Below are 109,917 nucleotides of genomic sequence, written 5' to 3'. Positions count from 1 at the left end.
CCGACCGTGCTGTTCATGGCCCCGCAGCCGGAGGAACTGCCGCCGCCCCGGGCGGTCGAGCCGGTGACCCCCGCCGTCGAGCCGGAGCCCGCCGCCGCCGAGGAACCGGCCGAGCCGGGCCGCCGCCGTCGCCGGGGCCGCCGCGAGGCCGAGCCGGTCGAGGTCGTCGAGGTGGAGGAGGAGCCGACCGACGAGGCCGACGAGACCGCCGAGGCCGACGAGGACGAGGACGAGTTGGGTGCCGGCCGGCGCCGCCGGCGGCGGGGCCGCCGGGGCCGGGGCCGGGGCAAGGGCGGCGCGGACGAGGCCGAGGACGAGGAGTCCGAGGAGCCGGTCCAGGCCGAGGGCACCGAGGCCGAGGCCGAGACGGACGAGGGCGACGAGGAGGAGGACGGTGGCGACGGGCTGACCCGCCGCCGGCGCCGTCGCCGTCGTCGGGGCGCCGGCGAGGCCGAGGGGGCCGCCGACGACGGCGTGCCGACCGTGGTCAAGATCCGCGAACCGCGCAAGGCCGTCGACGAGGTCCAGGGCGTCTCCGGGTCGACCCGGCTGGAGGCAAAGCGCCAGCGCCGCCGGGACGGCCGTGAGCAGCGTCGCACCCGCCCGCCGATCCTGAGCGAGTCGGAGTTCCTGGCCCGCCGCGAGGCGGTCGACCGGGTGATGGCGGTCCGCCAGCGCGGAGACCGGACCCAGATCGCCGTCCTGGAGGACGGGGTGCTGGTCGAGCACTACGTGACCCGCAACTCCGCCGGCACCATGGCCGGCAACGTCTACCTCGGCAAGGTGCAGAACGTCCTGCCCAGCATGGAGGCGGCCTTCGTCGACATCGGCCGGGGCCGCAACGCCGTGCTGTACGCCGGCGAGGTGAACTGGGACACCACCGGCCTGGAGGGGCGGGCCCGCTCGATCGAGCAGGCGCTCCGGTCCGGCGACTCGGTGCTGGTGCAGGTCACCAAGGACCCGATCGGGCACAAGGGCGCCCGGCTGACCAGCCACATCGCGCTCTCCGGCCGGCACCTGGTCTACGTGCCCAACGGCAACGCCTCGGGGATCAGCCGCAAGCTGCCCGACACCGAGCGCAAGCGGCTGCGGGACGCGCTGAAGAAGCTGGTCCCGGACGGCGCCGGCGTAATCGTCCGGACGGCCGCCGAGGGGGCCAGCGAGGACGAGTTGGCCCGGGACGTCAAGCGGCTCCAGGCCCAGTGGGAGGACATCCAGGCCAAGTCCGCCTCCGGTGGCGCCCCGGTGCTGCTCTACGAGGAGCCCGACCTGGTCATCCGGGTGGTCCGTGACCTGTTCAACGAGGACTTCCGCGAGCTGGTCATCGAGGGCGACGAGGCGTTCGGCATGGTCGAGTCGTACCTGTCGCACGTCTCCCCGGACCTGGTGGAGCGGCTGCGCCGGCACGCCGGCACCACCGACGTCTTCGCCGAGTACCGGATCGACGAGCAGATCCTCAAGGGCCTGGACCGCAAGGTCTTCCTCCCCTCCGGCGGTCACCTGGTGATCGACCGGACCGAGGCGATGACCGTGGTCGACGTGAACACCGGCAAGTACACCGGTGCCGGGGGCAACCTGGAGGAGACGGTCACCCGGAACAACCTGGAGGCCGCCGAGGAGATCGTCCGCCAGCTCCGGCTGCGCGACATCGGTGGCATCGTGGTGATCGACTTCATCGACATGGTGCTGGAGTCGAACCGGGAGCTGGTGCTGCGGCGGCTCACCGAGTGCCTCGGCCGGGACCGGACCAAGCACCAGGTCACCGAGATCACCTCGCTGGGCCTGGTGCAGATGACCCGCAAGCGGATCGGCGCGGGGCTGCTGGAGGCGTTCAGCGAGAACTGCGAGTGCTGCAAGGGCCGGGGGCTGATCATCCACACCGAGCCGGTGCCGGAGAAGCCCCGGGCCGGTGGCGCGGGGGAGAAGGTCAAGGCGGTGGCCTCCGCGGTCGCCGCCCCGGCGGAGCCGGCCGCTGCCGGTTCGTCCCGGCGGCGGGGCCGCAAGAGCGCCCCGCCGGAGCGGACCGTGGCCGAGATCGCCGAGACCACGGAGACCAGCGGCGACGCCGAATACCACGACACGATGGGCTACGACCTGTCCCGGTACGAGACGGACACCGCCGCCGCGCCGGAGATCGCCGACGCGCAGTCCGGCGAGTCCGCCCGGCTGGCCGCCCCGGACGACCCGGACGCGCTCGGTGACGGGGAGGGCGAGGCGGACGGTACGGGCCGTCGCCGGGCCCGGCGCACGGGCGCCCGTCGGCGTACCCGTCCCTGACAGGTTGACGGGTCTGGCATGGTGACAGGGCCCCTTCTCTCGGTGACACCGGGGGAGGGGCCCTTGTCGTACCCGTCCGACCCCGCCCCACCGGCCTGACCGGTCACCCCGGCTAGGAGAACCACATGCGCCGCCTGCTCGCCACCGCCGTCGTCCCCCTGGTCCTGCTGGCCGGGGTGGGCTGTTCCACCGACCCGGACCCCGCCCCGCCGGGCGCGGACCCGGTGGCCCCGGTCGGCCCCGCCGTCGCCCTGCCCTCGGCCGGGGCCAGCGCGTCCCAGGTGTGCGCCGCCGCCCAGCAGGCCGGCACGCTGGCGGTGCAGACCTACGTCGACGAACTGGGCCGGATGGTGGCCGCGACCGGGGCCGACGACGCTCCGGGCGCCCAGGCCGCCCGGGACCGGGCCGGGGCGGCCCTCACCGGCTGGCGGAGCGCGCTGCGTGAGCTGTCGACCCGGGCGACCGACCCGCCGTTGAAGACGCTGCTCACCGACATGGCCGACGAGGTGGAGGCGAAGGGCGCCGACGTCGACGAGATCGACGAGGTCGACCTGGAACGCCTCCGGCAGCGCCTCGACCCGCTCTGCGCCCGCTGAGCCCGGCCCGGCCCCGCCCCGCTGGCCGGCGAAAAGGGGGTGGGCGGTTTGGGCGTCGGGGTGGGGATGGCGTACGCTATCTTGCGGCGCACTTTTGGTGCGCTGAGTTCTCGCTGCCCGGGCCGCCGTGCCCACGGCGACCGGTGTGCACACCACGGCGTGCCGGCCCACGACGTGCAGACCACGGCGTGCCACACCGACCGGCGCGTCGGAGCGGGAACGACCGCCAGCAGCCTCAACGACAGGGAGTGCGCCTCCGATGTACGCGATCGTCAAGACCGGCGGCAAGCAGTACAAGGTCGCCGAGGGCGACGTGATCGAGGTCGAGAAGCTCGTCGGTGCCCCCGGCGACGCGGTGCAGCTCACCGCGGTGCTCCTCGTCGACGGTGACGACCTGGTGACCGACGCGGCCAAGCTCGCCCAGGTCGCGGTGTCCGGGGAGATCGCCGCCCACACCAAGGGCCCGAAGATCCGGATCCACAAGTTCAAGAACAAGACCGGTTACCACAAGCGCCAGGGTCACCGCCAGCCGCTGACCCAGGTCAAGGTGACCGGCATCTCCAGCGGGAAGTAGGTCGTCCTCCAATGGCTCACAAAAAGGGTGCGTCCAGCTCGCGCAACGGCCGTGACTCCGCGGCCCAGCGGCTCGGCGTGAAGCGCTTCGGTGGTCAGGTGGTCAGCGCGGGTGAGATCCTCATCCGGCAGCGCGGCACCAAGTTCCACCCCGGTGACCTGGTCGGCCGTGGCGGAGACGACACGCTCTTCGCGCTGGCCGCCGGCTCGGTCCAGTTCGGTACCAAGCGCGGTCGCAAGACCGTCAGCATCGTACCGGCGGAGCAGTAGTCTCACGGCGAAGCGGGCCGCGGACCGGTGGGTCCCGGCCCGCTTCGCCTTTTCTCCGACCGGACGGGGTCGCTCCGACCGGTGGATCTCACGCGCGGGGACGGACCCCGCGGGAAGGACTGCGACGTGGCGACGTTCGTTGACCGGGTCGTCCTGCACCTGCAGGCCGGCGACGGCGGGCACGGTTGTGTCTCGATCCACCGGGAGAAGTTCAAGCCCTTCGGCGGCCCCGACGGCGGCAACGGCGGGCACGGCGGCAGCGTCTCGCTGGTGGTCGACCCACAGGTGCACACGCTGCTCGACTTCCACTTCCGCCCGCACGTCAAGGCGGAGAACGGCACCGGTGGCGCCGGCTCGAACCGGGACGGGGCCAACGGCCGTGACCTGGTGCTCAAGGTCCCGGACGGGACGGTCGTGCACGCCCCCGACGGGACCGTGCTGGCCGACCTGGTCGGCGCCGGCACCACCATCGAGGTGGCCCGGGGCGGCCGGGGCGGGCGCGGCAACGCCTCGCTGGCCAACGCCCGGCGCAAGGCGCCCGGCTTCGCCGAACTGGGCGAGCCCGGTGACCGCCTCGACGTGGTGCTGGAGCTGAAGAGCGTCGCCGACGTCGGACTGGTGGGCTTCCCGTCCGCCGGCAAGTCGTCGCTGATCTCGGTGCTCTCCGCCGCCAAGCCGAAGATCGCCGACTACCCGTTCACCACGCTGGTGCCCAACCTCGGCGTGGTCCGGCTGGACAACCACACCTTCACCGTCGCCGACGTGCCGGGGCTGATCCCCGGGGCGGCCACCGGCAAGGGCCTCGGGCTGGAGTTCCTGCGGCACGTCGAGCGCTGCGCCGTGCTGGTGCACGTGATCGACACCGCCACCCTGGAGCCCGGCCGGGACCCGGTCGCCGACATCGACGCGATCGAGGCGGAACTGGCCGAGTACGGCGGGCTGGCCGACCGGCCCCGGCTGGTCGCGCTGAACAAGGTCGACGTGCCGGACGGGCGGGACCTGGCCGAGATCGTCCGACCCGACCTGGAGGCCCGGGGGCTGCGGGTGTTCGAGGTCTCCGCGGCGACCCGCGAGGGGCTCAAGGAGCTCACGTACGCGATGGCGGAACTGGTCGCGCAGTCCCGGGTGGTCCCGGACGTGGAGCCGACCCGGATCGTGATCCGGCCGAGGGCGGTCGACGACGCCGGCTTCACCATCGAGGCACAGCCGGACGGCTCGTACACCGTCCGGGGGGACCGGCCGGAGCGCTGGGTGCGCCAGACCAACTTCGACAACGACGAGGCGATCGGGTACCTCGCCGACCGGCTGGCCCGGCTCGGCGTGGAGGAGCAACTCGCCAAGGCCGGTGCCCAACCCGGTGACCTGGTCCGCATCGGCGAGCGCGAGTTCGACTGGCAGCCGACGCTCTACGCGGGGGCGGAGTTCGTCCCCGGCAACCGGGGCACCGACCACCGCCTGGAGGACAAGTCGACCCGGGCGTCGGCCGCCGAGCGGCTGGCCGCCCGCAAGGCCCGCCGCCAGCGCCCCGCCGACGAGCAGGACGGGGCCGACCAGCCCGCCGACTCCGACGAGGCGACCGACGACGCAGAGTGATGGTACGGTTCGGCGGATCGCGCCGCCGAACGTACCGTTGGTCGCTGCCATCGGGACGGATGTCGGAAACCTGCGCGAAATCCGTGACACCTACCGTGACGGAATGCTGATCGAGGCCCGTCCCGCCACCGACCCGGAGATCCTCGCGCTGGTCACCGCGCAGCAGCGGGAACTGCGGGAGGCCGACGGGGGGCTGGACGGGCAGGCGACGGTGACCCGCGACGACATCGACTACCTGGTGTTCGTGGTCGCCGGTCGGGCGGTCGCCTGCGGCGGGATCCAGGAGCTGGACCGCACCACGGGTGAGCTGAAGCGGATGTACGTCCGACCGGCGTTCCGGGGCCGGGGGGTCGGCCGGCAACTCCTGGTGGCCCTGGAGGAACTCGCGTTCCAGCGGGGGTACCAGACGGTGTGCCTGGAGACCGGGACGTACCTGCCGGCGGCGATCGGGCTGTACACCTCCAGCGGGTACGAGTCGATCCCGGTGTACGGCGAGTACGTCGACAACCCGTACAGCGTGTGTTTCGCCAAGCGCCTGCCGGTGGCCGCCTGACGGCCGACGCCGGAACCGGCTGACGGCGGGGCCGGCCGGACGGCGGGACGGCCCCGGCGGGTCAGGGGCGGTCGAACGGGCGGTCCAGCCGCTGTGCGGTGGCGCCGGCACCGGGGGAGAGCAGCAGCCCCAGCAGGAGCATGCCGAAGCCGAGGCCGAGGTGCAGCCAGTTGTCGGCGGCGTTGACCGGCAGGACGTTCGCCGACGCGGGGGTCTCGCCGTGCGACAGCACCAGCCCGTAGAGCCAGAGCGCCAGGTACACCGCGCCGCCGACGGCCAGGAACACCCGGGCGCCGGCCACGCTGCGGGCGAGCACCAGCCCGACCAGGCCGAAGAGCAGGTGCACCGCGTTGTGCAGCACGGACACCTGGAACAGCCCCAGCAGCTTCGCCCCGGAGCCGTGCCCGGCGACGGTCATCTCGTCGTACCCGGTGGTGACGCCCGGGACGAAGCCGAGCAGCCCGACGAGCACGAAGACCCCGGCCACCACGAGGGCGGCGGTGCGTACCCGGGGCCGGTGACCGGTGGTCCGGTCGTCGCGCGTGCCACGCGCCATCGCTGTCACCTCCGTGCTGCGGGCTCCCGACCGACCGCCGTCGACGCCGGAACGCCTCCGGCCGGCTCCGGAGGGCGGCGGCGCCCGCTCCGATCCTCCATCCTGTCGTCCCGACGGCGGGGACCGCAGCGAAACCGTGAACAGGCCGCGCCGGCCGGGCGAGGTGCCCGGCCCGGCCCGTGATCAGGGCTCAGCCGACGCGCCGGACGTCGGTGAGCACGAAGCCGCTCGGCGGCAGGACCGGCATCCGGCGCAGGTTCAGCGCGAGGTCCTGCGGCGGGACCACGTACCGCATGGCGGCGGTCAGGGTGGTCACCGCCCGCTTCATCAGCTCGATGGTGAGCCACTCCCCGGCGCACCGGTGCCCGCCGAGGTGGTCGCCAGCGCCCTGCGGCACCAGGTCGTACCGGTCGCCGTGCCAGGCGGCGAAGCGGTCCGGCCGGAACCGGTCCGGCTCCGGCCAGAGGTCGGGATGGTGGTTGGTGCCGTACAGGTCGAGCAGCACCCGCCGGCCCCGGGGGAAGTGGTAGCCCTGCCAGTCGAAGGAGTCCCGCACTCGGGCGGCGACGACCGGGAAGAACGGGTAGAAGCGGCGGACCTCCTGGACGAAGCGCTCGGTGTCCTCCTCGCCGGCCCGGACCCGGTCCCGCCACTCGGGGTGCTCGTGCAGGGCGAGCGCGGCGAAGACGACGTACCGGTCCACCGCCACCGTGGGGCGGAGCACGTTGAGCAGTTCCACCGCGGCGATCCGGCGGCACAGCAGCCGCCCGTCGGCGTCGTGGTGCCCGGCGACCGCGGCCAGGGCACTGCCCGGCGGGGCGGGCAGGGTGCCGTCGCGGGCCCGGTCCACGACGTCGGCGAGCCAGCGCTCGGCCCGCTGCCGGGCCAGGCGGCCCCGCCAGTGCCGGGGGCCGAACGCGGCCGGGGCGGCGATCATCGCGTGCAGGTCGGCGCAGTGGCGCGCCACGGCCGAGGCGGCCAGCGGTACGCCGGCCCAGGCGCAGACCGCCCGGGTGAGGATCCGGCCGACCTCCTCGTGGAGCACCACCCGACCGGCCTGCTCCCAGGCCGGGACCCGGGCCCGCCACTCGTCGTCGAACAGGTGGCCCAGGTGCCGGAGGGCGGACGGCGTCATGATCGACATGAACATCGCCTTGCGGGCCCGGTGTGCCGGGCCGTCCAGCCCCTGCACCCCGCCGACGCCGACCAGGGTGTGCTGGCCCCGTTTCGGCATCGCGCCGTGCCGGACGAACCGGTCGGTGTCGGAGAACAGCATCGCCCCGGGCCGCCCGCGCAGGCAGATGGTCCGTTCCAGCAGCAGCCGGGTCTGGAAGATGTCGCTGCCGAGCCGGGCGCAGCGGTTGCCGATGAACCGGTACCCGTCCCGCAGGAACGCGACGCTGCTGTCCGGGCTGCCGTCCCCCGGGATCGTGCCCATCCGGCGCCCTCCTGACCCGGTGTCGGCCGCCCGTCGGTCGGACCGCTGGGCGACTTCTACCCGGGTGACGGCGGCTGAATCCGGGCCGCGCCGAATCCTGCGGGCCGACCCGGGCCCGGCCGGGCCGGGGAGGGTCAGCCGGGCCGGGGAGGGGCCAGCCGGCGACAGATCGGCTGGCCCCTCCCCGGACGGCGAAAACCTGGTCTGCTGTCCGGGTACCGCCCGGCGGACCGGTCGGGCGGGACGCCGCTGTCGGCGGCCGGCCGGGTGGACCCGGGCCACGCCGACGCGGGACCGGACGGACGACGGTGGGGAGGCGGCATGCGGGAGAACGGTTCGCCGTACTGGCGGCGGGTGACGGCCGGAGCGGACGGCGCCGGCCGGGCGGGGGCGTCGGTGGCGGAGACGACGCCACCCGTCCCGGCACCGGCCGGCGGGTGTCCCGGGACGCCGGCCGGCACCGGTCCGGCCCTCGGGGGCCGTCGGCCGCAACGGTTCACGGTGCATCTGGGGTTCGAGGCGACCGGCCCGGACGAGGCCCGGGAGATTGCCGTCGGGTACGCCGAGGCGCTCGGTCTGCTCCGCCCGGAGCTGGCCGTCGGCGCGTCGGCGTTCTCCCCGGCGCACGCCTGGCACCGGGCGGAGCGGTTGTTCTGCGGGGCGGCCGGCCCGGACGGCGAGCGCTGCGCCGACGTGGCGGGGCACCCGGGCTTCCACCACGCGCCCGGCCTGGCCGGGCTCGGCTGGGGCGACGGTGACTGACCGGCCGCCCGGCGGTCAGTCCAGGTCGAACTCGCCGTCCTGGGCGCCGGCCACGAAGGCGTCCCACTCGGCCTGGGTGAAGACCAGGACCGGGCCGTCCGGCTCGGCCGAGTTGCGCATGCCGATCAGGTCGTCGACGAAGGCCACCTCGACCGCGCCCTCGGAGGTATCCCCTTCGGCGCGCTGCCAGACCGCTCTGGACAGGTCGAAGTCGCCCTTGGGGTGCTGACTCATGGTTCGTCCTCCATCGCGAAGCGTTAAGGGGAACGTCTCCGGCTCCCCATCGGGCAGGATAAGCGGATGCCGAGCTTGACCCGTGTAGAGGCGACCGCGCGTGGCGAGTTGATTACCGTCACGTCCTATCAGGTGGACCTCGACCTCACCGGCGGCGCGGAGCGGTTCCGCTCCCGCGTCACCATCCGGTTCCGGGCGACCCCCGGGGCCGAGACCTTCGTCGAGGTCAAGCCCGCGACCCTGCTGGCGGTACGCCTCGACGACGACGACCTCGACCCGGCCGCGCTGGTCGACAACCGGTACCCGCTGACCGGCCTGCGCGCGGAGAACACGCTGGTCGTCGAGGCCGAGATGGCGTACTCGAACACCGGCGAGGGGATGCACCGCTTCGTCGACCCGGCCGACGGCGAGACCTACCTGTACGCGATGTCCTTCCTGGACGAGGTGCAACGGATCTTCGCCGCCTTCGACCAGCCCGACCTGAAGGCGCCGGTGACGCTGACGGTGACCGCGCCGCCGGGGTGGACGGTCGCGGCCAACGCCGACGTCGCCGCCACCCCGGCGCCCGGCCGGTGGGAGTTCGCCCCCACGGTGCCGCTGCCCACGTACCTGTTCACCCTGGTCGCCGGGCCCTGGCACGTCCGCCGGGACAGCCACGACGGCATCCCGCTCGCGGTCTACTGCCGGCGTTCGCTCGCCCCGTACCTGGACGCCGAGCTGGCCGAGATCCTCACCGTCACCCGGCAGTGCCTGGACCGGTTCCACCAGCTCTTCGCCGAGCGGTACCCGTTCGGCACGTACGGCCAGGCGTTCCTGCCCGAGTTCAACCTCGGCGCGATGGAGAACCCGGGCCTGGTCGGCCTCCGGGACGACTACGTCTTCCGCTCGGCGGTCACCGACGCCGAACGGGAGCGGCGGGCCACCACCATCGCGCACGAGATGGCCCACATGTGGTTCGGTGACCTGGTCACCATGCGCTGGTGGGACGACCTGTGGCTGAACGAGTCGTTCGCCGAGTACCTCGGCACCCGGGTCACCGCCGAGGCGACCCGTTTCGACCGCGCCTGGACGACCTTCGCGCTGCGCCGCAAGGCCTGGGGGTACGCGGCCGACCAGCGGCCGTCCACCCACCCGGTGGCCCCCGAGGAGGTCGTCGACGCCGCCGAGGGGCTGCTGAACTTCGACGGCATCTCGTACGCCAAGGGCGCGTCCGTGCTGCGGCAACTGGTCGCCTGGCTCGGGGACGAGGCGTTCCTCGCCGGGCTGAACGCCCACTTCGCCGCGCACCGGTTCGGCAACGCCACCCTGGCCGACCTGCTGGACAGCCTCGCCGCCGCGGCCACCGGCCGGGACCTGCGGGGCTGGGCGGCGCGCTGGCTGCGCCAGGCGCAGGTCAACACGCTGCGGGCGGAGGTCGCGGTGGCCGCCGACGGCCGGTACACCGAGGTCGCGATCGTGCAGAGCGCCCCCGCCTCGCACCCGGTGCTGCGCCCGCACCGGGTCGGCGTCGGCCGGTACCACGCCGACGGCACGGTGGCCCGCGACGAGGTGGACCTCGACCCGGACGTCGACGGCGGCCGGACCGTCCTCACCGGACTGGCGGGACAGCCGGCGGCCCGGCTGCTGCTGCCCAACGACGGTGACCTGACCTTCGCCAAGGTCCGCCTCGACCCGGCCTCGGTGGACGCCCTGCCGCTGCTCCTGCCCGACCTGGCCGACCCCCTGGCCCGGGCCGTGCTGTGGGGCGCGGCGCTGGACGCGGCGACCGACGGGGAGTTCCCGGTGACCGCGCTGGTCGCGCTGATCGAGACGGCCCTGCCGGCGGAGACCGAGGTGGTCCTCGTCGAGGACGTCCTGTCGCTGAGCCGGTCGCTGATCGACCGGTACCTGGAGCCGGCGGCCCGCGCCACGGCGCTGGAGGTGGTGGCGCGCACCTGCACCCGGATGGCGTCGGCCGCGCCGCCCGGCGGGTCGATGCAACTGGCCACCGTGCGCGGGGCGGTCGCCGCCGACACCGACGTCGACCTGCTCGTCGGCTGGCTGGCCGGGCGGGACGTGCCGGCGGGGCTGGCCGTCGACGCGGAACTGCGCTGGCGGGTGCTGCGCCGGCTGGTGGTGCTCGGGGCGGCCGGCGCGGCGGAGATCGACGCCGAGGCCGCGGCCGACCCCAGCGCGACCGGCGCGGAGCGGGCCGCCCGGTGCCGCGCGGCGCTGCCCGACGTGGCCGCCAAGGAGGCCGCGTGGGAGATCGTCGTCCGCGACACCGCGCTGTCCAACCGGCTGGTGGAGGCCACGGCCGAAGGGTTCTGGCACCCCGAACAGGCCGAGTTGACCGCGGGGTACGTGCAGCGGTACTTCGCCGAGATGCCGGCGGCGGCCCACCTGCGTACCCCGTGGGTGGCCGACGAGGTCGCGAAGCTGGCCTATCCCGAGTTCGCCGTGGCGCAGAGCACCCGGGAGTCGGCCGCGGCGCTGCTGGCCCGCGACGACCTGACCCCCGGGCTGCGCCGGGTGGTCACCGACGCCGACGACGACCTGCGTCGGGCGCTCGCGGCCCGGACGGCGGTGGCGGCGATCGTGGCGACCTGACCCCTTCCGGCCCCGCCGGTCCCGGCACCGACCCCGTTACCCGGCCGGTGGGGGCGCGGTGGTCGGGGTCGGGGCGGCGGGGGCGCGGCATACGATCACCAGGTGGAGGAACGTATCCGGCGGGTCGGGATCATGGGCGGCACCTTCGACCCGATCCACCACGGGCACCTGGTGGCGGCCAGCGAGGTGGCGAACCGGTTCGGGCTGGACGAGGTGGTCTTCGTGCCCACCGGGCAGCCGTGGCAGAAGGCGGACACCCCGGTCAGCCCGGCCGAGGACCGCTACCTGATGACCGTGGTCGCCACCGCCTCGAATCCGGACTTCCAGGTCAGTCGGGTGGACATCGACCGGGACGGGCCGACCTACACCGTCGACACCCTGCGCGACCTGCACGCCCTGTACGGCGCGCAGACCCGGCTCTTCTTCATCACCGGCGCGGACGCGTTGGAACGGATCCTCTCCTGGAAGGACCTGACCGAGATCTTCGAGCTGGCCCACTTCATCGGGGTGACCCGACCCGGGTTCGAGCTGACCGCCGCCCACCTGCCCGCCGACGCGGTCAGCCTGGTCCAGGTCCCGGCGATGGCCATCTCGTCCACCGACTGCCGCGCCCGGGTCGCCCGGGGCGAGCCGGTCTGGTACCTGGTCCCCGACGGTGTGGTGCAGTACATCGCCAAACGCGGCCTCTACCAGGAGAAGTAGGGGTCTCCATGGGCTGTTCGTCCTGGTATCCGACCAGAACTGCCGCGCCGGGACGGCGCGGCGTGTGAGACGCTTGGACCATCGCACGGTTGATCGAAGGAGAACGGTGACAGTTTCCGAACGCGCCCACGAGCTGGCGATCGCCGCCGCCCAGGCCGCGGCCGACAAGAAGGCGCAGGACATCGTCATCATCGATGTGGGCGACCAGCTCGCCATCACCGACGCGTTCCTGCTCGCCGCCGCGCCCAACGAGCGCCAGGTGCTGGCCATCGTCGACGCCATCGAGGAGCGGCTGCTCGACCTGCCGGAGAAGGCCAAGCCGGTCCGGCGCGAGGGCGAGCGCGGCGGGCGCTGGGTGCTGCTCGACTACGTCGACATCGTGGTGCACGTGCAGCACACCGAGGAGCGCGAGTTCTACGCCCTCGACCGGCTCTGGAAGGACTGCCCGACCATCCCGTTCGTCGACCGTGACCTGGTCGACGCCGAGGCGGGCGGCTCGACCTCCACCGTCGAATGACCCGGCTGGTCGTCTGGCGGCACGGCAACACCGACTGGAACGCCGCCAGCCGGGTCCAGGGGCAGACCGACGTCCCCCTCAACGACCTGGGCCGGGAGCAGGCCCGCGCGGCGGCACCACTGCTCGCGGCGCTGCGCCCGGACGCGATCGTGACCAGCGACCTGAGCCGCGCCGCCGACACCGCCGCCGCCCTCGCCGCGCACACCGGCCTGCCGGTCCGGTCCGACGCCGGGCTGCGGGAGCGGCACTTCGGGCGCTGGCAGGGCCTGCTGCTCACCGAGGTGGCCGAGCGGTACCCCGACGAGTACGCCCGCTGGCGGGCCGGTGACCCCGACCCGGGCGCGGACGTCGAGAGCCTCGCCGACCTGGGCGCCCGGCTCGGCACGGCCTTGCAGAAGGCCGCCGACCTGGTGCCCGGGGGCACCGTCGTGGTCGCCACCCACGGCGCCGCGGCCCGGCAGGGCTGCGGTCACCTGCTCGGCTGGGACGCGACGGTGCTGCGCGCGCTCGGCTCGCTGGAGAACTGCCACTGGACCGAGCTGCGGCACAACGCCGTCCGGGGCTGGCACCTGCGGGCCCACAACGTCGGTCCGGTCACCGCGACGGTCCCCGTCGAGGCGGTCTGAGCCGGCGACGGACCGGGGCGCCGACCGACCCGCCCGGCCAGGCCGGGCCGGTCGGGGAGCGGCCCGCCCGGCGGCCGGGGTCGGCATCGGCTAGCGTGCCGGGCATGTCCGTCGCGGTCGTCACCGACTCCACCGCCTACCTGCCGTCCGAGCTGGTGCGTTCGCACCGGATCACGGTGGTCCCCCTGACCGTGGTGCTCAACGGCGCGGAGGGCCTCGAAGGGGTCGAGACGTTCCCCGCCGACGCCACCCGGGCGCTGGGCGCGCGGCGGGTCTCGGTGAGCACCTCCCGCCCCGCCCCGGAGCAGTTCGCGCGCACGTACCGCCGGCTGCTCGACGCGGGGGCGGAGGCCGTCGTCTCCGTGCACCTGTCGACGGGGCTCTCCGGCACCGTCGAGGCGGCCCGGCTCGCCGCCGCCGAGGTGGGCGCGGAGCGGGTCGCCGTCGTCGATAGCCGGTCCACCGGGATGGGGCTGGGCTTCCCGGTGCTGGCCGCCGCCTCCGCCGCCGAGGCGGGCGCCGACCTGCCCGGGGTACGCCGGGCTGCGGTGGACGCCGTCGCCCGCACCACCATCTTCTTCTACGTCGACACGCTGGAGTTCCTCCGTCGGGGTGGCCGGATCAACGCCGCCGAGGCGCTGCTGGGCACCGCCCTGTCGGTGAAGCCGATCATGCACATGCCGGACGGGACGATCGAGGTCCGGGACCGGGTGCGTACCGCCAGTCGGGGCGTGGCGAAACTGGTCGACCTCGCGGCCGAGGCGGCCGGCGACGCCGACGTGGACCTCGCGGTGCACCACCTCGCCGCGCCCCAGCGGGCCGGGGCGCTGCTCGACGCGCTGACCGCCCGGTTCGGTGACCGGCTGCACCGGGCGTACGTCACCGAGGCCGGTGCGGTGGTCGCCGCGCACGCCGGGCCGGGACTGGCCTGCGTGGTCGTCCACCGGCTGCTCCCCGCCACCCCGGGCACCGACGCCGACCCCCGATAGAACCGCCGGCCTGGCCTTCGCGCTGGCCTGGCCCTCGTGCTGGCTGTGCTGGCCCTCGTTCTGGCCTGGCCCTCGTTCTGGCCTGGCCCTCGTGCTGGCCTGGCCCTCGTGCTGGCCTGGCGCTTGTGCTGGCTGTGCTGGCCCTCGTGCTGGCCTGGCCGTCACGCGCGTGGCGTGGTCCGGGCTGGGCCGGGTTTCGGGCCGGCTGACGGTTGGCCGGTGGGGCCCGCGCCATAGCAGACCGGTGCATGATCAGGCGTTTGTCCACAGTGGCGGTCGTCGTCCACAGGGGGCGGTCGACCGGCCGCGCCGGACGGATGGCCGGCCGTAGCGTCGCCGCGTGTCCGACGACGAGGCGACGATGGCGCACCAACGGCTGTGGCGGCTGTTCGAGCCGACCCCCGCCCATCCGACCGCCACCGATCCGCAGGGCCTGCTGCCCGTGGTCCAGCGGGTCGGGTCCCCCGTCCGGCCGGCGCCGCACCTCCCGCCCGTCGACGACGCCCACGCCGGCCACGACCAGGCCCACCAGGACGACGTCCGGCACGTCCAGGCTCACCACGACGACGTCCGGCACGTCCGTGGCCGGTACGCCCGTGGCGGGCACGCCCGGGTCCGGCACGACCACCACGACCACGGTGACCGGCCCGACCACCCCGCTGGTCCCGGCGGTGCCGCCGGCCACGGTCACGTCGACCCGGACGAGCTCCACGACCACCCCGGACACCACGGCGACGGCGCGGACGGGCCGGTCGATCCGCCGGCCGCCCGGTGGCCCGGACCGGACGCGTTCGACCCCGGCCGGCGGGGTGTCCGGGTGCTCGCCGTCGTCGGGGTGCTGGTGGTCCTCGGCGCGGGGGTCTGGGCGTGGCGCGCCAGGCCGCAGGCGGAGCCGGTCGCGCCGTCGACGACGGCGACCCTGGCGGTGCCCGAGGCGTCCGCCGAGCCGACCGAACCGTCCACGGACGACCTGGTGGTCGCGGTGGCCGGCAAGGTCCGCCGGCCCGGGTTGGTCCGGGTGCCGGCCGGTGCCCGGGTCGCCGACGCCGTGGCCGCCGCCGGGGGAGTCCTGCCCGGGGTGGACCTCGCCCTGCTCAACCCGGCCCGCAAGGTCGCCGACGGTGAACTGGTCCTGGTCGGGGTCACCCCGCCGCCCGGCCAGCCGGCGGCACCGGCGGCCGGTGGGGCGCCGGGCGCGGCGGGGCAACCGGGCGGGGCCGCCCCGGGTGGCCTGGTCAACCTGAACACCGCCACGCTCGCCCAACTCGACGGGTTGCCCGGGGTCGGCCCGGTGCTCGCCCAGCGGATCCTCGACCACCGGGAGCGGCACGGCGGCTTCCGGACCGTGGGTGACCTGCGCCAGGTGAGCGGCATCGGCGACGCCCGGTACGAACAGCTCAAGGAACTGGTGACGGTGTGACGGGCCGGCTGCCCACCGTCGGCACCCGGCCGGCCGGTGCGCGCCCCGGTGCTCCGGTGGACCGGGGCGACCCGGCCCCGCCGGACCTGCGGCTGGCCGGGCTGGCGGTGGCCGCCTGGCTGACCGCCCTGGCCGGGCTGTACCTGACCGGGTGGACGATGCTGCTGGTCGCCGGGCTCGCCGCCGGCCTCGCCACCGCTGCCACGGTGTACCTGACCGGAGTCCTGGGCCGGCCGGCGGCCCCGGTGCGCCGGTACGGCTGGATCGCGGTCGCCGTGCTGATCGGGGTGGTCTGTGGCGCGACGGCGACCGCCGCCCGGCTCGGCGTCCGGGACGCCGAGGCGATTCGGGCGTTGGTCGACGAGCGGGCCACCGTCACCGTCGCGGCGACCGTCACCGACGACCCGCGCCCGGTGCGCCGGGTGCCCGGACGGCCGGCGGCGTTCCTGGTGGCGGCCGAGCTGACCACGCTGACCGGGCCGGACGGTCGGCGGGTGCGCGCCCCGGCCCGGCTCCTGCTGCTCGCCGCTGATCCGGGCTGGAAGGGGCTGCTTCCCGGGCAGCGGGTCACCGCCGAGGGGCGGCTGGCCGAGCCCCGGGGTGGCGACCTGACCGCGGCGGTGGTGCTGGTCGACGGGCCGCCGGTGCGCCACGGCCCACCGTCCTGGCTGCAACGGGCCGCCGGTGACCTCCGCGCCGGGCTGCAACGCGCCTGTGAGCCGTTACCCGACGAGCAGGGCGGCCTGCTGCCCGGCCTGGTCGTCGGCGACACCAGCCGGCTGCTGCCCACGGTGGAGGAGGACTTCCGGGCCACCGGCATGACCCACCTCAACGCGGTCTCCGGCTCGAACGTGGCGATCGTCGTGGGCGCGGTCCTGCTGCTGGCCCGGTGGTGCCGGGCCGGGCCGTACCTGGCGGCAGGGCTCTGCGCGGTGGCGCTGGTCGGCTTCGTGGTGCTGGTCCGCCCGTCGCCGAGCGTGGTCCGCGCCGGCACCATGGGCGCGATCGGGCTGGCCGCCCTCGCCGCCGGGCGGCCCCGGGCGGCGCTGCCCGCGCTGGCCGCCGCGGTGGCCGTGCTGGTGGTACTCGATCCGGAGCTGGCCGGGGACGCCGGGTTCGCGCTCTCCGTGCTGGCCACCGGGGGCCTGCTGCTGCTCGCCCCGCGCTGGCGGGACGGGCTGCGCCGGCGGGGCGTGCCGGCCGGGCTGGCCGAGGCCCTGGCGGTGCCGGCGGCGGCGCAGCTCGCCTGCGGCCCGGTGGTGGCCGGCATCTCCGGCACCGTCAGCCTGGTCGCGGTGCCGGCGAACCTGCTGGTGGTGCCCGCCATCGCGCCCGCCACGGTGCTCGGGGTGGTGGCGGCCGTGGTCTCGCCGTTCTGGCCGGCCGGTGCCGAGGCCGCCGCCTGGTTGGGCAGTTGGCCGGCCTGGTGGCTGGTGACGGTGGCCCGGTACGGGGCCCGCCTGCCCGGCGGGAACCTGCCCTGGCCGGGCGGGGTGCTCGGGGCGCTGCTCCTCGGGGCGCTCACCGTGGCGTTGCTGGTCGCCGTCCGCCGTCCGGTCATCCGCCGGCTGGTGGCGGTGCTCGTCGTCGCGGTGGTGCTGGGCACCCTGCCGGTGCGGCTGGTGGCGGGCGGGTGGCCGCCGCCGGGCTGGGTGGTGGTGGCCTGCGCGGTGGGGCAGGGGGACGCCCTGGTGCTGCCGGTCGCCGAGGGGCGGGCGGTGGTGGTCGACGCCGGCCCGGACCCGACGGCGGTGGACGGCTGCCTGCGCCGGCTGAAGGTCCGGGAGGTGTCGTTGCTGGTGTTCAGCCACTTCCACGTCGACCACACCGGCGGGGTGACCGGGGTGTTCCGGGGCCGCCGGGTACACGCCGTGGTCACCCCGGCGTGGCCGGAGCCGGCGGGCGGGCGGGACCTGGTCCGGGCGGCGGTGGGCGGGACGCCGGTCGCGGCGGCGACGGTGGGCTGGACGTGGCGGGCCGGTGCGGTGGAGGTGACCGTCGTCGGGCCGCCGTACCCGCTGCGCGGCACCCGGTCGGACCCGAACAACAACTCGCTGATCCTGCGGGCCACCGTGGCCGGGGTGCGGATCCTGCTGGTCGGGGACGCGGAGACCGAGGAGCAGCGGGCGCTGCTGGACCGGCCGCCACCGGGTGGGCTCCGGGCCGAGGTGCTCAAGGTCGCCCACCACGGCTCGGCCTACCAGGAGCCGACCTTCCTGGACGCGGTCCGCCCGGTGGTCGCGCTGGTCCCGGTGGGGGCGGAGAACGACTACGGGCACCCCGATCCGGGGGTACTGGCCCGGCTGAGCAGGGGCGGGGCCCGGGTGCTGCGGACCGACACCGACGGCGACGTGGCGGCGGTCCAGGCTGGGGCCGGGCTGGCGGTGGTGGCGCGGGGCCCTGCCCGACAAGGGCGGTAGCGCCGCCCCACCTCGACCGGTAGCTGTGTCTTGCGGGCTTTGGCGAAGGATGAGATCGAATGTCTGGATTTGCGCTGTGTGCGGGGTCTGCCGTGGTCGTGCCGGCGAGCAGGGTGGACCCGTTCCGGGGGCGTGCGAGTATGGGCGGCGTGACCGCCAGTCCCGCACCTATTCTGCTCGTTCTCGGCGACGAGGAGCTGCTCGCCACGCGCGCGGTTTCCGAAGCCGTGGCGACAGCCCGCGCCGCCGACCCGGACGTGGACGTCCGGGAGTACCAGGCCGGGGTGCTCACCGTGGGCGAGATCGCCGAGATGCTCAGTCCGTCGCTCTTCGGCGGGCGGCGGCTGCTCGTGCTCCGCTCCGGCCAGGACGCCCGCAAGGACCTGGCCGCCGCCCTCCTGGCGTACGCGAAGAACCCCGACCCCGACGTCCAGTTGGTGGTGCTGCACCTCGGCGCGGCCAAGGGCAAGGCGTTCGCCGACGGGCTGAAGGCGGCGGGCGCGACCGTGGTCCCCGCCGCCAAGCTGAAGGGCCACCGGGAGCGGGTCGCCTTCGTCCGCGAGGAGATCCGCCGGGCCGGCGGCCGGTGCGCCGAGGACGCCGCCGAGACGCTGATCGCGGCGGTCGGCACCGACCTGCGGGAGTTGGCCGCCGCGTGCGCGCAGCTCATCGCGGACACCGACGGCCGCATCGGTGCCGACACGGTGGCCCGGTACTACCGGGGGCGGGCGGAGGTGAGCGGCTTCACGGTCGCCGACGCGACGATGGTCGGGGACGTCCCCGCCGCGCTGGAGGCGCTGCGCTGGGCGCTGCACGTCGGCGTGGACCCGGTCCCGATCGCCGACGCCCTCGCCGACGGGGTGCGGACCGTCGCCCGGGTGGCCTCCGCCGGGCGGGGCAGCGCGTACCAGTTGGCGAGCAGCCTGGGCATGCCGCCGTGGAAGATCGAACGGGCGCAGCGGCAGGGGCGGGGCTGGACGCCGGAGGGCCTGGTCCAGGCGATGCAGGCGGCGGCCGAGGCCAACGCGGCGGTCAAGGGCGGCGCGGACGACCGGGCGTACGCCCTGGAACGGGCGGTCTTCGCGGTCGCCGCCGCCCGGCAGGACGGGGCCAGGTGAGCGGGTCCACCCGGACGGGCTGGGCCACGGTCCCGGTCGACGAGGAGCGGTACCGGCCGCTCTACGCCCGGCTCCTCGGCCTGCGCTTCGTCAACCCGGGTGGGGTGCTCTGCTTCCTCTTCTTCGAGGGCTCGGTGGCCCTCGCCGCGCTGCTCGCCCTGGCCGAGCTGGTCAGCTGGTGGTCGGTGCTGCTGCTGCCCGCCGCCGTGGCGGTCATGGTCAAGCTCAACGACATGGTGGCCGAGACGGTGGTCCGGTCGGCGACGCTCGTGCCCGAGCAGGAACGGGACCGTTTCCGCCGGCAGATGGAGCCGGTGGTCGGGCGGGTCCGGGTCGCCCACACCCACCCGGTCGTGCCCGGTGTCGTGGTCGCCGTCGAACCGGCACCCGGGACGCGGGTCGAGCCGGCTGGCCGCAGGGCCGATCCCGCCGGCAGCGGGCAGGGCCAGGGCGGGTAGCGGGGGCCAGGCCCGGTGGCGTGGCCCGGGGGCCTCGGCAGGAACCAGCCGGCCCGGGTGGGTGCGGACGGAGACGGCCGGAACCCCCGGGACTGGTCAGCCCCGGGGGTTCCGATCAGGTTAGCGGTCTGCTGGTCGCCGGCTCAGGCGGCGAGCGAGTCCACGCGCTTGGCGATCGCGGACTTGCGGTTCGCAGCCTGGTTGGCGTGGATCACGCCCTTGCTGGCCGCCTTGTCCAGCTTGCGCGCGGCGTCCCGCATGAGGGTGGTGGCCTTCTCGACGTCACCGGTCTCCGCAGCCTCGTGGAACTTGCGGATGGCGGTCTTCAGCGACGACTTGACCGACTTGTTCCGCAGCCGGCGCTTCTCGTTCTGCCGGTTGCGCTTGATCTGGGACTTGATGTTCGCCACGCGACAGCCTCGTCTTGATAGCTCGGGTTGGTCTGCTTGCTGCGCGCGACGAGCATGCGTCATCGCTGCGCGAAAAGCCAGGCTACCAGGTCGCCCCAGACGAGCCAAAACGGCTCGGGGGCACGCTCCCCGCCGGGCGCCCTTACCCGCCTCGGGCACGGGGCGGTGTGCCGTCGCCGGCCCGGTCCCCGTCAGCGGTCGGGCGGTGGGGCGTCGTGGGGCCGGCGAGGTGCGGCGCCGAGGGACCAGCCCTGTCGGTGGGCGAGCCAACCGAGCGCCTGCTCCCCGCTCCACCGTTGGTGCGCCGACCGGTACGGCGGGGCGGTCGGTGGGGCCGCCGCCGCGCCGGTGAGGAAGTAACCGGAGAGCGCGGCGAGGGTGACGTCCAGGGCGTCCGGGGGCGCGTCGGCCGCCGCCGGGTGCCCGGCGAAGAGCGCGTCGGCGTCCGACCCACCGGCGTACGCGGGGAGCAGGAGGGTCACCAGGTCGAACCAGGCCGGCCCGTGACAGAGCCACGCCCAGTCGCAGAACCAGACCCGGCCGTCCGCCCCGACCAGGACGTTGTCCGCCCGCAGGTCACCGTGGAGCAGCCCGGTCGCGGTCGCGGCGTACGCCGGCAGCCGCGACTCCAGGGCCACCAGGTCGTCGAGGCGGTCGGGGACTGCGGCGGGTACCGGCGGCAGTGGCTCCCGGCCGGCGGCCACCTCCACCCACCAGAGGATGTCCTGCCGGGCCAGGTCGGCCAGGTGGGGCAGGCCCAGCCCGGTCAGCGCGGCCGGTGGCGTGGCCAGGGCGGCGGCGACCTCGGCGTACCCGGCGAGGGTGGCGGTCAGCTCGGCCGGGTCCCAGGGCAGCCGGGGCATCCGCCCGTCGACGGCGTCCAGGCCGACCGCGTACCAGCCGGCCGCGTCCAGGGTCCACCGGGGCCGGGGGACCGGCAGCCCGGCGGGCAGCCCGGCGAGGACGGCCACCTCGCGGGCGTACCAGTCGGTGAGGTGCCGGTCCCGGGCCAGCTCCGCGGCCTTGACGAAGACCCGGCCGCCGTCGGCGGTGGTCAGCACCGCGGCGAAGCCCCGGGTGAAGCCGCCCCCGGCGGTCCGGGCCCCGACCACCGGGACGCCGAGCCGGGCCGTGACCGCCGCGCGCAGCCCGGCCGGCAGCGCCGACCAGGCGGGCCGGGCGGCGGTCGCGTGGTACGGCACCGGGGGCGGCGAGGTCGGGCGCATCCGTCCATGGTGCCGGCCGGCCGGGCCGGACCGCGCGCCGATCCTGCGGGGCGGGCGGGACGTCGCTCTGTCAGACTGCCACTCCATGAGGACCGACGACTTCTGGCGGCTGATCGACGAGGCGCGGGCCGGGGCCGGCGGTGCGCCCGACGCGGTCGCCGCCCGGGCGGTCGCCCTGCTCGCCGCCCGGGACCCGGCGGAGATCCTCGGGTACGCCCAGCACCAGCAGCGGGTGCTCGCCGCCTCGTACACGGTCGATCTCTGGGGCGCGGCGTACCTGATCAACGGGGGCGCGTCCGACGACGGCTTCGAGTACTTCCGGGGCTGGCTGATGACCCAGGGCCGGGCGGTCTTCGCCCGGGCGGTCGGGGCCCCGGACTCGCTGGCGGAGCTGCCGCAGGTCCGGGCCGCCGCGCTCAGCGGCGAGGAGTTCGAGTGCGAGGACATGCTGGCGGTGCCGTGGGACGCGTACCGCAAGGCCACCGCCGCCGACCTGCCGACGAACCGGGACCCGGTGCCGGTGCCGAACCTCGACGACTTCTGGGACTTCGACGACGAGGACGCCGCCCGGCAGCGGCTGCCGAAGCTGGCCGCCCTCTTCGTCGAGCCGCCGATGGAGTGACGGACCGCTGGGTGGCCGGTCAGGTGGCCGCCGGAGGGTGAGAGGGGAACCCTTCTCTACCGTAGGCGTTAACAGGGGGCCCTTCCTTACGTCGGTGGACCGGCGGGTGCCGGGGATCGCCCGCACAGCGGAGGCGCGGCGGCGACGTGGGAGCATAGAGGGGGCCGGCGCCGCGCCGGCCTGCTCACGTCAGCCGACCAGAACGGACCGCTGTGCCACCGAAGCTCGATTCCGGCGCGAACGCTCCTGGTGCCACCGACCCGGCGCGCATCCGGAACTTCTGCATCATCGCCCACATCGACCACGGAAAGTCGACCCTGGCCGACCGGATGTTGCAGCTCACCGGGGTGGTCGACCCACGGCAGATGCGTGCGCAGTACCTCGACCGGATGGACATCGAGCGCGAGCGCGGCATCACCATCAAGAGCCAGGCCGTCCGGATGCCGTGGACGATCCGGGAGGGCGACCGGGCCGGCGAGCCCGCCGTGCTCAACATGATCGACACCCCGGGGCACGTCGACTTCACCTACGAGGTGTCCCGCTCGCTGGCCGCCTGCGAGGGGGCGATCCTGCTGGTCGACGCCGCCCAGGGCATCGAGGCGCAGACGCTGGCCAACCTCTACCTGGCGCTCGAGAACGACCTGCACGTCATCCCGGTCCTCAACAAGATCGACCTGCCGGCCGCCCAGCCCGAGAAGTACGCCGAGGAGCTGGCCCGGCTGATCGGCGGCGACCCGGCCGACTGCATCCGGGTCTCCGGCAAGACCGGTGAGGGCGTCCCGCACCTGCTGGACGAGATCGTCCGGCAGTTCGTCCCGCCGGTCGGGGAGGCCGAGGCGCCGGCCCGCGCGATGATCTTCGACTCGGTGTACGACGTGTACCGGGGCGTGGTGACCTACGTCCGGGTGGTCGACGGGCACATCAACGCCCGGGACCGGATCAAGATGATGTCCACCGGGGCGGCGCACGAGCTGCTGGAGATCGGGGTCATCTCGCCGGAGATGGTGAAGGCCGACGCGCTCGGCGTCGGCGAGGTGGGGTACCTGATCACCGGGGTGAAGGACGTCCGCCAGTCCCGGGTCGGTGACACGGTCACCATCAACTCCAAGCCGGCGACGGCGGCGCTCGGCGGGTACAAGGACCCGAAGCCGATGGTCTACTCGGGGCTGTACCCGATCGACGGCTCCGACTACCCGAACCTGCGCGACGCGCTGGACAAGCTCAAGCTCAACGACGCGGCGCTGACCTACGAGCCGGAGACCTCCGGCGCGCTCGGCTTCGGGTTCCGCTGCGGCTTCCTCGGCCTGCTGCACCTGGAGATCATCCGGGAGCGGCTGGAGCGCGAGTTCAATCTCGACCTGATCTCCACCGCGCCGAACGTCGTGTACCGGGCGATCACCGAGGACGGCCAGGAGCTCACCGTCACCAACCCCAGCGAGTACCCGACCGGCAAGATCGCCGAGGTGTACGAGCCGGTGGTGCGGGCGACCGTGCTCACCCCGAACGACTACGTCGGCGCGGTGATGGAGCTCTGCCAGGGGCGGCGCGGCAGCCTGCTCGGCATGGACTACCTCTCCGCCGACCGGGTGGAGCTGCGCTACACCCTGCCCCTCGCCGAGATCATCTTCGACTTCTTCGACCAGCTCAAGAGCCGGACCAAGGGGTACGCCTCGCTGGACTACGAGCCCTCCGGCGAGCAGTCCTCCGACCTGGTGAAGGTGGACATCCTGCTGCACGGCGAGCCGGTGGACGCGTTCAGCGCGATCGTGCACAAGGACAAGGCGTACACCTACGGCACCACCATCGCGGCGAAGCTGCGCAACCTCATCCCGCGCCAGCAGTTCGAGGTGCCCATCCAGGCCGCCATCGGCAGCCGGGTGATCGCCCGGGAGACCATCCGGGCGATCCGCAAGGACGTGCTCGCCAAGTGCTACGGCGGTGACATCAGCCGGAAGCGGAAGCTGCTGGAGAAGCAGAAGGAAGGCAAGAAGCGGATGAAGATGGTGGGCCGGGTGGAGGTCCCCCAGGAGGCCTTCATCGCCGCGCTCTCCTCCGACTCCGGGGACGGGAAGGCCACCGGCAAGAAGTGACCGGTTTCCGGTCACGCTCCGCTGTCGGCGGGCCGGGGTGATCCGTGGTCGAGGTCGCCCCGGCCCACTGTCGACGGTGCCGTGCCGCCGATTCCGGTCCCGTCGCGCCACCACCGCGACCACCTCGGCAACATCGTTGAACTGGTCTTTCGTGCAGCGGCGCGAGGTCGGCGATCGAGGTCGGTCGAGATCGGTGGGGATCGGTCGGTTTGGTTGCGCCCGGACCCGGGCATCCAGAGGTCACCAGAGAAAGCACAACACCGTGTGACCTTGCTGGAGGAGGACGACCGTGGAACTCACCGTCTGGGGCATCATCACTGCGCTCGTCGTTGGTCTGATCGTCGGCGCGCTGGGCCGCCTGGTCGTCCCGGGCCGCCAGAACATGCCGATGTGGATGCACATGCTGATCGGTGTCGGCGCCGCCCTGCTGGGCACGCTCATCGCCCGGGCCAGCGGGTTCGCCGAGACCGCCGGGATCGACTGGCGTGAGCTGATGTTGCAGGTCCTGCTGGCCGCCGTCGCGGTGGCGCTGGTCGCTGGCGTCGGACGCCGTCGCCACGTCACCCACCGGTAGGCACGTACCCCGCAGTCCGTCCACGGGCACCCGGCCAGATGGCCGGGTGCCCGTCGCGTTATGGGGCTTACCTCCCGGCGTACGCCCTTCGCGGTGAGGATGCCGACCCGCCCGCCGGCGGGTGATTCGTCCACCGGACCGGTTTGAGTTTTCGGCGGGTCGGGAACTGTGGGGTCACGACACTGAACGACCCGAGACATATTGAGGAGAACGACCGTGACCGTCACCGGAATCATCACCGCGCTCATCGTCGGCCTGATCGTTGGTGCGCTGGGCCGGCTGGTCGTGCCGGGCCGCCAGAACATGCCGATCTGGCTGCACATGCTCATCGGTGTGGGCGCCGCGCTACTCGGTACCGTGATCGCCCGCTCCACCGGGCTCGCCACCGGCAGCGCCCTGAACCTGGGTGAACTGCTGATCCAGGTCCTGCTGGCCGCCGTCGCGGTCGCCCTGGTCGCCGGGGTGGGTGGCCGGCGCCGGGGGGTCACCCACCGGTAAGCGCCGAACGACACCCGAGGGGCGTCCGACCACCTGGTCGGGCGCCCCTCGCGTGTGTCCGGCCCGTCCACTCCCGACGGGTACGCGCTCGCCGTCGTCACCGCTGCCGGGGTCAGGCCCCCTGCGGTACGGTCGCCTCGCCGTCGGGCTCGCCCCTGTCGTAAAGGATTTTTACCTACTAAGGTGCGGCGGAGAAGGTAAGTGCCGGACGGTGCGAGGGAGACGTGGCGTGAACAGGTGGAAACGGCTGACCCCGGTCACCGCCGTGGTGGCCTCGGTCGCGATGTTGATCGCCGGGTGCGGTGGTGCCGACGACCCGGCCGCCGACGACAGCCGGCTGACGGTCTGGATGATGGGCGAGGGGAGCGAGGCGCAGACCGCCTTCCTCGACGGCGTCGAGGCCGAGTTCCGCACGAAGCACCCGGACACCGACGTCGTGGTCCAGTACGTCCCCTGGCTGGAGGCGCCGAAGAAGTTCCAGGCCGCGCTCGCCGGTGGGGCGGGACCCGACGTCACCGAGCTGGGCAACACCGAGACCCAGGGCTGGGCGGCCCAGCAGGCCCTCGCCGACGTCACCGACCGCTTCGGCGGGTGGGCCGAGGGGCGGGACGTCCTGCCCGACCTGGTCCGCAACGCCCAGCTCGACGGCCGGCAGTACGGCGTCCCGTGGTACGCGGGGGTGCGGGCCGTCTACTACCGGGCCGACTGGTTCGCCGAGGCCGGGGTGCAGCCGCCGACCACCTGGGACGAGATGGTCGCCGCCGCCAAGGCCGTCCAGGCGAAGAAGCCCGGCACCTACGGCATCGCCCTGCCCGGCAACTCGGAGCTGCCCTTCTACTCCTTCCTCTGGGGCGCCGGCGGTGAGATCGCCACCGAGCAGGGCGGGACCTGGACCTCCGGGTACACCTCGCCGCAGGCCCGGCAGGCGGTGAAGTTCTGGACCGACCTGGTCACCGTGCACAAGGTGGCCCCGCCCGCCGCCGCCGGCTGGAACGAGATCGACGCCCGCACTCAGTTCGCCACCGGCAAGGCGGCGATGGCCTTCGCCGGGAGCTGGCAGGCCGGCGCCATCAAGAAGGACAACCCGGAGATCGAGCAGGTCTGGGGTACGTTCCCGATCCCCGGCCCGGACGGCCGCCCGGCCCCCGCCTTCGCCGGTGGCTCCGACCTCGCTGTCTGGGAGGACAGCCCGCGCAAGGATCTCGCCTGGGACTACCTGACCGTGCTGCTCAGCAAGCAGAACGCGAAGACCTTCGCGGACAGCCTCGGCTTCTTCCCGGTCTACCAGGACCTGGTCAACGGGGGCGGGTACGCCGACGACAAGCTCATGGCCGCCTTCGCCACCACCATCCAGCGCACCCGGCTGACCCCGCTGACCCCGAAGTGGGTCGAGGTGAGCCGGACCAAGACGGTGACCCAGGCGATGAACAGCTCGGTGATCAAGGGGCAGAAGACCGTCGATCAGGCCACCGCCGACGCGGCCGGCGAGATGGAAAGCATCCTCAACGCCAAGTGACGACGCTGACCGACGCCCCTGGCACGTCCGCCGCGCGGGAGACCCCCGCCCGGCGGCGTCGCCGGGCCGACCGCCTGCCGTACCTGCTGCTCCTGCCCTGCCTGGTGGTGATCGGCGGGCTGCTGCTCTGGCCGCTCGGCCAGGTGGTGTGGATGTCGTTCCACCGGCTGGACAACGTCCGGCAGGTACGCGGGGACCGGCCCTGGCCCTTCGTCGGGCTGGACAACTACCTCCAGATCCTCGGCGACCCGTTCTTCCACACCGTGCTGCGCAACACGGTGCTCTTCGCCGTCGCCACCGTGGCGCTGACCATGGTGCTCGGCACGCTGGTCGGGCTGCTGCTGAACCGGCTCGGCCGGCGGATGGCCACCTTCGTCGGCAGTTGCGTGATGCTCGCCTGGGCCACCCCGGCGCTCACCGGCACGATCGTCTGGAAGTGGATCTTCGACGACACCAGTGGACTGGTGACCTGGCTGTTCAACGCGCTGCCTGACGGGCTCTCCACCGCGCTCTTCGGGCGCAGCGACTGGACCGGGTACGGCTGGTTCAACTCGCCGCTGCTCTTCTTCGCCATCCTCACCCTGGTGGTGGTCTGGCACTCGTTCCCGTTCATCGCGGTCAGCGTGCTGGCCGGGCTCAAGAGCGTGCCGAGCGAACTGCAGGAGGCGGCCAGGGTGGACGGGGCCGGCCCGTGGCGGGTGTTCTGGTCGGTGACGTTCCCGCTGCTGCGGCCGGTCTTCGCGATCCTGGTCGTGCTCTCCACCATCTGGGACTTCAAGGTCTTCACCCAGCAGTTCGTCCTGGCCGGTGGCACCCAGGACCGGTCGACCTTCATGCTCTCCATCTACTCGTACGCCGAGGCCTTCTCGCCACCGCCCAAGTACGGTCTCGGCGCCGCGATCGCGGTGATCCTGACGGTGATCCTGCTGGTGGTGACCGGGTTCTACGTCCGCATGGTGCTGCGCCAGGAGGAGTCGTGAAACGGTTCGCCCTCAACGGCGCCGGCCTGCTGGTGGCGCTCTTCGCGGCCTTCCCCGTCTACTGGATGGTCGCCACCTCGCTCAAACCGAGCCGGGAAATCTTCTCCGCCACCCCGCGCCCGGTGCCCACCGAGCCGACCCTGGCGCACTACCGGGACATCCTCACCGGCAACCTCATCCCCGGGGTGTCCTTCGTCGACTTCTTCCGCAACAGTCTCCTGGTCGCGGCGGCCACGGTCCTGCTCAGCGGGCTGGTCGCGCTGCTCGCCGCGACCGCCGTGGCCCGGTTCCGGTTCTCCCTGCGGACCAGCTTCCTGATCATGCTGCTGGTGGTGCAGATGATCCCGCTGGAGGCCCTGGTCATCCCGCTGTTCCTGATGATCCAGCGGCTCGGGCTCTACAACACCCTGCCCAGCCTGATCCTGACGTACCTCGGCTTCTCGCTGCCGTTCGCGGTCTGGATGCTGCGGGGGTTCGTCGCGGCGGTGCCGAAGGAGCTGGAGGAGGCGGCGGCGATCGACGGGGCCAGCCGGGCGCAGATCTTCCGGCGGATCCTCTTCCCGCTGGTCGCCCCCGGTCTCGTCGCCACCAGCATCTTCTCCTTCATCACCGCGTGGAACGAGCTGATCTTCGCGCTGACCTTCCTCAACGACCAGGAGAAGTACACCCTGCCGGTGGCGATGACCTTCTTCTTCGGCCGGGACGACACCGCCTGGGGCCCGGTGATGGCCGCCTCCACCCTGATCACCCTGCCGGTGATCGTCTTCTTCCTGCTGGTGCAGCGCCGGATGGTCACCGGCCTGGTAGCTGGCGCCGTCAAGGGCTGAGGTGCAAGGAAGGGCCCCCTGTTAAAGCATTCGGTAGTAAAGGGGCCCCTTCCTAACACCCGGATCGGGGGCGGCGCGCGGCTGGGCGGGGCGCGGCCGGGGTGTGGGCGGTCAGTGGTCGGCGGCGGGGGTGACGGTCGCGCCGGCCCGGGCCACGATCTCCTGCAACGCCGCGACGTGACCCGCGAAGGCGTCCCGGCCCCGCCGGGTCAACGTCACCGAGGTCCGGGCCCGCTTGCCCACGAAGCTCTTGCGGATCTCGGCGTACCCGGCCTGCTCCAGGGCGGAGAGCTGCTTGGAGAGGGCGGAGTCGGACAGGTCGAGCTGCTCGCGCAGGTACCGGAACTCGGCCCAGTCGGTGGCGGCGAGCAGGCTGACCAGGGACAGCCGGGTCGGCGCGTGGATCAGCTCGTCGAAGCGGGGCGCGGTCACCGGCCGCCGCCGATCGGCCGGGCGCTCATCACGCTGCGAAGGTATCCCGTCAGCCGGTGCCCGCTGAGCGCCATGGTCAAGCCGGTGGCGCCGGCACCGATGGTGGCCGGCCAGGACAACCCGGCCGCGTCGGCGGCGAACCCGCTGCCGAGGCCGAGGGCGACCAGGGTGAGCACGTACCCGACGATGGCGAGGCCGCCCCGGACGCCGAGCAGGTCGTTGCGGACCTGGGCGCGGTGGCGCAGCGCGACCCGGGTGACCAGGGCGCCCAGGCCCAGGGCGTACCCGACGGACCCGACCGCGACCACCCACGGCCGGGCTGTCTCGACCGCAGCGGTGAAGGCGACCATCAGCCCGCCCACCGCCGGCCAGTACCAGCCGGGTACGAGGGTGGCGTCGATCGCCTGGTCGCGGCGGTTTCGGATCTCGGTGAGCGCGTCGGCGGCGGCGGTGGGGGAGATGGCGGGCTCGGTCACGACGGTCTCCTTGCCGAGGGGGAGAGTGCTTTCCTGCCAGGAAAGTTAACCGCGGACTTTCCTGCTCGGCAAGTGCTTTCCGATTCGGCGAGACGTTACGCTGGCCGCCATGGGCAGGGTGACGGCGGTGAACCTCGGCGTGGTGACCGAGGCACAGTGGGCGGGCGACGCGAGCGGTCGCAGCGGGATCGACAAGCGGCCCGCGGAGGGGCCGGTGCCGGTGCGGTGGCACGGGGTGGTCGGGGACTTCATCGCCGAACGGGCCCACCACGGAGGCCCCGACCAGGCGCTCTACGCCTACGCCGAGGAGGACGCGGCCTGGTGGGCGGCCGAGGTGGGCCGCGAGATCCGGCCCGGCGGCTTCGGCGAGAACCTGACCACGCACGGGGTGGACGTCACCGGCGCGGTCGTCGGCGAGCAGTGGCTGGTCGGCTCGGCGCTGCTCCAGGTGACCAAGCCGCGTACGCCGTGCCGGACGTTCGCCGGCTTCTGGGGGATGCCCGACCTGATCAAGCGGTTCACCGCCCGGGCCGTGCCCGGGGCGTACCTGCGGGTGCTGCGCGAGGGAGAGGTGAGCGCGGGGGACCCGGTGCAGGTCGTGGCGCGGCCGGAGCACGGCGTCACCATCGGTGAGGTGTTCCGGGCCACCAACCTGGAGCCGGAGCTGCTGCCCCGGCTGCTGGACGCGCCCGAGCTGCCCGAGTCGATCCGGGAGAAGGTCAGCCGCCGCCTCGCCGGCCGGCCCTGACCGCCGCCGGTCCCCGACCGCCGGCCGCGCTACCCGCCGACTGCCGCGCTACCCGCCGGCCGCGCTACCCGCCGGGCGAACCGGCCGGCGGCGGGTGTTAAGAAGGGCCCCCTGCTATACCGGAAGCGTTAACAGGGGGCCCTTCCTTTCAGCTCAGCGGAGCCAGGGGACGCTGCGGTCGAGCAGGCCGCGCTCCTTGAGCTCCTTGCGCAGCGGGATCTCGTCGTCGATGTACCCGTTCCAGTTGATGCCCCAGTAGTTGGCGGTGTGCGTACCCTCGCCGCAGAGCTGGCGCTGCACCGGCGAGCGGTTGGCCCACCACTCGCCGTCCTTGTCGATGTGCAGCTCGTCCAGCGGGCGGATCCACCGGTACGTGTAGCCGATGAAGAGCATCTTGCGGGTGATGGTGGACAGGTTCGTCGACCGGGAGTGCCACTGGCGACGGTCGAAGATGAACGCGTCACCCGGGTTGGCGGTGATCTCCACCGTGCCCTCCGGGTCCGGGTTGTGCACCGTCAGGTCGTCCGGCCGGGGCAGGGAGTTCCACAGGTGGCTGCCCGGGATGACCTTGGTGGCGCCGCGCCCGGTCTCCGACAGGTCGGACAGGACGTACGCGACCTTCAGCGAGAACATCGGCCGGGGCAGGTTCGGGTCCATCGTCTCCGGGTCGGAGTTCTGCCGGTACCCGTCCTGGTGCCAGCCCCAGTACGGCTTCTCCGGCTCCAGCGCCGGCGGGGTGACGTCCAGGTGGTTGTGGTGGGTGTAGATGTTCCAGCCGGCCAGCCCCCACATGTACGGGAAGGCGATCGGGTGGGTGAGCAGCTCACCGAAGAGCTCGTCACGCTCCAGGAAGCCCAGCAGGTGCAGGGTGCCGTCCTTGGTGGTGTTGCCCTTGGCCTTCTCCTCCGCGTAGACGCGGTCGACGGCTTCCTCCAGGGCGGCCCGGTGGTCCTCCGTCAGCACGTTCCGCAGGAGCATGAAGCCCTGCTCGTGGAACTCCTTGCGGTCGGTGTCGCTGATCGGTTCGTAACCGGTCCGGCCCTCGTAATCGAACACCGCGTCGTACCCCTCCCCATGAGGTGGAACCATTTCTGGCACAGGTCGCCGATGGTAACGCGCGGTCGCCGGGGCGGGGGAAGGGCCACAGGTCCCGGATCCGCATCGCCGTTGACCAGGGGCGATGGGGCGACTCCGGCGAGTGCTCGCCGCACGGTGGTATGCCGCGCTATCCGGCTGCTTGCCGGATGTGGGCGATTGTGCGTTTCGTGCGGTTCGGGTGGTGATCGCCCGGTCGAAGAGTGGTCGCCCCGGTCGACAGGTGAGCGCCCCGGCCGGCGGGTCAGCAGCGGGCGCGTCAGAGCCGGCGGGTCAGCCGTGGGCGCGTCAGCGGCGGGCGGGTCAGGGCCGGCGGGTCAGAGGTCGCCGAACACCTCGGCGACCACCCGTGACTCCGAGCCGCCGTCGGCGGCCCTGCCCCAGCTGCCCTGCTTCGAGGTCCACTCCAGGCCGGCGAAGCTGACCCGCTTCACCCCGTGGTCCCGGGCGTGCGCGACGAGCCAGTGCGCGTACCGCCAGCCGTCGCGCTCCTTGGCGGCGGGCACCACCAGCCCGGTCAGGTCGGCCGGCGACTCCGCGCCGGGCAGCCCCCAGTCCAGGGTCAGCGCCCGGGTCAGTTCCGCCGTGGCGGCGTCCCCGCGCATCGCCGGCTCGGTGCCGATCGTGCAGGCCACCGCGCCGGTCGCCTGGCCGAGCAGGGCGCGGGTGAGCACCTGCGAGTCGTCCGCCCACTTCTCGTACGCCTCGGGGAAGGCCGACCGCTGGACCGCCTGGGCGGCGTCGGTGACCCGCATCTCCTCCCAGCCCTTGACCTTCTTCAGCGCGGCGTAGAAGCGCTTGGCCGCGTACCGGGGGTCGCGGATCTGGGCCGGCGTGCCCCAGCCCTGGCTGGGGCGCTGCTGGAACAGCCCCACCGAGTCCCGGTCGCCGCCGGCCAGGTTGCGCAGGCTCGACTCCTGGTACGCGGTGGCCAGGGCGACCACCACGGCCTGCTCGGGCATGCCGCGCTGGATGCCGATCGCGGCGATGGTGGCCGCGTTGGCCATCTGGTGGGAGTCGAGGCCGACCCGACCGTCCGCCTGGACCGTGCAGCCCCGGCTGGCGAAGGTGACCTGGAACTGACCGACCTGCCGGGCGACCACCCAGATCCCGAGAACGGCGACGACCGCGAGAACGACACCGCTTGCGACGGCTGCCCGTGTGCGCACCCACACCCCCTGTTCGACGGTCCGACAAGAGTACGTCTCGGCCGGCGTTGATCAGCCCGTCCGCCCGGATCGTCACGTTCCGCCGCGTTTCCGCGACAGCCGGCGGTCGGCGACCGGCGTTCCCCCGCCGCGTCGGGTGAAACGGCCGTGAACCACCCGGACGCCGACGACGAGCCGGGCGCGGAGGGCCGCCGTGGGGGACCACCGGTCGGCGGCCCGGCCCCGGTCGGCTCGGGCCGTGGCCGGTCCAGGCTGCACCGCAGGGCCGGCCGGTCCCGGTCACACCGGGGGACCAGCCCGTCCCGGCTGGACCGGGGAGCCGGCCCGTCCCGGCTACCCCGGAGGGCCGGGCGGTCCGGGCTATGCCGGAGGGCCGGGCGGTCCGGGCTATGCCGGGGGGTCGGCCGGGGCGGGCACCCAGCTCGCGTCCCGCTTCTCCCGGAACGCCCGCACGCCCTCGCGCCCCTCGGCGGAGAGGAAGTAGCCGGTCGACAGGGCGGCCAGCGCGGCGATCTCGTCCCGCAGGTCGGTGGCGGCCGGCCGGCGCAGCAGCTCCTTGGCCCCGGCCAGCGCCCCGGGGGCGCCCCGGACCAGGGAGGCGCAGTACCGGGCCACCGTCGCGTCCAGCTCCGCCGCCGGCACGGCGGTGGTGACCAGGCCGATCTCGGCGGCCCGCCGGCCGTCGAAGGTGTCCCCGGTCAGGTACAGCTCGGCGGCGGCCCGGGGGAGCAGCCGGGGCAGCACGGTCGCCGAGATCACCGCCGGGATCACCCCGATCCGGACCTCGGTGAAGGCGAAGGTGGCCGCCTCGGCACAGACCGCCAGGTCGGCCGCCGCGATCAGGCCCAGTCCGCCGGCCCGCGCCGGCCCGGCGACCCGGGCCAACACCGGCTTGGGGCACTCCCGGACGGCGGCCAGCACGTCGCCGAGCATCCCGGCCGGCACGGTCCCGCTGGCGTACGCGGCGGCGGTCTCCTTCAGGTCGGCGCCGGAGCAGAAGACCGGGCCGGTGTGGTCGAGCACGACGACCCGGACGGCGTCGTCGGCGACGGCGGTCGCCAGCCCGGCCAGCAACTGGGTCATCAGCGGCGTGGAGAGGGCGTTGCGGTTGTGCGGGCTGTCCAGGGTGAGGGTGGTCACCCCACGGGACGTGGTGACCCGCACCAGGGGGTCGGGAGAGGTCATGCGGGCACACTAGTGGCTGTGCCTGGCCTCCTCCCAGAAGGTGAGACCGTCCCCGTCGACGGTTCGCTGCCCGAATCCGCCACCGCCGCCGTCGGCGCGCGGGGCTTCGGCGTCTACCTCCACGTCCCGTTCTGCGCCAGCCGCTGCGGCTACTGCGACTTCAACACGTACACCGCCGCCGAGCTGGGCGGCGGGGCCAGCCGGGAGGAGTACGCCGACACCGTCCTGGCCGAGCTGGCGCTCGCCGGGCGGGTGCTCGGCGACACCCCGCCGCCCCGGGTGTCGACAGTCTTCGTCGGCGGCGGCACCCCGACCCTGCTGCCCGCCGACGACCTGGCCCGGATCCTGGACGCGATCGACCGCACCTGGGGGTTGGCGGCCGACGCGGAGGTGACCACCGAGGCGAACCCGGAGTCGGTGACCCCGGGGTCGCTGAAGGCCCTGCGCGCCGCCGGCTACACCCGCATCTCGCTGGGCATGCAGTCCGCCGCGCCCGGGGTGCTGGCGATCCTCGACCGGCGGCACAGCGCCGGCCGGGCCACCGCCGCCGCCCGGGAGGCCCGCGACGCCGGGTTCGACCACGTCAACCTGGACCTGATCTACGGCACCCCGGGGGAGCGCGCGGAGGACTTCGCCGCCAGCCTCGACGAGGTGATCGCCGCCGGGGTCGACCACGTCAGCGCGTACGCCCTGATCGTGGAGGACGGCACCCGGCTGGCCGCGCGGATGCGCCGGGGCGAGCTGCCGTACCCCTCCGACGACGTCGCGGCGGACCGTTACCTGGCCGCGGAGGCCGCCCTCGGCGCGGCCGGTTTCTCCTGGTACGAGGTCTCCAACTGGGCGCGGACGCCGGCCGCCCGGTGCCGGCACAACCTGCTCTACTGGACCGGCGGGGACTGGTGGGGCCTCGGCCCGGGGGCGCACAGCCACGTCGGCGGCGTGCGCTGGTGGAACGTCAAACACCCCACGGCGTACGCGGGCAGGCTGGCGCAGGGGCGGTCCCCGGGGCAGGCCCGGGAGGTGCTCACCGCCGCCGAGGCGCACATGGAGGACGTGATGCTGCGACTCCGGCTCGCCGAGGGGCTACCGCTGGCGGTGCTCGACGAGCCGGGGCGGGCCGGTGCCGAGCGGGCCCTGGCCGCCGGGCTGCTCGATCCGGCCCGGTACGCCGACGGCTCCGCCGTGCTCACCCTCCGGGGCCGGCTGCTCGCCGACGCCGTGGTCCGCGACCTGCTGCCCTGAGCCCGCCCGGCGGCCGGCTCACTTCACGAAGTGGTACGTCATCGGGTAGCGGTACAGCGTGCCCTCGTTGGCCTTGACGCCACCGACGATGCCGAAGATCAACGGGACCAGGCCGACGACGAACGGCACGAAGGCCAGCAGGCCGCAGGTGATGATGCCCAGCACGATGCTGGCGGCGAGCGCGATCACCCAGGTGAGCTGGAAGTTGAGCGCGGCGACCGCGTGCGCCCGCGCGGTCGGCGACTGCTGCCCCTTGGCGGTCAGCGCGATCAGCGGCGCCACCCAGCCCATCAGGCCGCCGCCGACGACCACCCCGAGCGCCCCGCCGAAGTGGGAGACGAGCGCCCAGGTCTTGTCGTCGGCGGTGGGATACCCCGGCGGCGCCCCGTACCCGCCGCCCGGTCCTGCGCCGTAGCCGCCGCCCGGTCCCGCACCGTAGCCACCGCCCGGTCCCGCACCGTAGCCGCCGCCGCCCGGTCCCGCGCCGCCCGGTCCCGTGCCGTAGCCGCCGCCGTCCGGAGCCGCGCCGTAGCCGCCGCCGGTCGGGTACCCGACGCCCGGCGGGGGATATCCACCGGCCGGGGGATAGTTGCCGGGCGGGGGAGCGTCCGACGGAGGGTGGGCCCCGCCCGAGACCGGCTGCTCCGGTGGCGGATATCCACCGGGTGGGGGGTAGCCGCCCGGGGTGGGCGTCCCGGACAGTGGGGCCGTGGGCGGTTCGTAGCCGGAGGGGCCGGCGGGGGGCAGCGGTGAGGTCGGGTCCGGCGGGACGCCGGGGTCGCCCGATCCGGGTGGGCGAGGCGGTTCAGTCATGGAGGTCACGGTAGGTGCAGCCGGCAAGGTGGCACCAGAGTGACACCGGCTCGATCGGCCGGCTCGATCGGCCGCCGCCACGCGTAGACATCGACGGGCGCGTGGTCCGTCACTGATCATCGCGCCGGTGGGGGCAGCCGACGTAGACTGGCACTCGCTACAGTCGAGTGCCAGGGCGCGGCCTCGACCCCGGCTGGTGCGGCCGGGGCGGGTCGGTCCGGCCGCACCGGCCCACGGGCGGGCGCGGCGTGGCCGACGTGCGACAGGAGGTGGGGAGATGGGTCTCGACGACCGCAAACTCGCCGTGCTGCGCGCGATCGTCGAGGACTACGTCGCCACCCAGGAGCCGGTCGGCAGCAAGGCGTTGGTCGAGCGGCACCAGCTCGGGGTCTCCCCGGCGACGGTCCGCAACGACATGGCGGTGCTGGAGGAGGAGGGCTACATCCGGCAGCCGCACACCAGCGCCGGCCGGGTGCCCACCGACCGGGGCTACCGCCTCTTCGTCGACCGGCTGTCCCGGGTGAAGCCGCTCAGCCCGGCCGAGCGCCGGGCCATCGAGCGGTTCCTGGTGGGGGCGGTCGACCTCGACGACGTGGTGCACCGCACGGTCCGGCTGCTGGCCCAGCTCACCCGGCAGGTGGCCGTGGTGCAGTACCCCAGCCTGGCCCGGTCCTCGGTCCGCCACCTGGAGCTGGTGCCGATCTCCACCACCCGGCTGATGCTGGTCATGATCGCCGACACCGGTCGGGTCGAGCAGCGGCTGGTCGAGCTGCCCGCCCCGATCTGCGCCGACGACGTCACCGACCTGCGTCGGCTGATGAACGAGAAGTTGGTCGGTACCCGGCTGTCGGAGACCCCGCCGCTGGTGCAGGCGCTGGTCGAGGAGGCCCCGGCGCAGGTGCGGCCGGCCATGACCACGCTCTCCACCGTGCTGCTGGAGACGCTTGTCGAGCGGCACGAGGAGCGGATCGCGTTGGCCGGCACCGCCAACCTGACCCGGGGCGGCCTGCTCGACTTCCAGGGTTCGCTGCGGCCGATCCTGGAGGCGCTGGAGGAGGAGGTCGTCCTGCTCAAGCTGATCGGCGAGGCCGAGCCGAGCACGACCCGGGTGCTGATCGGCGACGAGAACGAGATCGACAACCTCCGGGCCGCGTCGGTGGTCAGCACCGGCTACGGCCCGGGTGCCACCATCGTGGGTGGCCTGGGTGTGCTGGGGCCGACCCGGATGGACTACCCCGGCACCATCGCCACGGTGCGAGCCGTGGCACGCTACGTGGGCGAGCTGCTGGCCCAGAACTGATCAGTCGGGCCGACGACCGGCGCAGAGCGAGACGAACATGAGGACACGGGACGCAGTGGCCAGGGACTACTATGGCATTCTCGGCGTGAGCCGGGAAGCCTCCGATGACGAGATCAAGCGCGCCTACCGCAAGCTGGCGCGGCAGTTCCATCCGGACGTGAATCCGGACCCGGAGGCCCAGGAGAAGTTCAAGGACATCAACGCCGCGTACGAGGTCCTCTCGGACGACCGGAAACGGCAGATCGTCGACCTGGGCGGGGACCCGCTGGCCCCCGGTGGTGGGGCGGCCGGTCCGGGCGGGCCGGGAGCCGGGCCGTTCGCCGGCTTCCAGGACATCATGGACGCGTTCTTCGGTGGTGCCGCCGGTGCCACCCGGGGCCCCCGTCCACGGACCCGCCCCGGGGCCGACGCGATCCTGCGGCTGGAGCTGGACCTGAACGAGACGGCGTTCGGGGTGGAGGCGCCGATCACCGTCGACACCGCCGTGCTCTGCACCACCTGTTCCGGTGCGGGCACCGCCGCCGGCACCCACCTGGCCACCTGCGAGGCGTGCCAGGGTCGGGGCGAGGTGCAGTCGGTGCAGCGCACCTTCCTCGGCCAGGTGGTCTCCGCTCGGCCCTGCACCGTCTGCCAGGGGTACGGCACCACGATCCCGCACCCCTGCGCGACCTGTGCCGGTGACGGCCGGGTCCGGACCCGCCGCTCGCTGACCGTCAAGATCCCCGCCGGGGTGGAGGACGGGATGCGGATCCGGCTGGCCCAGCAGGGCGAGGTGGGCCCCGGTGGGGGCACCCCCGGCGACCTGTACGTGGAGATCCACGAGCGCCCGCACGACGTCTACTCCCGCAAGGGCGACGACCTGCACTGCCGGGTCACCGTGCCGATGACCGCCGCCGCGCTGGGCACCCGGCTGACCATCAAGACGCTGGACAGCGAGGAGTCCGTCGACGTCAAGCCCGGCACCCAGCCGGGCAGCACGCTGCGGCTGCGCGCCCGGGGCGTACCGCACCTGCGCGGCACCGGCCGGGGTGACCTCTACGTCCACCTGGACGTGCGGACCCCGACCAAGCTCGACGCCGACCAGGAGCGGATGCTGCGCGACTTCGCCAAGACCCGGGGCGAGGAGGTCGCCGAGCTGAGCAAGCAGGGCGGCTTCTTCTCCCGGATGCGGGACGCCTTCAACGGGCACGCCTGAGGTGTCGGCGCCGCTGTTCCTGGTCGAGTCGCTGCCGACCGGGGACCAGCTCACCCTCGACGGCCCGGAGGGCCACCACGCGGCCACCGTGCAGCGCCTGCGGGTCGGCGAGGAGCTGCTCCTCGCCGACGGCCGGGGCGGCACCGCCGCCGCCGTGGTCACCGCCGTCGGCCGGGGCAGCCTGGAGATCGAGGTCACCTCCCGGGGATACGTGGACGCGTCCGTCCCCCGGCTGGTGGTGGTGCAGGGCATCGCCAAGGGCGACCGGGGCGAACTGGCCGTGCAGGCGATGACCGAGGTCGGGGTGGACGAGATCGTGCCCTGGGCGGCGTCCCGCTCGGTCGTGCAGTGGCGCGGTGACCGGGGCGTACGGGCCCGGCAGAAGTGGACGGCCACCGCCCGGGAGGCGGCCAAGCAGGCCCGCCGGGCGTGGCTGCCGGTGGTGGCCGGCGCGCCGGACGAGTCGACCCCGACCGTGGCCCGCCGGCTCGCCGGGGCCGCCGCCGCGTTCGTGCTGCACGAGGGGGCGCGGGAGCGGCTGAGCACCGTCGAGCTGCCGACGGCCGGGGAGATCGTCCTGGTGGTCGGCCCGGAGGGCGGGGTCAGCGAGGCGGAGGTGGCGACCTTCGCGCAGGCGGGTGCCCGCCCGGTCCGGCTCGGCCCGACGGTGCTGCGTACCTCCACCGCCGGGGTGGCCGCGCTCGCCGTCCTCGCCACCCGCCTCGCCCGCTGGTAAGGAAGGGCCCCCTGTTAACGCATTCGGTAGAGCAGGGGCCCCTTCTTAACCACTGTCCGCCGGCTCGCTCACAGCCGGGGGAAGATGTGCACCGGCTGGTCGTCGGGGCGCAGGTCCAGCCCGGCCGGCCCGACGATCAGCGGGTCCGGCGTCCCGACCACCTCGCGGTCGGCGTCGGCGTACCCGAAGCGGTTGAGCACGTGGCGCATGGCCTCCAGCCGGGCGCGCTTCTTGTCGTTGCTCTTCACCACGGTCCACGGCGCGTCCGCCGTGTCGGTGTAGAAGAACATCGCTTCCTTGGCCTCGGTGTACTCGTCCCACTTGTCGAGTGAGGCGATGTCCATCGGCGACAGCTTCCACTGCCGTACCGGGTCGACCTGTCGGACGGCGAACCGGGTGCGCTGCTCGTTGCGCGACACCGAGAACCAGAACTTGACCAGCCGGATCCCCGAGCGGGTCAGCATCCGTTCCAGCTCCGGGGCCTGGCGGAGGAACTCCAGGTACTCCTTGCGGGTGCAGAACCCCATCACCCGCTCGACCCCGGCCCGGTTGTACCAGGACCGGTCGAAGAGCACGATCTCCCCGGCCGCCGGCAGGTGGTTGATCCACCGCTGGAAGTACCACTGGGTGGACTCCCGCTCGTTCGGCTTCGTCAATGCCACCACCTTCGCCCCGCGCGGGTTCAGGTGTTCCATGAAGCGCTTGATCGTGCCGCCCTTGCCGGCCGCGTCCCGGCCCTCGAACATGATCACCAGCCGCTCGCCGGAATCCTTGATCCAGTCCTGGAGTTTGAGCAGTTCGATCTGGAGCAGCCGCTTCTGCCGGTCGTAATCGTCGCGCTCCATCCGGTGGTCGTACGGGTAGTCCTCGCGCCAGGTGTCCACCGGGCTGCCGTCGGGGCGGAGCAGGACGGGGTCGTCGTCGTGGCCGTCGGCCACCCGGTAGTCGTCGGTGAGGTCCAGCAGCGGGGTGTCGGCCATGTCGGTCCTTCTTACCCCGCCGGGACGTCGAACCACCCTGCCCGACGTGACCTCCCCGGCAGCTCGCCCCGCCTTCGGCTCACAGGTGTTAAGAAGGGGCCCTTCCTCTACCGGAAGCGTTAACAGGGGGCCCTTCCTTGCACCTCAGGAGCGGAGGTAGGAGGCGCCGTTGAGGTCGACGATGGTGCCGGAGGCCCACTCCGCCTCCGGCGAGGCCAGCCAGTGCACGGCGGCGGCGATCTCGGTCGGCTCGGCCACCCGGTTGAACGGGCTCTGCGCCCGGACCGCCGCGCCGCGCGGCGCCTTCAGGTGCTCGTTGGTCATGTCGGTCGCCACGAACCCGGGCGCGACGGTGGCCACCGCGATCCCGTACGGGGCCAGCGCCACCGCCAGGGACTGGCCCATGCTGTTCAGCCCCGCCTTGCTCGCCCCGTACGCCGGGTTGGCCGGCTCGCCCCGGAAGGCGCCCCGGGAGGAGACGTTGACGATCCGCCCGCCCCGGTCGCGCATGTGCTGGGCGGCGCACCAGGCCGCATTGGCCGCGCCGAGCAGGTTGGTGTCGACGATCTCGCGCCACCGCTGCCGCCACTGGTCGTAGCCGGTCTCGAAGACCGGGTGCGGCGGGTCGGCCGGGCCGAACACCCCGGCGTTGTTGACCAGGACGTCGAGCCCACCGAGCAGGTCGGCCGCCCGGTCCACCATCGCCCGGACCGCGTCCGGGTCGGCCAGGTCGGCCTGCACCACCACGTGCCCGTCGCCGGGCAGTTCGGCGCGGAGCCGTTCGGCGAGGTCGGCCGAGTCGCGGTGGTGCACCGCCACCCGGTCGCCGCCGGCCGCGAACGCCTCGGCCACCGCCCGGCCGATGCCGCGCGACGCCCCCGTCACCAGTACCGCTCGTGAAGTCACGCCGACATCATGCCGGCGCGTCCACGACCAGGTCGGACCGCCCCCGTGGTGGCGACCTCCGGGAGGCGTACGGCGGGCCGGGCGGACCGCTTAGCATGCCCGGATGGAGAGCGACTGCCTGTTCTGCCGGATCGTGGCCGGCGAGATCCCCGCCACCATCGTCCGGGAGACCGACAAGACCCTGGCCTTCCGCGACATCACGCCCAAGGCGCCGGTGCACGTGCTGGTCATCCCGAAGGAGCACTACGCCGACGTGGCGACGCTCGGCCAGGGTGACCCGGCGCTGGCCGGCGAGGTGCTGGCCACGGCCGCCACGGTGGCCGAGGAGGAGGGGCTGCTCGGCGACGGCTTCCGGCTGATGTTCAACACCGGGGCGTACGGCGGCCAGGAGGTCTTCCACGTCCACGCGCACCTGCTCGGCGGCGCCCCGCTCGGCCCGATGCTGGCCCGCTGAGCGGCGGGGTACGCACGGTGACGGCGTCGAACGACCGCCTGGCGCGGCTGGTCCGGCAGGTGCAGGCGCGGGCCCGGGTGCCCGCGGTGGCGGCGGCGCTGCACCGGGCGGACCGCCCGGCGTGGAGCTGCACCGTCGGCGACCCGGGCAACGGAGCCGAGCTCGGCCCGGCGACCCGGTTCCGGATCGGCTCGGTGACCAAGACCCTCACCGCCGTCCTGGTGCTCCAGTGCCGCGACGACGGCCTGCTCGACCTCGACGACCCGGTGGGCCGCCACCTGGACCTGCCCGCGCACGGCGGGGCGACCGTCCGCCGGCTGCTGTCGCACACCGCCGGCCTGCAACGCGAGCCGTTCGGCGACGTCTGGGACACGCTGCGGACGCCGGACGTCGCGGGGCTCGTCGCCGACCTGGCCCGCGCCGAGCGGGTGCTGCCCCCGGCCCGCCGGTTCCACTACTCGAACCTGGGGTTGGCCGTCCTCGGTGAGCTGGTGGCCCGGCTGCGCGGCGGCACCTGGGACGAGGTGCTCGCGGAGCGGGTGCTGACCCCGCTCGGCTTGACCGCCACCGGCCCGCAGCCGGGACCGACGGCGGCCACCGGGTACCTGGTCGACGCGTACTCCGACGAGGCGCACCCGGAGCCCCCGACCGACCTCGGTGCGCTCGCCCCGGCCGCGCAGCTGTGGAGCACCGCCGCCGACATGGCCCGCTGGGCGGCGTTCCTCGCCGACCCGGCCACGGTCGACCCGACGGGCGCGGTGCTGGCCCCGGCCACCCTCGACGAGATGCGCTGGCCGGTGACCACCACCGACGAGGCCCACTGGACGGCGGGGTTCGGGCTCGGGCTGCTCCTGGTGCCGCAGCCGGACCGGGTGGTGCACGTCGGGCACGACGGGGCGATGCCCGGCTTCCTGGCCGGGGTGTACGGCCGCCGGGGCGGCGACGGCACCCCGGCCGCCATGGGGTGCGCGGTGCTGGGCTCCTCCGGTACCGCCGCCGAGCTGCTGGACCTGCCGCACCGGCTGCTCGCCGCCGCGGTCGAGGACGACCCGGCCGACGTCGAGCCGTGGCGACCCGGCCCGCCCGCGCCACCGCACCTGCGCGGCCTGCTCGGCCGCTGGTGGGGGGAGGGCTTCGAGTACGTCTTCTCCTGGCACGACGGCACCCTGCGGGCCCGGGGCGTGGACGACCCGGCCGGGAAGCCGCCGGCCGTCTTCGCGCCGGTGCCGCAGCGCCCGGACGTGTTCCGGACGGTCTCCGGTCGGGAGGTCGGGGAGCTGCTCCGGCTGACCCGGGACGAGCGGGGCGCGGTGGTCCGGATGCACTGGGCCACGTACCGCTTCACCCGTGCGCAGGAGGCCTTCGACCGCTACGACTTCCGCGCCGGCGGCTGAACCCCGGGGTAAGGAGGGGTCCCTTCTTAACCTCCACGGTCGAGAAGGGGCACCTTCTCACCCCCCGGTAGGGCCGCCGGGGGCGGCGGGTCCCGGCCGGGGCCGCACCCGGCCGAAATGGGCGAGGTGCGGCCCCGGCGGACCCGATACCATGGAAGCAACGTTCGTACGCCGCGCGTCAGCAGGGCTGGCGCAGAGATCGAGAGCAGGTGGCGCAGGGCCCCTCGGCCCGACCTATGACCGGCACCCCACCTCCCGGCCCGCCCCGGGTGCAGACCAGGATCACGGTTCCCGACTCCAAGATCATGGTCAACCTGCTCGGCGCGCGGGACGAGATCCTGCGGCTCGTCGAGCGCTCGGTCGTCAGCGACGTGCACGTACGCGGCAACGAGATCACCATCACCGGTTCGCCGGCGGACAACGCCCTCGCCGAGCGGCTCTTCGGTGAGCTGCTCGAACTCATCGAGAAAGGCGAGACCCTGACCACTGACGCCGTCCGGCGTACCGTCGGCATGCTCGAGCAGGGCAGCGCCGAGCGGCCCGCCGAGGTCCTGACGCTCAACATCCTCTCCCGGCGCGGTCGCACCATCCGTCCCAAGACCCTCGGCCAGAAGCGCTACGTGGACGCCATCGACGCGCACACGATCGTCTTCGGCATCGGTCCCGCCGGCACCGGCAAGACCTACCTGGCCATGGCGAAGGCCGTCCAGTCGCTCCAGGCCAAGCAGGTCAACCGGATCATCCTGACCCGCCCGGCGGTCGAGGCCGGCGAGCGGCTGGGCTTCCTGCCCGGCACGCTCAACGAGAAGATCGACCCGTACCTGCGCCCGCTCTACGACGCGCTGCACGACATGCTCGACCCCGAGTCGATCCCGAAGCTGATGGCGGCCGGCACGATCGAGGTCGCCCCGCTGGCGTACATGCGGGGCCGGGCGCAGCCGTACGACGCCCGGGTGCTGACCCCGGAGGGGTTCAAGCCCTTCGGGGCACTGCGGGTCGGAGACCTGGTGATCGGCTCGAACGGCACGCCGACACCGGTCATCGGCATCTATCCGCAGGGGCGCAAGGAGGTCTATCGGGTCACCACCCAGGACGGGGCGTCCACCGTCTGCTGCGGTGAGCACCTCTGGACCGTCGCCACGCCGGACGACAAGCGGCGTGGGCGGCGACGCACTCTCGAGACGCAGGAGATGATCGGCAGGGAGTGGCGCGGCCACACCCGCCGGTACGAGCTTCCCGTCGTCGCGCCCGTCGAGATGGAGTCGAAGGACGTTCCGCTCGATCCGTACGCGCTCGGCCTGCTGCTCGGGGACGGGTGCATCTCGTCCCGGGCGACGCCGACCTTCAGCACGGCGGATCCGGAGCTCGTCGCCGCGATCGAGCGGGCGGTTCCCGACATCGAGCTGGTCGGCAAGGGTGACTACGACTACGTGCTGCGGCATGTGAAGGGCCGTCGGGGCGGCGTGATCGTGGCCAACCCGGTGACGCTCGCCATTCGTGAGCTGGGCCTGGCCGGAAAGAGGTCGGGGACCAAGTTCGTGCCCGACGTCTACAAGTACAACAGCCTCGATGTTCGACTGGCCGTCCTGCAGGGCCTGCTGGACACCGATGGCGGACCGTCCCTTCAGCCGGGGCGTAGCTGTCGGGTGCAGTACTGCACGACCTCCGTCCGGTTGCGCGACGACGTCGTCTACCTCGTTCAGTCGCTCGGCGGGGTGGCCACCTGGCGGGTCCGCCCGGCCGAGGGGCGCAAGCCCGGCCTGGCCAACGGGCGGCCGGTCCCGTACCGAGCCGACGCCTACGTCGTGGAGATCCGGCTTCCCGCCGGCATCCCGCCGTTCCGTCTGTCCCGCAAGCGTCAGCGGTACGACGAGCAGGGCGGCGGCCGACCCATGCGCTTCATCGACTCGATCGTTCCGGCCGGTGTGCAGGAGACGATGTGCATCCAGGTCGCGGCGGAGGACTCGCTGTACGTCACCGACGACTTCCTGGTGACGCACAACACCCTGAACGACGCGTTCATCATCCTGGACGAGGCGCAGAACACCACGCCCGAGCAGATGAAGATGTTCCTCACCCGGCTGGGCTTCGGTTCCAAGATCGTCGTCACCGGTGACGTCACCCAGGTCGACCTGCCCGGCGGGACGACCAGCGGCCTGCGGGTGGTCCGGGAGATCCTGGAGGGGGTGCAGGACGTGCACTTCGCCCAGCTGTCCAGCGCCGACGTGGTGCGGCACCGGCTGGTCGGGGAGATCGTCGACGCGTACGCCCGCTGGGACGCCGAGCGGGAGAACGAGCAGGCGCAGAACGTGCGCGCCGTGCCGGGGCGGGCCGCCCAGGGCGGCCGGGCCGGCCGGCGCCGCTGACGGTCCGCCGCCCGGGCGGGCCGCCCGGCCGCCGCCCGAGGCGGCGCCACAGTAGCCACCAGAGCAGGGGAAACAGTTGTCCATCGAGATCGCGAACGAGTCCGGCGCCGAGGTCGACACCGACGCCGTCCTCGCCGTCGCCCGGCACGCCCTCGACGAGATGGGGGTCAACCCCCTCGCCGAGCTCTCCGTGCTGTTGATCGACATCGAGTACATGTCCGAGCTGAACCACCGCTGGATGGGCGGCGACGGGCCGACCGACGTGCTGGCCTTCCCGATGGACGAGGGGAGCGTCGACCACGGCCCAGGGGAGGCCAACGGCCCCGGCGGCGAGCCGGCGCTGCTCGGTGACATCGTGCTCTGCCCGGAGGTGGCGGCCAAGCAGGCGGCGACCGCCGGCCACACCCCCGCCGACGAGCTGCACCTGCTCACCGTGCACGGGGTGTTGCACCTGCTCGGCTACGACCACGCCGAGCCGGAGGAGGAGCGGGAGATGTTCGCCCTCCAGGCCCGGCTGCTGTCGAGCTGGCGGTCGACCCGGTCCCGGTGATGGACACCCCGACACTCGCGGCAGCGACCGCCGCCGGCCTGCCCGACCTGCAACTGATCTTCTTCGCGGCGGGTCTGGTGGTGCTCGCCGGCCTGATCGCGATGACCGAGGCGGCGCTGACCGCGGTCTCCCCGGCCCGCGCCGCCGAGCTGGCCCGCGACGGGGCGCGCGGCGCGCGGACCCTCCAGGTGGTCGCCGGTGACGTGGTCCGGCACCTCAACCTGCTGCTCCTGCTCCGGCTGCTCGCCGAGCTGACCGCGACCACGCTGGTGGCGCTGGTCGCGGTGGACACCTTCGGGGCCGGCTGGCGGGCGGCGCTGATCACCGCCGGGGCGATGACCGTGGTCAGCTTCGTGGTGGTGGGCGTCGGCCCGCGTACCCTCGGCCGGCAGCACGCGTACCCGGTGGGTCGCGCGGCGGCGCCGCTGGTCCGCTGGCTGGGGCGGGTGCTGAACCCGCTCGCGTCGCTGCTGATCCTGATCGGCAACGCGGTGACCCCGGGGCGCGGCTTCCGCGAGGGGCCGTTCGCCACCCAGCTCGAACTGCGGGAGATGGTCGACCTGGCCGAGCAGCGCGGGGTGGTCGAGCACGGCGAGCGGCAGATGATCCAGTCGGTCTTCGCGCTCGGCGACACGATCGCCCGCGAGGTGATGGTGCCGCGCACCGAGATGGTCTGGATCGAGCAGGGCAAGACCCTCTCCCAGGCGCTGGCGCTCTTCCTGCGCTCCGGCTTCTCCCGGATCCCGGTGATCGGCGAGAACGTGGACGACGTGCTCGGCGTGCTCTACCTCAAGGACCTGGTCCGGCGCACCCAGGGTGGCGCCCCCGAGGACCTGCGCTGCCGGGTCTCCGAGCTGATGCGCCCGGCGACCTTCGTGCCGGAGTCCAAGCCGGTCGACGACCTGCTGTCGGAGATGCAGGCCGCCCGCAACCACCTGGTGATCGTCGTCGACGAGTACGGCGGCACCGGTGGCCTGGTCACCATCGAGGACATCCTGGAGGAGATCGTCGGGGAGATCACCGACGAGTACGATGTCGAACGTCCGCCGGTCGAGCACCTCGACGACGGGTCGGTCCGGGTCACCGCCCGGCTCCCGGTCGAGGATCTCGGCGAGCTGTTCGACACCGACCTGCCCACCGACGAGGTGGAGACGGTGGGTGGCCTGCTGGCCCAGGCCCTGGGCCGGGTTCCGATCCCCGGCGCCGAGGCCGAGGTGGCCGGGCTCCGGCTGGTCGCCGAGGGCACCACGGGCCGGCGGAACCGGATCGACACCCTGCTGGTCAGCCGGGTCGCGTCGACCGGTACGCAGGACGAGTCGGGGCAGGGCGCGCAGGCCGAGCCCCGGGACAACGAGAACCGATCCGAGGAGAGGCAACCCGCTGATGCCTGAGTCTTCCGCCGTACCCACCAGCCGACCCACCCCGTCCGAAGCGGCCGAACTGGGCGCCGAGGACGCCAAGCTGGTCGTGCTGGCCCGGGGTGCGCGGGGCCGGGTCGGCGCGGTCGAGGGCGCGGCGGTCCGGGACCAGGACGGCCGGACGTACGCGGCGGCGAGCGTCTCGCTGCCCTCGTTGACCGTCACCGCCCTCCAGCTCGCCGTCGCCTCGGCGGTCGCCGCCGGTGCGACCCGGCTGGAGGCGGCGGTGGTGGTGACCGAGGCCTCGACCCTGGACGGCGCCGGGCACGCGGCGGTCCGTGACCTCGCCACCGACGCCCCGATCCACGTGGCCGCCCCGGACGGCTCGCTGCTCGGCACGGTGACCGAGTGACCGGGCGGGGCGACCGGCCGACCGGGCGGGGTACGGCATGAGCGACGCGACGGCGCAGCGGCCGTACCGGGCCGGGTTCGCCTGCTTCGTGGGCCGGCCGAACGCGGGCAAGTCCACCCTGACCAACGCGATCGTCGGCCAGAAGATCGCGATCACCTCGAACAAGCCGCAGACCACCCGGCACGTCATCCGGGCCGTGCTGCACCGGCCGGACTCGCAGCTCGTCCTGGTCGACACGCCCGGTCTGCACCGGCCCCGGACGCTGCTCGGCGAGCGCCTCAACGACCTGGTCCGCACCACCTGGAGCGAGGTCGACGTGATCGGCCTGTGCATCCCGGCGGACGAGCCGGTGGGGCGCGGTGACCGGTTCATCAGTGGTGAGCTGGCGGCGTTGAAGGCGACCGTGCTGGCGGTGGTGACCAAGACCGACCTGGTCGACAAGAAACGGCTGGCCGAGCAGTTGCTGGCGGTCAGCGAGCTGGGCGAGTTCGCGGCCGTGGTGCCGGTCAGCGCGGTCTCCGGGCACCAGGTGGACACCCTGGTGGACGTGATGACCGGGTACCTCCCACCGTCGCCGCAGCTCTACCCGGACGACATGCTCACCGACGACCCGGAGCAGGTGCTGGTCGCCGAGCTGATCCGGGAGGCGGCCCTGGAAGGGGTCCGCGACGAGCTGCCGCACTCCATCGCGGTGGTCGTCGAGGAGATGATCCCCGAGGGCCAGCTCATGAAGATCTACGCCGACGTGTACGTGGAGCGGTCCAGCCAGAAGGCGATCGTGATCGGTCACCGGGCCAGCCGCCTCAAGGAGGTGGGCACCACCGCCCGCCGGCAGATCGAGGAGCTGCTCGGTACCCGGGTCTACCTCGACCTGCACGTCCGGGTGGCGAAGGACTGGCAGCGGGACCCGAAGCAGCTCCGCAAGCTGGGCTTCTGAGCCGACATCCAGGGTCACGTTCGGTGGCCGGATGATGTCCACCCGTCACCATCGCGGCCCGGTCGGCCGCCGTCGACTATGGGATGTCTCACGATTCGCCGGGTCGCGGCCGGTTTGCCGGGACGAGGGCGGAGGGTAGGGGACTGTCGTTCCCCGCCTCCCCCGGAGATAGACGCAGGCTGATGCGAAACAGATACCTGGACCTGCTCCGCTTCCTGGCCATCATCCGTGTGGTGGTGTACCACGTCACGGGGTGGGCGAGCCTGACCCTGATCTTCCCGGCGATGTCGGTCATGTTCGCCCTCGCCGGTTCGCTGATGGCCGCCTCGCTGACCAGGACCGGCCCGTCGGCGGTGGTCCGTCGGCTGCGCCGGTTGCTGCCGTCGCTGTGGGTGGTGGCGCTGATCTTCGTACCCGCCATGCTCTTCACCGGCCTGGAACCGACCTGGCGGGTGGTGCTCTGGCTCTTCCCGGTCGCCGACCCGCCGGCCAACCACTGGGGCGCGCTCGCGCTGAGCGTCATCTGGTACCTGCGGGACTACCTCTGGTTCGTGCTGGCCTCCCCGATCGCGCTCTGGCTGTTCCGCCGCGCGCCGGTGCCCACGCTCCTCGCCCCGTACCTGCTGCTGCTGGCGATCCAGGTGGGGGTGCTCGCCGACCCGTCCCTGGTGCTGCGCGAGTTCGGGCTCTACTTCGGAGCCTGGCTGCTGGGCTTCGCCCACCACGATGGACTGCTGCGCCGGCTCACCAACCGGGTGCTGATCCCGGTCGTGCTGGTCGTCGGGGGCGCCGGTGCGGCGTGGATCCTCACCCACCCCGGCAGCCGGGGGTACGACCTCAACGACATCCCGCTGGGCAACGCGCTCTGGTCGGCGGCGTTCATCCTGGTGGCGCTGGGTCGCGCGCCGGCCGGGGCGGCCTGGGTGGACCGCAACGCGGTGTTCGGCCGCGCGGTGACCGTGCTGAACCGGCGGGCGCTCACCGTCTACCTCTGGCACATGCCGTTCGTGGTCGCGCTCACCCCGCTGGTCGACGTCGTCGGCTGGTCCCACCAGGACCCGGTCGGCCTGGCCATCCGAGTGGTCCTGGTCTTCGCCCTGGTCGGGCTGGTGACGATGCTGGTCGGCTGGGTGGAGGACGTGGCCGCCGGTCGCCCACCGGAGATGCTGCCCGGCGGGCGGCGCCCGGCCCCGGCCGGCGGACCGCCGGCCGCGCCGGGTCGCTCCGGGGACGTCGACCTACCGGGTCGCTCCGCCGACGTCGACCTGCCAGGTCGGCCTGGGAACGCCGGGTCGGCCTGGCGGCCGGGAGACTCCGGGGCGGACGGGCCGGCGCGCCGCCGGGCGTCGGTCCCCGGGGCCCGGGTCGCGGACGACGACGAGGACGAGATCGTCCAGAGCCCCGCCCGGTGACCGGCGGCCCGGGGGTACGGGGGAGAATGCCCTGATGGCCGCCGGGTACCGTCGACAGCTCTACCGCGACGACGCGGTGGTGCTGCGTGTGCAGAAACTCGGCGAGTCCGACCGGATCATCACCCTGCTCACCCGTCGGCACGGCCGGCTGCGCGCGGTCGCCCGGGGGGTCCGCCGCACCACCAGCAAGTTCGGCGCGCGGCTGGAGCCGTTCGGGCACATCGACCTGCAACTGGCCGGTGACCCGAAGGGCGAGCAGGGCAGCTCCCTGCACAGCGTCAGCCAGGTCGAGGGGATCGACCTCTACGGCAAGCGGTTCCTCGGCGACTACCCCCGGTACACGGCGGCCAGCGCGATCGCCGAGACCGCCGAACGGCTCACCCCGGTCGAGCGGGAGCCGTCGCTGCGGCTGTTCCAGCTCACCCTCGGCGCGCTGCGCGCGCTGGCGGTGGGGGAGCACGCCACCACCCTGGTGCTCGACGCGTACCTGCTGCGGGCGATGAGCCTCGCCGGCTGGGCCCCGGCGCTGACCGCCTGCGCCGTCTGCGGCACGCCCGGCCGGCACCGGGCGTTCTCGGTGCCCGCCGGAGGGAGCGTCTGCCCGGACTGCCGGCCACCCGGCGCGGCCCACCCGGCCCCGGCCACCGTCGACCTGATGTCCGCGCTGACCACCGGTGACTGGCGGATCGCCGACGCCACCGAGACCGGGGTACGCCGGGAGTGCAGCGGCCTGGTCGCGGCGCACCTGCAGTGGCACCTGGAGCGCGCGTTACGCTCGCTGCCGCTGGTCGACCGGGGCACCTCGGCGACCGGCCCGGCCCCGGCCCCGCGCGGTGGTGTGGCCGACCCGGTCCCGCCGCCCGGCGTCGGGGCCGGCGCGGAGGGCATGACCAGGGAGATGACCGAGTGATCCGATCGACGAGGACCGGCCGGCGCGAGCCGGTGCCCCCGACCCCGCACCCGTCCGGTGCCCGGCCCCCGGCGCTGCCGGCCGGGGCGCTGCCGAAGCACGTGGCCATCGTGATGGACGGCAACGGTCGCTGGGCCAAGGAGCGCGGCCTGCCCCGCACCAAGGGTCACGAGCAGGGTGAGTACAGCCTCTTCGACACCGTCGAGGGCGCCATCGAGCTGGGCATCCCCTACCTGTCGGCGTACGCGTTCTCCACCGAGAACTGGCGGCGCTCGCCGGACGAGGTCCGGTTCCTGATGGGCTTCAACCGGGACGTCATCCGTCGCCGCCGCGACCAGCTCGTCGAGCTGGGCGTCCGGGTGGTCTGGTCGGGGCGGGCCGGGCGGCTGTGGAAGAGCGTCATCTCCGAGTTGCAGACCGCCGAGGAGATGTCGAGGGACAACAGCACCCTGACCCTCCAGTTCTGCGTCAACTACGGCGGGCAGGCGGAGATCGCCGACGCCGCCGCCCGGATCGCCGCCGAGGCCGCCGCCGGCCGGCTGGACCCGGCGAAGGTCACCGAGAAGACCGTGGCGAAGTACCTGTACCACCCCGAGGTGCCCGAGGTGGACCTCTTCCTGCGCCCCTCCGGGGAGCAGCGGATCTCCAACTTCCTGCTCTGGCAGACCGCCTACGCGGAGATGGTCTACCTGGACACCCTCTGGCCGGACTTCGACCGCCGGCACCTCTGGTACGCCTGCGAGCTGTACGCCCAGCGGGACCGCCGCTTCGGCGGCGCGCTGCCCAACCCGGTCGCCCCGCCGATCTGAGGCCCGGTCACCCGGCTCCGGCGGCCGGAGGCCCGGTCACCCGGCTCCGGCGGCCGGAGGCTTACCGGCGGACCCGGTGGGGTACCACCACGTCAGGAGCGACTGACGGAGGTGAACCGAGATGATGCGCAAGCGGATCGGCCAGTACGCGGTGATGGCCGTGGCGGTGCCGCTGGCGGCGGCCGGTGCCCGCCGACTCAGCCACACCCTGGAGGCCCGGCGCGGCCCGACCGGGGTGAGCCGGCTGCTGACCAGGGGCGCCGACATGCTGCGCCCGCAGCGGGCCAGGCGCCGCCGGTTCTGGTGACCGTCGGCCGGCGGGACGAGGGGATCGAGGGACGGGCGGACGCCACCCCGGCGGGGTGACCGAGGTGGCACCCGCCCGGGGGGACAACGGGTACGGCACGGGGCCGTCCGCTCCGACGCGGTGAGCGTCGGACCGGACGGCCCCGTCGTGTCGAGCCCGTCGTGTCGGGGCCGGCGGTCACCGCCGGCCCGTGGCGACCGTCAGCCGGCGACCTCGGAGCGGTCGGCGGCCCACAGGATGTGGAAGCTGCCCTCGCGGTCCACCCGCTGGTAGGTGTGCGCCCCGAAGTTGTCCCGCAGGCCCTGGATCAGCGCGGCCGGCAGCCGGTCCGCCCGCAGCGCGTCGAAGTAGGACAGCGACGAGCCGAAGGCGGGCGCCGGGACGCCGGCCCGGGCCGCGTCGGCCACCACCCGCCGCCAGCTCGGCACACCGGCCGCCACCGCCTCGGCGAAGTACGGCGCCACCAGCAGGCTCGGCAGGTCCGGCTGCTGGTCGTACGCCTGCTTGATCCGGTCGAGGAAGCGGGCCCGGATGATGCAGCCGCCCCGCCAGATGGTGGCGGTGCTGCCCAGGTCGATGTTCCAGTCGTACTCGCTGCTGCCGGCCCGGATGTGGTCGAAGCCCTGCGCGTACGCGACGATCTTCGAGGCGAGCAGCGCCCGGCGGACGTCCTCGACGAACGCCTCCCGGTCACTGACCTGCCACTTCTCGCCCGCGTCCGGGAACGCCCGGCGGGCCGCCTCGCGCTGGCCGGCGTGCCCGGACAGCGACCGGGCGAAGGTCGCCTCGGCGATACCGGTGATCGGGATGCCGAGGTCGAGCGCGCTCTGCACCGTCCACCGGCCGGTGCCCTTCTGCTCGGCCCGGTCCTGCACCACGTCGACGAAGGGCTTGCCGGTGTCGGCGTCGGTGTGCGCCAGCACGTCCGCGGTGATCTCGATGAGGAAGGACTCCAGCTCACCGGTGTTCCACTCGCGGAAGATCTCCGCGATCTCGGCGGGCGTCGCGTCCAGGCCGGCCCGCAGCAGGTCGTACGCCTCGGCGATGAGCTGCATGTCGGCGTACTCGATGCCGTTGTGCACCATCTTCACGAAGTGCCCGGCGCCGTCCGGCCCGACGTGCACGCAGCACGGGGTGCCCTCCACCTGGGCGGCGATCTTCTCGAAGATCGGGCCGAGCTTGGCGTACGACTCGGCGGAGCCGCCGGGCATGATGCTCGGGCCGAGCAGCGCGCCCTCCTCGCCACCGGAGACCCCGGTGCCGACGAAGTGCAGCCCGTGGGTGCGCAGCGCCTCCTCCCGGCGGCGGGTGTCGGCGAAGTGCGCGTTGCCGCAGTCGATGACGATGTCGCCCGCCTCCAGCAGGGGAACCAGCTCGTCGATGACCGCGTCGGTGGGCGCACCGGCCTTGACCATGATGATGACCGCGCGTGGCCGCTCCAGTGCGGCCACGAAGTCGGCCAGGGACTCGGCGGGGACGAACGTACCCTCGTCGCCGTGCTCGGCCACCAGCGTGCGGGTCCGCTCCGGGGACCGGTTGTGCACCGCCACCGTGAACCCGTTCCGGGCGAGGTTGCGGGCCAGGTTCCGGCCCATCACCGCCAGCCCGGTCACGCCGATCTGCGCCGTCGCCTGTTCAGTCATCCGTTCCGCCACCTTCCAGTCGGCCTGCTGATGCAGACGGTATCGCGGCCGGTCGCGGGCCCGGCGGGGAGACCGAGGCGGTGTCACCAGGTGGTCGCGCCGGCACCACCCGCAGTGGCGCCCGCGTGTGGCCACCTCCGGTCGCGGCGCACGGCCCGCCGGGGCCGGCGGGCCGTCGACGGTGGCCGGTAATTCGGGTGCGGGCCGGCGGGCGGGTCGGATACCGTCCGGTCATGCGCAACTGACGCCCCTGCCGAGCCCCGGGACCACCGCCCTCGCCGTGGTCCCCGTGCCTGCGGGCGTCCGCATCCCGTCCACCGCCACGTGCGCTGTCGACGTCGGGCCGACCCCGGGCACCCCTTTTCCCCGCTCGCCCGACCGTGCCCGGCCGGCCCGGACGGTCCCGTTCCCCGAGGAGCCACCAGATGCCTGCTGCCCGCAACCCGAAGAAATCCCGTACCCCGTCGCCCGCACCGTCCCCGTCGCCCGCACCGTCCCCGGTGGACGCGCCGACGGCGAACCCACCGGCCGGCCTGGTCCCGGCCCCACCGTCGGCCGGCCCGATCCCGTCGGCCGACCTGGTCCCGTCGGCTGGCCCGGTCCCGTCGGCTGGCCTGCTCCCGTCGGCTGGCCCGGTCCCGTCGGCTGGCCTGCTCCCGTCGGCTGGCCCGGTCCCGTCGGCTGGCCCGGTCCCGTCGGCGGGCGCGCCGATCCGGCCTGCCGATTTGCTGGCCCGGCCCGCTGACCTGGTGGCCCGGCCCGCTGACCTGGTGGCCCGGCCCGCTGACCTGGTGGCCCGGCCCGGCGGGCTGGTGCCGTCGGCGACGTCGGTCGAACCGGTGGTCCGGCCGGGCGGACCCGCCCCGTCGGCGACGCCGACGGCGGGACCGAGGCAGGACGGCCGGCGCGGGGCGATCTCCGGCCGTGGCCGGTCCGCCGGTCAGACCCGCCGGTACGCCTTCCGGCGGAGCTGAGCGCACCGCCAGCGAGCGTCAGCCGATCAGGGGGCGGAAGGTGCCGAGGGCGACGCTGACCGCCAGCGCAGCCCCGGCCAGTGCCGCCGCCCCGGCGACCAGCAGCCCGTCGGCGACGGTGAACCGTTGCCGGCGGGCGACGGTGCGTGGGGTGCCCGCGTCGAAGCCCCGGGCGTCCATCGCGACCGCCAGCCGGGTACCCCGACGGATCGCGCCGACCAGCAGGGCGAACGCCGTCGAGGCGAACAGGCGCAGCCGGGCCACCGGGTTGCGCCCGGCGTCCACCCCGCGCGCCCGGCGGGCCATGCTGATCATCTGCCACTCCTCGGCGAGCAGCGGCACCAGCCGGAACGCGGCCAGCGCGCCGATGGCGAACCGGGCCGGCGCCCTCGCGTTCTGGATCAGCGCGTCGGCCAGGTCCGTCGGGTCGGTGGTGGCGAAGACGATCACCCCGGGCAGCGCCACCGCGAACATCCGCAGCACCAGCCCGAGCGCGGTCACCAGCACCCCCGAGGTGACCAGCACCGGACCCGCCGCGACCAGCGTCGTGCCGGACCGGTCGGCGGCGAAGAGCACCAGCGTGACCAGGATGCCCACCGCGCCCACCAGCAGCGGCGCCGCCCGCCGGGCCAGTACCCGGTAGCGGACCCCGAACAGCGGGAGCAGCGCCAGTTCGACGGCGATGGCGATCGCCGGGGCCACCGGGTCCAGGGTGGCGATCAGCAGCACCGAGAAGACCAGCGCCGCCGCCAGCTTCGCCACCGGGTTGCGCCGGGCCAGCGGCGCGCCCGGCACGGCGACCGGCTCAACCTGGAGCATCGTCGCCCCCGACGGTCCGGTCGGCCGGGGCGGGGCCGGTCGCGTCGGCCCGGGACAGGACGACGGTCCGGTCGGCGAGCGCGGCGACGAAGTCCGGGTCGTGGGTGACCGTGACGACGCCGTGCCCGGCGTCGCGCAGGTCGGCGAAGAGGTCCAGCAACTCCAGCCAGGTCCGCCGGTCCTGCCCGAAGGTGGGCTCGTCGCAGATCAGCAGGCGGGGCGCGGTGGCCAGGGCGGTCGCCACGCTCAGCCGCCGCGCCTCGCCACCCGAGAGGGTGTACGGGTTGGCCCCGGCCAGCCGGGTCAGCCGCAGCCGCTCCAGCAGCCCGTCCACGGTGGCCCGGACCGCCTCCTCCGGGCGACCGGTACGGCGCGGACCGAGGGCGAGTTCGTCGCGGACGGTGGCGGTGACGAACTGGTGCTCCGGATCCTGGAAGACCGACCCGATCCGGCGGGCCAGCGCGGGCGCGCGCCACCGATGCGGGGGAGTACGGGCGTCCCGGCCGGCCAGGTCGGCCCCGGCGGTCACCCGGCCGGTGCCGGGGCGGAGCAGTCCACCGAGGAGCAGGGCCAGGGTGGACTTGCCGGCACCGTTCGGCCCCCGCACGGCGAGCGCCTCCCCGGCCCGTACCCTCAGCTCGGTGGCGGCCAGCCGGGGCGGCAGGCCGAGCCGGTCGGCGGTGAGCAACGGGGCGCCGGCCGGGGTGCGGGCCCGGCGCGACGGCACCGGCCGGCCCGGCACCCAGACCCCCTCGGCCGCCAGGGCGTCCCCGTGCGCGGCGAAGACGGTCTCCGGTGGCCCGTCTGCGCGCACCCCGCCGCCCGGCTCCAGCACCACCACCCGGTCGACCAGGGGCAGCGCCTCGGCGACCCGGTGCTCGACCAGGACCAGGGTGGTGTCCTCGTCGAGCGCGCCGGCGATCGCCGCGCGGACCAGGTCGGCCCCGGCCGGGTCCAGGTTCGCGGTCGGCTCGTCGAGCAGCAGCAGGCCGGGGCGCAGGGCGAGCGCCCCGGCGAGGGCGAGCCGCTGCTGCTCGCCGCCGGAGAGCGCGGCGGTGGGCCGGTCCCGGTGGTACGGGAAGCCGACCCGGCGCAGCGCCGCGTCGACCCGGGGCCAGATCTCGTCCGCCGGCACCCCCCGGTTCTCCAGGCCGAACGCGACGTCGTCGCCGCTGCGGGCCATCACGAGCTGGGTCTGCGGGTCCTGGAAGACGATGCCGACCCGTTCCCGGTCCTTGCGCGGGTCGACCCCGTCGACCTCGACGGTGCCCTCCTGTTCACCGGAGTCCTCGGGCAGCAGCCCGGCCAGCGCCGCCAGCAGGGTGCTCTTGCCGGCCCCCGACGGCCCGAGCAGCAGGACCCGCTCGCCGCGCTCGACACGCAGGTCCACCCCGCGTACCGCCCACCGCTTCCGCCCCGCGTGCCGCCACCCGAATCCCCGCACCCACACCCCACTCACGCCCCGCTCCTTCCCTGCCCGTCGATCATGGAGTTGACCGGCCGACAGGTCGTGTCGCGGGACGTCAACTCCATGATCGACACAGTGGGCGGCCGGTCAGACCGGAGTGCGGTCGCGGGCGGCGGGGAAGCGGTCGAGGACACCGGTGCCGGCGAGGGCCCGGGTCAGGTAGTGCCCGCCGACCCCCGCGATCAGGGTCGCGCTCACCACGGTCAGCGCCGCGTACGGCAGGCGGTAGGTGACGAGGTCGTACTCGGCGTTCCAGACGACGAAGTCGAACAGGGCGGCGCCGAGGCCGGTGAGCGCGCCGGCGAGCGCCGCGACCGGCAGCCGGAACGAGCGGTACCGGAAGGCGGCGAAGGCCAGTTCGGCGCCGAGCCCCTGGATCAGGCCCTGCACGATGGTGATCCCGCCCCACTCCGAGCCGAGCAGCGCCGAGATGGTGGCGGCCACCGCCTCGCAGAAGAGGGCGGCGCCGGGCTTGCGGATCACCAGCCCACCGAGGACGGCCGGCACCAGCCAGACGCCGTACATGATGGCCTGGGTCGCCGGGGCGGCGGCGAAGGCCGGGTCGGCGGCCCGCCAGACCAGGCCCCAGGCCCAGAAGATCACGCCGAAGGAGACGGCGATCACGGCGGCGACCACGATGTCGATCGTCCGCCAGCGGTTCGTGTCGGTGCGGTTCACGTGATTGCTCCCAGTCCGGACTGCGAACCAGGAGAAGACGCACGCCGCGTCCGGTTGGCCGGACGACGGCGCGGCTGGAGGTCGACCGAACTCCCTGCGCTGGCATTACCCAGATCAGGTTCGAGGGTCTGCGGGCCCCGGCCCGCACTCTCAGCGCTGTGCGCTCCCCTGTCGGAGGTGAAGTTGTCTCATCGACGCTAACACCTCGGAAGATCGCCGGGCAAAGTGATCTTTTCGCTGCTCACCGGGGCGGGCGGAGCCGACCGGGCGGGCTCCTCCCGGCGTCCCGACGCGCTTGTCCCGGCGTCCCGACGTGCTTCTGCCGGTGTTCCGGCGCGGTGCGACGCCCCGATCCGGTGGCTTTTCCACAGGCCGCGTGGCACGCATCGACGCGGTCCCGTCGCGGGCAGTACTCTCAGGCGGCCGTCAGGGGCCCGGCGGCGGGCCCGGACGGCGTGACGATCGACGAGGCGGGCGGGTGTCACGGGTGGACGGCGGATCTGTCGAGGGCGGCGAGCGGGCCGCGGCCGGGCACCCCGGTCGGCTGGCCGCGCCGGCCCCGCCACCGGGCGCTCCCGGCTCTCCGGCGGGTTCTCCTGACTCTCCACCGGGCGCGTCCGCCCCGCAGCCGGGCGCTTCCGACCCGTCGTCGCCGGGTGGGCCCACCGCGCCGCCGGCGGGCGGGCCGGTGGGGGGTGGGGGGCCGGGCGGGGGCCGCCGGCTGCGCGGCGAGCGGATCGGGTCGGTGGAGGTGCTCGCCGCCCTGCTGGTCCTGCTGGTGGTCTTCCGCGAGCCGGTGGCGGGGCTGCTCTCCACGCCTCGGTTGCAGACCTGGACCACCGTCTTCGTCTCGATCATGGTGCAGGCGGTGCCGTTCCTGGTCTTCGGGGTGCTGCTCTCGGCGGTGATCGCGGTCTACGTGCCCCGCTCGTTCTGGGCCCGGGCGCTGCCCCGGCGACCGGCGCTGGCCGTGCCGGTGGCCAGCGCGGCGGGGGTGGTGCTGCCCGGCTGCGAGTGCGGCGCGGTGCCGATCGCCGGGTCGCTGATGCGCCGGGGCGTCACCCCGGCCGCCGCGCTGGCCTTCCTGCTCGCCGCCCCGGCGATCAACCCGATCGTGCTGACCGCCACCGCGGTCGCCTTCCCCGGCAACCCGGAGATGGTCCTCGCCCGGGGCCTGGCCAGCCTGGTCGTCGCGATGATCATGGGATGGCTCTGGCTGCGGCTGGGCCGGACCGACTGGATCCGGCTCCCGCACCGCCCCGACCTGGACGGGCTCTCCCGGGGCGCGGCGTTCTGGTCGGCGGTCCGGCACGACGTGGTGCACGCCGGTGGCTTCCTGGTCCTCGGCGCGATGGCGGCGGCCAGCATCAACGTCCTGGTGCCGGAGCGTTGGTTGCAGACCCTCGCCGACAACCCGGTGCTCTCGGTGCTCGTCCTGGCCCTGCTCGCCGTGCTGCTCTCGCTCTGCTCCGAGGCGGACGCCTTCGTGGCGGCGTCGCTGTCCCAGTTCTCCCTCACGTCCCGGCTGGTCTTCCTGGTGGTGGGTCCGATGGTCGACCTCAAGCTCGTCGCGATGCAGTCCGGGGTCTTCGGCCGCCGGTTCGCGTACCGGTTCGCGCCGGCGACCTTCGTGGTCGCGGTGACGGTGGCGGTGGCCGTCGGGGCGGTGCTGCTGTGAACCGGCAGGCACAGGCGGTCGTCCTGCTCCTGCTCGGCGGGGCCGTGGTCCGGGCCAGCGTCACCGACCTCTACCTGCGGTACGTCAAGGAGGGGCTGCGCCCGTTCCTCGTCGCCGCCGGGGTCGCGCTGATCGCCGCCGCGGTGATGACCCTCTGGTACGAGGTGCGCCCGCTCCTGCCCGGCCGGGCCGGCACGCCGAGCGGCGAGGGCGACCACGCCGAGCCCGGCGACCACGCCGGAGACAGCGACCACGGCGGGCACGGCCACCACGAACCCCGGGTCGGGTGGCTGCTCCTGCTGCCGGTGCTCGGGCTGCTGCTGGTCGCCCCGCCCGCGCTCGGCTCGTACGCGGTCAGCCAGGCCGGCACCACGATCCCCGGTGACGGGCTGCCCGACTATCCCGCCCTGCCCGACGAGGATCCGGCGCGGATCACCGTGCTGGACTACGCCTCCCGGGCGCTGTTCGACGCGGGGGCGTCGCTCGGGGAACGCCGGGTCCAGCTCACCGGCTTCATCGCCAACGGCCCGGACGACCGGCCGATCCTGGCCCGGATGGTGCTCTCCTGCTGCGCCGCCGACGGGCGCCCGGTCAAGCTCGGCCTGACCGGTCAGGCGCCGGTCGGCCTGCCCGACGACACCTGGGTGGAGGTGGTCGGCCGCTACAGCGACCGGATCGGCCGTGACCCGGTCAACGACGCGGAGATCCCCTACCTGGACGTGGAGACCTGGCGGGAGGTGCCCACCCCGAAACGCCCGTACGAGTAGGACGCCCCGGACTGGGTAGGCTCCCGATCATGCGGATCGACGCGCGAGGGCTCACCTTCGAGGTACGTTCCGGCGGGCCGGCGGAGGATGAGCCGGCGGAGGGTGAGCCGGTGCTCCTGCTGCACGGCTTCCCTCAGCACGGCGGGGAGTTCGACGACGTGCTCCCGGCGCTGCACGCTGCGGGGCTGCGCACGTACGCGCCGGACCAGCGGGGCTACTCACCCGACGCCCGGCCACCCGAGGTCGCCGACTACCGGATCACCGAGTGCGTCGCCGACGCGCTCGCCCTGCTCGACGCCCTCGACGCGCCCCGGGTGCACCTGGTCGGGCACGACTGGGGCGCGCTGGTCGCCTGGCACCTGGCCGCCGGGCACGCCGACCGGGTCCGCACGCTCACCGCCGTCTCCGTCCCGCACCCGGCCGCGATGGCGTACGCCCTCGGCGTCGACCCGGAACAGCGGGACCGCTCGGCGTACATCGGGTTGTTCCGGCAGCCGGGGAAGGCGGAGGACGTCCTGCTCGCGGACGAGGCCTCGGCGCTGCGGGCGCTGCTCACCGGGGTCGGCGACGTCGACCGGGTGGACCGGTACGCCGCGCCGATGCGCGAGCCCGGGGCGCTCACCGCCGCGCTGAACTGGTACCGGGCGATGTCCCCGACCGACCTGGCCGAGGTCGCCCCGGCCCGGGTGCCGACCACGTTCGTCTGGAGCGACCAGGACCCGGCCGTCGGCCGGACCGCCGCCGAGGCGTGCGCCGCCCAGGTGACGGGGGAGTACCGCCTGGTCGAGCTGACCGGGGTGAGCCACTGGATTCCCGACGAGGCCCCGGCCGCGCTCGCCGAGGCGATCCTGACCCGGGTCGGTACGGCCCGGTGACCCCGACGGACGGAGGAAGCATGACGGTGAGCGCGGACGCGTACCTGGCGGCGGTGACCGAGGCGATCGGGCGGGTCTCCGCCGGCCAGCGGGAGGCGGTGACCCGCGCGGCGGACCTGATCGCCGACGCGGTCCGCGCCGACGGGGTGGTGCACGCCTTCGGCACCGGGCACTCCGAGGCCCTGGCCATGGAGATCGCCGGCCGGGCCGGGGGACTGGTGCCGACCAACCGGATCGCGCTGCGGGACGTGGTGCTGCGCGGCGGCGAGTCGCCGGACCTGCTCGGGCCGATGCTGGAACGCGACCCGGCGGTGGCGCACCGGCTGCTCGACCTCACCCCGGTCAGCCCGGCGGACGTCTTCGTGCTCGCCTCCAACTCCGGGGTCAACGGCGCGATGGTGGAGTTCGCCGCGCTGGTCAGGGAGCGCGGGCACGCCCTGGTCGTGATCACGTCCGCCGCGCACTCGGCGCGGATGACCTCCCGGCACCCGTCCGGGCGCAAGGTGGCCGACTTCGCCGACGTGGTGCTGGACAACGGCGCCCCGTACGGCGACGCGACCCTGCCGTTACCCGGCGGCGGTGCGGTGGGCGCGGTCTCCTCGATCACCGCCGCGTTGCTGGCGCAGCAGATCGTGGTCGAGGTGGTGGCCCGGCTGCTCGACGCCGGTGTGCCCGCGCCGGTGTACCTGTCGGCGAACATCCCCGACGGGGACGCGCACAACGCCGCCCTGGAGGCCCGGTACGCGGGGCGGATCCGCCGGGGGTCGTGACCCGCCGGGCGTACCGGCCGACCCCCGGTCGCAGCGACGAACATGAGTTGGTTTCGTGCTGCCCGATGCCGGGCACAGGCGTTGTCGCCGACCGGGGGTGGACCCCGTGGGCGGTACGTCTTCACGGAGGTAGCGCGTGTCGAAGGAAACCGAGAAGCAGCGCTGGCAGCGCAACTTCGCCGACCTGCTCCAGGAGTTGCGCGTCGCGCAGACCGGCGTGCAGATCCTCTTCGCCTTCCTGCTCACCCTGCCCTTCAGCGCCGGGTTCGACCGGACCACGGCCTTCCAGCGGGACGTCTACATCGTCGCGCTGCTGGCCGCTGCCGCCGCCACCGCGATGATCATCTCGCCGGTCGCCTTCCACCGGGCGTTGTTCCGGCAGGGTCGCAAGCCGGAACTGGTCCGCTTCGCCCACCGGATGGCCAGCGGTGGTCTCGCCTTCATGCTGGTCGCGATGGTCAGCGCGGTCCTGCTGGTCACCGACTTCGTGCTGCCGTTCTGGGTGGCGCTGCTGCTCACCGGGTGCACCGGGGTCTGGTTCCTGACCTTCTGGGCGGCGCTGCCGTTCAGCCGCCGCAACTGGGGCGATGACGACCTCGACGACGACGAGGACACTCCGGGCTGACCCCCGGATCACCGTCGAACCGCCCATCCGGCTCGGACTGTCCGCCCACCGGGGCACAACGGTGACAGGAGCGACGTCGGGGCCCAGCGAGGGTCGGGCCGGTCCGAACGGAGGCGTACCGAACGCTACTCCTGGGTAACTACCCGGGAGTAGTGCTCGTTCGGAGCCACCGACCGTGCAGCCGGACCCGAGGAGGCAGCCCGTGACCACCATGCGCAACGATCGAACCGGGGCCGGCGCGGACCCCGCGCCGGCCCCGGCCACCACGACCGAGCACCCCGCGCAGACGGCGGCTGAGCACCCGGCGTCGGCGGCGGCTGAGGACCCGGCGGCGACGGAGCGGCACGGCGCGCCGGCTCCGGCGGCTGGGCACGCCGCGTCGCCCGAGTCGGCCGGCCTCGGTGACGGGGCGGGGCCGCTGCCCGGCGAGGCGGGACAGGTCAGCGAGAAGGAGGCCCGGCAGGTCGCCGAGGCGGCCCGCGAGGCGGCCTGGGACCGGCCCAGCTTCGGCAAGGAACTCTTCCTCGGCCGGCTCCGCCTGGACCTGATCGACCCCTGGCCGCGCCCCGACCCGGCCGACAGCGCCCGCGCCGAGGAGTTCCTCGGGCGGCTGCGCGCGTACGTGACCAGCGAGGTGGACGGCGCGGCGATCGAACGGGACGCCCGCATCCCCGACGAGGTGTTCCACGGCCTGGCCGACCTCGGCGCGTTCGGCATGAAGATCGACCGCAAGTACGGTGGCCTCGGCCTGACCAACCTGCACTACTGCCGGGCGCTGATGCTGGCCGGGTCGGTCAGCCCGGCGATCGGCGCACTGCTCTCGGCGCACCAGTCGATCGGGGTGCCGCAGCCGCTGAAGATGTTCGGCAGCGCCGAGCAGAAGCAGCGCTTCCTGCCCCGGCTCGCCGCCGGTGAGGTCTCCGCGTTCCTGCTCACCGAGCCGGACGTCGGCTCCGACCCGGCCCGGCTCGGCACCACCGCCGAGCCCACCGCCGACGGGACCGGGTACCGGCTCAACGGGGTGAAGCTCTGGGCCACCAACGGTACCGTCGCGACCCTGCTGGTGGTGATGGCCCGGGTGCCGGCCACCGAGGGGCGGCGCGGCGGGATCACCGCCTTCGTCGTCGAGGGGGACGCCGAGGGCATCACCGTCGAGCGACGCAACTCCTTCGTCGGCCTGCGCGGCCTGGAGAACAGCCTCACCCGGTTCCACGACGTCTTCGTCCCCAAGGAGAACGTCATCGGCGGCGAGGGCAAGGGGCTGAAGATCGCCCTGACCACGCTGAACACCGGCCGGCTGTCGCTGCCGGCGATGTGCGTCGGAGCCGGCAAGTGGTCGCTGAACGTGGCCCGGGAGTGGGCCGCCGACCGGGTCCAGTGGGGCCGGCCGGTCGGCGAGCACGAGGCGGTCGCCCAGAAGCTGGCCTTCATCGCGGCCACCACGTACGGCATGGAGACCATGCTCGACCTGTGCTGCCTGCTCGCCGACGACGACCGCAACGACATCCGGATCGAGGCGGCGCTGGTCAAGCTCTACGCCAGCGAGATGGCCTGGACGATCGCCGACGAGCTGGTCCAGATCCGGGGCGGTCGCGGGTACGAGACCGCCGACTCGCTCGCCGCCCGGGGCGAACGGCCGGCCGCCGTCGAGCAGATCCTGCGGGACCTGCGGATCAACCGGATCTTCGAGGGCTCCACCGAGATCATGCACCTGCTCATCGCCCGGGAGGCGGTCGACGCCCACCTCTCCGTGGCCGGCGACATCATCGACCCGGACGCCGGTCTCGGCCGCAAGGCGAAGGCCGGGGCGCGGGCCGGGGCGTTCTACGCGAAGTGGCTGCCCACCCTGGCCGTCGGCCGGGGCCAGTCGCCGACCGCGTACGCCGAGTTCGGTCCGCTCGCCGGGCACCTGCGCCAGGTCGAGCGGTACAGCCGCAAGCTGGCCCGGTCGACGTTCTACGCGATGTCCCGCTGGCAGGGGAAGATGGAGCGCAAGCAGGCGTTCCTCGGCCGGGTGGTGGACATCGGCGCGGAGCTGTTCGCGATGAGCGCGGTCTGCGTGCGGGCGCACGCCGAGCGGGACGCCCACCCGGAGAACCTGGAACTGGCCGACCTGTTCTGCCGGCAGGCCCAGCTCCGTATCGACCGGCTCTTCACCGCGCTCTGGTCGAACACCGACCGGGTCGACGTGGCGGCGGCGAAGCGGATCCTCGCCGGCCGGTACGCGGCGCTGGAGGACGGGGTGGTGACCCCGCCCGCCGACCAGCCGTGGGTGGCCCCCTGGACGCCCGGCCCCAGCACCACCGAGGACGTCCGCCGCCGCCTCCACTGAGGTGTAAGGAAGGGCCCCCTGTTAACGCATACGGTAGAGAAGGGAACCCCTCTCACCCGCCACGTGTTAATAGGGGGCCCCTCCTTACCCCCGGGCGGCAGGGGGCAGGGGGTGGGGTGGGCTAGCGGCGGCGGACGCCGAGGCGGCGGAGTTCCAGCTCGGCCAGGGCGTCCACGGTGGCGTCGTCGCCGCGCCGCCACGCCTCGGCGACGTCGGGGGTGATCCGGGTCAGCCGCCGTACCGGCTGGTTGGCCAGGGCGCGCAGGGCCAGCAGGTCCCGGCCGGCGGGGGCGCCGGCCAGCGCCGCCGCCGCGCCGGCCCGGCGCATCCAGCGCACCCGCAGCGGCAGCCAGCCGACCAGCACCAGCCCGATCGGGAAGATCAGGACGGCCACCGCGAGGGCCAGGGCGAGCTGGTCGATCAGCTCCTGCTGGTCGCGGCCGGCCTCGGCCAGCGCCCGCGCGGCCCCGGCGGCCCGCTCGAAGGGCGCGGTCAGCTCGTCGCCGACCAGCGGTACCCGGCCGACCTTCCCGCCCGCGTCGGCCAGGTTGTCGGCCAGGCCACCGCCGGCCCCCTCCAGCTTCTGCCCGGGTACGGCGAGCTTCTGCACCAGGTCGTGCAGCCACAGCGCGCCCCGGATCGAGGCGTACACCCAGGCGACGACGAGCAGGTCGGTGAGGAGCTGACGGAGGGCGACGGGGGAGCGGTCAGCGTAGATTTTCACGCCGGACAGCGTGTCACGCCCCCGCCCACCCGTCGATGCCCCGAGCGCCGGCCGAGGGGACGCCGCGCGGGGGCGCGGTCAGCGGGCGGGGTCAGGGCGCGCAGGCCGGGCAGGTGCCGAAGATCTCCAGCGTGTGGCTGACGTCGGAGTACCCGTGCTGCGCGGCGACCCGGTCGGCCCAGGACTCCACGGCCGGGCCGGCCACCTCGACGGTCCGCCCGCAGGAACGGCAGACCAGGTGGTGGTGGTGCCCCTCGCTGCACCGGCGGTAGAGGTGCTCGCCGCCCGGCGGGCGCATGACGTCGATCTCGCCCGCGTCGGCGAGCCCCTGCAACGTCCGGTAGACCGTGGTCAGGCCGACCCGTTCGCCCCGATCCCGCAGCATCGCGTGCAGGTCCTGGGCGCTGTGGAAGCCCTCGACCTCGCCGAGCAGGGCGCTGACCGCGCTGCGCTGGCGGGTGTTGCGGACGGTGGTGCCGCTCTCCTCGGTCACGATCCCTCCCCGGCGTGATCGACCGCGTCGGCCACGATGTGCGCGACGTGCTCGTCGACCAGGGCGTAGGCGATCTCCCGGCCGCGCCGCGAGCCGCGTACCACCCCGGCACCGCGCAGCACCCGCAGGTGCTGGGAGACCAGCGGCTGGGTCGCGCCGAGCTTCTCCACCAGCTCGTGCACGCAGCGTTCGCCCTCGGCCAGTTCGCTGACGATGGCCAGCCGGATCGGTGCCGAGAGCGCCCGCAGCAACTCGCTCGCACCCTCGTACGAGTCGTAGCCGTTCGCGCTGGTCACTCTGCAACGGTAACCGTTACCAGCGGGCGGTCGGCAACCAGGATCAGCCCAGCACCACCTCGTGCGGCTCGGGGGAGGGTGCGGCGACCGGGGCCCGGCGGCGGCGCAGCACCCGCCAGGCCGCCCCGGCGACCGCCACGACCAGGAACGACGCGATCGCCAACAGCACCACCGAGGCCCCCGGCGCGGTGTCGGCGTTGGCGGCGACGAAGATCCCGCCCCCGGCGGCGAAGAGCCCGAGCGCCATCGCCGCCGTCATGGTGCTGCGGAACCCCCGGGTGACCTGCTGCGCGGTGGCCACCGGCACCACCATCAACGCGCTGATCAGCAGCACCCCGACGGCCCGCATGGCGATCGTGACGGTCACCGCCGTGGTGACCGCGAGCAGCAGGTTGAGGGTACGCACCGGCAGGCCGGAGACCCGGGCGTACTCCTCGTCGTGGCAGACCGCGAAGAGCGCCGGGCGCAGCGCCAGCATGATCACCGTGATCGCCGCGCCGAGCACCGCGATGGTGGTCAGGTCGGTCGACGAGATGGTGGTCAGCGAGCCGAACAGGTACGCGTTGAGGTTGGCGTTGGTGCTGTCGGAGAGCCCGACCAGCATCACGCCGCCGGCTATGCCGCCGTAGAAGAGCAGCGCCAGGGCGAGGTCGCCGCTGGTCCGCCCCCGGGCCCGGACCAGTTCGATGGTGACCGCCCCGATGATCGCCGCGACCACCGCCACCAGCACCGGGGACCGGTTGAGCAGCAGCCCGGCGCCGACCCCGGTCAGCGCCACGTGCCCCACCCCGTCGCCGATCAGCGCCAGCCGGCGCTGCACCAGGTAGATGCCGAGCGCCGGGGCGGCCAGGCCGATCACCAGGGCGCCGATCAGGGCCCGCTGCATGTACGGGTACTGGAAGAGTTCGATGCTCATCTGCTCCACAGCCCCACGGGCTCGTCGGGACCGTGCGGGTGCACGTGGTCGTGGTCGGGCTCGGCGTGGTGCCCGGCCGGCTCCGGCACCGCGCCGTCGTGGGCGATGCCGCCCTGGTGCACCACCAGCGCCCGGTTGATCACCGGGCGCAGCGGGCCCAGCTCGTGGGCGACCAGGAGCACGGTCCCGCCGCCGGCGACGAAGCCGCGCAGCGCCGTGGCGAAGGCCTCCTGGCTGGCCGCGTCGACCCCGGCGGTGGGCTCGTCGAGGACCAGCAGGTCCGGCTGCCCGGCCAGGGCGCGGGCGATCAGGGTGCGTTGCTGCTGGCCGCCGGAGAGGGTGGCGACCGGGTCGCGGGCCCGGTCGGCGAGGCCGACGGCGTCCAGCGCGGCGGCCACGGCGGCCCGGTCGGCGGCGCCGGGGGGCCGCAGCACCCCCCGGCGGGCCAGCCGGCCGGAGGCGACGACCTCCCGGACGGTGGCCGGTACGCCGCTGCCGGCGCCGAGGCGCTGCGGGACGTACCCGATCCGGTGCCACCGGCGGAACCGGCGCTGCGGGGTGCCGAACAGCTCGACGGAGCCGGCGGTGAGCGGGACCAGCCCGAGTACCGCGCGGATCAGGGTCGACTTGCCGGAGCCGTTGGCCCCGAGCACGGCGACCACGTCACCGGCGGTGACGGTGAACGAGACGTCCCGCAGCACGGGGCGGCCGTCGTAACCGACCGCCCCGTGTGTGACGGAGATGACAGGTGTGCTCACGAGCAGCTCAGAGCCGTTCGGAGAGCCTGGAGGTTGGCGCGCATCACCGAAAAATAGTCGCCGTCGCCCGTCGCGGACAGTCCCTCCAGCGGATCCAGGACGGCGGTCTTCGCGCCGACCTCGGCGGCGATGGTCTCGGCGACCTTCGGGCTGACCAGCGTCTCGAAGAAGATCGTGGTGGCCTTGTGCGTCCGGGCCTCCTCGGCGACCGCGGCGAGACGCTGGGGGGAGGGCTCGTTCTCCGGGGTCAGCCCGGTGATGCCGATCTGCTCCAGCTCGTACCGCTGGGTCAGGTAGCCGAAGGCGGTGTGGCTGACCACGATCTCCCGGCGCTGGCAGGTCTCCAGCCCCGCGGTGAACTCGCCGTCGAGCTGCTCCAGCTCGGTACGGAGCTGCTGGGCGCGGGTGGTGAAGTCGGCGGCCCGCTCCGGGGCGAGCTGCCCGAGCCGCTCGGCGAGCTTGTCGCCGATGGTCGCCAGTCGGGTCGGGTCGAGCCAGACGTGCGGGTCCTTGGCCCCGTCGCCGTCCGTGTGCTGCTCCTCGGCCGGCTGCGTCGGGCCCGCCGGCTTCTCCTCGTGGTCGTGGTCGTGCCCGTCCTCGCCCCCGTGGTCGTCCCCGTCACCGTGGTCGTGGCTGTGCCCGCCGGCGGCGGCGTCCAGCAACGGCTGCACGGTGGCCACGTCGAAGGCCCGGTCCTCGGCGTTCTGCTCGACGGCGGTGTCCACCGCGGGCTGGAAGCCGTCCAGGAAGACCACCAGCTCGGCCTGGCTGATCTGGCCGACCTGGCTCGGGCTCAGCTCCATGTCGTGCGGATGGGCTCCCGGCTTGGCCAGGTTGGTGACGGTCACCGCGTCCCCACCGACCCGCTCGGTGACGAACTGCAACGGGTAGAAGCCGGCGACCACGTCGATGCGGTCCGGGTCGCTGCCGGCGGTCTCGTCGGTGCCGCACGCCACCGCGCCGCCCAGGGCGATCAGGGCGGTGGTGACGGCGGCCAGGGTACGGGGAGTGGAGCGGCTGTTCATGGCCCCACTCTCCGCCCTAACGAAATTGATTGTCAAAGCCGCATGATTGCATGAGCCCTGCTCGGGACCGGTGCGGAGTGCCGGCGTGCCGAGCCGACCCGGCGGGTCGCCGGGATCGTCGGCGGGCTCAGAGGATCCTGGCCAGGGCCAGCGCGACCAGCGCCGTGATCACGATCAGCCGGATCGCCCGGTTCGCCGGGGTCTGCACCGGCCAGGTGGTCACCGACAGGGCGACCAGACCCCCCGCGAGCAGCAGCAACAACAGTCCGCCCAGCGGGCCCGGCGCGAAGAGCGCCACCAGGACCAGCGCCAGGGTGGCCAGGAACACCGCCGTCGGATTCAGCCCGGCCAGTCGGGCCGGCAGGGACCGCTGCGTACGCTGCATGCCACAGACTCTACGAGGAGGACCCGGGTGCTGGTCACCAACCGGTTCGTGGTGGAACCCGACGCCGCCGACACCTTCACCGAGCGGGCGCACGCCGCCCTCACCGCGCTCGCCGCCCGCCCCGGCTACCTGCGCGGGCAGCTGCTGCGGGCGCTGGACGACCCGCGCCACTGGAGCCTGCTCACCGAGTGGGAGTCGGTCGGCACGTACCGGCGGGCGCTCGGCGACTTCGACGTCAAGATCCACGCCACGCCGCTGCTCGCCGAGTCGATCGACGAGCCCTCCGCGTACGAGGCGCTGGCCAGCGCCGCGGCCGGGGGCGCGGTGGTGGTGGCCGCCAGTGATCGGGCGGCTGAACCGTACCGCTGAACTCCGGGCACTACCCTGCACGTATGACCGATCCCGGACCGGCCACCCCGCAGCCGTACCCGGTGCCGCCCGGACCGGCGACGGACGGGCCCGGCGCGGCGGCGCACCCGGCCGCGCCCGCCCTGCCGCCCGACGGCCCGGCGCACCCGGGGTCACCCCCACCACCGGGGCAGTCCGGGCCGCCGCCGGGGTCGCCCGCGCCGACGCTGGGGCAGTCCGCCCCGCCACCGGGGTCGCTCCCGCCCCCGCCGCCGGGGCCGGGGGTGGCCCCGCCCTTCGCCGCGCCCCCGACCGAGGGCGGGCAGAAACGGCTCTGGCTCGGGCTCGGCGTCGGGGCGCTGGCGGTGCTGCTCTGCTGCGGTGGCGGCGGCGCGGCGATGGTCGGGCTGGCGGTGACCAACGTGCGCGCCCTCGACGAGCAGGGGCGGGCGGTCACCGACGACTACTACCGGGCGCTGGTGGAGAAGAAGTACGGCGAGGCGTACGACATGCTCTGCCCCGCCGAGCGGCGCCGCGAGACGAAGCCGGACTTCGAGCGGCGGACCGCCGCCGAGCCGGAGATCTCCTCGTTCCGGGTGCAGAACGTCGACGAGGTCAACCTCACCGTGACCGTGGACGTCAGCTACGCCGACGGGGACCGGGGCACCCAGCGGGTCACCCTGGCACCGGACACCCAGAGCGGCGGCCTGGAGGTCTGCGGGGTCGACTGACCGTCACCGGTAATGTGCGGGGGTCGGGACCCCGGTGGTCGTACCGTTGTCCCGACCGTACGTACCGTCCACCTCACGTCCCCGCCGACCGCCAGTCGGCGTAGGAGGAAACATGCCAGCCGACCGTATCGACGCCGTCGTCAGCCTCGCCAAGCGCCGGGGTTTCGTCTTCCCCTCCAGTGAGATCTACGGAGGCACCCGGTCGGCGTGGGACTACGGTCCGCTCGGCGTGGAGCTGAAGGAGAACGTCCGCCGGCAGTGGTGGCGGACCATGGTCCAGCAGCGCGACGACGTCGTCGGCCTGGACTCGGCGGTCATCCTGGCCCGCAAGGTCTGGGAGGCCAGCGGCCACATCGCCGAGTTCGTCGACCCGCTCACCGAGTGTCAGTCCTGCCACAAGCGGTTCCGCGCCGACCACCTCGAAGAGGCGTACGAGGCCAAGCACGGCAAGCCGCTGACCTCGCTGACCGAGCTGAACTGCCCCAACTGCGGCAACAAGGGCACCTTCACCGAGCCGAAGATGTTCAACGGCCTGATGAAGACCTACCTCGGCCCGGTGGAGAGCGACGAGGGGCTGCACTACCTGCGGCCGGAGACCGCCCAGGGCATCTTCGTCAACTACCGCAACGTCGAGACGGTCGCCCGCAAGAAGCCGCCGTTCGGTATCGCGCAGACCGGCAAGTCGTTCCGCAACGAGATCACCCCCGGCAACTTCATCTTCCGGACCCGCGAGTTCGAGCAGATGGAGATGGAGTTCTTCGTCGAGCCGGGCACCGACGAGACCTGGCACGAGTACTGGTTGCAGGAGCGCTGGAACTGGTACGTCGACCTGGGGCTGACCGAGGGGAACCTGCGCTTCTACGAGCACCCCAAGGAGAAGCTCTCCCACTACTCGAAGCGCACCGTCGACATCGAGTACAAGTTCCAGTTCGGCGGCACCGAGTTCGCCGAGCTGGAGGGGATCGCCAACCGGACCGACTTCGACCTCGCCACGCACAGCAAGCACTCCGGCGTCGACCTGTCGTACTTCGACCAGACCAAGGGCGAGCGCTGGATCCCGTACGTGATCGAGCCGGCCGCCGGCCTGACCCGTGCGGTGCTGGCCTTCCTGCTGGAGGCGTACGACGAGGACGAGGCCCCGAACACCAAGGGCGGCGTGGACAAGCGCACCGTCATGCGGTTCGACCCCCGGCTCGCCCCGGTCAAGGTGGCCGTGCTGCCGCTGTCGCGCAACGAGGCGCTCTCCCCGAAGGCCAAGGGGCTCGCCGCCGACCTGCGCAAGCGCTGGGTGGTCGAGTTCGACGACTCGCAGGCCATCGGCCGCCGGTACCGCCGCCAGGACGAGATCGGCACCCCGTTCTGCGTCACCGTCGACTTCGACACCCTGGACGACAACGCGGTGACCGTTCGCAACCGGGACACCATGACCCAGGAGCGGATCTCCCTCGACCAGGTCGAGCGGTACCTGATCGAGCGCCTCCCCGGCTGCTGAGGTTGTAAGGAAGGGCCCCTTCTTAACCTCTACGGTCGAGAAGGGGCCCCTTCTCACACCCCCTCCCGAGGGGGCATCGCCCCGGGCGGCGCATCGCGCGGTGGTGTGCCGGGCGACGGCGCGTCGAGGGGTGGTGCGCCGGGGAGAGGGTCGGCGTGGACTCCGGTGGTGGCGCCGAGCCCGCGCCGGGACTCGTACGCCTCCTCGACGGTGCGGCGTACCCGGGCCGGCTCCCGCCGGACCTGCGCCGGGGTGAAGTGCAGGATCAGCACGCCGTACCGGCTCAGCTCGTTGTGCCGGTCGAGGGTGCGGGCCCAGTCGCCGGGGCTGAAGTGGAACTCCTGCGAGTCCACCTCCACCGCCACCGCCGCGTCGGCAAGGTACCCGTCCGGGGTGGGCAACGGCGTCCCGGTCGCGCTCGACAGGCGCGGGTTCCACAGGACCTCCGGCAGCACCCGGCTGCCGGCCAGGCACTCCCGCAGCTCCGCCTCCGGCGCGGACCGGGTTCCGGCCAGGACCTCGGCGAACGCTCTGCGCACCAGCGCCGTGCGGCTGCGCCGGGCCCGGCGAATCTCCGCGTCCAGCGCGCCCAGGTCGGCGTACCCCCGTTGCACGGCCTCCGCGACGACGGCCCGGACCGGCCGGAGTTGGCGCAGGTCGCGGGCCGCGTCGACCACCGCACGGGCCGGCGAACAGACCGGGTAGAGCGCCGTGCGCCGGGCCCGGCCGTCGAGCGCGAGCGCCCGGGAGATTGTCGCGTACCCCGACGACCGGCGCCGGGCGTGGTGCGGCACGACGAACTGGACGGCGTCGCTGCGCGGGCTGTACCGGAAGCCGTACCAGCCCAGCGCGGCCAGCCCGGTGAGCTGCGCGTCCGGGCCGGCGTAGAGGGCGGCCGAGATGCGTCGCTGCTCGTCGGTGAGGGCCCCGGTGAACAGGGCGTACGTCGCCGGGAGGACCCGCTGCCACCGGCCGCGTCGGGTCTGCCGGTACAGGTGCATGTCGTCGAGGCCGGCGGACAGGAGTTGGGCCCGGGTGACGATCTGCTGCTGGCGCTCCGCCGTGCGCTCCAGCTCGGGTGGGTGCTCGACCATGCTCCGCAGCCTGCCGGGCCGCCCCGGTCGCCGTCCGCCCCGCCGGCTCCGCCTGTGGACGACGGCCCGCCCTGTGGACGACGCCCCGGCGACCGGCCCACTGTGCTATGCGCCGGCCGCCCGCAGGCCGGCCCGCCTGCGGTGTGCCGGTGTTAACAGGGGGCCCCTGCTATGCAGAAAGCGTTAGGAGGGGGCCCTTCCTTACACTGGGTGGGTGAGTGAGCGTGGGCTGGTCCTGGGGCGGCACGAGGTGTGGCCGCCGGTGGTGCTCGCCCCGATGGCCGGGATCACCAATGTCGGGTTCCGGCAGCTCTGCCGGGAGCAGGGCGGCGGGATCTACGTCTGCGAGATGATCACGACGGTCGCGCTGGTCGAGCGGAACCCGAAGACGCTGCGCATGATCGCCTTCGGGGACGCCGAGCGCCCGCGCAGCCTCCAGCTCTACGGGACCGACCCGGAGACCACCGCGCAGGCGGTCCGGATCGTGGTGGAGAAGGACCTCGCCGACCACATCGACCTCAACTTCGGCTGCCCGGTGCCGAAGGTCACCCGGCGCGGCGGCGGGGCGGCCCTGCCGTGGCGCCGCCGGCTCTTCGCCCGGCTGGTCACGGCCGCGGTGGACGCCGCCGCACCCGCCGGGGTGCCGGTCACGGTGAAGATGCGCAAGGGCATCGACGACGACCACCTGACGTACGTCGAGGCGGGGCTGGCCGCCCAGGAGGCCGGGGTCGCCTGGGTCGCCCTGCACGGGCGGACCGCCGCCCAGCGGTACTCGGGCACCGCCGACTGGGACGCCATCGCCACCCTGAAGCAGGCGCTGGACGTGCCGGTGCTCGGCAACGGCGACATCTGGGAGGCCGACGACGCGCTGCGGATGGTGGCGCACACCGGCGTGGACGGGGTGGTGGTCGGCCGGGGCTGCCTGGGCCGGCCGTGGCTCTTCGCCGACCTGGAAGCGGCCTTCGAGGGCCGCCCCGAGCGGCGGCTGCCCACTCTGGGCGAGGTGACCCGGACCATGCGCCGGCACGCCGAGCTGCTGGTCGACCAGTTCACCGCCGGGGCCCGCAACCCGGCCCGGGGCGAGCGGGACGGCTGCACCGACTTCCGTAAGCACGTCGCCTGGTACCTCAAGGGCTTTCCGATCGGCAGCGAGCTGCGCCGGGCCCTCGCCATGATCGACAGCCTGGCCGAGCTGGACGACCTGCTCGGCAAGCTCGACCCGGACGCGCCGTTCCCGGTGGAGACGCTGGGCCAGCCGCGTGGCCGGACCAACTCGCCCGGCAAGGTCTTCCTGCCCGACGGCTGGTTGGCCAGCCGGGACGACGACACCGCCCCGGAGGGCGCCGAGCTGGCCGACTCCGGCGGCTGATCCACCCCCGGCGTGGGTCGCCGTGCGCGCCAGCCGACCGGGTCCGGCCCGGCCGCACGGGTGCCGGGCGTGGGAGGATCCCAGGGCGACCGACGCGCCGGACGGGGAGGCTGATCATGTTCGCGGTGCCACTGGGCGACGACGCCGAGCTGCGCCCGCTGGAGCCGTGGCGGGCCGGGGAGTTCCTGGCCCACCTGGACCGGGGACGCGAGTACATCGGCCGGTACGTGGGGCTCACCGACGTGGTCACCGACCTGGCGTCGAGCCGGGCGTTCCTGCGGTCGTACGCGGAGAAGGCCGCCGCCGACACCGGCCGGATCTACGGCATCTGGCTCGGGGGTCACCTGGTCGGTGGGGTGCTCTTCCGGACGATGGACCTGGTCAACGGCACCGCCGAGGCGGGCTGCTGGCTGGAGCCGGCGGCGGTGGGACGGGGCCTGGTCACCCGGGCCTGCCGCGTGATCATCGACTGGGCGGTCGAGGAGCGGAGCATCCACCGGATCGAGTGGCGCGTCTCGTCGACGAACGCGGCCAGCATCGCGGTCGCCCGGCGGCTCGGCATGAGCCGCGACGGGGTGCTGCGGGAAAGCTACCTGTACCGGGGCCAGCGGCAGGACATCGAGGTCTGGTCGGTGCTGGCCCCGCAGTGGCGGGCCGCCCGCCCGGCACCGAACCTCTGAGGCGACGACCCTACGGCCGCGCAGCTACGGCAACGGCTCCGCTGGCTGGCCAACACCACCAAACCGCACGACCCCGGCACCCCGGCGACGGCCGCGCAGCGGCGGCAGCGACCCCGCCGGCTGGGCGCAGCCGCGGCGTGCCTGCGGCTGCGCCCCGGCCGGCGGGTCAGTCGGGTACGGGGTGGGTCGGGTCGGCGGCCGGCTCCCGGGGCGTGGGCAGGGTCGGCGCGGTTGGCCAGGGCACCTCGGGGGCGCGGTGGTAGGTGATCCCGGCGGCCGTCCAGCGGGGGCCGTGCCCGGCCAGCCGGTCCCGGAAGCCGGCCCAGTCGTGGGTCGACCGGGGTGACCAGCCCAGTTCGGCGATCGCGGGCAGCCGGGGGAGGAGCATGAACTCGATCTCGGTCAGCGAGGTCACCGACTCCGTCCACAGGGGTGCCTCGACGCCGAGCACCGCCGCCGCCGGCACCCCGGCCAGGTGCGTGCCCGGGTCCCAGGCGTACGCCCGGCGCACGTCGAGCAGGCCGGCCCAGTCGTGCCCGATCGGGGTCTCCGGGGCGTACTTCATGTCCAGGTAGGCGTGGTTGGCGGGGGAGAGGATCAGGCGCGCGCCCCGGCGGACCGCCTCGGCGGTGCCCGGATCGTCGCCGTCGGTGCCCCACCACTGGACGATCCGCCCGTCGACGTGCGCGGCCGGGGCGATCTGGTGCCAGCCGACCACCGTCCGGCCCAGGTCGGCGACGATCCGCTGCACCCGCTCGACGAACCCGGCGTACGCGGCGGCCGGCACCTTGAACGCCTCGTCCCCGCCGACGTGCAGGTACGGCCCCGGGGTGTCGGCGGCCAGTTCGGCGAGCACGTCGGCGACGAAGGCGTACGTCCGCTCGCTGGCCGGGTCGACGTAGCTGAACCCGACCTCGGTGCCGGTGTACGGCGGCGGCGCGACCCGGTCCGGGGCCAGCTCCGGGTACGCGGTCAGCGCCGCGTTGGTGTGGCCGGGCAGGTCGATCTCGGGGACCACGGTGACGTGCCGCCGGGCCGCGTACGCGACGATCCGCCGGTAGTCGTCGCGGGTGTAGTGGCCGCCGGGGCCGCCCCCGACCTCGGACGCCCCGCCGACCGTGGCCAGCCGGGGCCACGAGTCGACCGCGAGCCGCCAACCCTGGTCGTCGGTGAGGTGCAGGTGCAGGTGGTTGAGCTTGTACCGGGCCAGGTGGTCGACCACCCGGAGCACGTCGGGCACGCCGAAGAAGTGCCGGGCCACGTCGAGCATCGCGCCCCGGTAGCCGAACCGGGGGCGGTCGACGATCGTCCCGCCGGGCAGCACCCAGGGGCCGGCGACCGGCGTGCTGCTCTCGATCGTGGCCGGGAGGAGTTGGCGCAGGGTCTGCACGCCGTGGAACAGTCCGGCCGCGCTACCGGCGCTGATCCGGACCCCGTCGGCGGTGACGTCGAGCCGGTACCCCTCCGGGCCGAGCCCCGGGCCGGCACTGCCGCCGCCGTCACCGCCGTCACCGTCACCGCTGCCACCGCTGCCGCCGCCAGCACCGCCGTCACCGCCGCTGCCACCGCCGTGGCCGGCTCGGGGAGCGGGGACCCGGCCGGCGGGCCGGGGGGAGGGGGTGGACGCCGGGTCGAGCAGCAGCGGGTCGAGCACCAGCGCGATGCCGCCGCGCGGCTGCGGGTCGGTCGCGTCGGCCACCGGCAGCGGGTACCCGGTCGCCGGGCGGAGCAGGTCGGCGAGCTGCTCGGCGACGTCCCGGGCGGCCGGGTCGGCGGTGACCCGGATGGCGGCCGTCTCCGGCAGCAGGAAGTCGGCGTCCGGGTCCGGCTGCACCCGCTCCGGCGCCGGTACCACGTCGGCGAGCCGGACGGCGGGCGCGGTGAGCCGGGCCTCGGCGACCCGCGCGGCGGCCCGGGCCAGCTCACCGACGCCCGGCTGGCCGGTGGGCAACGCGGCCGGGTCGGGGACCTGCCCGAGGGCCGGCTCGCCACCGGACGGGTCGGGGGTGGCGGGGGGCGGCGGGGTGGGGGCGGACGACACGGGACACCTCCGGCGGGGTGTATTCGCGGCGAATATGGCAAACACGAATTTTGACGTTGGGTGCTGCCAAGGATACGAGGAGCCGTGGCATTGCGTATTCGTGCGCGTGGGACCGTTCCCAGATACCCGTACGAACGCGGATAGTCGTGATGACCGTGCGGTTGGTCACCGAATGCTCCCCAAGGCAGGCGAAGTTCGCGTAACCTTCGCCCACTCCCATTGACGTCGATTCCCCGGGTTCCCGGGGGTCGGCGTCGGGGCGAGTGGGAACTGAACCTTCGTTAAGTGTCGGGTCGGCGCGCGTGGGAGGGCTCGGGATGGCAGCACAGCGGACGGCAGGACACCGCCTGGCGGGACAAGCAGGCCAGCCGGGGCACAAGTACGTCTACGCCTTCGCCGAGGGCAACAAGGACCTGAAGGACCTGCTCGGCGGCAAGGGGGCCAACCTGGCCGAGATGACCAACCTCGGCCTGCCGGTGCCGCCCGGCTTCACCATCACCACCGAGGCGTGCCAGGCGTACCTGGCCACCGGCCGGGAGCCGGACGGCCTGGCCGCACAGATCGCCGACCACCTCGCCGCGCTGGAGCGGGCCATGGGCCGGCGGCTGGGCGACCCGCAGGACCCGCTGCTGGTCTCGGTCCGCTCGGGGGCGAAGTTCTCCATGCCCGGCATGATGGAGACCGTCCTCAACGTCGGCCTGAACGACCGCAGCGTCGTCGGCCTCGCCGCGCAGGCGGGTGGCGGTCCCGGCGGAGCCGCCACCGGCCGGGACGCGGGCGGAGCCGCCGACGGCGCAGGGCCGGACGGAGCCGCCTCCGGCGGGGGCGAGCGGTTCGCGTGGGACTCGTACCGCCGGCTGATCCAGATGTTCGGCAAGACCGTCTGCGAGGTGCCGGGGGAGGAGTTCGAGCACGCCCTCGACGCGGCGAAGCGGGCCAAGGGGGTCACCAGCGACCTGGACCTGACCGCCGACGACCTGCGCGAGCTGGTCGGGGCGTACAAGAAGGTCTTCGCCACGCACACCGGCCGGGACTTCCCGCAGGACCCGCGTGAGCAGCTCGACCTGGCGATCCGGGCGGTCTTCGGATCGTGGAACGCCGAGCGGGCGGTGCTCTACCGCCGCCAGGAGCGCATCCCCGCCGACCTCGGCACCGCGGTCAACGTGGTGGCGATGGTCTTCGGCAACCTCGGCCCGGACTCCGGCACCGGGGTCGCCTTCACCCGCGACCCGGCCACCGGCAACCAGGGCATCTACGGCGACTACCTGGCCAACGCCCAGGGCGAGGACGTGGTCGCCGGCATCCGCAACACGGTGCCCCTCCAGGAGTTGGCGCGCATCGACCGACGTTCCTACGACCACCTGCTCGACTTCATGGCCCGGCTGGAACGGCACTACCGGGACCTGTGCGACATCGAGTTCACCATCGAGCGGGGCAAGCTCTGGATGCTCCAGACCCGGGTCGGCAAGCGGACCGCCGCCGCCGCGTTCGTCATCGCCGGTCAGCTCGTCGACGAGGGCCTGATCGACCTCGACGAGGCGCTGCACCGGGTCACCGGCGCGCAACTGGCGCAGCTCATGTTCCCCCGGTTCCAGCTCGACCACGGCATCGATGCGGTCGCCACCGGCGTCGGGGCGTCCCCGGGTGCGGCCTCCGGGAAGGTGGTCTTCACCTCGGCCCGCGCGGTCGAACTGGCCGGCGAGGGCGAGCCGGTGATCCTGGTCCGCCGGGAGACCAACCCGGACGACCTCAACGGCATGATCGCCGCCCGGGGCATCCTCACCTCACGCGGCGGCAAGACCAGCCACGCCGCGGTGGTGGCCCGGGGCATGGGCAAGACCTGCGTCTCCGGCGCCGACGAGATCGACGTGAACGTCCCGCAGCGGCGGTTCACCGTCGCCGGACAGACCGTGACGGAGGGCGACGTCGTCTCCGTCGACGGCACCACCGGCAAGGTGTACCTGGGTGAGGTGCCGGTGATGCCCTCCGAGGTGGTCCGGTACTTCGAGGGGGACGTCGACCCGGAGCGCAGCGACGACGCGCTGGTCCGCGCCGTACACCGGATCATGACGCACGCGGACGCCCGACGGCGGCTGGCGGTCCGGACGAACGCCGACACCGGCGCGGACGCCGCGCGGGCCCGGCGCTTCGGCGCCGAGGGCATCGGCCTGTGCCGGACCGAGCACATGTTCCTCGGGGACCGGCGGGAACTGGTGGAACGGCTGATCCTGGCCCGCACCGACACCGAGCGCGCGGACGCGCTGGCCGCGTTGCTGCCGTTGCAGCGCGCCGACTTCGAGGAGATCTTCCGCGAGATGGCCGGGCAGCCGGTGACGGTCCGGCTGATCGACCCGCCCCTGCACGAGTTCCTGCCCCCGCTGGAGCAACTCGCGGTGGACGTGGCGGTGGCCCAGGAACGCGGCGAGGACGTGGCCCGGGAGGAGGCGCTGCTCGCCGCCGTCCGGCGGATGCACGAGGAGAACCCGATGCTCGGCCTGCGCGGGGTCCGGCTCGGCCTGGTCATCCCCGGGCTCTTCGCGATGCAGGTCCGGGCGATCACCGAGGCCGCCGTCACGGTCACCCGGGCCGGGTCGGTGGCCCGGCCCGAGATCATGGTCCCGCTGGTCGGCGCGGTCCAGGAACTGGAGACGGTACGGGCCGAGGCCGAGAAGATCATCGCGGAGGTGGTCGGGGAGAGCGGGGTCGAGGTGCTGATCGGCACGATGATCGAGGTACCCCGGGCGGCGCTGACCGCCGGGCAGATCGCCGAGGCGGCGCAGTTCTTCTCCTTCGGCACCAACGACCTGACCCAGATGGGCTGGGGGTTCTCCCGCGACGACGTCGAGGGCGCGTTCTTCTGGCGCTACCTGGAGCTGGGCATCTTCGGCATCTCGCCGTTCGAGTCGATCGACCGGGACGGGGTCGGGCGGCTGGTCCGGATCGCCGCCGAGGAGGGCCGGGCGGCCCGGCCGGACCTGAAGCTCGGGATCTGCGGCGAGCACGGTGGCGACCCCGACTCGGTGCACTTCTTCCACGACGTCGGGCTGGACTACGTCTCCTGCTCGCCGTTCCGGGTGCCGGTCGCCCGGCTGGAGGCGGGCCGGGCGGTGGTGAGCAGCGAGGGCTCGGACAGCCGCTGAGTCGGCAGGGCCCGGCGAGCGGACGGTCGCCGGTCAGACGGGCGGGCGGCGCCAGGCCGGGGGTCGGGTGCGGCGCAACTGCGCCGGCAGGGTGGCCATCGGGGTACGGACCGCCAGCGGCGCGTGCCCCTGGGTCAACTGGATGCTCTCCACGCCGGTGCGCTGGATCTCGAAGCGGGCCCCGGCCCGCGCCGCCACCTCCCGGGCCTCGTCGCGCACCGCCGCCAGGTTGCTGGTGGGGCCGATGACCAGGGTGAGCAGGGCGTGCAGCCCGGCCGGGCAGACCACCACCGTGCCGGTCGAGGTGTGCAGCACGAAGTCGTGGAACTCGCTGCGGTCGATGGTGTCCGCCATCCGCTGGCCGAGCCCGAAGCTCGCGGCGGAGAGCGCCGCCAGATGGGTGGCGTCGGTGGTCGGCAGGTCGCTGGCGATGAGCAGGCCGTCCGTACCGGCCAGCACGCCCCCGGTCACCTCCGGTCGGCGACGGCGCAGCGCCCGCAACTCCGTCACCATCACCGCGTCTGCGTCCACGATCGGCTCTCCTCGAGGTCGTGCTTCAGGCGTACCGGTCCACTGGTCACGTTCTGCTGCCAAAACGCTACCGGTGGCTGTGCGTACGACGCGATCCCCGAGGGGTTGACGATCGGTCCACAAAGGTTGCCTGATCGGAGGTTGCCAGTGTGTCCACAGTCGATTCCCGCCGCGACGGGCGGCCCGGTCCGGCGTAACCTGAGCGGGCTCGAACTGTCGGAACCGGGAGCGAGGGGCGGCCAGATGATCGAGGCCAGCGGTCGGCGCGGGGCGGTGGGTGCCGGGATCGGCCGGCGGGAGGTCCGGGCGTGAGCAGCACGTGGGCCCGGGTGACCGTCGACGCCGGGGACCCGGCCCGGCTCGCCCACTGGTGGGCCGAGGCACTCGGGTACCGGGTCGTCACCGAGACGCCCGACGCGGTGGAGATCCGGCCGTCCCTGGCCGGCGCGCCGGGCCTCGTCTTCGTGCCGGTACCCGACGACAGGAAGGTCAAGAACCGCCTCCACCTCGACCTGCGCCCCAGCGACCAGGAGGCCGAGGTCGAGCGCCTGGTCGACATGGGTGCCCGGCACGTGGACGTGGGGCAGGACGAGGAGGTCGGCTGGGTGGTGCTGGCCGACCCGGAGGGCAACGAGTTCTGCGTCCTGCCGGCGGCGTGAGTCACCGCTGTCCGAGGGCACGGGGCGGTCCCGGGGAGGTGCCGCCACGGCGGCCCGGTCCACCGGTCGACATCGGGTTTCCCGGCATCCGGGCATCCGTTCCCGCCCCGCAGCGCACGAAGGGGTCGGAACGCCGCGACTGAGCACCGACGGTGCCGCCGGTGACGCGGCCGACCTCGCCGTCACGGCCCGGACGCCGGAGGTCGGACGGAACACGGGGCAGACCACCGCCCCCGTGCCCCGACGAACTCCGCCACCCGTGCGCCCACCGGGCCCGGCCGCCCGCACCTGTGCCGTGGGTGCGGCCGTCCGTCCCGCCCCGGCCGCTGTCTGCCGTCGGTCCGCCCCGCCGCTGCACCCCGGTCTGTCCCGGTCGCCGTCCCCCGTCGGTCCGGCTCCGGTCGCTGTCCGCTGCCGGCCTGTCCCGGTCGCTGTCCGCTGCCGGTCTGCCCCGGTCGCTGTCCGCTGCCGGTCTGCCCCGGTCGCTGTCCGCTGTCGGCCTGTCCCGGTCGCCGTACCCCGTGGGTCTGCCTCGGCCGCTGCACCCCGTCGGTCCGCCCCGGTCGCTGTTCGCCGCCGTGGCCCGCCGCGCCGTCGTGCAGTCGGGCCCGCTGCCGGCTGCGATCGGCTCCGCCGGCAGCGCCGCCGGCCCGCCCGAGGCCCGACCCCCACCCGGCCCGCCGTCCCGCCGTCCATCCGGCTGGGCCTTCCGCCGTCCCACCCGGCGCGGGGCCGCCGCCCACTCGGCCCGGCGTCCCGCCGCCCGCGCCCGGCCCGGCGTCCCGTCGCCCGCCCGGCGCGGGTTGTCGTGCGGGGCCCGCCGGGCGGTGGCGGTGCCGAACGCCGGGGTGTGAGAAGGGGACCCCTCTCTACCGCAGGCGTTAAGAAGGGGCCCTTCCTTCCCCCGGGGCGGAGTCGGACATGGGCTGTCACCAGGCATGACGCCGGCAGGAAACAACGAGAAACTCGCTCGTATCCCCCGTTGACGCTCAGTGAAACCGAGTGTTAACTGTTAACAGTTACCAGGAGGACAATCGTGTTGGACGTCAGGCCGATCAGGGCGGAGTCCCTCGGCGAGAAGCTGGCCACCGAGCTGCGCCGCCGCATCATCGTGGGCGACGTACCCTCGGGGACCCGGCTCGTCGAGGAGGAGCTGGCTGATTCCTTCCGGGTCAGCCGGGGTCCGGTCCGGGACGCCATCCGCATCCTGCGGGCGGAGGGACTGGTCACCGGCTCCGGCCGCAACGCGGTCACCCGCTCGCTGAGCGACGCCGACATCGAGGAGCTGATGGCTCTCCGGGAGGCGTTCGAGCTGCTGGCGGTGGAGCGGGCCATCGCCGTCCGGCGCGAGATCCTCGCCCACCGGTTGCAGGCGGCCCTGGTCGACATGGACGCGGCCCTGGCCGACCGTGACGCCACCGCCTTCACCACCGCGGATGTCCGGTTCCACAGCGCCTTCTTCGAGGTCGCCGGGCTGACCCGGCTCAGCGTCCTGTGGAACCAGTTCCGCCCCACCATCGAGGGCCTGCTGCACGCCTCCGGCAAGCGGCTGGCCGATCTCGCGCCCTCGGCGCGGGAGCACCACGACCTCGCCGACCTGATCGCGGCCGGCAAGGTGCTCGAAGTCAAGGCCGAGCTGCACCGCCACCTGCAGACGACCTGTTCGCGGCTGCGGTCCGCGATTCCCCCGACCCCCGTCCAGAGAGAGACCGATCAATGAGATCACGAATGCTGCGGCTCGCCGCTGTCGCCCTCGCCGGCACCTTGGTCATGACCGGTTGCGCCAACCGGGGCGGTAGCGACTCCGGTGACGCCGAGAACTTCCCCGCGAAGGACTTCACCCTCGTCGTGCACGCCGGCGCCGGCGGTGGCTCCGACCTGACCGCCCGTACCCTCGCCAAGGAGCTGGAGGCGGACCTCGGCCGGTCGATCGTGGTCGAGAACCGCACCGGTGGCGGGGGTCGGGTCGGCCTGACCTACCTCAAGGACCGCCCCGCCGACGGGTACTCCATCGGGTTCATCCCGGTGGAGGTGTCGATGCTGGGTCACCAGGGCGCCGACATCAAGCCCGAGCAGTACACCATCCTCGGGCAGGTCATGAACGCCCCGGCGACCCTCTCGGTGCCGACCAACAGCCCGTACCAGACCCTCGACGAGCTGCTCGCCGCGGCGAAGCAGAACCCGGGCACGATCACCGTGTCGAACTCGGGCGCCGGGGCGATCTGGGAGGCCGCCACCCTGGCCCTCGGCGAGGCGGCCGGGGCGACCTTCAAGCCGGTGCCGTACGACGGCGGTGCCCCCGCCGTGGCCGCCGGGGTCTCCGGCGAGGTCCAGGCCGTGATGGCCGGGGTCAGCGAGTCCGCCTCCGCGGCGGGCAACAACCAGCTCCGGGTCCTGGCCGTGCTGGCCCCCGAGCGGGTGACCTCCCTGCCGGAGGTGCCGACCGCCACCGAGCAGGGCGTCGACGTGGTCATCGGTGGCTGGGGCCTGATGGGCGCCCCCGCCGGGCTGCCGGACAGCGTCAAGGAGCGGCTGGCCGCCGCCGTGCAGAAGGCCGCCTCCTCGGAGTCCTTCAAGGACGTGATGACCCGGGCCGGCAACACGCCGCTGGCGACCTCCCCCGACGAGGCCACCCAGTTCGCCCAGTCCGAGTTCGAGCGCTTCGGCGAGATCTACCGGTAATGGCTACCGTCCACCCGCCGATCCAGGGTGACTCCGGTGCCGCCTCGCGTTGGCGCGAGGCGGCACCGGGGGCGATCTGCCTGGTGCTGGGCGCCGTGCTGCTCTGGTTGGCCCGCTCGATCGAGCTGCCGACCCGGGTGATGGCGGTGAGCCCCCGGATCTGGCCCGAGGCCCTGGCCTTCGGGATCATGGGCCTTTCGGTCCTCCAGATCGTCCTCGCCTTCGTCAGGACGCCGGAGGCCGACGACGACGAGGACGAGGGCCCCGTCGTCCGCTCGGGGATCGTGCGGGTGGTCGGCTTCGTCGTGGCCACGGTCGCCTTCGGCTTCCTCTGGTACTTCGTGCACTTCCTGGTCTCCGGGCTGGTCTTCGTCGCCGCCCTGACCTGGATCGCCGGGGGCCGGGGGCTCAAGGACCTGGTCCTCTTCCCCGCCGGGGTGACGGTCGTGATCTACGTCCTCTTCGGCCTGCTGCTGAGGGTCCCGCTATGAACGCAATGGTCGAGGGCTTCGGCGCCCTCCTCTCGCTCGAGATGCTGGTCTGTGTCCTCGCGGGCGCGGCGATCGGCATGCTGGTCGGCGCCTTCCCGGGGGTCACCGCCACCATGGCGGTCGCCCTGGCCAGCGCCTTCACCCTGACCATGGATCCGCTGCCCGGCCTGGCCGTGCTGCTGACCATCCTGATCGGGGCCCAGTTCGGTGACCGGGTCCCGGCCATCCTGATCAACACCCCGGGTACCCCCGCCTCGATCGCCACCACCTTCGACGGGTACTCCCTGGCCAAGCAGGGCAAGGCCGGCATCGCGTTGACCGCCTCGGCCTTCGCCTCGGCGATCGGCGGTTTCGTCGGCATCGCGGTGCTGATGGTCGCGGCGATCCCGCTGAGCACCGTGGCCATGCAGTTCGGGTCCCCGGAGATGTTCGCCCTGGTGATCTTCGGTCTGACCATGATGATCGAGGTCTCCGGGAAGCAGCTCGTCAAGGGCCTCATCGCCGGCCTCTTCGGCCTGGCCCTGGGCACCATCGGCCGGGACCCGATGGACGGGTCGGACCGGTTCACCTTCGGCATCCCGCAGTTGGTCGAGGGGGTCCCCTTCATCGCGGTGATCATCGGCCTCTTCGGCATCGCCGAGGTCTTCAGCCAGATGCTCTCCAAGCGGCACGCCTCCCAGAAGCCGATCACCAACTTCGGTCGCTGGTGGCCGGACAAGCGGGAGGCCCGGCAGATGGTCAAGCCGGTCGCCGTCGGCTCGGGCGTCGGCACCGTGGTCGGGGTCCTGCCCGCCGTCGGCGGCGACATCGGCGGCATCGTCGCCTGGAACCAGGCCAAGCGGCTCTCCAAGGAGCCGGAGAAGTTCGGCAAGGGCTCGATCGAGGGGCTCACCGCCGCCGACAGTTCGTCCAACGCCGGGGTCGGTGGGTCGGTGCTGACCACCCTCGCCCTCGGGGTGCCGGGTGACTCGGTGATGGCGGTCATGCTCGGCTCGATGATCATCTGGGGCATCCAGCCCGGCCCCGGCCTGTTCAGCAACCAGCCGGACCTGGTCTACTCCATCGCCGGCATCATGTTCTTCGCCACCGTGCTGACCCTGGGGCTGAGCCTGCTCCGCATGCGCGGGGTGGCCAAGCTGCTCGAACTGCCCAACCGGTTCCTGTGGACGGTGATCCTCACCTTCTGCGTGGTCGGTACGTACGCGGTCAACAGCAGCGTCTTCGACGTCGGGGTCATGCTCGGCTTCGGTGTGCTCGGGCTGCTGCTGCGCCGGTACGGCTTCCCCGCCGGGCCGATCGTCCTCGGCCTGATCCTCGGCCCGCTGGCCGAGCGGAACTTCCGCCGGTCGATGGAGCTGGGCGGGCTGGAGTCCATCTACACCAGCCCGATCGCGATGGGTCTGCTGCTGCTGGGCGTGGCGGCCGTGGTGCTGCCCCGGGTCCGTGCCCGGATGAAGGCGCGCAGGCAGCGCCCCGAGGACAGCGACACCCCGACCGACCCGCCGGTCCCCGCCGGGGCGAGCCGGTGACGGCGAAGCACTTCGTCGTCCGGGACGTCCCCGGCCAGTGCCACGGCAGCACCGTCTGTGCGGTCGACGACACCCTCGTGGTCGCCTGGTTCGCCGGTGACCACGAGGGGGCGGCCAACTCCCGGATCTGGCTCGCCACCGGAGCCGGTGCCGCCTGGTCGGCCCCGGTGGTCGTCAGCGGGGACCTGGCCCCCTGCTGGAACCCGGTGCTGCACCGGCGGACCGACGGGGACCTGGTCTGCTGGTTCAAGGTCGGCACGACCATCTCGGCCTGGGTGACGTACGCGGTGACCTCGGCCGACGGGGGCCGGACCTGGTCCACGCCGCGTCGGGTGGGGGAGCCCGGCGGCCGGGGCCCGGTCCGCACCCCGCCGCTGCGGCTGCGCTCCGGCCGGCTGCTCGCCGGGGCCTCCACCGAGACCTGGGGGGAGCGCCCCCGCTGGGACTGCTTCGTCGACCTCAGCGACGACGACGGCCGGACCTGGCGGCGGCGGCCGGACATCGCCCTCGACCACGACACCTTCCCCGGCGCGGGCGCCATCCAGCCCGCCCTCTGGCAGACCCCGGACGGCACGGTGCGGCTGCTGGCCCGCAGCACCGCCGGCCGGCTGGTCGCCGCGAGCAGTGACGACGAGGGCGAGACCTGGACGCCGGGGATGCTCAGCGGGGTGCCGAACAACAACTCCGGCATCGCCGTCGCCCGCCTCGGCGGCACCGTGTACCTGGCCCACAACCCGACGGTGGGGGACTGGGCCAGCCGCGCCCCCCTGGTCGTCTCCACCTCCACCGACGAGGGGGAGACCTTCCAGCCCTGGCTGACCCTGGAGGAGTCCCTCGGCGAGACGGCGGGTGAGGGCTACCGGCCCGCCGACTCCGGGGTGCTGACCACCGGGGACAACGAGTTCTCGTACCCCTGCCTGGTCCCCGTGGGGGACCGGCTCGTCGTGACCTACACCTGGCAGCGGCGCGGCATCGTGCTCGCCCTGCTCGACCCCTCGGAGCGCACCCCATGACGGCCCATCCCGCCGCGAACCTGATCAGTGCCCTGCCGATCCTCTTCGAGGCCGACGGCACCGTCGACCTGAAGGCCACCCGGGCCGCCTACGACCAGCTCGCCCCGCACCCCCTGGACGGGGTCTTCGTGGCCGGCACCACCGGGGAGTTCACCACCCTCACCGACGACGAGCGGCTGGCCGTCTGCGTCGAGGCGGGCGAGGCGTTCGGCCCGGAGCGGACCTACTGGCACGTCGGGCACGCCTGCACCCGGCAGGCGGTCGCGCTCACCCGGGCCGCCGTCGACCGGGGGGCCCGCCGGTTCGCGGCGCTGACCCCGCACTACTTCCCGGCCACCGAGGCGGCCCTGCTGGGCTACTACGAGGCCGTGGTGGCCGCCGCCGCCGGGCGGCCGGTGTACGGGTACCTCTTCGCGGCCCGGACCACCACCACCGTCTCCCCGGCCCTGCTCGCCCGGCTGGCCGGCACCGGACTGGCCGGCGTGAAGATCAGCGGTGAGCCGACCGACGTGCTGACCGGGTACCTCGCCGCGCTGGCCGACCGGGCGGTGCCGGTCTACTCCGGTGCCGACGCCGAGTTCACCGAGGTCGTCGACGCCGGCGGGGCCGGGGTGGTGTCCGGGGTCAGCTCGGTGCTGCCCGGCCCGTTCCTGGCCGTCCGGGACGCCCTGCGCAGCGGGGACGCCGCCGCCCTCGCGGTGGCCCGGGAACGGTCCCTGCGCGCGGTGGCCGCCACCCGGCAGGGCAACCTCGCCCACCTCAAGGCCGTGCTCGAACTGCGCGGCCTGCCGGCCAGCGGGCTGCGGGCCCCGCTCGACCCGATCTCGCCGGCCGACCGTCGCGCCCTCGAAGCCGACGTCGCCGACCTGCTCTGACCCCGTCCGCACCCGTCCCAAGGAGCCCTTCGTGAGCAGCTACGCCTTTCCCGCGTCGACCGAACAGCCCCAGGCCGAGCCGGGGGTCGTCTACACCGTCGCCAGTGGTGACCTGCGGCTGAGCGCCAACGTCACCTGCTGGCCCACGCAGCGGCAGTTCGAGGCCGACCTGGAGCGGGCGGTGACCGCCCTCGGCCACCGGGTCCACCGGGCCCACCCGTTCGACGCCGACGCCGGGCACGGCTTCATCGCCAGCCAGCGGCAGGGCATCGAGGTCTTCAAGTCGATCCCGCCGGACGCCCCGCTGATCGTCGCCGAGGCGGTCTGGCAGTACAGCCACCACGTGCTGGCCGGGCTGCGGACCCACCGGGGCCCGATCCTGGTGGTGGCGAACTGGAACGGCGAGTTCCCCGGCCTGGTCGGCCTGCTCGGGTTGACCGCCAGCCTGACCAAGGCGGGGGTGGCGCACTCCATCCTGTGGAGCGAGAAGTTCACCGACGACTGGGCGGTCGACGGGCTGCGGACCTGGCTGGAGACCGGCACGCTGGAGCACGACCAGAGCCACGTGCGGGACCTGCCGGCGCTGCCGGAGACCGAGGAGGTCCGGCTCGGCCGGGCGCTGGCCGAGCAGCTGCGCCGGGACAAGGCCATCATCGGCGTCTTCGACGAGGGCTGCATGGGCATGTACAACGCCATCATCGACGACGAGCTGCTCAACCCGCTCGGCATCTACAAGGAGCGGCTGTCGCAGAGCGCCCTGGTGGCCGAGATGGGCCGGGTCGACGACGCCGAGGCCCAGGCCGTACGGGACTGGCTCGACGCCGCCGGGCTGACCTTCCACACCGGCACCGACGAGGCGACCGAGCTGACCGACGCCCAACTGCACAGCCAGTTCAAGATGTACGTGGCCGCGCTGCGCATCTCCGACGACTTCGGCCTGGACGCGGTGGGCATCCAGTACCAGCAGGGCCTCAAGGACGTCGTCCCGGCCAGCGACCTGGTCGAGGGGCTGCTCAACAACGTCTCCCGGCCCCCGGTGCGCAGCCGCGACGGCGCCCGCGAGCTGTACGCCGGCGCGCCGCTGCCGCACTTCAACGAGGTCGACGAGGGGGTGGCCGTGGACTCCCTGGTCACCAACCGGATCTGGACCGCGATGGGGCTGGACCCGGCGACCACGCTGCACGACATCCGGTGGGGCGAGGAGTACGACGGCCGGTTCGTCTGGGTGATGGAGATCTCCGGCTCGGTGCCCGCCTCGCACAACGGCGGGTACGACAAGAGCTGGAGCATGCGGCAGCCGCCGATGTTCTTCCCGCTGGGCGGCGGCACCCTCAGCGGCGTCTCCAAGCCCGGGGAGATCGTCTGGTCGCGGGTGTTCATCATGGACGGCGTCCTCCACGTCGACCTGGGCCGGGGCAGCGCGGTCGAGCTGCCGGCGGAGGAGACCCAGCGCCGGCTCAACGCCACCAACCCGCAGTGGCCGATCATGCACGCGGTGCTGCACGGCGTGGGTCGGGACCAGCTCATGGCCCGGCACAAGGCCAACCACCTGAACGTGGTGTACGCCCCGGACGCCGCCACCGCCGACAAGGCCCTGGCCGCCAAGGCGGCGATGTTCGCCGAGCTGGGCCTGGTGGTGCACCTCTGCGGCGACGTGAGCCTCTGATGGACCCGCTGCTGATCGGCATCGACCTGGGGACGGGGAGCAGCAAGGGGGTGCTCACCGACGCGCAGGGGCGGGTGGTGGCCACCGCCGTGCGGCCCCGCCCCCGGTCGATGTCCCTGCCCCGACCGGGCTGGGCGGAGGTCGACCCCGAGGGGGTCTGGTGGGCCGACGTGGTCTCCATCGCCGCCGAGCTGACCGCCGCCGCCGAGGGGGCCCCGATCGCAGCGGTCTGCGTCAGCGGGGTGGGCCCCTGCCTGGTCCTCTGCGACGAGCAGGACACCCCGGTCCGGCCGGCCATCCTGTACGGCATCGACATGCGGGCCACCGCCGAGATCGCCGAGCTGACCGGGCGGTACGGGGCGGAGCAGGTGCTGGACCGGACCGGTACCCCGCTGACCACCCAGGCGGTCGGGCCGAAGGCCGAGTGGGTACGCCGGCACGAACCGCAGGTGTGGCGGGACGCCCGACGCTGGTACAACTCCAGCTCGTACGTGGTGCGGAAGCTGACCGGCGAGTATGTCCTGGACCACCACACCGCCAGCCAGTCGGTGCCGCTGTACGACATCGAGGCGCGGGACTGGCACCAGCCCTGGTACGCCGAGATCATGGGGCACCTGCCCCCGCCCCGGTTGGCCTGGTCGGCGGAGATCGTCGGCCAGGTGACCCGGGCGGCGGCGGAGGCCACCGGGCTGCCCGAGGGCACCCCGGTCTGCGCCGGCACGGTGGACGCCTGGGCGGAGTCGGTCAGCGTCGGGGTGCGCCGCCCCGGCGACCTGATGCTGATGTACGGCTCCACCATGTTCTTCGTGCAGCAGCTCCAGGGCATCGCCCGGCACCCCCAGCTCTGGAACACCGTTGGGGTGGCCGAGGGTCAGCACTGCCTGGCCGCCGGGATGGCCACCTCGGGCAGTCTGACGAGCTGGGTCCGGGACCTGGTGGGGGAGGTGCCCTTCGAGACCCTGGTCGCCGAGGCGGCCCGGGTGCCGGCGGGCTCCGACGGGCTGCTGCTGCTGCCGTACTTCGCCGGGGAACGCACCCCGATCTTCGACCCGGACGCCCGGGGGGTGATCGCCGGGCTGACCCTGCGGCACGGCCGGGGGCACCTGTTCCGGGCCGTGTACGAGGGCATCGCCTTCGGCATCCGGCAGATCCTGGAGTTGCTGGACACCTCGGCCAACCCGGTGCGCCGGCTGGTCGCGGTGGGCGGCGGCACCCAGGGCGGGCTCTGGACCCGGATCGTCAGCGACGTCACCGGGCGGGAGCAGGAGGTGCCGGCGGTGACCATCGGGGCCAGCTACGGCGACGCCCTGCTGGCCGCGACCGGGGCCGGGCTGGTCGCCCCGGACACCGACTGGACCCGGCCGGGCGAGATCGTCCGTCCCGACCCGGCGGTCCGGGGCACCTACGACACCCTCTACGCCGGGTACACCAGCCTCTACACCGACACCCGGGCCCAGGTGCACACCCTCGCCGCACTCCAGGGCAGCACTCCCGCCTGAACCACCCGGCCCCGGCCGCCCCTCGACGGGCCCCGGGGCCGGGTCGGGCGTGCGGTGATCGGTCGTGGGGCTCCGAGAGATCTTGGAGCCGGGTGGCCCCCGGAGGGGCCGAAATCTTCCGAGGTTCACTGCGTTGTGGGGTTCAGCCGGCAGTGCGCTGAGCGGACGGGGGGTGTCCAGGCGGTGCCGGGTACGGGCCGGCAGTGCGGTGTGCTGTCGGGGTGGTCTCACAGATGGGGCAACTCGAAAGGGCCGGGCTCGTGGACACTCGTTCCGGCCGTTGTCGCCGCCGTCGGGTTCATCGGGCCGACCGCACCGCTTTCTGATCGTGAAACGCCCCTGCCACGCGGCCTGACCGGATGATCGGCGAGATAATCCTGACTCGTGGATGAGCGGTCGGGGTAGAGATACCGTGCAGGCGACCGCACCCGGCGGCGCGACCGAGGTCGAGGGGTGATCAGCGTGGGTTTTCCGGTGCGGCCGACCGCCCCCGGCCCTCCGGACCCGGCCGACCCCCCGCCCGTCCCGGTGGTGCCCGAGGAGGCCCGGCGGCGGGTGCCCGAGCCCGCGAAGGACAGCGGGTACGGGCGTTCGGCGTACGAGCGGGACCGGGCCCGGGTGCTGCACTCGGCGGCGTTCCGCCGGCTGGCCGCCAAGACCCAGGTGCACACCGCCGGCACCGACGACTTCCTGCGGACCCGGCTGACCCACTCGCTGGAGGTGGCGCAGATCGCCCGGGAGATGGGCGCCCGGCTGGGCTGCGACCCGGACGTGGTGGACACCGCCGGGCTCGCCCACGACCTCGGCCACCCGCCCTTCGGGCACAACGGCGAGGCCGCGCTGGACCTGCTGGCCGGCGGCTGCGGCGGGTTCGAGGGCAACGCCCAGACGCTGCGGGTGCTGACCCGGCTGGAGGCGAAGGTACTCGCCCCGGACGGCACCTCGGCCGGGCTCAACCTGACCCGGGCCGCGCTTGACGCCACCGGCAAGTACCCCTGGCCGCGCCGCCCCGGCCAGCGCAAGTTCGGGGTGTACGCCGACGACCGGCCGGTCTTCGACTGGCTGCGGGCGGGCGCCCCCGCCGACGGGCGGCGCTGCCTGGAGGCGCAGGTGATGGACTGGGCCGACGACGTGGCGTACTCGGTGCACGACGTGGAGGACGGTGTGCACTCCGGGTACGTCGCGCTGCGTCCGCTGCTGGTCGACCCGGCCGAGCGGGCCGCGCTCTGCGCGGACGTCGCCGCCACGTACTCCGGGGAGTCCGCCGCCGACCTGGCGCCGGTGCTGGTGGACCTGCTCGCCGAGCCGGCGCTGGCCGGGCTGGCCGACTACGACGGCAGTCACCGGGCGCAGGCCGGGCTGAAGGCCACCACCAGCCTGCTGACCGGCCGGTTCGTCGCGGCGGCGGTGGCCGCCACGCAGGCCCGGTACGGCCCGGGGCCGCACCGGCGGTACGCCGCCGACCTGGTCGTCCCGCGTCGGGCCCGGGCGCAGTGCGCGCTGCTCAAGGGGATCGCCCTGCGGTACGTGATGCGCCGGCCCGGCGCCGAGGCCCGGTACGCCCGCCAGCGGGAGGTGCTCGCCGAACTGGTGGCGGCGCTGGTGCGCCGGGCGCCGGAGGGGCTGGACCCGGTCTTCGCGCCGCTGTGGCGGGCCGCCGCCGACGACCCGGCCCGGCTGCGGGTGGTGATCGACCAGGTCGCCTCGCTCACCGATCCGGCCGCCGTCGCCTGGCACCACCGGCTCACCGGTCGGCCGGGGGCGGGTCCCGCTGTCGGTCACCCGCTGGACACCGACCGTACTTAGGGTAGCCTAACCGCATGACGGAGCGCCCGAAGAAGGTCACGTCCACCCGGGTGGTGCGCACCGAGCGGCCCACCCCGCACCTGGTCCGGCTGGTGCTCGGCGGGGAGGACCTGGTCGGCCTGCCGGTGGGCGAGTACACCGACCACTACATCAAGCTGGTCTTCCCGGTGCCCGGGGTGACGTACCCGACCCCGCTGGACCTTACCGAGATCAAGCGTGACCTGCCCCGGGAGCACTGGCCCCGGCTGCGGGCGTACACCGTGCGGGCCTTCGACCCGGTGACCGCCGAGCTGACCGTCGACGTGGTGCACCACGGCGACGAGGGGCTGGCCGGCCCGTGGGCGGCCGGGCTGCGCCCCGGCGACCCGGTGCACTTCGTCGGCCCGGGTGGGGCGTACGCGCCGAGTCCGGCGGCCGACTGGCACCTGCTCGTCGGCGACGAGAGCGCGCTGCCGGCGATCGGCGCGGCCCTGGAGCGGCTGCCGGCCGGCGCCCCGGCCCGGGTCTTCGTCGAGGTCGCCGACGCGGCCGAGGAGCAGTCGCTGGACAGCCCCGGGGCGGTGGAGCTGACCTGGCTGCACCGGGGCGACCGCCCGGTCGGCGAGGCGCTGGTCGCGGCGGTGCGGGCGCTGGACTTCCCGCCCGGCACGGTGCACGCCTTCGTGCACGGCGAGGCGACCTTCGTCAAGGACCTGCGCCGGCTGCTGCGCGTCGAGCGGGGCGTCCCCCGGGAGTGGCTGTCCATCTCCGGCTACTGGCGCCGGGGCATGGACGACGAGGGCTGGCGCTCCACCAAGGCCGACTGGAACCAGCAGGTCGAGGCGGAGGAGGCCGCCGTCGTCGGCTGATCCGGGCGGTAAACGGAGATCAACAGTGGATTTCGTCACCGCGAGCGTCTGAGACTCGATCACCATGGGTATGGGCCCTGCCCATGAGTGAGACGAGTGCACATGGCTGACACGACAGACGCGGCGACGGAGGCGGCGCCGCCGCCGCGACCGGGGGTGGACCGGCAGCCGGACCGGGTGCTGCTGGCGCTGAGCATCGGCGGGGTGCTGGCCGTGGTGGCCTGGGGCTTCCTCGGCCGGGACTCGCTGGCCAGCTTCGGCGCGTCCGGGCTGGGCTGGGTGATCGACACCTTCGGCTGGTTTTTCGTGGTCGCGGCGAACATCTTCGTGGCGCTGGCCGTGCTGGTCGCGGCCTCCCGGTTCGGCCGGCTCCGGCTCGGCCGCGACAGCGACGAGCCCGAGTTCAACACCCTGGCCTGGACCTCGATGATGTTCGCCGCCGGGATGGGGATCGGTCTGGTCTTCTTCGCGGTCGCCGAGCCGATCCAGCACTACACCACTCCACCCCCGGCGACCGGGGTGGAGCCGCAGACCGGGGCCGCCGCCTCGGCGGCGATGCAGTACACCCTCTTCCACTGGACCCTGCACCCGTGGGCGATCTACGCGGTGGTCGGGCTGGCGCTGGCGTACTCGACCTTCCGCAAGGGGCGGGACAACCGGATCTCGTCGGCCCTGCAGCCGCTGATCGGGGCCCGCGCGGACGGCCCGATCGGCAAGGGCGTCGACCTGCTCGCCGTCTTCGCCACCGTCTTCGGCACCGCCACCAGCCTCGGCCTGGGCGCCCTCCAGATCGCCGCCGGGCTGAACCTGGTCGCCGGGGTGCAGGAGAGCGCCGTGGTGGAGTTGGTGATCATCGCCGCGCTCACCCTGGCCTTCGTGCTCTCCGCCTTCTCCGGGTTGCACCGGGGCATCAAGTGGCTCTCCACCACGAACATCCTGCTCGCCGTCGGGCTGATGATCTTCGTCTTCGTGGTGGGTCCGACGGTCTACATCCTGGAGGTGCTGCCGGCCAGCGTCGGGGACTACCTGAGCAACCTGCTGACCATGTCCACCCGGACCGGGGCCTTCTCCGACCACGCCTGGCTCGGCGGCTGGACGATCTTCTACTGGGCGTGGTGGATCTCCTGGGCGCCCTTCGTCGGCACCTTCATCGCCCGGATCTCCCGGGGCCGCACCGTACGGCAGTTCGTCATCGGCGTGCTGCTGGTGCCCAGCGGGGCGAGCGCGGTCTGGTTCGCGGTGCTGGGCGGCAGCGCCCTGCGCACCCAGGCCACCGGCACCCGGGACCTGGTGGCCGACGCGGCGGCCGGCTCCGAGCAGGCGCTGTTCGGGCTGCTGGAGGCGCTGCCGCTGGCCGGGGTCACCAGCGTGCTGGCCATGGTGCTGATCGGGCTGTACTTCGTCACCAGCGCCGACTCGGCCTCGCTGGTGGTCGGCTCGCTGACCTCCCGGGGGGCGCTGCGCCCGCACCGGGTCGTGGTGGTCGTCTGGGGGGTGCTGATCGGCGCGGTGGCGGCGGCGTTGCTGGTCGCCGGCGGGCTGGACGCCCTCCAACAGGCCACGATCATGGTGGCGCTGCCCTTCGTGCTGGCGATGCTCTGCGTCGCCGCCGCCATGCTGCGGGACATGTCCCGGGACCCGGCGGTGAACCCGCCCCCCTCCGGGATCCGTCGCCGCGGCGTGGCCGAGGCGCTGCGCACCGCCCGCTCCTACGACGAGGAGGACGCCCCACCGGTACGCCGCTACCTGCGTCGCCGCGACCGGTGACCGGCCGTCCGCCGGTGGTCCGGCCCGCCCCGGGTCGCCGACCGCCGACGGGCGGGCGGCGCGGGCGTACCCGGCGGTACCACGATCACCGGCGCAGGGCAGGATGGAACACCGAGGGGGTGGGGCGATGGCTGGGCGGATCCGGGACGAGGACATCGCGCTGGTCCGGGAGCGCACCGCGATCGACGACGTGATCTCCGAGACGGTGACCCTCCGGTCGGCGGGTGGCGGCAACCTCAAGGGGCTCTGCCCGTTCCACGACGAGAAGAGCCCGTCGTTCAACGTCTCGCCCGCCCGCAACGTCTGGTACTGCTTCGGCTGCGGGGCCGGCGGGGACGCGATCAAGTTCCTGATGGACGCCGAGCACCTCAGCTTCGTCGAGGCGGTGGAGCGGCTCGCCGCCCGCGCCGGCATCCAACTGCGCTACGTCGAGACCGAGACGGGCAGCCCTCGGCCCCGGGCCCCGCAGGGGCAGCGGCAGCGCCTGGTCGCCGCGCACGCCGCCGCCGTGGAGTTCTACCAGGCCCAGCTCGGCACCGCCGGGGCCCGGCCGGCGCGGGAGTTCCTGGCGCAGCGCGGCTTCGACCGGGCCGCCGCCCAGCGGTACGGCTGCGGGTTCGCCCCGGACGGCTGGGACCTGCTCACCAAGCACCTGCGCCAGCAGGGCTTCAGCCACGACGAGCTGGTCACCGCCGGGCTGTCCCGGCCGGCCCGCTCCGGCTCGCTGATCGACCGGTTCCGCCGCCGGCTGCTCTGGCCGATCCGGGACCTGACCGGCGACGTGGTCGGCTTCGGCGCGCGCAAGCTCTTCGCCGACGACGACGGCCCGAAGTACCTGAACACCCCCGAGACCCCGATCTACAAGAAGTCGCACGTGCTGTACGGCGTCGACCAGGCCAAGCGGGAGATCGCCAAGCAGGGGCGGGTGGTGGTGGTCGAGGGGTACACCGACGTGATGGCCTGCCACCTGGCCGGGGTGCCGACGGCGGTGGCGACCTGCGGGACCTCCTTCGGGGCGGACCACATCGGGGTGCTGCGCCGGCTGCTGCTGGACAGCGACGACGTGGCCGGCGAGATCATCTTCACCTTCGACGGGGACGCCGCCGGGCAGAAGGCCGCCCTGCGCGCCTTCGAGGAGGACCAGCGCTTCGTCGGGCGCACCTTCATCGCGGTCAGCCCGGACAGCATGGACCCGTGCGACCTGCGGCTGGCCAAGGGTGACCTGGCCGTGCGCGACCTGATCGCCCGGCGGGAGCCGCTCGTCGACTTCGCGCTGCGGCACGTGATCGACCGGTTCGACCTGGACACCGTCGACGGCCGGGTGGAGGCGATGCGCCGGGCCGCCCCGCTGGTCGCCAAGATCAAGGACCGGGAGAAGCGCCCGGAGTACGTCCGCAAGCTCGCCGGGGACCTCGGCATGGAGATCGAGCCGGTGCAGCGGGCCGTGCTCGCCGCCACCGACGGCCGGGACGCGGCGTCGGCCCCCGGCCGCCCCACCCGCGCCGCGCGGGCCGAGCCGGCGGTGGACAGCCCGCAGTCGATGGTCGAGCGGGAGGCGCTCAAACTCGCCCTCCAGGTGCCGGTGCTGGCCGGGCCGATGTTCGACGCGGTCGAGGCGGCGGCGTACCGGCACCCGGTGCACGTCGTGGTCCGGACGGCGGTCGCCGAGGCCGGCGGCGCGGCGGGGGAGACGGCGGCGGCCGGCGGCGCGGTCTGGATCTCCCAGGTCCGCGACGCCTGCGCCGACCTGGCCGCCCAGGCGCTGGTCGGGGAGTTGGCGGTGGAGCCGCTGCGGATCGACGGCGAGCCCGACCCCCGGTACGTCTCGATCACCATGGCCCAGTTGCAGTGGGGTTCGGTCACCGCCCGGATCAGGGACCTGAAGTCCCGCATCCAGCGGATCAACCCGGTGGCCCACAAGGACGAGTACTTCGCGCTCTTCGGGGAGCTGCTCTCCCTGGAACAGCACGCGCGGGCGCTGCGCGAGCAGGCCGCGGGAGGATTGTGATGGGACTGTTCCGACGCCGACCGAAACTGCCGCCGGCCGACCGGCCGCCGCTGGAGACCGACGAGCGGGTGCTGGCCTGGGCGGCGGCCGGCACCGGCGAGGGCGACGGGGTGCTGGTCGCCACCAACCGGGGGCTCTGGCTGCCCGGCCGGGCGCAGCGGCTGGGCTGGCACGAGATTCTCAAGGCCACCTGGTCGGGCAAGGAGCTGGGCGTCACCCCGGCGGAGCAGGTCGCCGAGCGGGACGGGTACTCGGTGGTGGCGGACCTGCCGGTGCAGACGTACCCGCTCGTCGACCCGGGGGACCTGCCGTACCAGGTGCGGACCCGGGTGACCAAGTCGGTGGCGTACACCCAGCACCACCCGGTGCCCGGCGGCGCCGGCCGGATCGCGGCCCGGCGGGTGTCCGGGGTGGACGGCCTGACCTGGACGGTGCGGTTCGACCCGGGGACGCCGGTGGCGGACGAGGCGGTACTGACCGAGACGGACCTGCTGGTCGCCGCCGCCCGCGCCGCCACCGCGCCGGCCGACCTGTGACCGGTCCCGCCGTCCGGCCGACGCGGGCCGGGGCGGTGCGGGCCGGGCCGACACGGAGCGGGGCGGCGGGATCGCGCTGCGGCGACTAGGGTCGGGGCGGTGACCGGCGCGCGACCCCTCATCCACGCCCGGGGCCTGGTGAAGCGGTTCGGCGACTTCACCGCGGTGGACGGCATCGACGTCGACGTCCGCGCGGGTGAGGCGTTCGGCTTCCTGGGGCCCAACGGGGCCGGCAAGTCGTCGACCATGCGGATGGTCGGCTGCGTCTCCCCACCCAGCGAGGGCGAGCTGCGCATCCTCGGGCTGGACCCGGTCCGCGACGGCGCGGCGATCCGGGCCCGGCTGGGGGTCTGCCCCCAGGTGGACAGCCTCGACCCGGAGCTGACCGTCCGGGAGAATCTGGTCGTCTACGCCCGGTACTTCGGCATCCCCCGCCGGGTGGCCCGCCAACGGGCCGCCGAGCTGCTCGACTTCGTGCAGCTCACCGAGCGCGCCGACAGCAAGGTCGAGCCGCTGTCCGGGGGGATGAGACGCCGCCTCACCATCGCCCGCGCGCTGGTCAACGAGCCGGACATCGTGCTGCTCGACGAGCCCACCACCGGGCTGGACCCGCAGGCCCGGCACCTGGTCTGGGAACGGCTGTTCCGGCTCAAGCAGCAGGGCGTCACGCTGGTGCTGACCACCCACTACATGGACGAGGCCGAGCAACTCTGCGACCGGCTGGTGGTGATGGACGGCGGCCGGATCGTCGCCGAGGGGGCGCCCCGGGCGCTGATCGAGCGGTACTCCACCCGGGAGGTGGTGGAGCTGCGCTTCGCCGCCGAGTCGCAGGAGAAGTACGCGGGCATGGTGGCCGGCCTCGGGGAGCGCGTCGAGGTGCTGCCCGACCGGGTTCTGCTGTACGTCGCCGACGGGGACGCGGCCGTCGCCGAGGTGCACGGGCGAGGGCTGGCCCCGGCGAACGTCCTGGTCCGGCGCAGCAGTCTGGAGGACGTCTTCCTGCTGCTCACCGGTCGGACCCTGGTCGAGTAGAGGGGGCGGGCGCGGTGGACGGGACCGACCTGGCGGGCCGGCCGGTGACCCGGCCCCGGGTGCCGGCGTGGCCGGTGCTCGGCTACTACCTGACCAGCTACCGGCGCACCTGGCGGTCCGGCGTCTTCACGTCGTTCCTGCTGCCGCTGCTCACCGTCCTCGGCTTCGGGGTGGGCGTCGGGGCGTACGTGGAGCAGGGCGTCGGCGGGGTCGACTACCTGGACTGGGTGGTGCCCGGCCTGATCGCCTCCACCGCACTCCAGGTGGCGGTGCTGGAGTCGACCTACCCGGTGTACAGCGGCTTCCACTGGTCGCGGGTCTACTCGGGGCAGCAGGCGGCACCGCTGCGGGTCGGCGACATCCTCACCGGGCACCTGGCCTTCGTGCTCCTGCGGGTGCTCCTCTCCACCACGGCGTTCCTGCTGGTGGCAGCCGTGTTCGGGGTGCTGCGCTCGGGCTGGGCGCTGGCCGTGCCGCCGGTGGTCGTGCTGCTCGGCCTGGCGGTGGCCGCGCCGGTCTTCGCGGTCAGCGCGGTGGTGCCGACGGACAACCACCTGACCATCCTGTTCCGCTTCGCGGTGCTGCCGATGACCCTCTTCGCCGGGGTGTTCTTCCCGGTCGAGTCGCTGCCGGTGGGGCTGCGCGGGTTGGCGTACCTCTCCCCGCTCTGGCACGGCGTCGAGCTGTGCCGGGCGGCGACGCTGGGGGTCGCCCCGCCCTGGCCGCTGCCGGGGCACCTGCTCTACCTCGCCGGCTGGGCGCTGGTGGGGTGTCTGCTCGCGCTGCGGGTGTTCCGCCGCCGGCTGGTCGTCTAGGGAGGCGTGATGGTCGCTCTGGTGCTGCCCCGGCTGGTCGCCGCCGCCGGCACGGCCCGCCGCTCGGCCCGGGTCGCCGGGCGCAACGTGACGGCGATGAAGCTGTCCTACTGGCTGCTGCTGGTCTCCGGTTTCCTGGAGCCGCTGCTGTACCTGCTCGCCATCGGCGTCGGGGTCGGCGCCCTGGTCGGCGACCTCACCCTGCCGGGCGGGCAGGTGGTGTCGTACGCCACCTTCGTCGCCCCGGCGATGCTGGCCTCCTCGGCGATGACCGGGGCGCTGGCGGAGACCACCTTCAACTTCTTCGGCAAGTTCAAGCAGCTCAAGCTCTACGACGGGATGATCGCCACCCCGCTGCGGCCGATCGAGATCGCCCTCGGCGAGCTGGGCTGGGCGATGGTCCGGGGCAGCGCCTACTCGGTGGCCTTCGTGGTGGTGCTGGTGGCGATGGACCTGACCACCCTGTCCCGGGGGCTGCTCGCGGTGCCGGCCGCGGTGCTGGTCGGTTTCGCCTTCGGCGCGGCCGGGCTGGCGCTGGCGACGTTCATGCGCAGTTGGCAGGACTTGGACCTGCTCGGGTCGGTCCAGTTCACCCTCTTCCTCTTCTCCGGCACCTTCGTGCCGGCCGAGGCGTACCCGCAGGTGCTGCGCTGGCTGGTGGAGGTGACCCCGCTCTACCGGGCGGTGCACCTGATCCGGGGCGTCTGCGTCGGCGTCGACGGCTGGGGCTGGCTGCTCGACGTGGCGTACCTGCTGGTGGTGACGGTGCTCGGCCTGGTGGTCGCGGCCCGCCGGATGTCCACCCTGCTCTACCGGTAGGGGGTTACCGCCGCAGGTCCCGGGGCATGTCGGAGGGGCACACCACCGACCCCCGGGAGGACCGATGGCCGCCGACAAGTCGTCGTCCCGCGACGTTCACGACATTTCCGACGCCACCGGCGACCGCCCCGAGCGGCCGGCCGACGAGGGCGCGGTGGCCCGGGGGCCCGGCGGTGACCGGCCCGCGGGACGGCCGCCGGTGGGGCCCGACGAGGGGCCGTCCAGCCCTTTCCGGCTCTCCGGTGGCGAGTGGGTGGCGACGCTGCGCCGCACGGTCCGGGAGTTCTCCGCGGACGGGCTCACCGACTGGGCGGCGGCGCTGACCTACTACGGGGTGCTCTCCGTCTTCCCCGGGATGCTGGTGCTGGTCTCGCTGCTCGGTCTGCTCGGACCGGACGCCACCCAGGGGGTCCGGGACACGGTGCGCGAGCTGGTGCCGGAGGAGAACATCCGGCAGATCATCGACACCGCGATCAGCCAGGCCCAGCAGAGTGGCGGGCTGGCCGGGCTCGCGGCCGTCGTCGGTCTGCTCGGCGCGTTCTGGTCCGCCTCCGGGTACGTCGCGGCCTTCATGCGCGCCTCCAACGCCATCTACGACGTGCCGGAGGGGCGGCCGATCTGGAAGACCCTGCCGGTGCGGGTCGGCGTCACCGCGGTCATCGGGGTGCTGCTGTTGGCCAGCGCCGTGATCGTGGTCTTCACCGGGCGTCTCGCCGAGCAGGTCGGCTCGGCGATCGGGCTCGGCTCGACCGCCGTGACGGTCTGGAACCTCGCCAAGTGGCCGGTGCTCCTGCTGCTGGTCAGTCTGGTGTTCGCGATCCTCTACCGGGCCTCCCCCAACGCCCGGCAGGGCGGGTTCCGCTGGGTCAGCCCGGGTGGCCTGCTGGCGGTGCTGATCTGGGTGCTGATCTCGGGGCTGTTCGCCCTGTACGTGGGCAACTTCGGGTCGTACAACAAGACCTACGGCGCGCTGGCCGGTGTGATCATCTTCCTGGTCTGGCTCTGGTTGAGCAACGTCGCCGTCCTGCTCGGTGCCGAGTTCGACGCGGAGCTGGAGCGCAGCCGGGCGGTCGCCGCCGGGCACGCCCCCGACGTCGAGCCGTACGTGGAGTTGCGGGACGACCGGAAGCTGCGCAAGAAGCGCAACTCGCGCGGTCGCTGACGGCCCTGCGATCCGGCTCCGTCGGGTGGCACGGGAACCCGTCACCGGGTCACCGCGAACCGGGTCGATCCGGGCCGACCAATCCCGCCACATGTGGCAAACCGCACCGGTCGCCGGTACCCCGTCATGGGGGTGCCGGCGACCGGTGTCTTGACAGGCGGTGTCCGGGTCCTCGACGCTCCGGTGGCGCGACCGCCGGTCCGGTACGGCCCGCGCCGGTGACCTGACCGCCCGCGACCCTTTCCTTGATCCACTCATAGCTTTTGCTCGGAAGGACAAAAGTTTGGATCAAAATGGTTGAAGCTCTGGACAGGGCTCACCGAAGGCTCCTACTGTGTCGAGCACAACAACTCGACGTTTCGTCGATGTGACCAACTCGCTGCTGTGGAGGTGAGCCCGGTGCGGTCGGAGGACCCCCTGCACGTGCGGCTACTGCGGTTGCTCCGTGACGAAGGGGCGGTGTCCCGGGCCGAGCTGGGCGACCGGCTGGAGATGCCCCGTCCCCGGCTGCTGGCCGAGCTGGAACGACTGGTCGCGCTCGGCTACGTGGCCGAGGCCGGGCTGGCCGCCTCCCGGGGCGGGCGGCGCTCCACCCTCGTCGAGCTGAACCCCCACCTGCGCTTCGCGGCCGTGGACATGGGCGCCAGCTCGATCGACGTCGAGGTGGTCAACGGCCGGCTGGAGCCGGTGGCGGCGTACGCCGAGGCGGCCGAGATCCGCTCCGGGCCGAAGGTGACCCTCCAGCGGGTCAACGAGCTGCTGCACAAGGCCCGGATCGACGGCGTGTACGAGCGGCTGCATGCGGTCGGCATCGGGGTGCCGGGGCCGGTCAGCTTCCGCGACGGCGTCCCGGTCTCTCCGCCGATCATGCCCGGGTGGGACCGGTTCCCGGTCCGGGAGCTGCTGACCCGGGAGCACGGCTGCCCGGCGGTGGTCGACAACGACGTCAACATCATGGCCATCGGCGAGCGGCACGGCGGGGTGGCCCACTCCGTCGACGACTTCCTCTTCGTGAAGATCGGCACCGGAATAGGGTGTGGGATCTTCCTCAGCGGCGACGTCTACCGGGGCACCGACGGATGCGCCGGGGACATCGGCCACATCCAGGTCGACTCGCACGGCCCGACCTGCTCCTGCGGCAACGTCGGCTGCCTGGAGGCGCTGTTCAGCGGCGCGGCGCTGGCCAAGGACGCGACGGTGGCCGCCCGCAGCGGCGCGTCCCCCGCGCTCGCCGAGCGGTTCGCGGCCCGGGGGGTGGTGACCGCCACGGACGTCGCCGAGGGCGCGGTCGAGGGGGACGTCACCTGCATCAACCTGATCCGCGACGGCGGCCGACGGGTCGGCGGCGTGCTCGCCGGCCTGGTCAGCTTCGTCAACCCGTCGATGATCGTGATCGGCGGGGGCCTCGCCCAGCTCGGACACATCCTGCTGGCCGAGATCCGCAGCGTGGTCTACCGCCGCTCGCTGCCCCTGGCCACCGGCAACCTGCCGGTGGTCCTGTCCGAACTCGGCCCACGGGCCGGTGTCGCCGGAGCAGCGGTGCTCGCCAGCGACGTCGCCTTCGGGGAGGCATCATGAGTGAACCGACCGAACCCCTGGTCGAGGCCCCCGCCGACGCCGTCGCCGGCGAGGTGGTCCTGCGACTGACCGATGTGGTCAAGACCTTCCCCGGCGTCCGCGCGCTCGACGGCGTGCAACTGGAGGTACGGGCCGGCGAGGTGCACTGCCTGCTCGGGCAGAACGGCGCCGGCAAGTCCACCCTGATCAAGGTGCTCGCCGGGGTGCACAAGCCGGATTCCGGGCAGGTCGAGTGGCGCGGCGAGCCGGTGAGCTTCGCCAACCCGCAGGCCGCCATGCGCGCCGGCATCGCCACCATCTACCAGGAACTCGACCTGGTCGAGGACCTGTCGGTCGCGGAGAACGCCTTCCTCGGCCACGAGCCGAAGGTGGCCGGCTTCGTCCGCCGGGGCCACATGGCCCGGCGTACCCGGGCGATCCTCGGTCGGCTCGGGCACGCGGAGATCCCGCCGGGCCGGATGGTCCGGGCGCTGCCGGCCGCCGGCAAGCAGGTGGTCAGCATGGCGCGGGCGCTCTCCCACGAGGCCCGACTGATCATCATGGACGAGCCGAGCGCGGTGCTCGCCCACGACGAGGTCGGCAACCTCTTCCGGATCATCCGGGAGCTGACCGCGCAGGGCATCGCCGTCATCTACATCTCCCACCGGATGGAAGAGATCCGCGAGATCGGCGACCGGGTCACGGTGCTCAAGGACGGCCGGACCACGGCGGCGAACCTGCCCGCCCGGGACACCCCCACCAAGGCCCTGGTGAGCCGGATGACCGGCCGCACCATCGAGTACGTCTTCCCCGACCGCCCGGCCGTCGAACGGGCGACCGAGGAGCTGCTCGTGGTGGACGGGCTGACCCGCGAGGGCGAGTTCCAGGACGTCTCGCTGACCGTCCGCCCCGGGGAGATCGTCGGCATCGCCGGGCTGGTCGGCTCCGGCCGGTCCGAGCTGATGGAGACGATCTACGGCGCCCGCCGGCCGGACGCCGGCACGGTCCGGATGAACGGCCGGGCCCTGCGTCCGGGCAGCGTCGACGCGGCGGTGAAGGCCGGCATGGGGATGGCGCCGGAGGAGCGCAAGAGCCAGGCGCTGCTGCTCGGCGAGCCCATCTACCGCAACGTCACGCTCGCCACCTTCAGCCGGTACGCCCGTCTGGGCTTCACCGACATCGGCAAGGAGAAGGCGGAGGCCAGGCGGATCGCGGACAGCCTGGAACTGCGGCCCCGGGAGGTGCTGCGCGCGGTGCGCACCCTCTCCGGCGGCAACCAGCAGAAGGTGGTGGTCGGGCGCTGGCTGCTCGGCGACACCAAGCTGCTGCTGCTCGACGAGCCCACCCGGGGCGTGGACGTCGGCGCCCGCGCCGAGCTGTACCAGGTCATCCGCGACCTGGCCACCCAGGGCGTCGGGGTGCTGCTGGTCTCCAGCGAGGTGCCCGAGGTGCTGGGGCTGGCCGACCGGGTGCTGGTCATGCGGGAGGGCCGGATGGTCCGCGAGGCCCCGGCCGGCGAGTTGGACGAAGACACCGTGCTCGACCTCGTCATGGCGGGGTCCCTGATGGAAGGCGCACCAGCATGAGCGAGGACGCTCCCACATCCACCGCGACCTCGGAGCGTTCGGCAGGGCTGCCGGCGCAGTCCCCGCCGGTGGACCCGGCCGTGACCCACGCGACGGCGGGCAAGACGGCCGCGCCCCGGCTCTCCTGGTGGAGCGGGGACGGCGGCGAGGGCGCCAAGCGTAACCTCGGCCTGATCGGGGTGCTGGTGGCGCTGGTCGTCATCGGTATCGCGACCCGACCCGACCTCTACTCCGACTCCAGTTGGGTGTGGGGGAACTTCCTCACCATCCTCAAGCTCGCCTCGGTGGTTGGCGTGGTCACCGTGGGCATGACCTTCGTGATCATCGGTGGTGGCATCGACCTCTCGGTCGGCGCGATCATCGCCATCGCCGGGGTCTGGTCCACCACGGTCGCCACCCAGAACTTCGGCGCCGGTGGCATGATCTTCACCGCGCTGGTGGTCGGTCTCTCGGTCGGTCTGATCAACGGTCTGCTGATCTCGTACGGCAAGCTGGTCCCGTTCATCGCGACACTGGCCATGCTGGTCGCCGCCCGGGGCCTGGCCGCCGAGATCTCCAACAAGCAGACCCAGGTCTCGGACAACGACTTCATCAACGGCATCGCCGCCAACAGCCTGCTCGGCATCCCGCTGCTGGTCTACATCCTGGCTGCGGTGGTCATCGGTGGCTGGGTCCTGCTCAACCGCACCACCTTCGGCCGCCGTACCGTGGCGGTCGGTGGCAACCCGGAGGCGGCCCGGCTCGCGGGCATCAACGTCAAGCGGCACACCGTCCTGCTCTACGCCCTCTCCGGGCTCTGCTGCGGCATCGCCGCCATCATGCTCACCTCGCAGGCCACCTCCGCCCAGGCGGCCATGGCCAACCTCTACGAACTCGACGCGATCGCCGCGGCGATCATCGGCGGCACGCTGCTCAGCGGCGGCCGGGGCACCATCGTCGGCTCGCTGCTCGGCGTGCTGATCTTCTCCACCATCACCAACCTGTTCGCCATCAACGGGCTCTCCACGGAGGCCCAGAACATGGTGAAGGGCGGGATCATCGTCGCCGCCGTGCTGATCCAGCAGGTTCAGTTCGGCAGCCTCGGCAAGTTCCTGCGCCGTAACCGCGCCACCACCGCCTGATTCCCCTACCGTCCCGAATTCCCCCTCCGCAACCCCGTTCCATCCGCAGCACCCGGCGGGCCACCCGTGTCGGTGGCCGGGCCAGCTACACCCTTCTTCACCCCCACCACGTCATTCTGGAGGTCGTCATGACCCAGCACAGTCGTCGTCGGCTGCTCTTCGGTGGTGCCGCCATCGGCGCCGGTGTCCTGCTCGCCGGTTGCACCAGCAACGAGGAGTCCTCCAACGAGGCGCAGATCAACACCAACAGCGGCGGCAACGCCAACGCCGAGCCGGGCCAGGCGGTGACCATCGGCTTCTCCGCTCCGGCCGCCGACCACGGCTGGCTCGCCGCCATCACCACCAACGCCCAGGCCCAGGCCAAGGCGTACTCGGACGTGACCTTCAACATGGTGGAGGCCGGGGCGGACGCGGCGGCCCAGCGGGCGGCCCTGTCCACCCTGATCTCCCAGAAGCCCACCGTCATCGTGATGCTCCCGCACGACGGCAAGGAGCTCAACGCCGCCGGGCTGGAGGCCATGCAGGCCGGTATCCCGGTGGTCAACCTCGACCGGGCCTTCCCGGACGACAAGGCCTACCGCACCCAGATCCTGGGTGACAACTACGGCATGGGCGTCTCGGCCGCCAACTTCATCATCGCCCAGATGAAGGCCAAGGGCGTCAGCGCCCCGATCATCGGCGAGATCGCCGGCATGGACGAGCTGGAGCTGACCCAGGAGCGGTCCCGGGGCTTCAGCGAGACCCTGGCCCAGGCCGGCTTCCGGGTGGCCAACCGGCGGGCCGCGCGGTTCACCGCCGACTCCGGCCAGCAGGAGGCGACCGGCCTGTTCCAGGCCGTGCAGAAGCTGGACGCGGTCTGGAACCACGACGACGACCAGGGCATCGGCGTGATGGCCGCGATCAACCAGGCGAACCGCAAGGAGTTCATCATGGTCGGTGGCGCCGGTTCCAAGAAGGCCATGGAGGACATCCAGGCGGACAACACGCCGCTGAAGGCCACCGTGACCTACAGCCCGTCGATGGCCTCGTCGGCCGTCTCGCTGGCCCGCCTGATCGGCCAGAACCGGGGCATGTCCGACCTGGTCGAGCTGCAGGTGCCCAAGTCGATCGTGCTCGCCTCCGAGACGATCACCAAGGAGAACGCGAGCAACTACCTCAAGCTCGGGTTCTGACACACCGGACGGAGACCCACCTTGTCCACGACAGACAGAGAACTGCGGGTCGGCATGGTCGGCTACGCGTTCATGGGCGCCGCGCACTCACAGGCGTGGCGCACCGTGAACCGTGTCTACGACCTGCCGGCGCGGGTCCGGATGGCAGCGATCTGCGGCCGGGACGCCGGGAAGGTGGCCGACGCCGCCGACCGGCTCGGCTGGGAGACGTACACGACAGACTGGCGGGAGTTGATCGCGCGCGACGACATCGACCTCGTCGACGTCTGCACACCGGGGGACAGCCACGCGGAGATCACCCTCGCCGCGCTGGCCGCCGGCAAGCACGTGCTCTGTGAGAAGCCGCTGGCCAACTCGGTGACCGAGGCTCGGGCGATGACCGCTGCGGCGGCCACCGCCCAGGCCGCCGGGATCCGGTCGATGTGCGGCTTCAACTACCGTCGGGTACCCGCGGTGACCATGATGCAGCAGATGGTGGCTGCCGGGCGGCTGGGCACGATCCGGCACGTGCGTGCGGTGTACCTCCAGGACTGGATCGTGGACCCGCAGTTCCCGCTGGTCTGGCGGTTGCAGAAGGACAAGGCGGGTTCCGGTGCGCTCGGTGACATCGGGGCGCACATCATCGACCTGACCCAGTTCGTCACCGGACAGCGGATCAGCGGCGTCAGCGCGGTCACCGAGACCTTCGTCAAGGAACGGCCGCTGCCGGCCGGGTCGAGCGGCCTGGCCGCCACCGTGGACGGCAGCGCTCCGGCCACCGGGCAGGTCACCGTGGACGACGCGGCGGTCTTCCTGGCCCGGCTGGACGGGGGAGGGTTGGCCACGTACGAGGCGAGCCGGTTCGCCACCGGGCGTAAGAACGCGCTGCGGGTCGAGATCAACGGCTCGCTGGGCACCCTGGTGTTCGACCTGGAACGCCTGAACGAACTGGAGTTCTACGACGCCACGCGGCCCGCCGCGGAGCAGGGCTTCAGCCGGATCCTGGTCACCGAGGGCGACCACCCGTACATGTCGGCCTGGTGGCCGCCGGGGCACATCATCGGGTACGAGCACTCGTTCACGCACCAGATGCGGGACCTGGTCGAGGCGGTCGCCACCGGCGCCGACCCGGCACCCTCCTTCGCCGACGCCCTCCAGGTCCAGCTCGTGCTGGACGCGGTGGAACGGTCGGCGCGGCTCGGTTCCGCGTGGACCGAGGTGGAGCCGGCGTTGGCCCAGGTGGCCGTCTGACCCGACGCGGTGGCGGCCTGGCACCGCCGCCACCGCCTGCGGAAAGTCCGGACCGACCGGCGAGGGTCCGGCCACGGTTGCGCCCCGTGGCCGGGACGAGGCTCGGACCGGACGGGCGGGACACCGGGGCCACCACGGCCCGGTCCCGCCCACCGGATGGTCGTCCGGTACGGCCGGAAACGGGATTCCCCGGCCGTACCGGAGGGCCGCTATCGTGCCAGACGTCCGGTCGACCGTGACCGGGCGGATGCGGGGGAGGCAGGGACGAGACGCCGACCGGCCCTGCCTGCCAGCCCCGTCCGTCGCCACGCCCGGGGACACCCCGGCCGGTGTCGGAGCCGCCGACTCCGACACCGACCGGTCCCCGGGGCCGTGGTCGATGGACGGGGCCCATCCGCACTGACTGGGGAGGAGCACCATGCGTACTGGTGTCTGGCTGGTGGGGGCGCGCGGTTCCGTCGCGACCACCAGCATCGTCGGGGCGCTTGCCCTGCGGAGTGGGCTCACCGCGCCGATCGGCTGCGTGACCGAGCTGCCGCAGGTGCGTGGCCCCGCCCTGCCGTCCTTCTCCGACCTGGTCTTCGGTGGGCACGATCCGGTGCTCACGCCGCTGGCCAAGCGGGCCGAGGCCCTGGCCGCCGCGGGTGTGGTGCCCGGCCGGCTGGTCGCCGCGCTCGCCGACGACCTGGCCGTGGTGGAGGACGACATCCGTCCCGCGCCCACCGGCGGGACGCCCGCCGAGCGGGTGGCCCGGGTGGTGGCCGACCTCGCCGACTTCCGTCGCCGGCACGACCTGGACCGGGTCGTGGTGGTCAACGTCTCCGCGACCGAGCCGGTGGTCACGCCGCACCCGGCGCACGCCGACCCGGCCGCGCTCGCCGCCGCCCTCGACGGGCCGGACGAGGTGCTGCCACCCAGCTCGCTGTACGCGTACGCGGCGTTCACCGCCGACTGCCCCTACGTGGACTTCACCCCGTCGACCGGGGCCCGGCTGCCGGCCCTGGCCGCGCTCGCGGCGCAGCGGGGCCTGCCGTACGCCGGGCACGATGGCAAGACCGGGGAGACCCTGGTCAAGTCGGTGCTCGCCCCGATGTTCGCGATGCGCAACCTCCAGGTGCGCTCCTGGTCCGGGATCAACCTGCTCGGCGGCGGCGACGGGGCCACCCTCGCCGACCCGGCCGCCAACGCGGCCAAGGTGGAGAGCAAGCAGCGGGTCCTCGGCGAGACGCTCGGCTACCACCCGCAGGGCGACACCCGGATCGACTACGTCGAGGAGCTGGGCGACTTCAAGACCGCCTGGGACCTGGTCACCTTCGCCGGTTTCCTGGGCATCGGGATGCGGTTGGAGTTCACCTGGCACGGCTGCGACTCGGCGCTGGCCGCCCCGCTGGTGCTCGACCTGGCCCGGATCACCGCCGCCGCGCACGCCGCCGGAGCCAGCGGCCCCCTCGCCGACCTGGCCTTCTTCTTCAAGGACCCGCTGGACGCGGCCACCCACTCGCTCGGCGAGCAGTGGACTCGGCTGTGCGGGTTCGTCGCGGGCCTGCACGCCGCCGCCGGAGGTACCGATGCCCAGGCTGGCTGACGTCGCGGAGCTGGTCCGGGCCCCGGCCGCGCTCTCCGTCCCCGGAGACGTGGTGGCCGGCGCCGCGGCGGCCGGCACGCTCGGTCCCCGCACGCCGGCCCTGGCCGGCGCCTCCGTTCTGCTCTACTGGGCCGGCATGGCCGCCAACGACTGGGCCGACCGGGACCTGGACGCGGTGGAACGGCCG

General features: G+C 73.7%; 103 protein-coding genes, 4 pseudogenes and 1 riboswitch. Of the genes and pseudogenes, 80 read left to right on the top strand and 27 right to left on the bottom strand.

Features of this window, described 5'->3' with window-relative positions:
• The 6 genes from AWW66_RS03060 to AWW66_RS03035 all read left to right on the top strand — a co-directional run.
• Positions 1-2,277 (top strand): Rne/Rng family ribonuclease (locus tag AWW66_RS03060; protein WP_067359766.1); only part of this gene is annotated, 2,277 nt, incomplete at its 5' end.
• A gap of 125 nt (positions 2,278-2,402) precedes the next feature.
• On the top strand, positions 2,403-2,873 hold the full coding sequence (locus AWW66_RS03055) for a hypothetical protein (RefSeq protein ID WP_067359755.1): 471 nt from the start codon (positions 2,403-2,405) through the stop codon (positions 2,871-2,873).
• Between the two features lie 259 nt (positions 2,874-3,132).
• The gene (gene rplU / locus AWW66_RS03050; protein ID WP_067359754.1) at positions 3,133-3,447 is read left to right on the top strand and encodes a 50S ribosomal protein L21; all 315 of its coding nucleotides are present in this window, start codon (positions 3,133-3,135) and stop codon (positions 3,445-3,447) included.
• 11 nt (positions 3,448-3,458) lie between these two features.
• Complete coding sequence (gene rpmA, locus AWW66_RS03045; RefSeq protein WP_067359753.1) at positions 3,459-3,716, top strand: 50S ribosomal protein L27; 258 nt, start codon at positions 3,459-3,461, stop codon at positions 3,714-3,716.
• A 126-nt stretch (positions 3,717-3,842) separates the two neighbouring features.
• A complete protein-coding gene (obgE, locus tag AWW66_RS03040; RefSeq protein ID WP_067359752.1) occupies positions 3,843-5,309 on the top strand; it encodes a GTPase ObgE in 1,467 nt (488 codons plus the stop codon).
• A gap of 103 nt (positions 5,310-5,412) precedes the next feature.
• Positions 5,413-5,862 (top strand): GNAT family N-acetyltransferase, encoded by a 450-nt coding sequence (locus tag AWW66_RS03035; RefSeq protein ID WP_067359751.1) that lies wholly within the window; start codon positions 5,413-5,415, stop codon positions 5,860-5,862.
• Between the two features lie 61 nt (positions 5,863-5,923).
• On the opposite strand, the gene AWW66_RS03030 is transcribed toward AWW66_RS03035, so the two are convergent.
• On the bottom strand, positions 5,924-6,418 hold the full coding sequence (locus AWW66_RS03030) for a DUF4383 domain-containing protein (RefSeq protein WP_067359750.1): 495 nt from the start codon (positions 6,416-6,418) through the stop codon (positions 5,924-5,926).
• A 190-nt stretch (positions 6,419-6,608) separates the two neighbouring features.
• Positions 6,609-7,856 (bottom strand): cytochrome P450, encoded by a 1,248-nt coding sequence (locus AWW66_RS03025; RefSeq protein ID WP_067359749.1) that lies wholly within the window; start codon positions 7,854-7,856, stop codon positions 6,609-6,611.
• A 321-nt stretch (positions 7,857-8,177) separates the two neighbouring features.
• Here AWW66_RS03025 and AWW66_RS03020 point away from each other — a divergent pair, with 321 nt between their 5' ends.
• The gene (locus tag AWW66_RS03020) at positions 8,178-8,618 is read left to right on the top strand and encodes a hypothetical protein (RefSeq protein WP_157527092.1); all 441 of its coding nucleotides are present in this window, start codon (positions 8,178-8,180) and stop codon (positions 8,616-8,618) included.
• A gap of 15 nt (positions 8,619-8,633) precedes the next feature.
• Here AWW66_RS03020 and AWW66_RS03015 read toward each other — a convergent pair whose 3' ends face one another.
• Positions 8,634-8,852 carry a DUF397 domain-containing protein gene (locus AWW66_RS03015; protein WP_067359748.1) on the bottom strand — a complete coding sequence of 73 codons (219 nt, stop codon included), beginning with the start codon at positions 8,850-8,852 and terminating at the stop codon, positions 8,634-8,636.
• A gap of 66 nt (positions 8,853-8,918) precedes the next feature.
• Here AWW66_RS03015 and pepN point away from each other — a divergent pair, with 66 nt between their 5' ends.
• The 9 genes from pepN (at position 8,919) to AWW66_RS02970 (ending at position 19,691) form a co-directional block, all read left to right on the top strand.
• Positions 8,919-11,441, top strand: a complete 2,523-nt coding sequence (gene pepN, locus AWW66_RS03010) for an aminopeptidase N (RefSeq protein WP_067359747.1) — start codon at positions 8,919-8,921, stop codon at positions 11,439-11,441.
• Positions 11,442-11,543: 102 nt separating this feature from the next.
• On the top strand, positions 11,544-12,143 hold the full coding sequence (gene nadD, locus AWW66_RS03005) for a nicotinate-nucleotide adenylyltransferase (protein ID WP_067359746.1): 600 nt from the start codon (positions 11,544-11,546) through the stop codon (positions 12,141-12,143).
• Positions 12,144-12,249: 106 nt separating this feature from the next.
• Positions 12,250-12,660 carry a ribosome silencing factor gene (gene rsfS / locus AWW66_RS03000; protein WP_067359745.1) on the top strand — a complete coding sequence of 137 codons (411 nt, stop codon included), beginning with the start codon at positions 12,250-12,252 and terminating at the stop codon, positions 12,658-12,660.
• Positions 12,657-13,286, top strand: a complete 630-nt coding sequence (locus tag AWW66_RS02995) for a histidine phosphatase family protein (RefSeq protein WP_067359744.1) — start codon at positions 12,657-12,659, stop codon at positions 13,284-13,286. The genes rsfS and AWW66_RS02995 overlap by 4 nt, the downstream gene beginning before the upstream one ends.
• A 104-nt stretch (positions 13,287-13,390) precedes the next feature.
• Entirely contained in the window at positions 13,391-14,275 is an 885-nt protein-coding gene (locus tag AWW66_RS02990; protein ID WP_067359743.1) for a DegV family protein, read from the top strand.
• A 340-nt stretch (positions 14,276-14,615) separates the two neighbouring features.
• Positions 14,616-15,695 carry a ComEA family DNA-binding protein gene (locus tag AWW66_RS34760; protein WP_245647853.1) on the top strand — a complete coding sequence of 360 codons (1,080 nt, stop codon included), beginning with the start codon at positions 14,616-14,618 and terminating at the stop codon, positions 15,693-15,695.
• A 56-nt stretch (positions 15,696-15,751) separates the two neighbouring features.
• On the top strand, positions 15,752-18,115 hold the full coding sequence (locus AWW66_RS02980) for a ComEC/Rec2 family competence protein (RefSeq protein WP_245647868.1): 2,364 nt from the start codon (positions 15,752-15,754) through the stop codon (positions 18,113-18,115).
• A 140-nt stretch (positions 18,116-18,255) separates the two neighbouring features.
• Entirely contained in the window at positions 18,256-19,233 is a 978-nt protein-coding gene (holA, locus tag AWW66_RS02975; RefSeq protein ID WP_067359742.1) for a DNA polymerase III subunit delta, read from the top strand.
• A complete protein-coding gene (locus AWW66_RS02970) occupies positions 19,230-19,691 on the top strand; it encodes a hypothetical protein (protein ID WP_067359741.1) in 462 nt (153 codons plus the stop codon). The genes holA and AWW66_RS02970 overlap by 4 nt, the downstream gene beginning before the upstream one ends.
• 143 nt (positions 19,692-19,834) lie before the next feature.
• On the opposite strand, the gene rpsT is transcribed toward AWW66_RS02970, so the two are convergent.
• Both rpsT and AWW66_RS02960 read right to left on the bottom strand, forming a co-directional pair.
• A complete protein-coding gene (rpsT, locus tag AWW66_RS02965; protein WP_067359740.1) occupies positions 19,835-20,101 on the bottom strand; it encodes a 30S ribosomal protein S20 in 267 nt (88 codons plus the stop codon).
• A 191-nt stretch (positions 20,102-20,292) separates the two neighbouring features.
• Positions 20,293-21,327, bottom strand: coding sequence for a phosphotransferase (locus AWW66_RS02960; RefSeq protein ID WP_067359739.1), 1,035 nt, complete (start codon positions 21,325-21,327; stop codon positions 20,293-20,295).
• Between the two features lie 85 nt (positions 21,328-21,412).
• On the opposite strand from AWW66_RS02960, the gene AWW66_RS02955 reads away from it, so the two are divergent.
• The 7 genes from AWW66_RS02955 (at position 21,413) to AWW66_RS02925 (ending at position 28,434) form a co-directional block, all read left to right on the top strand.
• Positions 21,413-21,949, top strand: a complete 537-nt coding sequence (locus AWW66_RS02955; protein WP_067359738.1) for a DUF4240 domain-containing protein — start codon at positions 21,413-21,415, stop codon at positions 21,947-21,949.
• 212 nt (positions 21,950-22,161) lie between these two features.
• Complete coding sequence (gene lepA / locus AWW66_RS02950) at positions 22,162-24,039, top strand: translation elongation factor 4 (RefSeq protein WP_067359737.1); 1,878 nt, start codon at positions 22,162-22,164, stop codon at positions 24,037-24,039.
• Between the two features lie 289 nt (positions 24,040-24,328).
• Positions 24,329-24,613 (top strand): GlsB/YeaQ/YmgE family stress response membrane protein, encoded by a 285-nt coding sequence (locus AWW66_RS02945; RefSeq protein WP_067359736.1) that lies wholly within the window; start codon positions 24,329-24,331, stop codon positions 24,611-24,613.
• A gap of 216 nt (positions 24,614-24,829) precedes the next feature.
• On the top strand, positions 24,830-25,111 hold the full coding sequence (locus tag AWW66_RS02940) for a GlsB/YeaQ/YmgE family stress response membrane protein (RefSeq protein ID WP_067359735.1): 282 nt from the start codon (positions 24,830-24,832) through the stop codon (positions 25,109-25,111).
• Positions 25,112-25,340: 229 nt separating this feature from the next.
• Entirely contained in the window at positions 25,341-26,627 is a 1,287-nt protein-coding gene (locus tag AWW66_RS02935) for a sugar ABC transporter substrate-binding protein (RefSeq protein ID WP_067359734.1), read from the top strand.
• Positions 26,624-27,607 carry a carbohydrate ABC transporter permease gene (locus AWW66_RS02930; protein ID WP_067359733.1) on the top strand — a complete coding sequence of 328 codons (984 nt, stop codon included), beginning with the start codon at positions 26,624-26,626 and terminating at the stop codon, positions 27,605-27,607. Before AWW66_RS02935 ends, AWW66_RS02930 begins: the two co-directional genes overlap by 4 nt.
• A complete protein-coding gene (locus AWW66_RS02925) occupies positions 27,604-28,434 on the top strand; it encodes a carbohydrate ABC transporter permease (protein ID WP_067359732.1) in 831 nt (276 codons plus the stop codon). The genes AWW66_RS02930 and AWW66_RS02925 overlap by 4 nt, the downstream gene beginning before the upstream one ends.
• Positions 28,435-28,545: 111 nt before the next feature.
• On the opposite strand, the gene AWW66_RS02920 is transcribed toward AWW66_RS02925, so the two are convergent.
• Together AWW66_RS02920 and AWW66_RS02915 are read right to left on the bottom strand one after the other, a co-directional pair.
• Entirely contained in the window at positions 28,546-28,866 is a 321-nt protein-coding gene (locus AWW66_RS02920; protein ID WP_067359731.1) for a winged helix-turn-helix domain-containing protein, read from the bottom strand.
• Positions 28,863-29,342: a hypothetical protein gene (locus tag AWW66_RS02915; protein WP_083978169.1), complete on the bottom strand. Its 480-nt coding sequence runs from the start codon at positions 29,340-29,342 to the stop codon at positions 28,863-28,865. The genes AWW66_RS02920 and AWW66_RS02915 overlap by 4 nt, the downstream gene beginning before the upstream one ends.
• 109 nt (positions 29,343-29,451) lie before the next feature.
• On the opposite strand from AWW66_RS02915, the gene AWW66_RS02910 reads away from it, so the two are divergent.
• A complete protein-coding gene (locus tag AWW66_RS02910; RefSeq protein ID WP_067359730.1) occupies positions 29,452-30,090 on the top strand; it encodes an MOSC domain-containing protein in 639 nt (212 codons plus the stop codon).
• 153 nt (positions 30,091-30,243) lie between these two features.
• Here AWW66_RS02910 and AWW66_RS02905 read toward each other — a convergent pair whose 3' ends face one another.
• From AWW66_RS02905 to AWW66_RS02895, 3 genes are all read right to left on the bottom strand, one after another.
• Entirely contained in the window at positions 30,244-31,146 is a 903-nt protein-coding gene (locus tag AWW66_RS02905; RefSeq protein WP_245647851.1) for a phytanoyl-CoA dioxygenase family protein, read from the bottom strand.
• 356 nt (positions 31,147-31,502) lie between these two features.
• Positions 31,503-32,360 (bottom strand): hypothetical protein, encoded by an 858-nt coding sequence (locus tag AWW66_RS02900; RefSeq protein ID WP_067359728.1) that lies wholly within the window; start codon positions 32,358-32,360, stop codon positions 31,503-31,505.
• A 381-nt stretch (positions 32,361-32,741) separates the two neighbouring features.
• Positions 32,742-33,539, bottom strand: a complete 798-nt coding sequence (locus tag AWW66_RS02895) for an enoyl-CoA hydratase-related protein (protein WP_067359727.1) — start codon at positions 33,537-33,539, stop codon at positions 32,742-32,744.
• Positions 33,540-33,551: 12 nt separating this feature from the next.
• On the opposite strand from AWW66_RS02895, the gene hemW reads away from it, so the two are divergent.
• Positions 33,552-34,781 (top strand): radical SAM family heme chaperone HemW, encoded by a 1,230-nt coding sequence (gene hemW / locus AWW66_RS02890; RefSeq protein WP_067359726.1) that lies wholly within the window; start codon positions 33,552-33,554, stop codon positions 34,779-34,781.
• A gap of 18 nt (positions 34,782-34,799) precedes the next feature.
• Here the strand turns inward: hemW and AWW66_RS32310 are convergent, their stop codons facing one another.
• Complete coding sequence (locus tag AWW66_RS32310; RefSeq protein WP_083978168.1) at positions 34,800-35,594, bottom strand: DUF4870 domain-containing protein; 795 nt, start codon at positions 35,592-35,594, stop codon at positions 34,800-34,802.
• A gap of 277 nt (positions 35,595-35,871) precedes the next feature.
• Between AWW66_RS32310 and hrcA the strand changes: the two genes are divergently transcribed.
• Genes hrcA through AWW66_RS02870 form a run of 3 tightly spaced genes read left to right on the top strand, consistent with a single transcriptional unit; the run spans position 35,872 to position 38,825 of the window.
• Positions 35,872-36,894: a heat-inducible transcriptional repressor HrcA gene (gene hrcA, locus AWW66_RS02880; RefSeq protein ID WP_067359724.1), complete on the top strand. Its 1,023-nt coding sequence runs from the start codon at positions 35,872-35,874 to the stop codon at positions 36,892-36,894.
• 55 nt (positions 36,895-36,949) lie between these two features.
• Complete coding sequence (gene dnaJ, locus AWW66_RS02875) at positions 36,950-38,089, top strand: molecular chaperone DnaJ (RefSeq protein ID WP_211271821.1); 1,140 nt, start codon at positions 36,950-36,952, stop codon at positions 38,087-38,089.
• A gap of 1 nt (position 38,090) precedes the next feature.
• Entirely contained in the window at positions 38,091-38,825 is a 735-nt protein-coding gene (locus AWW66_RS02870; RefSeq protein WP_067359722.1) for a 16S rRNA (uracil(1498)-N(3))-methyltransferase, read from the top strand.
• A gap of 68 nt (positions 38,826-38,893) precedes the next feature.
• Here the strand turns inward: AWW66_RS02870 and ppk2 are convergent, their stop codons facing one another.
• Entirely contained in the window at positions 38,894-39,805 is a 912-nt protein-coding gene (gene ppk2 / locus AWW66_RS02865) for a polyphosphate kinase 2 (RefSeq protein ID WP_067359721.1), read from the bottom strand.
• A 144-nt stretch (positions 39,806-39,949) separates the two neighbouring features.
• Positions 39,950-40,711: an SDR family NAD(P)-dependent oxidoreductase gene (locus AWW66_RS02860; RefSeq protein WP_067359720.1), complete on the bottom strand. Its 762-nt coding sequence runs from the start codon at positions 40,709-40,711 to the stop codon at positions 39,950-39,952.
• Between the two features lie 103 nt (positions 40,712-40,814).
• On the opposite strand from AWW66_RS02860, the gene AWW66_RS02855 reads away from it, so the two are divergent.
• The 13 genes and pseudogenes from AWW66_RS02855 (at position 40,815) to AWW66_RS02805 (ending at position 51,620) form a co-directional block, all read left to right on the top strand.
• On the top strand, positions 40,815-41,165 hold the full coding sequence (locus tag AWW66_RS02855) for a histidine triad nucleotide-binding protein (protein WP_067359719.1): 351 nt from the start codon (positions 40,815-40,817) through the stop codon (positions 41,163-41,165).
• 17 nt (positions 41,166-41,182) lie between these two features.
• Complete coding sequence (locus tag AWW66_RS02850; RefSeq protein ID WP_067359718.1) at positions 41,183-42,559, top strand: serine hydrolase domain-containing protein; 1,377 nt, start codon at positions 41,183-41,185, stop codon at positions 42,557-42,559.
• Between the two features lie 236 nt (positions 42,560-42,795).
• Positions 42,796-43,537, top strand: a pseudogene (locus AWW66_RS35070) (PhoH family protein); the annotation flags it as partial.
• Positions 43,538-43,749: 212 nt separating this feature from the next.
• Positions 43,750-44,298, top strand: a pseudogene (locus tag AWW66_RS36195) (LAGLIDADG family homing endonuclease); the annotation flags it as partial.
• 264 nt (positions 44,299-44,562) lie between these two features.
• Positions 44,563-44,925: pseudogene (locus AWW66_RS35060) on the top strand (PhoH family protein); the annotation flags it as partial.
• Between the two features lie 76 nt (positions 44,926-45,001).
• On the top strand, positions 45,002-45,475 hold the full coding sequence (gene ybeY / locus AWW66_RS02840) for an rRNA maturation RNase YbeY (protein ID WP_067359716.1): 474 nt from the start codon (positions 45,002-45,004) through the stop codon (positions 45,473-45,475).
• The gene (locus AWW66_RS02835; protein ID WP_157527090.1) at positions 45,451-46,866 is read left to right on the top strand and encodes a hemolysin family protein; all 1,416 of its coding nucleotides are present in this window, start codon (positions 45,451-45,453) and stop codon (positions 46,864-46,866) included. The genes ybeY and AWW66_RS02835 overlap by 25 nt, the downstream gene beginning before the upstream one ends.
• Positions 46,859-47,245, top strand: a complete 387-nt coding sequence (locus AWW66_RS02830) for a cytidine deaminase (RefSeq protein ID WP_067359714.1) — start codon at positions 46,859-46,861, stop codon at positions 47,243-47,245. The genes AWW66_RS02835 and AWW66_RS02830 overlap by 8 nt, the downstream gene beginning before the upstream one ends.
• 37 nt (positions 47,246-47,282) lie before the next feature.
• Positions 47,283-48,182, top strand: a complete 900-nt coding sequence (era, locus tag AWW66_RS02825; RefSeq protein ID WP_067359713.1) for a GTPase Era — start codon at positions 47,283-47,285, stop codon at positions 48,180-48,182.
• A 182-nt stretch (positions 48,183-48,364) separates the two neighbouring features.
• On the top strand, positions 48,365-49,594 hold the full coding sequence (locus tag AWW66_RS02820) for an acyltransferase family protein (protein ID WP_067359712.1): 1,230 nt from the start codon (positions 48,365-48,367) through the stop codon (positions 49,592-49,594).
• 34 nt (positions 49,595-49,628) lie between these two features.
• Positions 49,629-50,504, top strand: coding sequence for a DNA repair protein RecO (recO, locus tag AWW66_RS02815; RefSeq protein WP_067359711.1), 876 nt, complete (start codon positions 49,629-49,631; stop codon positions 50,502-50,504).
• A 32-nt stretch (positions 50,505-50,536) separates the two neighbouring features.
• On the top strand, positions 50,537-51,313 hold the full coding sequence (locus AWW66_RS02810; protein WP_211271820.1) for an isoprenyl transferase: 777 nt from the start codon (positions 50,537-50,539) through the stop codon (positions 51,311-51,313).
• A 121-nt stretch (positions 51,314-51,434) separates the two neighbouring features.
• Positions 51,435-51,620, top strand: coding sequence for a hypothetical protein (locus AWW66_RS02805; protein ID WP_067359709.1), 186 nt, complete (start codon positions 51,435-51,437; stop codon positions 51,618-51,620).
• 200 nt (positions 51,621-51,820) lie between these two features.
• On the opposite strand, the gene gndA is transcribed toward AWW66_RS02805, so the two are convergent.
• Positions 51,821-53,263, bottom strand: a complete 1,443-nt coding sequence (gndA, locus tag AWW66_RS02800) for an NADP-dependent phosphogluconate dehydrogenase (RefSeq protein WP_067359708.1) — start codon at positions 53,261-53,263, stop codon at positions 51,821-51,823.
• Between the two features lie 749 nt (positions 53,264-54,012).
• Here gndA and AWW66_RS34755 point away from each other — a divergent pair.
• A complete protein-coding gene (locus AWW66_RS34755; protein WP_211271819.1) occupies positions 54,013-54,237 on the top strand; it encodes a hypothetical protein in 225 nt (74 codons plus the stop codon).
• Positions 54,238-54,255: 18 nt separating this feature from the next.
• Here the strand turns inward: AWW66_RS34755 and AWW66_RS02790 are convergent, their stop codons facing one another.
• The 3 genes from AWW66_RS02790 to AWW66_RS02780 all read right to left on the bottom strand — a co-directional run bounded on the left by AWW66_RS02790 (position 54,256) and on the right by AWW66_RS02780 (position 57,202).
• Entirely contained in the window at positions 54,256-55,056 is an 801-nt protein-coding gene (locus AWW66_RS02790) for an energy-coupling factor transporter transmembrane component T family protein (protein WP_067359706.1), read from the bottom strand.
• Positions 55,043-56,515, bottom strand: coding sequence for an ABC transporter ATP-binding protein (locus tag AWW66_RS02785; RefSeq protein WP_067359705.1), 1,473 nt, complete (start codon positions 56,513-56,515; stop codon positions 55,043-55,045). Before AWW66_RS02785 ends, AWW66_RS02790 begins: the two co-directional genes overlap by 14 nt.
• 96 nt (positions 56,516-56,611) lie before the next feature.
• The gene (locus AWW66_RS02780) at positions 56,612-57,202 is read right to left on the bottom strand and encodes an ECF transporter S component (protein ID WP_067359704.1); all 591 of its coding nucleotides are present in this window, start codon (positions 57,200-57,202) and stop codon (positions 56,612-56,614) included.
• Positions 57,203-57,275: 73 nt separating this feature from the next.
• Positions 57,276-57,382: riboswitch (TPP riboswitch) on the bottom strand.
• A gap of 508 nt (positions 57,383-57,890) precedes the next feature.
• Between AWW66_RS02780 and AWW66_RS02775 the strand changes: the two genes are divergently transcribed.
• The 6 genes from AWW66_RS02775 (at position 57,891) to AWW66_RS02750 (ending at position 64,249) form a co-directional block, all read left to right on the top strand.
• Positions 57,891-58,880: a permease gene (locus AWW66_RS02775; RefSeq protein WP_067359703.1), complete on the top strand. Its 990-nt coding sequence runs from the start codon at positions 57,891-57,893 to the stop codon at positions 58,878-58,880.
• Positions 58,877-59,647 carry a TIGR03943 family putative permease subunit gene (locus AWW66_RS02770; RefSeq protein WP_067359702.1) on the top strand — a complete coding sequence of 257 codons (771 nt, stop codon included), beginning with the start codon at positions 58,877-58,879 and terminating at the stop codon, positions 59,645-59,647. The genes AWW66_RS02775 and AWW66_RS02770 overlap by 4 nt, the downstream gene beginning before the upstream one ends.
• A 29-nt stretch (positions 59,648-59,676) precedes the next feature.
• Positions 59,677-60,522 (top strand): alpha/beta fold hydrolase, encoded by an 846-nt coding sequence (locus tag AWW66_RS02765; RefSeq protein WP_067359701.1) that lies wholly within the window; start codon positions 59,677-59,679, stop codon positions 60,520-60,522.
• Between the two features lie 20 nt (positions 60,523-60,542).
• The gene (locus tag AWW66_RS02760) at positions 60,543-61,292 is read left to right on the top strand and encodes a sugar isomerase domain-containing protein (protein WP_067359700.1); all 750 of its coding nucleotides are present in this window, start codon (positions 60,543-60,545) and stop codon (positions 61,290-61,292) included.
• A 136-nt stretch (positions 61,293-61,428) separates the two neighbouring features.
• Positions 61,429-61,917: a DUF6328 family protein gene (locus AWW66_RS02755; RefSeq protein WP_067359699.1), complete on the top strand. Its 489-nt coding sequence runs from the start codon at positions 61,429-61,431 to the stop codon at positions 61,915-61,917.
• Positions 61,918-62,128: 211 nt separating this feature from the next.
• Positions 62,129-64,249, top strand: a complete 2,121-nt coding sequence (locus tag AWW66_RS02750; RefSeq protein WP_245647866.1) for an acyl-CoA dehydrogenase family protein — start codon at positions 62,129-62,131, stop codon at positions 64,247-64,249.
• Positions 64,250-64,370: 121 nt separating this feature from the next.
• Here AWW66_RS02750 and AWW66_RS02745 read toward each other — a convergent pair whose 3' ends face one another.
• From AWW66_RS02745 to AWW66_RS02715, 7 genes are all read right to left on the bottom strand, one after another.
• On the bottom strand, positions 64,371-64,973 hold the full coding sequence (locus AWW66_RS02745; protein ID WP_067359698.1) for a hypothetical protein: 603 nt from the start codon (positions 64,971-64,973) through the stop codon (positions 64,371-64,373).
• Positions 64,974-65,064: 91 nt separating this feature from the next.
• Positions 65,065-65,466: a Fur family transcriptional regulator gene (locus AWW66_RS02740; protein ID WP_083978167.1), complete on the bottom strand. Its 402-nt coding sequence runs from the start codon at positions 65,464-65,466 to the stop codon at positions 65,065-65,067.
• Entirely contained in the window at positions 65,463-65,762 is a 300-nt protein-coding gene (locus AWW66_RS02735; protein WP_067359697.1) for an ArsR/SmtB family transcription factor, read from the bottom strand. The genes AWW66_RS02740 and AWW66_RS02735 overlap by 4 nt, the downstream gene beginning before the upstream one ends.
• 43 nt (positions 65,763-65,805) lie before the next feature.
• Positions 65,806-66,672, bottom strand: a complete 867-nt coding sequence (locus AWW66_RS02730) for a metal ABC transporter permease (protein WP_067359761.1) — start codon at positions 66,670-66,672, stop codon at positions 65,806-65,808.
• 2 nt (positions 66,673-66,674) lie between these two features.
• Positions 66,675-67,436 carry a metal ABC transporter ATP-binding protein gene (locus AWW66_RS02725; protein WP_067359696.1) on the bottom strand — a complete coding sequence of 254 codons (762 nt, stop codon included), beginning with the start codon at positions 67,434-67,436 and terminating at the stop codon, positions 66,675-66,677.
• The gene (locus AWW66_RS02720) at positions 67,433-68,461 is read right to left on the bottom strand and encodes a metal ABC transporter substrate-binding protein (RefSeq protein ID WP_067359695.1); all 1,029 of its coding nucleotides are present in this window, start codon (positions 68,459-68,461) and stop codon (positions 67,433-67,435) included. Before AWW66_RS02720 ends, AWW66_RS02725 begins: the two co-directional genes overlap by 4 nt.
• 127 nt (positions 68,462-68,588) lie before the next feature.
• Positions 68,589-68,846, bottom strand: a complete 258-nt coding sequence (locus AWW66_RS02715) for a DUF6703 family protein (protein ID WP_067359694.1) — start codon at positions 68,844-68,846, stop codon at positions 68,589-68,591.
• A 27-nt stretch (positions 68,847-68,873) separates the two neighbouring features.
• On the opposite strand from AWW66_RS02715, the gene AWW66_RS02710 reads away from it, so the two are divergent.
• From AWW66_RS02710 to AWW66_RS02700, 3 genes are all read left to right on the top strand, one after another.
• Positions 68,874-69,215 (top strand): antibiotic biosynthesis monooxygenase family protein, encoded by a 342-nt coding sequence (locus AWW66_RS02710; protein WP_067359693.1) that lies wholly within the window; start codon positions 68,874-68,876, stop codon positions 69,213-69,215.
• Positions 69,216-69,421: 206 nt separating this feature from the next.
• Positions 69,422-69,925: an Rv0361 family membrane protein gene (locus tag AWW66_RS02705; RefSeq protein WP_067359760.1), complete on the top strand. Its 504-nt coding sequence runs from the start codon at positions 69,422-69,424 to the stop codon at positions 69,923-69,925.
• Positions 69,926-70,037: 112 nt separating this feature from the next.
• Entirely contained in the window at positions 70,038-71,417 is a 1,380-nt protein-coding gene (locus AWW66_RS02700; protein ID WP_067359692.1) for a glycine--tRNA ligase, read from the top strand.
• Between the two features lie 53 nt (positions 71,418-71,470).
• Here AWW66_RS02700 and AWW66_RS02695 read toward each other — a convergent pair whose 3' ends face one another.
• Positions 71,471-72,511, bottom strand: a complete 1,041-nt coding sequence (locus tag AWW66_RS02695; protein WP_245647849.1) for a type IV toxin-antitoxin system AbiEi family antitoxin domain-containing protein — start codon at positions 72,509-72,511, stop codon at positions 71,471-71,473.
• Positions 72,512-72,725: 214 nt separating this feature from the next.
• Here AWW66_RS02695 and dusB point away from each other — a divergent pair, with 214 nt between their 5' ends.
• Positions 72,726-73,880 carry a tRNA dihydrouridine synthase DusB gene (gene dusB, locus AWW66_RS02690; protein WP_067359691.1) on the top strand — a complete coding sequence of 385 codons (1,155 nt, stop codon included), beginning with the start codon at positions 72,726-72,728 and terminating at the stop codon, positions 73,878-73,880.
• A 116-nt stretch (positions 73,881-73,996) separates the two neighbouring features.
• Positions 73,997-74,560, top strand: a complete 564-nt coding sequence (locus AWW66_RS02685) for a GNAT family N-acetyltransferase (RefSeq protein ID WP_067359690.1) — start codon at positions 73,997-73,999, stop codon at positions 74,558-74,560.
• Positions 74,561-74,726: 166 nt separating this feature from the next.
• Here the strand turns inward: AWW66_RS02685 and AWW66_RS02680 are convergent, their stop codons facing one another.
• Positions 74,727-76,511: a family 20 glycosylhydrolase gene (locus AWW66_RS02680; RefSeq protein ID WP_083978172.1), complete on the bottom strand. Its 1,785-nt coding sequence runs from the start codon at positions 76,509-76,511 to the stop codon at positions 74,727-74,729.
• Positions 76,512-76,918: 407 nt separating this feature from the next.
• On the opposite strand from AWW66_RS02680, the gene ppdK reads away from it, so the two are divergent.
• A complete protein-coding gene (ppdK, locus tag AWW66_RS02675; protein WP_067359688.1) occupies positions 76,919-79,741 on the top strand; it encodes a pyruvate, phosphate dikinase in 2,823 nt (940 codons plus the stop codon).
• 33 nt (positions 79,742-79,774) lie between these two features.
• On the opposite strand, the gene AWW66_RS02670 is transcribed toward ppdK, so the two are convergent.
• A complete protein-coding gene (locus tag AWW66_RS02670; protein ID WP_067359687.1) occupies positions 79,775-80,272 on the bottom strand; it encodes a roadblock/LC7 domain-containing protein in 498 nt (165 codons plus the stop codon).
• Positions 80,273-80,580: 308 nt separating this feature from the next.
• Between AWW66_RS02670 and AWW66_RS02665 the strand changes: the two genes are divergently transcribed.
• The 26 genes and pseudogenes from AWW66_RS02665 to AWW66_RS02540 all read left to right on the top strand — a co-directional run.
• A complete protein-coding gene (locus AWW66_RS02665) occupies positions 80,581-80,931 on the top strand; it encodes a VOC family protein (protein WP_067359686.1) in 351 nt (116 codons plus the stop codon).
• A gap of 521 nt (positions 80,932-81,452) precedes the next feature.
• Positions 81,453-81,785 carry a hypothetical protein gene (locus AWW66_RS02660; RefSeq protein ID WP_067359685.1) on the top strand — a complete coding sequence of 111 codons (333 nt, stop codon included), beginning with the start codon at positions 81,453-81,455 and terminating at the stop codon, positions 81,783-81,785.
• Positions 81,786-81,967: 182 nt separating this feature from the next.
• Positions 81,968-82,651, top strand: coding sequence for a GntR family transcriptional regulator (locus AWW66_RS02655; RefSeq protein WP_083978166.1), 684 nt, complete (start codon positions 81,968-81,970; stop codon positions 82,649-82,651).
• Complete coding sequence (locus tag AWW66_RS02650) at positions 82,648-83,613, top strand: tripartite tricarboxylate transporter substrate binding protein (RefSeq protein ID WP_067359684.1); 966 nt, start codon at positions 82,648-82,650, stop codon at positions 83,611-83,613. The genes AWW66_RS02655 and AWW66_RS02650 overlap by 4 nt, the downstream gene beginning before the upstream one ends.
• Entirely contained in the window at positions 83,613-84,104 is a 492-nt protein-coding gene (locus AWW66_RS02645; RefSeq protein WP_067359683.1) for a tripartite tricarboxylate transporter TctB family protein, read from the top strand. Before AWW66_RS02650 ends, AWW66_RS02645 begins: the two co-directional genes overlap by 1 nt.
• Positions 84,101-85,633 carry a tripartite tricarboxylate transporter permease gene (locus AWW66_RS02640; protein WP_067359682.1) on the top strand — a complete coding sequence of 511 codons (1,533 nt, stop codon included), beginning with the start codon at positions 84,101-84,103 and terminating at the stop codon, positions 85,631-85,633. Before AWW66_RS02645 ends, AWW66_RS02640 begins: the two co-directional genes overlap by 4 nt.
• Positions 85,630-86,646: an exo-alpha-sialidase gene (locus tag AWW66_RS02635; protein ID WP_067359681.1), complete on the top strand. Its 1,017-nt coding sequence runs from the start codon at positions 85,630-85,632 to the stop codon at positions 86,644-86,646. The genes AWW66_RS02640 and AWW66_RS02635 overlap by 4 nt, the downstream gene beginning before the upstream one ends.
• The gene (locus AWW66_RS02630) at positions 86,643-87,521 is read left to right on the top strand and encodes a dihydrodipicolinate synthase family protein (protein ID WP_067359680.1); all 879 of its coding nucleotides are present in this window, start codon (positions 86,643-86,645) and stop codon (positions 87,519-87,521) included. Before AWW66_RS02635 ends, AWW66_RS02630 begins: the two co-directional genes overlap by 4 nt.
• Before the next feature lie 31 nt (positions 87,522-87,552).
• A complete protein-coding gene (locus AWW66_RS02625; protein WP_067359679.1) occupies positions 87,553-89,187 on the top strand; it encodes a fucose isomerase in 1,635 nt (544 codons plus the stop codon).
• Entirely contained in the window at positions 89,187-90,686 is a 1,500-nt protein-coding gene (locus tag AWW66_RS02620) for an FGGY-family carbohydrate kinase (protein ID WP_067359678.1), read from the top strand. The genes AWW66_RS02625 and AWW66_RS02620 overlap by 1 nt, the downstream gene beginning before the upstream one ends.
• A 528-nt stretch (positions 90,687-91,214) precedes the next feature.
• Positions 91,215-92,492 (top strand): deoxyguanosinetriphosphate triphosphohydrolase, encoded by a 1,278-nt coding sequence (locus AWW66_RS02615; RefSeq protein WP_067359758.1) that lies wholly within the window; start codon positions 91,215-91,217, stop codon positions 92,490-92,492.
• Between the two features lie 14 nt (positions 92,493-92,506).
• A complete protein-coding gene (locus tag AWW66_RS02610) occupies positions 92,507-93,340 on the top strand; it encodes a siderophore-interacting protein (protein ID WP_067359677.1) in 834 nt (277 codons plus the stop codon).
• A 180-nt stretch (positions 93,341-93,520) separates the two neighbouring features.
• Entirely contained in the window at positions 93,521-95,107 is a 1,587-nt protein-coding gene (locus AWW66_RS02605; protein ID WP_067359757.1) for a BCCT family transporter, read from the top strand.
• 103 nt (positions 95,108-95,210) lie between these two features.
• Positions 95,211-97,115, top strand: coding sequence for a DNA primase (dnaG, locus tag AWW66_RS02600; RefSeq protein ID WP_067359676.1), 1,905 nt, complete (start codon positions 95,211-95,213; stop codon positions 97,113-97,115).
• On the top strand, positions 97,115-97,651 hold the full coding sequence (locus AWW66_RS02595; RefSeq protein ID WP_067359675.1) for a hypothetical protein: 537 nt from the start codon (positions 97,115-97,117) through the stop codon (positions 97,649-97,651). Before dnaG ends, AWW66_RS02595 begins: the two co-directional genes overlap by 1 nt.
• A 99-nt stretch (positions 97,652-97,750) precedes the next feature.
• Positions 97,751-98,683, top strand: coding sequence for an ABC transporter ATP-binding protein (locus AWW66_RS02590; RefSeq protein WP_067359674.1), 933 nt, complete (start codon positions 97,751-97,753; stop codon positions 98,681-98,683).
• 14 nt (positions 98,684-98,697) lie between these two features.
• Complete coding sequence (locus tag AWW66_RS02585) at positions 98,698-99,498, top strand: ABC transporter permease (protein WP_067359673.1); 801 nt, start codon at positions 98,698-98,700, stop codon at positions 99,496-99,498.
• A 9-nt stretch (positions 99,499-99,507) separates the two neighbouring features.
• The gene (locus AWW66_RS02580) at positions 99,508-100,317 is read left to right on the top strand and encodes an ABC transporter permease (protein ID WP_067359672.1); all 810 of its coding nucleotides are present in this window, start codon (positions 99,508-99,510) and stop codon (positions 100,315-100,317) included.
• Positions 100,318-100,381: 64 nt separating this feature from the next.
• A complete protein-coding gene (locus tag AWW66_RS02575; protein WP_067359671.1) occupies positions 100,382-101,479 on the top strand; it encodes a YihY/virulence factor BrkB family protein in 1,098 nt (365 codons plus the stop codon).
• A gap of 399 nt (positions 101,480-101,878) precedes the next feature.
• Positions 101,879-103,057: an ROK family protein gene (locus AWW66_RS02570; protein ID WP_067359756.1), complete on the top strand. Its 1,179-nt coding sequence runs from the start codon at positions 101,879-101,881 to the stop codon at positions 103,055-103,057.
• Positions 103,054-104,622 (top strand): sugar ABC transporter ATP-binding protein, encoded by a 1,569-nt coding sequence (locus AWW66_RS02565; protein WP_067359670.1) that lies wholly within the window; start codon positions 103,054-103,056, stop codon positions 104,620-104,622. Before AWW66_RS02570 ends, AWW66_RS02565 begins: the two co-directional genes overlap by 4 nt.
• Entirely contained in the window at positions 104,619-105,743 is a 1,125-nt protein-coding gene (locus AWW66_RS02560; RefSeq protein ID WP_067359669.1) for an ABC transporter permease, read from the top strand. The genes AWW66_RS02565 and AWW66_RS02560 overlap by 4 nt, the downstream gene beginning before the upstream one ends.
• A gap of 128 nt (positions 105,744-105,871) precedes the next feature.
• Positions 105,872-106,915: a substrate-binding domain-containing protein gene (locus tag AWW66_RS02555; RefSeq protein ID WP_067359668.1), complete on the top strand. Its 1,044-nt coding sequence runs from the start codon at positions 105,872-105,874 to the stop codon at positions 106,913-106,915.
• A 54-nt stretch (positions 106,916-106,969) separates the two neighbouring features.
• Complete coding sequence (locus tag AWW66_RS02550; protein ID WP_396890615.1) at positions 106,970-108,145, top strand: Gfo/Idh/MocA family protein; 1,176 nt, start codon at positions 106,970-106,972, stop codon at positions 108,143-108,145.
• A gap of 418 nt (positions 108,146-108,563) precedes the next feature.
• Positions 108,564-109,730 (top strand): inositol-3-phosphate synthase, encoded by a 1,167-nt coding sequence (locus AWW66_RS02545; RefSeq protein WP_067359666.1) that lies wholly within the window; start codon positions 108,564-108,566, stop codon positions 109,728-109,730.
• A pseudogene (locus AWW66_RS02540) lies at positions 109,714-109,917 on the top strand (SCO3242 family prenyltransferase); the annotation flags it as partial. The gene AWW66_RS02545 and the pseudogene AWW66_RS02540, both read left to right, overlap by 17 nt.

It is taken from the genome of Micromonospora rosaria (assembly GCF_001567585.1).
GTDB lineage: Bacteria > Actinomycetota > Actinomycetes > Mycobacteriales > Micromonosporaceae > Micromonospora > Micromonospora rosaria.
Note: the sequence above shows the minus strand (reverse complement) of the source record. Positions and strands in the feature narration are given on the sequence as shown.

Excerpts from the sequence above, each read along its gene's own strand:
- AWW66_RS03055 (WP_067359755.1), top strand. The coding sequence starts at position 2,403 with ATGCGCCGCCTGCTCGCCACCGCCGTCGTCCCCCTGGTCCTGCTGGCC.
- rplU (WP_067359754.1), top strand. The coding sequence starts at position 3,133 with ATGTACGCGATCGTCAAGACCGGCGGCAAGCAGTACAAGGTCGCCGAG.
- rpmA (WP_067359753.1), top strand. The coding sequence starts at position 3,459 with ATGGCTCACAAAAAGGGTGCGTCCAGCTCGCGCAACGGCCGTGACTCC.
- AWW66_RS03035 (WP_067359751.1), top strand. The coding sequence starts at position 5,413 with ATGCTGATCGAGGCCCGTCCCGCCACCGACCCGGAGATCCTCGCGCTG.
- AWW66_RS03030 (WP_067359750.1), bottom strand. The coding sequence starts at position 6,418 with ATGGCGCGTGGCACGCGCGACGACCGGACCACCGGTCACCGGCCCCGG.
- AWW66_RS03025 (WP_067359749.1), bottom strand. The coding sequence starts at position 7,856 with ATGGGCACGATCCCGGGGGACGGCAGCCCGGACAGCAGCGTCGCGTTC.
- AWW66_RS03020 (WP_157527092.1), top strand. The coding sequence starts at position 8,178 with ATGCGGGAGAACGGTTCGCCGTACTGGCGGCGGGTGACGGCCGGAGCG.
- AWW66_RS03015 (WP_067359748.1), bottom strand. The coding sequence starts at position 8,852 with ATGAGTCAGCACCCCAAGGGCGACTTCGACCTGTCCAGAGCGGTCTGG.
- pepN (WP_067359747.1), top strand. The coding sequence starts at position 8,919 with ATGCCGAGCTTGACCCGTGTAGAGGCGACCGCGCGTGGCGAGTTGATT.
- AWW66_RS02995 (WP_067359744.1), top strand. The coding sequence starts at position 12,657 with ATGACCCGGCTGGTCGTCTGGCGGCACGGCAACACCGACTGGAACGCC.
- AWW66_RS02990 (WP_067359743.1), top strand. The coding sequence starts at position 13,391 with ATGTCCGTCGCGGTCGTCACCGACTCCACCGCCTACCTGCCGTCCGAG.
- holA (WP_067359742.1), top strand. The coding sequence starts at position 18,256 with ATGGGCGGCGTGACCGCCAGTCCCGCACCTATTCTGCTCGTTCTCGGC.
- AWW66_RS02960 (WP_067359739.1), bottom strand. The coding sequence starts at position 21,327 with ATGCGCCCGACCTCGCCGCCCCCGGTGCCGTACCACGCGACCGCCGCC.
- AWW66_RS02955 (WP_067359738.1), top strand. The coding sequence starts at position 21,413 with ATGAGGACCGACGACTTCTGGCGGCTGATCGACGAGGCGCGGGCCGGG.
- AWW66_RS02910 (WP_067359730.1), top strand. The coding sequence starts at position 29,452 with ATGGGCAGGGTGACGGCGGTGAACCTCGGCGTGGTGACCGAGGCACAG.
- AWW66_RS02895 (WP_067359727.1), bottom strand. The coding sequence starts at position 33,539 with ATGACCTCTCCCGACCCCCTGGTGCGGGTCACCACGTCCCGTGGGGTG.
- AWW66_RS32310 (WP_083978168.1), bottom strand. The coding sequence starts at position 35,594 with ATGACTGAACCGCCTCGCCCACCCGGATCGGGCGACCCCGGCGTCCCG.
- hrcA (WP_067359724.1), top strand. The coding sequence starts at position 35,872 with ATGGGTCTCGACGACCGCAAACTCGCCGTGCTGCGCGCGATCGTCGAG.
- ppk2 (WP_067359721.1), bottom strand. The coding sequence starts at position 39,805 with ATGGCCGACACCCCGCTGCTGGACCTCACCGACGACTACCGGGTGGCC.
- AWW66_RS02855 (WP_067359719.1), top strand. The coding sequence starts at position 40,815 with ATGGAGAGCGACTGCCTGTTCTGCCGGATCGTGGCCGGCGAGATCCCC.
- AWW66_RS02830 (WP_067359714.1), top strand. The coding sequence starts at position 46,859 with ATGCCTGAGTCTTCCGCCGTACCCACCAGCCGACCCACCCCGTCCGAA.
- era (WP_067359713.1), top strand. The coding sequence starts at position 47,283 with ATGAGCGACGCGACGGCGCAGCGGCCGTACCGGGCCGGGTTCGCCTGC.
- AWW66_RS02820 (WP_067359712.1), top strand. The coding sequence starts at position 48,365 with ATGCGAAACAGATACCTGGACCTGCTCCGCTTCCTGGCCATCATCCGT.
- recO (WP_067359711.1), top strand. The coding sequence starts at position 49,629 with ATGGCCGCCGGGTACCGTCGACAGCTCTACCGCGACGACGCGGTGGTG.
- AWW66_RS02805 (WP_067359709.1), top strand. The coding sequence starts at position 51,435 with ATGATGCGCAAGCGGATCGGCCAGTACGCGGTGATGGCCGTGGCGGTG.
- gndA (WP_067359708.1), bottom strand. The coding sequence starts at position 53,263 with ATGACTGAACAGGCGACGGCGCAGATCGGCGTGACCGGGCTGGCGGTG.
- AWW66_RS02790 (WP_067359706.1), bottom strand. The coding sequence starts at position 55,056 with ATGCTCCAGGTTGAGCCGGTCGCCGTGCCGGGCGCGCCGCTGGCCCGG.
- AWW66_RS02765 (WP_067359701.1), top strand. The coding sequence starts at position 59,677 with ATGCGGATCGACGCGCGAGGGCTCACCTTCGAGGTACGTTCCGGCGGG.
- AWW66_RS02760 (WP_067359700.1), top strand. The coding sequence starts at position 60,543 with ATGACGGTGAGCGCGGACGCGTACCTGGCGGCGGTGACCGAGGCGATC.
- AWW66_RS02750 (WP_245647866.1), top strand. The coding sequence starts at position 62,129 with ATGCGCAACGATCGAACCGGGGCCGGCGCGGACCCCGCGCCGGCCCCG.
- AWW66_RS02720 (WP_067359695.1), bottom strand. The coding sequence starts at position 68,461 with ATGAACAGCCGCTCCACTCCCCGTACCCTGGCCGCCGTCACCACCGCC.
- AWW66_RS02715 (WP_067359694.1), bottom strand. The coding sequence starts at position 68,846 with ATGCAGCGTACGCAGCGGTCCCTGCCGGCCCGACTGGCCGGGCTGAAT.
- AWW66_RS02700 (WP_067359692.1), top strand. The coding sequence starts at position 70,038 with ATGCCAGCCGACCGTATCGACGCCGTCGTCAGCCTCGCCAAGCGCCGG.
- AWW66_RS02695 (WP_245647849.1), bottom strand. The coding sequence starts at position 72,511 with ATGGTCGAGCACCCACCCGAGCTGGAGCGCACGGCGGAGCGCCAGCAG.
- AWW66_RS02685 (WP_067359690.1), top strand. The coding sequence starts at position 73,997 with ATGTTCGCGGTGCCACTGGGCGACGACGCCGAGCTGCGCCCGCTGGAG.
- ppdK (WP_067359688.1), top strand. The coding sequence starts at position 76,919 with ATGGCAGCACAGCGGACGGCAGGACACCGCCTGGCGGGACAAGCAGGC.
- AWW66_RS02650 (WP_067359684.1), top strand. The coding sequence starts at position 82,648 with ATGAGATCACGAATGCTGCGGCTCGCCGCTGTCGCCCTCGCCGGCACC.
- AWW66_RS02645 (WP_067359683.1), top strand. The coding sequence starts at position 83,613 with ATGGCTACCGTCCACCCGCCGATCCAGGGTGACTCCGGTGCCGCCTCG.
- AWW66_RS02640 (WP_067359682.1), top strand. The coding sequence starts at position 84,101 with ATGAACGCAATGGTCGAGGGCTTCGGCGCCCTCCTCTCGCTCGAGATG.
- AWW66_RS02630 (WP_067359680.1), top strand. The coding sequence starts at position 86,643 with ATGACGGCCCATCCCGCCGCGAACCTGATCAGTGCCCTGCCGATCCTC.
- AWW66_RS02620 (WP_067359678.1), top strand. The coding sequence starts at position 89,187 with ATGGACCCGCTGCTGATCGGCATCGACCTGGGGACGGGGAGCAGCAAG.
- AWW66_RS02610 (WP_067359677.1), top strand. The coding sequence starts at position 92,507 with ATGACGGAGCGCCCGAAGAAGGTCACGTCCACCCGGGTGGTGCGCACC.
- dnaG (WP_067359676.1), top strand. The coding sequence starts at position 95,211 with ATGGAACACCGAGGGGGTGGGGCGATGGCTGGGCGGATCCGGGACGAG.
- AWW66_RS02595 (WP_067359675.1), top strand. The coding sequence starts at position 97,115 with ATGGGACTGTTCCGACGCCGACCGAAACTGCCGCCGGCCGACCGGCCG.
- AWW66_RS02580 (WP_067359672.1), top strand. The coding sequence starts at position 99,508 with ATGGTCGCTCTGGTGCTGCCCCGGCTGGTCGCCGCCGCCGGCACGGCC.
- AWW66_RS02575 (WP_067359671.1), top strand. The coding sequence starts at position 100,382 with ATGGCCGCCGACAAGTCGTCGTCCCGCGACGTTCACGACATTTCCGAC.
- AWW66_RS02565 (WP_067359670.1), top strand. The coding sequence starts at position 103,054 with ATGAGTGAACCGACCGAACCCCTGGTCGAGGCCCCCGCCGACGCCGTC.
- AWW66_RS02560 (WP_067359669.1), top strand. The coding sequence starts at position 104,619 with ATGAGCGAGGACGCTCCCACATCCACCGCGACCTCGGAGCGTTCGGCA.
- AWW66_RS02555 (WP_067359668.1), top strand. The coding sequence starts at position 105,872 with ATGACCCAGCACAGTCGTCGTCGGCTGCTCTTCGGTGGTGCCGCCATC.
- AWW66_RS02550 (WP_396890615.1), top strand. The coding sequence starts at position 106,970 with ATGGTCGGCTACGCGTTCATGGGCGCCGCGCACTCACAGGCGTGGCGC.
- AWW66_RS02545 (WP_067359666.1), top strand. The coding sequence starts at position 108,564 with ATGCGTACTGGTGTCTGGCTGGTGGGGGCGCGCGGTTCCGTCGCGACC.